The organism is Bacteroides sp. ET71, from assembly GCF_023336905.1.
In the GTDB taxonomy this organism is placed as follows: domain Bacteria; phylum Bacteroidota; class Bacteroidia; order Bacteroidales; family Bacteroidaceae; genus Bacteroides.
The window spans coordinates 1-97,881 of record NZ_JAMBLS010000010.1 but is presented as its reverse complement, the minus strand read 5'-3'; the positions used below and the strand labels follow the sequence as shown (position 1 = coordinate 97,881).

Annotated in this window: 91 protein-coding genes and 5 pseudogenes; 42 read left to right on the top strand and 54 right to left on the bottom strand. The window is 42.5% G+C overall.

Annotation, left to right across the window (positions count from 1 at the left end; translation table 11 throughout):
* A partial coding sequence (locus M3090_RS07685; protein ID WP_234078691.1) for a hypothetical protein occupies nucleotides 1-346 on the top strand: 346 nt, incomplete at its 5' end.
* Nucleotides 347-426: 80 nt separating this feature from the next.
* Here M3090_RS07685 and M3090_RS07680 read toward each other — a convergent pair.
* The 11 genes and pseudogenes from M3090_RS07680 to M3090_RS07630 form a co-directional block, all read right to left on the bottom strand.
* Nucleotides 427-582, bottom strand: a complete 156-nt coding sequence (locus M3090_RS07680; protein WP_153093198.1) for a hypothetical protein — start codon at nucleotides 580-582, stop codon at nucleotides 427-429.
* A 21-nt stretch (nucleotides 583-603) separates the two neighbouring features.
* Complete coding sequence (locus M3090_RS07675) at nucleotides 604-1,152, bottom strand: hypothetical protein (protein WP_048317548.1); 549 nt, start codon at nucleotides 1,150-1,152, stop codon at nucleotides 604-606.
* Between the two features lie 19 nt (nucleotides 1,153-1,171).
* The gene (locus M3090_RS07670; RefSeq protein WP_048317550.1) at nucleotides 1,172-2,437 is read right to left on the bottom strand and encodes a relaxase/mobilization nuclease domain-containing protein; all 1,266 of its coding nucleotides are present in this window, start codon (nucleotides 2,435-2,437) and stop codon (nucleotides 1,172-1,174) included.
* Complete coding sequence (locus tag M3090_RS07665; RefSeq protein WP_048317552.1) at nucleotides 2,434-2,829, bottom strand: plasmid mobilization protein; 396 nt, start codon at nucleotides 2,827-2,829, stop codon at nucleotides 2,434-2,436. The genes M3090_RS07670 and M3090_RS07665 overlap by 4 nt, the downstream gene beginning before the upstream one ends.
* 230 nt (nucleotides 2,830-3,059) lie before the next feature.
* Nucleotides 3,060-3,902, bottom strand: coding sequence for a hypothetical protein (locus M3090_RS07660; RefSeq protein ID WP_117710692.1), 843 nt, complete (start codon nucleotides 3,900-3,902; stop codon nucleotides 3,060-3,062).
* Between the two features lie 104 nt (nucleotides 3,903-4,006).
* Nucleotides 4,007-4,450 carry a helix-turn-helix domain-containing protein gene (locus M3090_RS07655; protein ID WP_117710691.1) on the bottom strand — a complete coding sequence of 148 codons (444 nt, stop codon included), beginning with the start codon at nucleotides 4,448-4,450 and terminating at the stop codon, nucleotides 4,007-4,009.
* Between the two features lie 25 nt (nucleotides 4,451-4,475).
* Nucleotides 4,476-5,615 (bottom strand): site-specific integrase, encoded by a 1,140-nt coding sequence (locus M3090_RS07650; protein ID WP_117710690.1) that lies wholly within the window; start codon nucleotides 5,613-5,615, stop codon nucleotides 4,476-4,478.
* Between the two features lie 322 nt (nucleotides 5,616-5,937).
* Complete coding sequence (locus M3090_RS07645) at nucleotides 5,938-6,663, bottom strand: helix-turn-helix domain-containing protein (RefSeq protein ID WP_249054994.1); 726 nt, start codon at nucleotides 6,661-6,663, stop codon at nucleotides 5,938-5,940.
* A 232-nt stretch (nucleotides 6,664-6,895) separates the two neighbouring features.
* Nucleotides 6,896-8,320, bottom strand: a pseudogene (locus M3090_RS07640) (conjugal transfer protein TraG); the annotation flags it as partial.
* Between the two features lie 108 nt (nucleotides 8,321-8,428).
* Complete coding sequence (locus M3090_RS07635) at nucleotides 8,429-8,725, bottom strand: DUF4133 domain-containing protein (protein WP_087340313.1); 297 nt, start codon at nucleotides 8,723-8,725, stop codon at nucleotides 8,429-8,431.
* Nucleotides 8,726-8,738: 13 nt separating this feature from the next.
* Nucleotides 8,739-8,840: pseudogene (locus M3090_RS07630) on the bottom strand (DUF4134 family protein); the annotation flags it as partial.
* Between the two features lie 395 nt (nucleotides 8,841-9,235).
* On the opposite strand from M3090_RS07630, the gene M3090_RS07625 reads away from it, so the two are divergent.
* On the top strand, nucleotides 9,236-9,736 hold the full coding sequence (locus M3090_RS07625) for a nucleotidyltransferase domain-containing protein (RefSeq protein WP_006743465.1): 501 nt from the start codon (nucleotides 9,236-9,238) through the stop codon (nucleotides 9,734-9,736).
* 11 nt (nucleotides 9,737-9,747) lie between these two features.
* Nucleotides 9,748-10,497 (top strand): nucleoside phosphorylase, encoded by a 750-nt coding sequence (locus M3090_RS07620; protein ID WP_006743466.1) that lies wholly within the window; start codon nucleotides 9,748-9,750, stop codon nucleotides 10,495-10,497.
* A gap of 268 nt (nucleotides 10,498-10,765) precedes the next feature.
* Here the strand turns inward: M3090_RS07620 and M3090_RS07615 are convergent, their stop codons facing one another.
* The 17 genes from M3090_RS07615 to M3090_RS07535 form a co-directional block, all read right to left on the bottom strand.
* Nucleotides 10,766-11,383, bottom strand: coding sequence for a hypothetical protein (locus tag M3090_RS07615; protein ID WP_005812828.1), 618 nt, complete (start codon nucleotides 11,381-11,383; stop codon nucleotides 10,766-10,768).
* Between the two features lie 17 nt (nucleotides 11,384-11,400).
* Nucleotides 11,401-12,639, bottom strand: a complete 1,239-nt coding sequence (locus M3090_RS07610) for a hypothetical protein (protein WP_006743467.1) — start codon at nucleotides 12,637-12,639, stop codon at nucleotides 11,401-11,403.
* Nucleotides 12,636-13,034 carry a plasmid mobilization protein gene (locus tag M3090_RS07605; protein WP_005812832.1) on the bottom strand — a complete coding sequence of 133 codons (399 nt, stop codon included), beginning with the start codon at nucleotides 13,032-13,034 and terminating at the stop codon, nucleotides 12,636-12,638. The genes M3090_RS07610 and M3090_RS07605 overlap by 4 nt, the downstream gene beginning before the upstream one ends.
* Before the next feature lie 288 nt (nucleotides 13,035-13,322).
* Nucleotides 13,323-14,150: a hypothetical protein gene (locus M3090_RS07600; RefSeq protein ID WP_005812835.1), complete on the bottom strand. Its 828-nt coding sequence runs from the start codon at nucleotides 14,148-14,150 to the stop codon at nucleotides 13,323-13,325.
* A 67-nt stretch (nucleotides 14,151-14,217) separates the two neighbouring features.
* Entirely contained in the window at nucleotides 14,218-15,468 is a 1,251-nt protein-coding gene (locus M3090_RS07595; RefSeq protein WP_006743468.1) for a site-specific integrase, read from the bottom strand.
* A gap of 37 nt (nucleotides 15,469-15,505) precedes the next feature.
* The gene (locus tag M3090_RS07590) at nucleotides 15,506-15,820 is read right to left on the bottom strand and encodes a hypothetical protein (protein WP_006743469.1); all 315 of its coding nucleotides are present in this window, start codon (nucleotides 15,818-15,820) and stop codon (nucleotides 15,506-15,508) included.
* Between the two features lie 12 nt (nucleotides 15,821-15,832).
* Nucleotides 15,833-16,153, bottom strand: coding sequence for a helix-turn-helix domain-containing protein (locus M3090_RS07585; RefSeq protein ID WP_006743470.1), 321 nt, complete (start codon nucleotides 16,151-16,153; stop codon nucleotides 15,833-15,835).
* A gap of 148 nt (nucleotides 16,154-16,301) precedes the next feature.
* The gene (locus tag M3090_RS07580) at nucleotides 16,302-17,564 is read right to left on the bottom strand and encodes a site-specific integrase (RefSeq protein ID WP_006743471.1); all 1,263 of its coding nucleotides are present in this window, start codon (nucleotides 17,562-17,564) and stop codon (nucleotides 16,302-16,304) included.
* 123 nt (nucleotides 17,565-17,687) lie between these two features.
* Complete coding sequence (locus tag M3090_RS07575) at nucleotides 17,688-18,860, bottom strand: tyrosine-type recombinase/integrase (RefSeq protein ID WP_006743472.1); 1,173 nt, start codon at nucleotides 18,858-18,860, stop codon at nucleotides 17,688-17,690.
* Between the two features lie 194 nt (nucleotides 18,861-19,054).
* Nucleotides 19,055-19,468 carry a DUF4134 family protein gene (locus M3090_RS07570; protein ID WP_249054991.1) on the bottom strand — a complete coding sequence of 138 codons (414 nt, stop codon included), beginning with the start codon at nucleotides 19,466-19,468 and terminating at the stop codon, nucleotides 19,055-19,057.
* 45 nt (nucleotides 19,469-19,513) lie between these two features.
* A complete protein-coding gene (locus M3090_RS07565) occupies nucleotides 19,514-19,843 on the bottom strand; it encodes a DUF4134 domain-containing protein (protein ID WP_087340316.1) in 330 nt (109 codons plus the stop codon).
* A 2-nt stretch (nucleotides 19,844-19,845) separates the two neighbouring features.
* The gene (locus M3090_RS07560) at nucleotides 19,846-20,286 is read right to left on the bottom strand and encodes a hypothetical protein (protein ID WP_087340318.1); all 441 of its coding nucleotides are present in this window, start codon (nucleotides 20,284-20,286) and stop codon (nucleotides 19,846-19,848) included.
* A 246-nt stretch (nucleotides 20,287-20,532) separates the two neighbouring features.
* Nucleotides 20,533-21,420: a toprim domain-containing protein gene (locus M3090_RS07555; protein ID WP_249054988.1), complete on the bottom strand. Its 888-nt coding sequence runs from the start codon at nucleotides 21,418-21,420 to the stop codon at nucleotides 20,533-20,535.
* 108 nt (nucleotides 21,421-21,528) lie between these two features.
* Nucleotides 21,529-22,626: an AAA family ATPase gene (locus tag M3090_RS07550; RefSeq protein WP_087340322.1), complete on the bottom strand. Its 1,098-nt coding sequence runs from the start codon at nucleotides 22,624-22,626 to the stop codon at nucleotides 21,529-21,531.
* Nucleotides 22,604-22,999: a helix-turn-helix domain-containing protein gene (locus M3090_RS07545; protein ID WP_087340323.1), complete on the bottom strand. Its 396-nt coding sequence runs from the start codon at nucleotides 22,997-22,999 to the stop codon at nucleotides 22,604-22,606. The genes M3090_RS07550 and M3090_RS07545 overlap by 23 nt, the downstream gene beginning before the upstream one ends.
* Before the next feature lie 178 nt (nucleotides 23,000-23,177).
* Entirely contained in the window at nucleotides 23,178-23,888 is a 711-nt protein-coding gene (locus tag M3090_RS07540; RefSeq protein WP_234178449.1) for a hypothetical protein, read from the bottom strand.
* Nucleotides 23,889-24,084: 196 nt separating this feature from the next.
* Nucleotides 24,085-25,221 carry a site-specific integrase gene (locus M3090_RS07535; RefSeq protein WP_249054985.1) on the bottom strand — a complete coding sequence of 379 codons (1,137 nt, stop codon included), beginning with the start codon at nucleotides 25,219-25,221 and terminating at the stop codon, nucleotides 24,085-24,087.
* 317 nt (nucleotides 25,222-25,538) lie between these two features.
* Between M3090_RS07535 and M3090_RS15905 the strand changes: the two genes are divergently transcribed.
* Nucleotides 25,539-26,693 carry a restriction endonuclease subunit S gene (locus M3090_RS15905; protein ID WP_249054982.1) on the top strand — a complete coding sequence of 385 codons (1,155 nt, stop codon included), beginning with the start codon at nucleotides 25,539-25,541 and terminating at the stop codon, nucleotides 26,691-26,693.
* 25 nt (nucleotides 26,694-26,718) lie between these two features.
* Here M3090_RS15905 and M3090_RS07525 read toward each other — a convergent pair whose 3' ends face one another.
* A complete protein-coding gene (locus M3090_RS07525; protein ID WP_087249169.1) occupies nucleotides 26,719-27,522 on the bottom strand; it encodes a tyrosine-type recombinase/integrase in 804 nt (267 codons plus the stop codon).
* A gap of 64 nt (nucleotides 27,523-27,586) precedes the next feature.
* Between M3090_RS07525 and M3090_RS07520 the strand changes: the two genes are divergently transcribed.
* On the top strand, nucleotides 27,587-28,138 hold the full coding sequence (locus M3090_RS07520; RefSeq protein WP_249054980.1) for a restriction endonuclease subunit S: 552 nt from the start codon (nucleotides 27,587-27,589) through the stop codon (nucleotides 28,136-28,138).
* On the opposite strand, the gene M3090_RS07515 is transcribed toward M3090_RS07520, so the two are convergent.
* The 5 genes and pseudogenes from M3090_RS07515 to M3090_RS07495 all read right to left on the bottom strand — a co-directional run bounded on the left by M3090_RS07515 (nucleotide 28,133) and on the right by M3090_RS07495 (nucleotide 35,057).
* Nucleotides 28,133-29,491 carry a restriction endonuclease subunit S gene (locus tag M3090_RS07515; protein ID WP_249054978.1) on the bottom strand — a complete coding sequence of 453 codons (1,359 nt, stop codon included), beginning with the start codon at nucleotides 29,489-29,491 and terminating at the stop codon, nucleotides 28,133-28,135. The two genes, M3090_RS07520 and M3090_RS07515, sit on opposite strands and share 6 nt — an antisense overlap.
* A 5-nt stretch (nucleotides 29,492-29,496) precedes the next feature.
* Nucleotides 29,497-30,665 (bottom strand): annotated as a pseudogene (locus M3090_RS07510) (PDDEXK nuclease domain-containing protein).
* The gene (locus M3090_RS07505) at nucleotides 30,655-32,073 is read right to left on the bottom strand and encodes a class I SAM-dependent DNA methyltransferase (protein WP_204402249.1); all 1,419 of its coding nucleotides are present in this window, start codon (nucleotides 32,071-32,073) and stop codon (nucleotides 30,655-30,657) included. The pseudogene M3090_RS07510 and the gene M3090_RS07505 overlap by 11 nt, the downstream one beginning before the upstream one ends.
* Nucleotides 32,074-32,077: 4 nt before the next feature.
* Nucleotides 32,078-34,783: a DEAD/DEAH box helicase family protein gene (locus tag M3090_RS07500; protein ID WP_087249122.1), complete on the bottom strand. Its 2,706-nt coding sequence runs from the start codon at nucleotides 34,781-34,783 to the stop codon at nucleotides 32,078-32,080.
* A gap of 67 nt (nucleotides 34,784-34,850) precedes the next feature.
* The gene (locus tag M3090_RS07495; protein WP_087249120.1) at nucleotides 34,851-35,057 is read right to left on the bottom strand and encodes a helix-turn-helix domain-containing protein; all 207 of its coding nucleotides are present in this window, start codon (nucleotides 35,055-35,057) and stop codon (nucleotides 34,851-34,853) included.
* Between the two features lie 122 nt (nucleotides 35,058-35,179).
* On the opposite strand from M3090_RS07495, the gene M3090_RS07490 reads away from it, so the two are divergent.
* The 6 genes from M3090_RS07490 to M3090_RS07465 all read left to right on the top strand — a co-directional run bounded on the left by M3090_RS07490 (nucleotide 35,180) and on the right by M3090_RS07465 (nucleotide 43,009).
* Nucleotides 35,180-37,549, top strand: a complete 2,370-nt coding sequence (locus M3090_RS07490) for an AAA family ATPase (RefSeq protein WP_239472898.1) — start codon at nucleotides 35,180-35,182, stop codon at nucleotides 37,547-37,549.
* A complete protein-coding gene (gene mcrC, locus M3090_RS07485) occupies nucleotides 37,546-38,589 on the top strand; it encodes a 5-methylcytosine-specific restriction endonuclease system specificity protein McrC (protein ID WP_204402250.1) in 1,044 nt (347 codons plus the stop codon). The genes M3090_RS07490 and mcrC overlap by 4 nt, the downstream gene beginning before the upstream one ends.
* A 2-nt stretch (nucleotides 38,590-38,591) precedes the next feature.
* Complete coding sequence (locus M3090_RS07480) at nucleotides 38,592-39,254, top strand: radical SAM protein (protein WP_087249114.1); 663 nt, start codon at nucleotides 38,592-38,594, stop codon at nucleotides 39,252-39,254.
* A gap of 19 nt (nucleotides 39,255-39,273) precedes the next feature.
* Nucleotides 39,274-40,416 carry an HIRAN domain-containing protein gene (locus M3090_RS07475; RefSeq protein WP_087249112.1) on the top strand — a complete coding sequence of 381 codons (1,143 nt, stop codon included), beginning with the start codon at nucleotides 39,274-39,276 and terminating at the stop codon, nucleotides 40,414-40,416.
* A 14-nt stretch (nucleotides 40,417-40,430) separates the two neighbouring features.
* Nucleotides 40,431-41,663, top strand: a complete 1,233-nt coding sequence (locus tag M3090_RS07470; protein ID WP_249054976.1) for an ADP-ribosylglycohydrolase family protein — start codon at nucleotides 40,431-40,433, stop codon at nucleotides 41,661-41,663.
* 179 nt (nucleotides 41,664-41,842) lie between these two features.
* Nucleotides 41,843-43,009, top strand: coding sequence for an IS256 family transposase (locus tag M3090_RS07465; RefSeq protein WP_249054975.1), 1,167 nt, complete (start codon nucleotides 41,843-41,845; stop codon nucleotides 43,007-43,009).
* Between the two features lie 105 nt (nucleotides 43,010-43,114).
* Here the strand turns inward: M3090_RS07465 and M3090_RS07460 are convergent, their stop codons facing one another.
* The 6 genes from M3090_RS07460 to M3090_RS07435 all read right to left on the bottom strand — a co-directional run bounded on the left by M3090_RS07460 (nucleotide 43,115) and on the right by M3090_RS07435 (nucleotide 52,307).
* Nucleotides 43,115-44,254: an IS256 family transposase gene (locus tag M3090_RS07460; RefSeq protein WP_249054972.1), complete on the bottom strand. Its 1,140-nt coding sequence runs from the start codon at nucleotides 44,252-44,254 to the stop codon at nucleotides 43,115-43,117.
* 95 nt (nucleotides 44,255-44,349) lie between these two features.
* Nucleotides 44,350-45,315, bottom strand: coding sequence for an MBL fold metallo-hydrolase (locus M3090_RS07455; protein ID WP_249054969.1), 966 nt, complete (start codon nucleotides 45,313-45,315; stop codon nucleotides 44,350-44,352).
* A gap of 94 nt (nucleotides 45,316-45,409) precedes the next feature.
* Nucleotides 45,410-50,110, bottom strand: a complete 4,701-nt coding sequence (gene avs2, locus M3090_RS07450; RefSeq protein WP_204402254.1) for an AVAST type 2 anti-phage system protein Avs2 — start codon at nucleotides 50,108-50,110, stop codon at nucleotides 45,410-45,412.
* 106 nt (nucleotides 50,111-50,216) lie between these two features.
* A complete protein-coding gene (locus tag M3090_RS07445; RefSeq protein WP_087249104.1) occupies nucleotides 50,217-50,834 on the bottom strand; it encodes a hypothetical protein in 618 nt (205 codons plus the stop codon).
* A 22-nt stretch (nucleotides 50,835-50,856) separates the two neighbouring features.
* A complete protein-coding gene (locus tag M3090_RS07440) occupies nucleotides 50,857-51,684 on the bottom strand; it encodes a nucleotidyl transferase AbiEii/AbiGii toxin family protein (RefSeq protein ID WP_087249102.1) in 828 nt (275 codons plus the stop codon).
* Entirely contained in the window at nucleotides 51,681-52,307 is a 627-nt protein-coding gene (locus M3090_RS07435; protein ID WP_087249100.1) for a hypothetical protein, read from the bottom strand. The genes M3090_RS07440 and M3090_RS07435 overlap by 4 nt, the downstream gene beginning before the upstream one ends.
* A gap of 848 nt (nucleotides 52,308-53,155) precedes the next feature.
* Between M3090_RS07435 and M3090_RS07430 the strand changes: the two genes are divergently transcribed.
* Together M3090_RS07430 and M3090_RS07425 are read left to right on the top strand one after the other, a co-directional pair.
* Nucleotides 53,156-54,061 (top strand): helix-turn-helix domain-containing protein, encoded by a 906-nt coding sequence (locus M3090_RS07430; protein ID WP_249054967.1) that lies wholly within the window; start codon nucleotides 53,156-53,158, stop codon nucleotides 54,059-54,061.
* 96 nt (nucleotides 54,062-54,157) lie between these two features.
* Nucleotides 54,158-55,168, top strand: coding sequence for a tyrosine-type recombinase/integrase (locus M3090_RS07425; RefSeq protein ID WP_249054966.1), 1,011 nt, complete (start codon nucleotides 54,158-54,160; stop codon nucleotides 55,166-55,168).
* Nucleotides 55,169-55,271: 103 nt separating this feature from the next.
* Here M3090_RS07425 and M3090_RS07420 read toward each other — a convergent pair whose 3' ends face one another.
* Nucleotides 55,272-57,359: a DEAD/DEAH box helicase gene (locus M3090_RS07420; protein ID WP_220446465.1), complete on the bottom strand. Its 2,088-nt coding sequence runs from the start codon at nucleotides 57,357-57,359 to the stop codon at nucleotides 55,272-55,274.
* 8 nt (nucleotides 57,360-57,367) lie between these two features.
* Complete coding sequence (locus M3090_RS07415; protein WP_249054963.1) at nucleotides 57,368-58,186, bottom strand: DUF1837 domain-containing protein; 819 nt, start codon at nucleotides 58,184-58,186, stop codon at nucleotides 57,368-57,370.
* A 206-nt stretch (nucleotides 58,187-58,392) separates the two neighbouring features.
* Between M3090_RS07415 and M3090_RS07410 the strand changes: the two genes are divergently transcribed.
* Nucleotides 58,393-59,691 carry an HNH endonuclease gene (locus M3090_RS07410; protein ID WP_249054961.1) on the top strand — a complete coding sequence of 433 codons (1,299 nt, stop codon included), beginning with the start codon at nucleotides 58,393-58,395 and terminating at the stop codon, nucleotides 59,689-59,691.
* A gap of 39 nt (nucleotides 59,692-59,730) precedes the next feature.
* On the opposite strand, the gene M3090_RS07405 is transcribed toward M3090_RS07410, so the two are convergent.
* The 9 genes from M3090_RS07405 to M3090_RS07365 form a co-directional block, all read right to left on the bottom strand.
* Nucleotides 59,731-62,169 (bottom strand): restriction endonuclease, encoded by a 2,439-nt coding sequence (locus tag M3090_RS07405; protein WP_249054959.1) that lies wholly within the window; start codon nucleotides 62,167-62,169, stop codon nucleotides 59,731-59,733.
* On the bottom strand, nucleotides 62,088-62,639 hold the full coding sequence (locus tag M3090_RS07400; protein WP_249054957.1) for a GIY-YIG nuclease family protein: 552 nt from the start codon (nucleotides 62,637-62,639) through the stop codon (nucleotides 62,088-62,090). The genes M3090_RS07405 and M3090_RS07400 overlap by 82 nt, the downstream gene beginning before the upstream one ends.
* Nucleotides 62,640-62,643: 4 nt before the next feature.
* A complete protein-coding gene (locus M3090_RS07395) occupies nucleotides 62,644-64,182 on the bottom strand; it encodes an Eco57I restriction-modification methylase domain-containing protein (RefSeq protein ID WP_122289865.1) in 1,539 nt (512 codons plus the stop codon).
* On the bottom strand, nucleotides 64,172-64,834 hold the full coding sequence (locus M3090_RS07390) for a restriction endonuclease subunit M (protein ID WP_087383711.1): 663 nt from the start codon (nucleotides 64,832-64,834) through the stop codon (nucleotides 64,172-64,174). Before M3090_RS07390 ends, M3090_RS07395 begins: the two co-directional genes overlap by 11 nt.
* Before the next feature lie 240 nt (nucleotides 64,835-65,074).
* Nucleotides 65,075-66,277, bottom strand: a complete 1,203-nt coding sequence (locus tag M3090_RS07385; protein WP_249054955.1) for a site-specific integrase — start codon at nucleotides 66,275-66,277, stop codon at nucleotides 65,075-65,077.
* 4 nt (nucleotides 66,278-66,281) lie between these two features.
* Nucleotides 66,282-67,055 (bottom strand): hypothetical protein, encoded by a 774-nt coding sequence (locus tag M3090_RS07380; RefSeq protein WP_249054953.1) that lies wholly within the window; start codon nucleotides 67,053-67,055, stop codon nucleotides 66,282-66,284.
* Nucleotides 67,056-67,104: 49 nt separating this feature from the next.
* A complete protein-coding gene (locus tag M3090_RS07375) occupies nucleotides 67,105-68,031 on the bottom strand; it encodes a relaxase/mobilization nuclease domain-containing protein (RefSeq protein WP_249054951.1) in 927 nt (308 codons plus the stop codon).
* On the bottom strand, nucleotides 68,028-68,402 hold the full coding sequence (locus M3090_RS07370) for a plasmid mobilization protein (RefSeq protein WP_249054949.1): 375 nt from the start codon (nucleotides 68,400-68,402) through the stop codon (nucleotides 68,028-68,030). Before M3090_RS07370 ends, M3090_RS07375 begins: the two co-directional genes overlap by 4 nt.
* Before the next feature lie 228 nt (nucleotides 68,403-68,630).
* The gene (locus M3090_RS07365; protein ID WP_249054946.1) at nucleotides 68,631-69,095 is read right to left on the bottom strand and encodes a DUF3408 domain-containing protein; all 465 of its coding nucleotides are present in this window, start codon (nucleotides 69,093-69,095) and stop codon (nucleotides 68,631-68,633) included.
* Between the two features lie 462 nt (nucleotides 69,096-69,557).
* Between M3090_RS07365 and M3090_RS07360 the strand changes: the two genes are divergently transcribed.
* The 3 genes from M3090_RS07360 (at nucleotide 69,558) to M3090_RS07350 (ending at nucleotide 72,916) form a co-directional block, all read left to right on the top strand.
* Nucleotides 69,558-69,869 (top strand): helix-turn-helix domain-containing protein, encoded by a 312-nt coding sequence (locus M3090_RS07360; RefSeq protein ID WP_249054945.1) that lies wholly within the window; start codon nucleotides 69,558-69,560, stop codon nucleotides 69,867-69,869.
* Between the two features lie 41 nt (nucleotides 69,870-69,910).
* Nucleotides 69,911-70,219, top strand: a complete 309-nt coding sequence (locus M3090_RS07355; RefSeq protein ID WP_249054943.1) for a helix-turn-helix domain-containing protein — start codon at nucleotides 69,911-69,913, stop codon at nucleotides 70,217-70,219.
* 453 nt (nucleotides 70,220-70,672) lie between these two features.
* Entirely contained in the window at nucleotides 70,673-72,916 is a 2,244-nt protein-coding gene (locus M3090_RS07350) for a hypothetical protein (RefSeq protein ID WP_249054941.1), read from the top strand.
* 53 nt (nucleotides 72,917-72,969) lie between these two features.
* Here the strand turns inward: M3090_RS07350 and M3090_RS07345 are convergent, their stop codons facing one another.
* Nucleotides 72,970-74,148, bottom strand: a complete 1,179-nt coding sequence (locus M3090_RS07345; protein WP_249054939.1) for a site-specific integrase — start codon at nucleotides 74,146-74,148, stop codon at nucleotides 72,970-72,972.
* 18 nt (nucleotides 74,149-74,166) lie between these two features.
* Nucleotides 74,167-75,396: a site-specific integrase gene (locus M3090_RS07340; protein WP_249054936.1), complete on the bottom strand. Its 1,230-nt coding sequence runs from the start codon at nucleotides 75,394-75,396 to the stop codon at nucleotides 74,167-74,169.
* 280 nt (nucleotides 75,397-75,676) lie between these two features.
* On the opposite strand from M3090_RS07340, the pseudogene M3090_RS07335 reads away from it, so the two are divergent.
* The 25 genes and pseudogenes from M3090_RS07335 to M3090_RS07215 all read left to right on the top strand — a co-directional run.
* Nucleotides 75,677-75,850: pseudogene (locus M3090_RS07335) on the top strand (tyrosine-type recombinase/integrase); the annotation flags it as partial.
* Between the two features lie 10 nt (nucleotides 75,851-75,860).
* Nucleotides 75,861-76,226 (top strand): lipofamily protein, encoded by a 366-nt coding sequence (locus tag M3090_RS07330; protein ID WP_204506579.1) that lies wholly within the window; start codon nucleotides 75,861-75,863, stop codon nucleotides 76,224-76,226.
* Nucleotides 76,227-76,492: 266 nt separating this feature from the next.
* Nucleotides 76,493-77,233: a hypothetical protein gene (locus M3090_RS07325; protein WP_249054934.1), complete on the top strand. Its 741-nt coding sequence runs from the start codon at nucleotides 76,493-76,495 to the stop codon at nucleotides 77,231-77,233.
* A 30-nt stretch (nucleotides 77,234-77,263) separates the two neighbouring features.
* A complete protein-coding gene (locus M3090_RS07320; RefSeq protein WP_249055000.1) occupies nucleotides 77,264-77,632 on the top strand; it encodes a helix-turn-helix domain-containing protein in 369 nt (122 codons plus the stop codon).
* An 11-nt stretch (nucleotides 77,633-77,643) separates the two neighbouring features.
* Nucleotides 77,644-79,020, top strand: a pseudogene (locus M3090_RS07315) (YfjI family protein).
* 79 nt (nucleotides 79,021-79,099) lie between these two features.
* On the top strand, nucleotides 79,100-80,140 hold the full coding sequence (locus M3090_RS07310; protein ID WP_249054997.1) for a DUF6371 domain-containing protein: 1,041 nt from the start codon (nucleotides 79,100-79,102) through the stop codon (nucleotides 80,138-80,140).
* Nucleotides 80,141-80,323: 183 nt separating this feature from the next.
* Entirely contained in the window at nucleotides 80,324-80,632 is a 309-nt protein-coding gene (mobC, locus tag M3090_RS07305; RefSeq protein WP_249054932.1) for a plasmid mobilization relaxosome protein MobC, read from the top strand.
* On the top strand, nucleotides 80,622-81,566 hold the full coding sequence (locus M3090_RS07300; protein WP_249054929.1) for a relaxase/mobilization nuclease domain-containing protein: 945 nt from the start codon (nucleotides 80,622-80,624) through the stop codon (nucleotides 81,564-81,566). Before mobC ends, M3090_RS07300 begins: the two co-directional genes overlap by 11 nt.
* A gap of 35 nt (nucleotides 81,567-81,601) precedes the next feature.
* The gene (locus tag M3090_RS07295) at nucleotides 81,602-82,006 is read left to right on the top strand and encodes a hypothetical protein (protein ID WP_249054926.1); all 405 of its coding nucleotides are present in this window, start codon (nucleotides 81,602-81,604) and stop codon (nucleotides 82,004-82,006) included.
* Nucleotides 82,007-82,116: 110 nt separating this feature from the next.
* Nucleotides 82,117-82,323 carry a helix-turn-helix domain-containing protein gene (locus M3090_RS07290; RefSeq protein ID WP_249054925.1) on the top strand — a complete coding sequence of 69 codons (207 nt, stop codon included), beginning with the start codon at nucleotides 82,117-82,119 and terminating at the stop codon, nucleotides 82,321-82,323.
* A 4-nt stretch (nucleotides 82,324-82,327) separates the two neighbouring features.
* Nucleotides 82,328-83,833 (top strand): type I restriction-modification system subunit M, encoded by a 1,506-nt coding sequence (locus M3090_RS07285; RefSeq protein WP_249054922.1) that lies wholly within the window; start codon nucleotides 82,328-82,330, stop codon nucleotides 83,831-83,833.
* A 56-nt stretch (nucleotides 83,834-83,889) separates the two neighbouring features.
* Nucleotides 83,890-84,885 (top strand): site-specific tyrosine recombinase/integron integrase, encoded by a 996-nt coding sequence (xerA, locus tag M3090_RS07280; RefSeq protein ID WP_249054920.1) that lies wholly within the window; start codon nucleotides 83,890-83,892, stop codon nucleotides 84,883-84,885.
* A 1-nt stretch (nucleotide 84,886) separates the two neighbouring features.
* Nucleotides 84,887-85,702: a restriction endonuclease subunit S gene (locus tag M3090_RS07275; RefSeq protein ID WP_249054918.1), complete on the top strand. Its 816-nt coding sequence runs from the start codon at nucleotides 84,887-84,889 to the stop codon at nucleotides 85,700-85,702.
* 6 nt (nucleotides 85,703-85,708) lie between these two features.
* Nucleotides 85,709-86,776: a Fic family protein gene (locus tag M3090_RS07270; protein ID WP_249054915.1), complete on the top strand. Its 1,068-nt coding sequence runs from the start codon at nucleotides 85,709-85,711 to the stop codon at nucleotides 86,774-86,776.
* Between the two features lie 10 nt (nucleotides 86,777-86,786).
* Nucleotides 86,787-87,980, top strand: coding sequence for a restriction endonuclease subunit S (locus M3090_RS07265; RefSeq protein WP_249054913.1), 1,194 nt, complete (start codon nucleotides 86,787-86,789; stop codon nucleotides 87,978-87,980).
* 3 nt (nucleotides 87,981-87,983) lie between these two features.
* The gene (locus tag M3090_RS07260) at nucleotides 87,984-88,394 is read left to right on the top strand and encodes a hypothetical protein (RefSeq protein ID WP_249054911.1); all 411 of its coding nucleotides are present in this window, start codon (nucleotides 87,984-87,986) and stop codon (nucleotides 88,392-88,394) included.
* Nucleotides 88,395-88,412: 18 nt separating this feature from the next.
* Complete coding sequence (gene fic / locus M3090_RS07255; protein WP_249054910.1) at nucleotides 88,413-89,306, top strand: protein adenylyltransferase Fic; 894 nt, start codon at nucleotides 88,413-88,415, stop codon at nucleotides 89,304-89,306.
* A gap of 5 nt (nucleotides 89,307-89,311) precedes the next feature.
* On the top strand, nucleotides 89,312-89,857 hold the full coding sequence (locus M3090_RS07250) for a restriction endonuclease subunit S (RefSeq protein WP_249054907.1): 546 nt from the start codon (nucleotides 89,312-89,314) through the stop codon (nucleotides 89,855-89,857).
* A 10-nt stretch (nucleotides 89,858-89,867) separates the two neighbouring features.
* Nucleotides 89,868-90,485, top strand: coding sequence for an abortive infection family protein (locus M3090_RS07245; protein WP_249054904.1), 618 nt, complete (start codon nucleotides 89,868-89,870; stop codon nucleotides 90,483-90,485).
* 4 nt (nucleotides 90,486-90,489) lie between these two features.
* On the top strand, nucleotides 90,490-93,624 hold the full coding sequence (locus M3090_RS07240; protein WP_249054900.1) for a type I restriction endonuclease subunit R: 3,135 nt from the start codon (nucleotides 90,490-90,492) through the stop codon (nucleotides 93,622-93,624).
* A 9-nt stretch (nucleotides 93,625-93,633) separates the two neighbouring features.
* Nucleotides 93,634-95,238, top strand: coding sequence for a DUF4435 domain-containing protein (locus tag M3090_RS07235; RefSeq protein WP_249054896.1), 1,605 nt, complete (start codon nucleotides 93,634-93,636; stop codon nucleotides 95,236-95,238).
* Nucleotides 95,239-95,245: 7 nt separating this feature from the next.
* Nucleotides 95,246-95,410: a hypothetical protein gene (locus M3090_RS07230; RefSeq protein ID WP_410553192.1), complete on the top strand. Its 165-nt coding sequence runs from the start codon at nucleotides 95,246-95,248 to the stop codon at nucleotides 95,408-95,410.
* A gap of 82 nt (nucleotides 95,411-95,492) precedes the next feature.
* Nucleotides 95,493-96,503 carry a Fic family protein gene (locus M3090_RS07225; protein WP_249054893.1) on the top strand — a complete coding sequence of 337 codons (1,011 nt, stop codon included), beginning with the start codon at nucleotides 95,493-95,495 and terminating at the stop codon, nucleotides 96,501-96,503.
* On the top strand, nucleotides 96,500-97,099 hold the full coding sequence (locus M3090_RS07220) for a YqiA/YcfP family alpha/beta fold hydrolase (protein ID WP_249054889.1): 600 nt from the start codon (nucleotides 96,500-96,502) through the stop codon (nucleotides 97,097-97,099). The genes M3090_RS07225 and M3090_RS07220 overlap by 4 nt, the downstream gene beginning before the upstream one ends.
* A 9-nt stretch (nucleotides 97,100-97,108) precedes the next feature.
* Nucleotides 97,109-97,621, top strand: a complete 513-nt coding sequence (locus M3090_RS07215) for a DUF6155 family protein (protein WP_249054885.1) — start codon at nucleotides 97,109-97,111, stop codon at nucleotides 97,619-97,621.
* 57 nt (nucleotides 97,622-97,678) lie between these two features.
* On the opposite strand, the gene M3090_RS07210 is transcribed toward M3090_RS07215, so the two are convergent.
* A partial coding sequence (locus M3090_RS07210) for a hypothetical protein (RefSeq protein WP_249054882.1) occupies nucleotides 97,679-97,881 on the bottom strand: 203 nt, incomplete at its 5' end.

Here is a 97,881-nt window from a genome sequence, read left to right as displayed (position 1 = left end):
ATATCTTGAAGAAGAACGTAATGAACAAATTAGAAAAGAAAATGAGAGACGATTCCAACAAGAGCAACAAAGGATAAACAATCAACGTCTTCATGAGATTAATGAACGTAATCGCATTGCTTTAGAACGGGAAAATGCGAGGAGAAGAGCAGAGGAAAAAAGAAAAGCGGAACAAAAGCGAAAAGAAACCAGTCGCACAAACACAAATGTTCCTCCGTCGCAACCGAAGAATAATCGTTGGTCAATAGGCTCTAATCCAACTCTTCTTCCACGAGCAACCTCATCAAAAACAGCAACTACAAAAACAAACTCATCTAATAAAACCGATGGAAAAGAGGGAAAGTAAGTAATCTTATTGCAAAATGAATTGTATATGCAGTCAATCGCCAGTCGGTTGGCTGCATTTTTTCTGTGTGCAAGGATGGTCTATTCGCCACCGATGGAGGGGCGGTTAGCACCGCTCGCCTCCAGATAGTCGTTTACTGCGTCACGCATGGTGAACTCTCTCATGCCTGTCTTTGCCCAGTAGATAAGGGCATCAACAGCGGCTTTTCTTGCCTTGCTGTATTCGTTGTCTGTCATGATTCTGATGTTTTGAGTTTTCTAAAAAAGTGTGATGCATATCCAAATGGTGATTTCAACAAAGATGATAGACCAACTTAGGAAAGCCAAGCCGAACATCCAGGCATAGGTGCTACCGTTGAAGTATGCACCCTCCTCGATATTGCGGATTCGTTTAAGCTCTTTCTGCTGGTGAGTGAACAGGTCGTTTATCCGCTTCTCATGCTCGTCAAGGGCTTGCTTGAAAGCAGAAATGGCGGTGTTGTTCCGCTTATCCAACTGGGCAACTCCTTCATCGTTGATGCCGACTTTGAGGTTGCTCTGCTCTGCCTTGACTATGGCATGGCATATACTATCCACGATGTTGTCCGTGCTCCTGTGGGCAGCCATAAGTGCCACTTTCGTTGATTCCAACCTCCGATAGGCATTGCCCAGTTCCTCCTTTGCCTCATAGAGTGCTTTCTTGGCTGATTCAATCTCTTTCAGGGTCACTTTGATTTCTTCCTTGCCACTCTCGATGTTCTCGTCCTCCTGCATCTGATTGTACAGGTTAAGCACATCCTGTGTGGCATCTTTCTTGTTTCTTCCCATACCGTTCTTGTTTGAAAAGTTATCGTTTCATGCCTCTCTTTATCGGCTTGCAGAGTGTGTTTGCTTGCATTGCGCAACGTCTTGCCCATTCACGGTCATCATCGTCCTTATCACGTCCCCAGCCACTGCCAGGACTGCCACCGCCACCACATGACTCAGACATCGATGTGGCAGCATCAAGGTAGTTCATGAAGAGCAGCATGGCTACATTCAGAATGTCAGTGTGGCTTGCGGATCCATTCTCGGGAACTTCGATACAACTGTTCATCGTGTCGTAAGCAGTTCTCGGCATGACTATGCTGAAACGCTCACCATCGACTTCAATAATCTTTCTCAATCCGGCAGGAAGGTCAGGTTTGGCAACATTGCTTGTACGAGACAGACCACCTTGCGATGCCGTATTTCTGCTGTCCAATGTGGTAGCGTTTGAAACAGAAGGAGAAGGTCTTTGACCAACTGCAACAGGTGTTGGCTGAGGGTGCAGCTTGCGGAAGGTATTCCCGATTTTCGATGCGGTGAGATTCCTTCCTACACCCAGTTCGGAAGCCTTGATGGTAGTTTTTCCGAACTTGAAGCGGTAGCCATGCACCCTGCCTTGACCATTCTTGTCACGGATAAGCTCGATGTCATATCCCTTTGCCCTCAATCGGTCGGCATATTCATCCCAATCAAAGAACGGCATTGAACGCAGCACATCCATACAGGCTTTGGTCACCTCTGCAATGCGTTCCTGACGAATATCCATGGCATCCTTCCAACCATGACGCTGATTGATGGCTTTCGCAGCCATCACGGCACGCTCACCGATGAACTTCACATCATTGAGATTACCGTCCATGTCGATGCGGTTCACCACCAGATGCAGGTGGGGAATGCCACTCTTGGAGTCACGGTGAAGGGCGGCAAAATATTGGGAGTTGGCTATGTTGGTCGGCTTGACCGAAGTTGCAGCCTTGCCTTTCTTCTTGCCGATGTGGTTCACCTTGGAGATACCATCCATCTCACGAATGAACTCGTCAAGGAATCTTCTCCAGTCCTCCATAGTCCAGTTACGTGCCTCCTCCTCAGATGGGGAAAGCTCAAAGCGGATGGACGTCAGTTCGATGGGCTTCTTGGCATACCTCTGCTTGAACATGGACTGATGCAGCACCATCTCGTCCCACATGCCCATCGGCGGCAGACCCTCGCTGAGATGGTTGGTCTTGACGATGTCCGCGCGATTGTTTTTGGTTGCGTAATTGGTCATTGCCTGACCATGCTGAATTGCTGACGCTTTTGCTATCATAACATATCCAAGAATTTGTCTCTAATGCGGCTCAATTCCTCTATCAGGGTGTTGATGCCTTGAAGCCAACGTTCCATGAAGTCGGCTCTCTTGAAGAGTTTTAGTCTCTCGGTCTGTGGCAGGGCATGAAGCGCATTGCGCACATAAACCAGTTCAGACCTTGCCCCGATTAAGCCCTTCAAGGCTTCCTCCTGCTCTGCGGTCATGGGTAGGGATGGCTTGTGTCCGATGCCTAAGTCATGAAGATATGTGCTCTTGCTCCTGCCTGACAGTCGGGCATTATGTACTACCAAGTCGTAGTGTTCTTCTGTGAAACGAACGTCAATGTGTCTGGTCTTCGGAGGTCTCTTCCTTGAGGTTTTCTCCGTGTTGTTATTCTTGTCTTTTGTCATTGTAGATGGGGTTTATAAAGTTTATACTTGATATAACAGGACAGCCAATGTGAGCCTGCGAACATTCAAGAATGCCAGTAGGAAGCGGTGGGCGAAGCGAAACCGTCTGACACTGGTACTTCTTGTTTAGACCTCCGAAAAAAAACTACGGCTAATAGAGGTAGCGGCTTCTGGATAGCTTGCCTGTCGGGAACGTCAATAGTCGAAATAAGGGAAAAGTAGAGATGACATCATGAGTGACTTGGGGTGATATGCGCGCCATGTCTCTCCGTGTGATCCTCGCATCGTCCTTCATGGGGCGGTGGCTGCAAGAGGTTGCCCTCGTCATCATAGACAGGAGACGGCAGCAACTCAATGGGTGATGCCCCTTCTCCTTGATTGCAGTCATCTTCTGACGGCTGTCCAACCTCATACTCAAAATGGTCATCACCTTCCTTTTCCCTTTGTTTGAAGTCTTGTGGTATCGGAGAAGGATCTGAAAGTCCATCCCCGATAACATGAGAATTAACGAAAGGGGAAGAGGTATTATAAGAGGCAGGAACATGGGGCTGCAGAATGTCAGTAGTGGCAGGATTGACGCTGCTGTCTTTCTGCTGACCTATGCCATTGGAAAGATTGCCTTCCGAAGAGCAAGCGGTATCGGATGGGACATTGGACACCGATTCCTCTTGGGTGGCGGAAGTCACGGATTGACGGTTGTAGAAGGGGTTCTTGATGGCTTCCTTGATGCCGTCAACGTACCAGAAGGCGATGCATAGTATCGTATGTATGGAGGTGCGGTTGTTCCTCTCGGTTGAGAGGATGCCCACCTGATTGAACAGTTCCACCACCTTTGCCGCTGTCTTGCGGTCACACTTCCAAAGGGCAGACAGTTCAACGGTTGAGATGGCAAACTGCCCGATGGAGAGTGAAGCGGAGAAGCCTGTCTTCTGATAAACACTTGGCTTGGTGGAAGCCATTGATACAAAAGTGTCGAAGGCAGTCATGCGGTGGAAACCCTGCCTGTCATCCTTTAAGAAATCGAGCTGTTCCTTGGTCAGCAGGATTCCGTATTTTATGCTTTGGTTACTCATCTTGAAAAACGGATTATAAGTGAAACGGATTACTCAGCAAAGAAAGAATGAATAGTTTCTCTTTTCCCTTTCGTAAAAAGTAGATTACATGATTCTCTTATCCGTCATGTCATTCTTTCCCCATTAGGAATTTTCTCATCCTTGTCCCTCTTCATGGAGGCAGGCTTGTTCTTCTTGCTCTTCTGTAACATTGCCAGATGAGCCTCGAAGTCTGCCTGTTCCTCCTGGGTCGGTTCGTAAGGCTTGTCCCAAGAGCCACCTGACTCAATCCACTTTATCAACTGGTCTTTGAAGAAGTAGAGCGTGTTGCCTCTCTTGTAGAATGGGATGCGTCTTTCAGATGTGTAAGCATAGAGCGATGAGACCTTCTTTCGGACGAAGGCACTTGCTTCTCTGATGTCCATAAGAACATGGTCATTCTCGCACGGAACATTGCCTATTCTCTGACCAATGTCATCAAGACGAGTCATCATCGTATTGACCTTGGTCAGAAGTTCGCCAACTGCAGTGGGCAGCTGGTCGAACGATAATGATTTGTTTTCTTCCATTTGTTATCCTGATTATTTTATTCACTTATGTCTGGTCACTCTCTGCTTTGGTTGGCATCTTGAGAGAGATACGTTCTGCTGCATCACGTTTAAGCTCGTCCACCACATCGGCATACACCTGAGTAGTGGCAAGATTGCTATGGGTAAGCAGCTTGCTCACAGTGTAGATGTCCGTTCCCTCTGCCAACTGCAAGGTGGCAAAGGTATGACGGAAGCAGTGGAAGGTGATGTGTTTCTCGATGCCGGAAGCCTTTATCCACGGTTTGAGATACAATGCCACTGTACTGTTCGTGAGATTCTTGAACACCTGTCCAGTGCTTCGCTCGCCACAGAGCTGCAAAGCCTCTTCGCTGATAGGCAGGATTGCAGCGGTGGAAGTCTTCTTTGTGATAATGTCCATTCCCCAGCCGCCATCAGCCAACTTGACGATATTCTCCCACTGGAGTCTGATGCAGTCAGAAAGGCGAAGACCTGTAAGGCAGGAGAAGAGACCTGCACGGCGAAGGACATCACTCTTGCAAGGAGTCTGAGACAACTGCAACAACTCTTCCTTGGTGAGGAACTGCCGCTTGTTGCCATGAGCCTTGGCACGCACAAGTTTCTTGGCGATATTCTCTTTGAGCAGTCCGTCCTCGTATGCGATGGCAAGGATGCACTTCAACTTGGTAAGGTTGTTGTTGGCTGTTGTTCCCATCATGCGCTTGCCGTTGTGCATACAGGCATCCGACAACAGGTAGTCGAGGAATCCCTGGCAGTACGGAACGGTAAGGTCGCAGAAGCGGCACTCGCCATGCGTGTAATTGTGGAAGTGCATGTAGGCGGTTGCCCAGTTCTGGCTGCTGCCACGCTCAATCATGAGGTTCTTGAAATATTCCAAGAAGCTCTCCTTGCCCTTGTTGCGGTCGAGGAAGCCATACTCCTCATTGATGATGGACTCAGTCCTGCGGCACTTGATGATTTCCGCTTTCTGAATCATACTTTTGTTGTACTCCTGCTGAAAGCGTTCAACAGGGTTGGTGTAGATGTAAAGACCAAGGTACTCCCTGCGTGAGAGCTTGCCTGTCTTCGGGTTGCGGATTGGAGGATAGAAATCCAGATAGAGGGAAGTCTGTCCGTTCTTGATAGGTCGTTTCCGCACGGTGACCTTTGTACAAATGTTTGTCATATTGTTACTATTGTATTATTGTTTATGATATATATCTGTGGATGCGAATAGCCTTCGCTGCAACGCTTTAACTCTCAAATCCGATGCAAAGTTAGATTGCCGTGAAAAGAGAAAAGTAATGATGGCTTCAAATACTGTCTGAATTTAACCTGAATTTGCTTTTGAGTATGATTTTACGCTAAAAATCGGACTTAAATAGGGTTTCAGAAGTGCTTTTTGTCTTATATCCGTTACTCTGCGTTGTGGGTTTGTTTCGACCGACAAAGAAGGCTGTTTCAGACCATTTGCAACGGCATGGGTCGTATATGAGTTTGTTTGTACTTCACTTCCGCTTAGCCTTGGTTGAAGCACTTTGTTTCTCTGCCTTCTTGCGTGCAGCCTCCCAATCTGCTTTCAGATAGTAGTTGGCTCTTCCACCTTTGAACTTTCGGATTCTCACTCCATGAGTTTCTGCAAATCTGCGTACCTGTGTCTTCCCCAATCCGTAGAGCTTCATAATGTCGAAGCAGGTGTACCAGTCATCAGAAATGTTCTTTCCCTGTTCTTCATTGTAAAGTCCTATGACCCTCTCCACTTCTTCTTTCTTGAAGCAGGTCGTTCCCCATGCGTGGACAGATTGGAGTTGGTAGCGGTTGCGGACTTCATAGAATCTGCCATACTTAATATCAAAGGTGCTCAACACCTCTGCCATCGTGTAATGGGTGTCGTGGCTTACTCCATCAGGTGCTCTTTCCCCAGCCTTGGGAGTTTTGCGACACTTTGCCAACTTGTTGACAGAGCCAGTCTCGGCATCTTTCAACCTTTGTGCCTTCTTGGGAGTTGTCCCTTCTAACGATAGGGAAGAAGGGAGAACCACCTGATAACCTTGTTCCTTGGCTATTTCAAGGAGGTCTTGCAAATAGATTCTTGTCATGCGCGTACCTAAATTTATGGCTCTGAGTCTGCCTTGGCGAATAAGGCTGCGTACTGTTTTGACGCTGATGCTTACTGCCTGTGCTGTTTCCTCTACGGACATCAGCACGATTGGAATGCGAGTTGTTGTATTCATTTTTACCGTTATTTTTTGAATTTTGTAGTGACTCATGGGGGATGGTCCCTGACGGAAACTTTTAAGAGGAAACAAGGGGAAATAAGAGGAAATAAGAACCCTCATTACGAACCGTGTGTCCCTCTGCCCATGGTACAACCGTGGTACAAAATTACTCTAAACGGATGAAACTCGCAATAGGCGGTTGGAGCGTTATGTTAATGAATATGTATTGAAAATGAGCATTTTATGACGTTTCTCTAAGTTTTGCTTGGAGTTCTTTTCGATGCGTTTTAGTCCATATGACATGCATGTGGAAGCTCTTGCCGCTGCCGCTGGGCCCGAGGCAGAAGAAGTTCGAGTTGTCCGTCAGCTTGTTCTTTCCCTCCTTTCCCGTGATGTCGATGGCCACCGGCACGCCCTGGCGGTCGGTGTAGTAGATTTTCAGCGGCGTGTCCTCGCTGTGCTGGATGTGCTCCTTGTACATCAGGCACATGGCGGCGTCGCTCAGGGTAAGGAAGCGGTCGTATTCCTCGTTCATGGCGTAACAGTTGCCGGGGAATGAGGCTACGAACAGCTCCAACTGGTTGTAGGCGTGCTTGCTGATGTGGATGCCCATGCGCCCGAAGGCGTTCTCCAGATAGTTGGTGCATTTCTGTATGTCCCTGTCGGCTGACACTTCCACGATAAGGTTGAAATGGCTGTACACGAGCATCTTGCTCTCCCTTGCCACGACTTCCTGCACACGCCTGATGTCCTCCACGGCCATCTGGTTGCCGGGGTTGGGGATGCTCGCGTGGCGGTTCTTCTTCTTGTCGAGTGCCGCCAGTTCGCGCTTCTGGTTGGGCAGGAAGATGATCTGGTTATACACCACCGTCTCGGCTTCCGGGATGCTGTCGATGACGGACAGCAGGTCAACGGGCATCTCCGTATTGTTCACCTCTATGTTGGTATAGGGTCTGACAAGCGACGGCAGGGCGACGCAGTCCACGTCCACGAGGCTGTACACCTTGCAGCGCCTGCCGCCCATCGAGACCGTCTCGTCATCCACCTTGAAGTTGGTCATCGAGACAACCCTGTCCCTGAAGTTCATGGCGAAGTAGCGGTCAACGAACTCGCTTGCCCGCGACTTGTCCAGAAACTCCGCCTGTATGCCGGCATCGTGCAGCTGGTCATGCACCTTGCGTATCTTCACGAGGAAGTCGCGCCACTTCTTGCCGTCGAAAGAGAACAGGCCTCTCTTCCGGGCTTCCTGCGTGACGGTCAGGTAGCATACGCTGTCCGTGTACCTCCGGCCTTTGAAATACCGGAAATAGGCGGAGGACAGGAACTCGTGCATGTCGCCCGACCCGTCCTCGAACTGCTTGCGGACGAACACGTCCTGCTTGTGAATCGCATAGCCTTCGCCCAGCGTCTGCGCCACGGCCGTGAGCAGGCTCGAGAACTCGTAGTAGCTGTCGATGTCGGCGGAATGTTTCTGAACGGGATTCTCCATCCGCAGGACGGCGGAGTATTCCCCGGTCTTGGTGTACAGCACGCCGATGCCGTCCACGTCCTCCACGGTGAAATAGATGTCCTGGAAGATGCGCTTGCGCTTTCCTCCCGTGCCAAAGGCATAGACCGAGACGGCCATGCCCGCGCAAAGGGCGGCGAATGTCAATAGGATGTACAGTGTCATTGTCGGTTGCTTCAGCTTAAGTAAGGGCAGACTCGCTCTTGCACAAGCGGGCCTGCCCGGGTTCAACATTCAATAGGGCCACACGCTCTCCGTAATGGCTTTTCTCTTTCATATCTTCTTCGAGTGGGCATAGACATACACTCCTTTCCTGTTCTTCTTGGTGTGCAGTCCCTTCCTTTGCTTGAGGATGATGAGCGAGATGCCGGCTGACAGGATGACGGCCAATGCCGCAAGCCCCGCGACGAAACCGGCAAGGCAGTAGGCGACGATGAAGCCGGCAATGGCTCCGCCTGCCGACCCTGCCGCCCAGTAGATGTAGCGTCCCTGCATTCCCATGAACTCAAGAGGCCGCTGAAGCCCCTTGAACAGCGGGTAGTCCGGATAGCGTTCGTCACTGCCTTTCATCGCTCCTCCTTTCTTATCCGCCGATACCGAAGAACAGTGGCAGGGCCTGTGCCGCCGCTATCAGGAAGATGCAGGCGCCCACGACCATCATGATCTTCTTCTTGAGAATCTGCTTCCGAATTGTAAAGTGCTGAATATCAACACTCCCAAAAAGCAAAAAGTACCAAAAGAAACAAACTGGAAACAAAAATTTCAAAAACCCCAAAATGAAAACATCTGCTTAACATATCTTAACACGGAAATGAACGGAAATTTTCATTTTCTATCATTTTGTGCTGCGTTCCTGAAGGTGCAAAATCAGGTATTGTGAACCTTATTGTCGTTTCAGCAATCAGGTTGAAAAAATGGCTTTAGTTGGAAAAATGTGCACGAAAAGTGGGCTTTTCAGGTGGCATTTTATAGTATTTTCTGCGAAAATACAGTTGTATGTTTAACTTTCTACGTATAAGTCTCTTTAGTCTCACGGAATTTTATTAACTTTGCACCAAAGTTTATTTTAATTGCAATTTTATGGTCACTTATTTTGATGCATGTGAGATTCTTGAAATGCTGTCTGAAGCATCTGTAAAGGTGTTTCTGGACGGCGGTTGGGGTGTCGATGCACTTATAGGCAGAGAAACAAGAATACATAACGACATCGATCTGTTCGTAGAGAAGAAAGACTATGGTAAGGCCATATCCGTGATTACCTGGAAGGGATACAGAGAAGTTGTAATGGACTATACGACCGATAGCCATACTGTCTGGAAAGATGACAACGGAAGAATAATCGATCTGCATTGTTTCGAATATGTCGAAGATGGAATTCTATATGACGGATACACTTTCCCAAGCGAAACTTTCTCAGGTAAAGGAAATATCGGGAATATTGAGGTAACATGCATAAACCCGGAGGCACAGGTACAGTTCCATCTTGGATATGAATACGATGAAAATGATGTCCACGACGTCCTGTTATTATGCAGAACTTTCAATCTTGAGATACCGGAGCAATATAAAACTCACATCTGATTCAATATGCTATGATTACTGATAGTTATGATATTGAAACTGAACCAATGATCAATCTGTTTGATTTCTACGGCAGACGTGGAGATTTTGCAGATATATGCCTGATAATATTCTCGAAGGAGATTCATCGGCATTTACTTGATTCCTACGAATCTGAAATTATTGCAACTATGCCGGCTTGCAATGGCGATACGCATATCTATAAAACAACTTATAAAGGAGTTACGATAACTTTCTACCTGTCAGGAATAGGTTCAGCAGTAGCATCCTCTCAATGTCATCTTGCAAGCTGGCTAACTGGAGCATCAAAGTTCATTATGTTCGGTTCCTGTGGCAGTCTTGACCGTACAACCACACAAGGTAGATTTATCATACCGACACAAAGTTACAGAGGGGACGGGTGTTCATATTATTTTGCAGCACCATCCGACTATATTGATATAGCCGCAAGCAAGGAACTTTCCATAATTTTCGACAAATTATCTGTACCATATATTACAGGTAAAATATGGACGACAGATTCGATGATCAGAGAAACAAAAGGACTTGTACGCAAACGTATGGAAGAAGGGTGCATCGCTGTAGAAATGGAATTGGCTGGAGTTCAATCTGTGTGCGACTTCTACAATTTGAAGTTGTATGCTTTTTTTGAAACAGGTGACATTTTGGATACAAATGGATATGAAGCCAAAGGCTTGAACAATGCCAACCATAGTTTAAACAAACTTTATATTGCTTTAGAAACGGCAACCTACATCTGAAGTATATCAGAATTGTAAATTCCCATTTAGCGGACTATATAAAAAGTATTCCATAACCATCTATACGTGGTTTACGGAATGCTTACTTTATAACAATTAGGTTTACACTCGTTTATTTTGACGGTGCAAAGTTACTCATGCTATCTGGCTCCCACAACGGGCAATAGTGCACATTTTCAAGAAAATGACGTTTTCAAGAAAAAAAATATCCCTACAAACTTAGACTATGCCAAGTTTCGTAGGGATTTTGGAGGGTATAAACATTAGATTACTTCGTCCAGTGGTAGTGACTGTCGAGCATCAGGAAGATAGCCAAGCCGAAAATAACGAGTCCAAGGACAAAGAAGAACCAGAAGAAATACTGCACATAGTGTCCGAGGTAGGTTCCGTCGTACTCCTTGTACCTTTCCTGAACCCTTCTACGTTCTTCATAAAACATTTGATTGACCTCACGGATATGCTTCTGCATCTGAGTGGTCATCCATTCATGTTGTTTGTCGAACATGTCCTGAATCTTCTTCCAGTCAACATCATCGACTCTGACTGAAACCTTCAACTTGGTTGGGGCATCCTTCAGAACATTGTCAATGTGGGTATTGATGGTGTCAACCTTACCACTGATAGTGTCAACGGCATTGCCAAGAGCAGTCTGAGCTGAATTGTACTTACGGATGGCAGACTCCAGTTGAAGAGTTGCATTGATCCAAGTGTTGGTCGCTTTGTCAATGTTCTCACTCAACTGCCTGAGTTCAGGCGCACGACTGACAACAGCATCCTCGGCATCATGCTCTTCAATCTCTTCCTGGACTTCGTTCATCATGTCATCGAAGTCAGGCTTCTGCTCGTCATCTTCGATGAGTTCTTCTACATGTTTTGTTCTTCTCATTGATATGTAGGATTTGTCTAACGGTGGAATGAACGTCTTTTCTGCGGTGGCTTGCACATGGCATGAGCCATCTGGAGGCAACGGCGAGCCCGCTCACGCTCGTCTTCGTCATCATCCTTACCCCAACCAGAGGAAGGAGCAGAACCACCACCGCCACAAGATTCGGACACGGTTGTTGCTGCATCAATCATATCAAGGAAGAGAAGCATACCTACATGAGAAATGTCCTCTCTTGATGCAGTCATATCAGAATCAGGAACCTGAACCTCATTGAGGAAGATGTCCTTGACCGTGTTCGGAATATAGATTCTCTTCATTTCACCGCTAACATTGACATTGAAGGCAGTCTTGGTAGCAACTGGCAATGGCTTAGAATTGGACTGGGTAGGTTTCGTTGTCTGAGCAACATGGCGAGCAGGGCGAGCCGGTGAAACGGAAGGTGAAGCAGGTCGCATCTTGACCTGAGTAGGCTTAGGATGCATCTTCTTCCATGTGGCTTCAAGCTGTGATACCATGAACTTTCGACCGATGGCAGAAGCCTTGAACACTGAGGCATTCTTGCCGATGGTGTAGCCCACAAGTTTGCAGTTAGTAGTGTCATACCTTGGATTGACCTCATAGCCTCTCATGCGAAGCATATCAAAGTAACGGTCAATGTCGAAACTATCCATCTTCTGAAGGGTATATTCGCAAAACTCCGCTATATCTTGTTGGCGCATTTCACGAACCTCCTGAGGTTGCTCCCAACCATGCCTTGCGTTGATAATTTCCGCAGCCCTTATTGCTCTGATGTGAACATCGTGAACATCGTTGGTCTTGCCGTCATTATCCACACGGCAACAGTCAAGATGCAGGTGAAGGGTTCCAGACTTGGAATCCCGATGCAAGGCAGCAACACTCATAGAATTGCGGAAATTGGTCTTGACCTTCTCCTTAAAGCCTTTGGGTAAAAGTCCGACTGAATCCAAAGCTTCCAATCCTTCATCAGCGAGGTTTGCCCAGTCATCCAAGGTATAGTTCTCTGACTCTTCCTTGGATGGGGAGAGTACAAACGTGGTCATGAAGCGTTCCAACTTTCGCCCAACAGTCCTGTCCTGTTGATGCAACTGGCAGTGATGCTTCATCCGATACCAGATTTCGGTGGCATCGAGATAGTCAGGCATGTGGTTCACCTTGACCACGGTTGCATCCTCCTTCTCCATTGCGTACCTTGCGGCATTGCCGCCATAGGCTACTGGTCTTGCGAGTATAATCATTCGTCTTCTTGAACTTTGGTCAGTACAGGAGAAGTAAGGTTGTCTTCAATGCTATACCAGTGTTTGATGAGTCGTTCAACGGCTTCAATCCACCACTTCATGAACTTTGGAGATCTGAACATCTTCTGCTTTTCCTCGGGTGAAGCATCGTGCAACTTACTGCGGACTTTTATCAAGTCGGTACGTGCCTCAGTCAGAGAGTTCAGGGCTTTGCTTTCCTCTGGAGTGAGTCGCTGACGTGGGTGATGCTTCTTGCCAGTCTCAACGAGATACTTGCCTATGCTCATACCACATTCCTTAGCGAGTTTTTTCAGTTCCTTCCAGTCCTTATCGGTACAGCGGAAGGAATGCACCCTTGTGGGTGTCTTCTTGATAATCTTCTTTTTCTTAGCCATATCTTTGAATATGATTAAAGGGATGAATATAAATCAGTAAAAAAGAAGGACATAGGTCTGCGAGCCTGCGAGTAGCCCGAGAAACTTTTAGGACTGCATAAATTTGGTCACAAATAATGTAGTACAAAAGGATTTCTCGAAAAGTACCTCTTAAAAATCGGTCCTTTTACCTGCTAAGTTCCCGTCAGGGCTTAGAAAGTCGTTTCGGCTTGCCGTGTTGTCCTGTATCGGTAAACGTCCTTTGGGATGGTTTGGCGGTGCAGGTCGCATTCCTGAGTCCTCAGACGGCTATTTGTTGCCGTTCTGGTTGTAGTAGCCGTTAGGCTTCTGATAGCCGTTGAAAGGCGGTCTTTGATTGCCGTTAGGCTGTTGTGGCTGCTGTCCTCCTTGCTGAGAAGGTATCTGCTCATGCTGCTTCCCTTCATTCTGCTTGCCATCGGCTTCACCTTGGGGAGAAGGGCTGTCAGCAGACTGCGGGGAATTGTTTTCAGGAGGTGATGGTGACTTGTTGCCATCTGCTCCAGACTTACCCACATTGCCACTATCATTAGATTGTGGTGATTGGTGCGACACATTGCCAGTTGTCTGAGGATTGTTGCCCTCGGCAGAGTCATTGGATTTGTCATCGGCAGAAGCAGAACCTTCCTTGTCCTTCTTCTTGTCATCAGGATCCTCAGTGATGATGACCTTGGAGGCAGGAACTTCCGCATGGATGATTGCCGTACTGTCGTTATTGCGCTTTAAGGCAAAGGCATTCGACACGAACTTGGCATCAACATACCAGCCTGAGAGACAATGAAGGGTGTAGATGCGGTTATCTTCCACTTCCTGAGAAGAGAAAATGCCCACAGCCTCCATAGCATCCAACAGCTTTGGAACCGTCTTGCGGTCTTTGTCCCAGAGTTTGGCAAGTTGGGTATTGTCAACCATAACTTGACCTGCCAAGATTTCTACTTGCTTGGTCTTGCTGATTTGCACAAGTTTTGGAACTGGCTCGGCAAGATCCACAAGCGACATGAAGCATTCCATACGGTCAATCTTGTACTTCTTGCTTCGAAGATGCTTCAACTGCTCTTCAGAGAAAGTGAAGCAACGATGTAATTTTTTATCGTCCATAGTCTATGATATTATTGAAATGTAACCGAATAAAGGGAAAAGGAATATGCCATCAAAAAGAAGAGAATCACTGGATAAGTTCAACCAGGGATTTCTTCATGTCATCATCAATGACTCGGTATCGGGCAAAAGCAACGCTGCCTTTGGCATGACCAGACATAGAAGCAACCAAATCAGGGTCTTTGACCATGCGGTAAAGATTACCGATAAAAGTCCTTCGTGCAAGATGAGAGGTAGCCACATCTGAGATTGGCTTCTTCTCTTCAAGCCGTGTCTTAGGGTTAATCACAGTGACAACACGATTTACCTTGGCACGCTTCAAGATTCTACGGATAGCATCGTTGAACTTGAAGTTATAATGCTTGGGGAAGATTGGTTCATCATCACCATGGTCATGGCCATCAAGGATAGCCATAGCCTTGGGGATAAGAGGAACCCTTACAACGTCACCTAACTTGCCCTTGGTCTTGATGGGGATATATTCCAGAACACCGTCAATAATGTTCTTGGGGGTGAAGGTCACAAGATCACTATGACGGCATCCGACCATACACTGAAACACGAACATATCACGATACTCAGCAAGTTCTGCATCATCCGTTAGGTCTGCATCCAGAACTTGGTCACGCTCCTGAATGGTCAGGAAATATGGAGTGCCATAGAGTGCCTTGGGCATGTCATAGCCAAAGAAGGGGTCATTGTTTGTGACTCCCTGCTTTCGTACCCAGTTGCAGACGGTACGCATCAAGGTCATGTTAGTGACGATGGTATTCATAGATATGTCATAGTCAGAAGACAGGAAATCCGCAAACACACGAAGATCATCGGCAGTCATGCTGTCAATGTTCATCGGGTGTTTGTGTTCATCCTCAAAACGAGTAACCTTGTCAATCAGGCATCGGGTGTTGCACTCCTGATGCTTGCCGAAATGCTTGTTCTGAAGGTACCTCTCTGCCCAGATGACAAAGGATTTGCTTACCGCCATGCCACTGCCCATGCAATAGGCATTGGGGTGGTGATAGGCAAATATCAGTCGTCTTAGCCAGTCGGAGTTTGCTCCGATATAGTATTCCCTGGTTATGATACCTGTAATCTCCTTGACCTGTGAGTCAAAGAGGTTTCTGGTATCGTCATCCACAAGATTGACACGGCTCTTGTAGCCCTGTCGTTCTTGGCTCCAGTGATTGGGATTGATCTGAAGTTCGCTTGCGCACTTGACATCAAGCCCTTTGTCACGGACACGGAAGTACACCGAAGCACGGCTGTCAAGGTCGTTCTTCGATGTATCTTTCTGACGTATGTAAGCGGTAACTCTCATTGATATGTCTATGATATGACAAAAGGGAAAGAAGAAACTATCTGCGGAAATGCAGGTGACGATGCTCGGGATAGTCCGAAGCAATGTCCTTCAGCTGCTGTTCAAGTCGCTCGTTCTGGTATGGAGTGAGCGCATGGATAGCCTTGATGCAGACACTCTGCACAAGCAGGGTTCGTCTGCCGATAGTGTTTTCTTGGTCAATGCCCTTGTTGGCATGTGAAATCTCGCACAGTTCATTGAAGGCATCCTTCATACTGTGATAGCCTGTGCCATCCTTGGCATAGGTAACGGCAAGGCTGGCTACCTGAGCCAGTTTGTCGTTGTACTGCTGTTGATTGAAATCCTGATTCATAATACTCATTGATTAGTGGTTGGCAAGTTCATTCAGCTTCTGGGCTGCTGCCTCCTTGGTCTCAGCCTCAGACATGCTGCGGTTCTGACGCATCCACTTCAGAAGTTCAGCCTTCTCAAAGTAGATGAGTTTGCCGTTTGGACGGAAGAAAGGAAGCTCATGACGATGGGTCATCTTGTAGAGACTGCTCTTTGATATACCCATGAAAAGGGCTGCTTCTTCAAGTGTCAATACCTCCTTGGCTGCGCTGAGAGTGTTCTCCAGAACCTCGATGCGATGCTCAAATGACTCTACCTTCAAAAGAAGAGTCTCGTTGTCAATAGTCTTATTCATAATCTTGATATTTAGTTGTTTACGTTATCCTGAATGCTTGGTTTTGAGATAGCAAGCCCCTAAGGGTAGCGGAAACCACTACCTTGAATCAGGGCACTGCTTTTGATGAAATGAAACTGGTTGTTATCCTGAATCGGCTCGTTAGCCGTTATTCGTTATCCTGTATATCTATGACCTTGCGAGGGTGCGTGTTGGTCGCTGCCGTTCGCTTGGTTCGTGGAATCTTCTTGTTCTCGGTGTGTGGCTTGCGACTCCTGAATACCGTCTTGGTATTGGAGATAGCCTTGACCTTTTCCTCAGTCAGCACGTCTGCATAGACTGCGGTTGATTTGAGCGACTTGTGACCCATGAGTTTCTTGGTGGTCTCGATGTCACCAGTAGCCGCTTGGATCAATGTGCCAAAGGTATGTCGGGAGGTATGGAAGGAGATTGTCTTCGTGATACCTACCTTCTTGGCTATTCGTTTGAGAGCTGCATCCACATTGGCATGGGCAGGAAGGTGGAAAACCTTGTCATCCTTCTTGGGTGGCATCCATGCTTCTGCGGTTGAGCAGATTGGGACGGCATTGAGTTCCTTGGTCTTCTTCTGGACGATTACAAGTGTGTTCGTTACCTCGTTCCTCATGATGTTTGACCATCGCAAAGCCCTTATGTCGCTGATGCGTAGTCCTGTAAGGCAAGCGAAGCCAAATGCCAACTGGGTTTCCCTGACTCCGTTAGTCTCTTCGGATGCCATGAAGAGTTTGAGTTCATCGGGTGTAAGGTACAGCTTGTGACCAGACTTTGGCTTGGAGATTGTGTCTTCCTTCTCCAACTGATAGAAGGGGTTTGCCTTCAACTTGCCAGTCTTGACTGCCTTGTTGAATACTGCGACAATGCGTTGCTGCATGTTCCGCAAACTGGCATTACTCAACGGCTTTGCCTTGACTCTCACATACTTCTGAGGTACATAGTCATTCTTCAGCCAAAGAAAGAATGCCTTGAACCATGTCTTATCGAACTTCATCAGAGTGATGTGCGGTCTGCGTTTGGCTTTCAGAAACTCCTTCATGCGTTCTTGAAGGTATTGAGTCTGCTCGACAGTCCTCTTGGAATATTCGGGATTGCCGTCCATCCACTCCATGTAAGTCTGGATCCAGTCAATGACTTCGGGTGAGTCATCGTTGGGAATGTCGGGTACAACCATCAAGTGACCTTTCTCGGGAATGGTCTCGGGATGAAGGACGCGCTCGGCACGAATCTCCTGCGCACGTTTCAAGGTAGCCTCGTTGCGTTCCTTTGTCTCTTGGTTAATCTCAGGGATTAGGTAGAGGGAAAGGAACTCAAACTTGCGCTTGCCATTCTCATAGATGTCAAGATACAGGCTCTTGTTGTCGTTTTCAAGGTCTTTTTGTCGAAGTGTGATGGTCATATCAATGATTGTTATAATTGGTTATACCACTGGGGTGAAACACCACCCTGGTTTATCAAAGGGGGTGATTTCAAGTCACCTCCCTTAACTCTTTGAAGGGGGGGTACTTTCAAAGTACATCCTTTACTTGAACATTCCATCAATGAGGTTGATGGCTTCCTCCTTCTTCTTATCTACGATTTTCGCATAGATTTCAGTGGTCTGAATGTTGGTGTGACCCATCAACTTGCTTGTGGTGAACAGGTCTGCGCCAAGTGTCAGCATCATTGTGCCGAAGGTGTGACGTGAACAGTGGAAACTGATGTGCTTCTCTACACCTGCTGCCTCTGCCCATTTGCGAAGGGCTCTGCCTATGACGGTCTGAGTAGTTGGTATATCAAAGAAGGGAGTTGTTATTCCCTTTGGTTTTGGTAACCAACGCTTTGCCTCTTCAGAGAGTGGGATGATGACAGGCTTCTCCGTCTTCTGCATTTCCATGTCAATATACTCGCCCTTGCCGTCAGGAGTCTTGAAAATGTGAATCGGTGCAAGTTTGTACATATCACTGAGTCGCAATCCAGTGAAACAAGCAAAGATGAAGGCTTGCTTGACCTCTGGGCGGTAACTGTCGGTTGCCATGAGGGCTTTAAGTTCCTCAATGGTAAGGTATTCCTTCTTGCCATCCTTTGGCTGAATGCGCTCCTTGGCATCCAGTTCCTTCATTGGATTGTTTCGGATAATACCTTGACGGACAGCATTGTTGAGAGTAGTCGAGAACATGCCGAGGTAACGGCTTGCCGTGTTCTGGCTGATAGGTCTTGGCTCAATGTACTTGCAGTGTGAGTTTGGGAAGGTGCGAAGGAACTTCACATACCCACGGCAGAAATCAGCATTGACCTCTTCAAGGGTGATGAAGGTCTGATTGGACTCTTCAAGATATTTCTCCACGGTGTGAAGCATTTCAACACGACAATGGAGGGTTGACTTCTTGGTGCTGACTCCACCTTCACAATACTTCTTGATCCATCCTGTCAAGAGTTGTGAACCCTGCTTGACGGTTTCCCAGTCTTGCACTCCGTGACCATGGAGAGCCTTGATGCGCTCTGCCTTGATACGTTCTGCGAGTGCCATCGTTTCCTTGTTCTGCTCCTTGCAGAGTGGATTGACCTCAGGAATGATATAGAGTTTCAGATACTCATACTTTCTGACTCCCTTCCAGTAGATGTCAAGATAGATACTCTTGTTGCCATCTGCGAGAGGTTTGAGACGAATCTTAATCGGCTCCTTCAGTTTGACTTGTTTCTTTGGTCTTGCCATGCTTGTTTATATTTTATTTTGGTAATTTACTCCCGAAAGAAGGGAAAATGAATTTTGCAGAGGGTCTGCGAGGGTTGGGCTTTTCGGATGCTGATATATCGTTTCTGCATCGTGATTATGCCTTTGAAAGCATGTGCAAAGATATGAAAATCAAGCCATATATGAGAAACAAATCAGAAACAAAAATCATTTTATTATATCTTTTTAAGAGTCGGTTGAGCAAGAATCGGAAAAATCAAAAAATCGCTTATTCGCTTGATACTAAGCACTTTATTTGTCACTTCCTTTCTTATCCTTTCCAACCAATTTTGGAGGACTAAGATATTTTTGACGTCCTGCTCCTCGTTGTTCATCGCGATATAGACGCTGATGGCGCCCACTATCGCCACGACTCCGGCGATGGCATAGCACAGCTTCACCATGATGGGCACATACTTGGCGATTTCCTCCGCCACGGTGGTCAGGGCGTTGGTACCTGCCGTGTAGTCGCCTGCGGTGTTCTGCGCCATCAGTGCGGCAGGCCCCGACACCAGCAGGAGGGCGAGCATCGCAACCTTGTACAACACCGCGCCTACGATTCTTTGCATTGCTTTCTTTAACTTCTTCATTCTCATTGCTTTTAGTGATTATATCGTTGAATCTCAAATCCGTTTTCAGATGCGGTAGCCGAAGAAGGCCGGGAATACCAGGGTGGCTCCGATGAAGAACAGGCACGCACCGACCAGCATCACGATGTATTTCACGATGCTGTCGTCTCCCGTATTCCATTTGATATAGATCTGGAGCGCGGATATGACGGCCACCACCGAGGCGACGGCAAAGCAGATGTACTGCACATACAGCATCATCGTCACCACAAAGTCGTGCATGGTGGCAAGCGCGTCCGCTCCCCAGGAGTAGTTCACGGCTCCGCTCTTGGCGAAGACGCAGCAGGGTACTGCAAGCATGGACAGGGCGCATAATATCTTCTTCGTTTCTTTCATCGCTAAATTTTGTCCACCGGTTTCCAGTCCATTGCGGGACGGTTCTCCAGACGGCCGCCGCAAATCATCGCCTTGTACATATCGTCCGGCGTGAATCCGTCGGACAGGTAAGGGGTGCTGTCCTCCATCTTCGCCTCGGCTTCGGCCTTTATCCGGGCGAACCGTTCTTCGGCCGATTCCGTGTCCGCCTCCGCCGGGCCGTCCTGCACGGAAGCGCCGGTGCCCTCAAAGGCGGTCTCGTACTTCTCCGTCCCGACATTGAAGCCGGTCTCGCTTTCCGTCACCGTCACGCTCTCCTGGCCGTCGTCGGGATCGAGTTCAAAGACTTCCTCTTCCGTCCCGCCACGGCTTTTCTTTCCGTACAGGTCTCTGGCGATGTTCACCGCATAGTAGATGATGTAGGCTACCGTCAGTACGATTGCAAATATCCAATATGATTTCATACTCTATCGTAATAGTATTATTTTGTATTCTGAATTTGGTTTGCAAAGAAAAACCAACAGAATTATATTAGGAAATAATTGATATACAAATCTTCATTTTCTTAATAAGATTTATGCTATTTCTCAAAATCATACTCTAAAATCATATTCTGACGGCTGTTTTATGCCTGAACAGGGTCGCTTGCGGACAAAAAAAAGAAGCCCTCCGGATGGAGGGCTTCCTTGTGTTCCGGCACGCCGGCCGCGTCAGAGCCTTTTGCCTCTCAGGTAGTCGTTCAGGTCCTTGTAGCCGTCGTACCGGTAGGCTTCGTTGTTGACCTTCCCGGCAAACAGCGAGGCGACGGTCTCCACCGTCTTCCGCCCGGCAAGGTCGTTGTCGAGGTAGCAATGGATGAAGGAATACCCATGCAGGTGTCCCAATGCTTTTTTAAGGTTGGCCACGGAGTTCATCACAAGATGGTCGCTGGGGGCATCGAGGCATACCGTCCTGTCTCCGGCCTGCCGCAAGGTCATATAGGAGAGGAAGTCCATGAAGCCTTCAAAGACGCACACATGGCTCTGCGTCTCGCCGTGCGAGTGCCTTATCAGCGATATGTCCTTGTTCTTCAGGCAGCCTTTGTAATAGGGGTTGCGCACCTCGTAGCCGCCGGACAGGTTGCCGAACGCCAGTCCGAAATAGTGCCGCCTGCGCAGCTCGTAATGTACCTCCTTGCAGAACATCCTTCCGATGTCGGCGTCGATCATCCGGGAACGGAGGTACGACAGCAGCGCATGGTGACGCAGCGGCACCAGCCTCACGTCCTTCATTTCCGCTTCCACCGGCCGGAGCATCGCCGCCGGGAGCCGCACCCTCGGCAGGCTGTTGATGCCGGCGTGCCTTTCAATATGTGCCAGCACCTCGCTCACGCTGTCCGTCCCGTACAGGTGCTTCCCCAGTTCCACGAGGTCGCCGCCGGTGGCAGCCCCGAAGTCGTACCATTCATTGAGCCGGTCGTTCACCTTGAACGACGGCGTTTCCTCCCGACGGAACGGCGAGAGGTACCAGTATTGTCCCGATTTCACGTATTGCGCACGGTGTCCGAGCTGCGCCAGGAAATCCACGATGCGTATCTGTTTTGCTTCCGATATGTTCATGCCGTTTTTTCTTTCATTTGTTTTCACGAAACAAGTTTAGTTTAGTTTGTTTCCCTATATATATCTGTACTAAATTAAACTGGATTATATATATGCCCGCGCCCGCCGTCATTCCTCGTCGAAAAGCATGGCCTCGGCGGGCGACATGTCGTAGTAGAACAGCTTGTCCCGCTTGCGTATCAGCTTCAGGTTGTCGGTCAGGTAAAGCAGCAGCTTGACCATCACGTTCCGCCCGCGCTTGAAGCCGATCGCCTCGTAGGAGGCCATGAGCGCCTGGAGCATGTTCTCGAACCCCTTGATGGGCTTGTCGCCGAAAGCGGCGGCGAGGGCTTCCCGGTGCTGCTCGATGCTCAGGTCCGTGAAGCTTGTCCGCTGCCTCGGCTTGGGATGCTCACATGCGGAATGGCCCTCCGCAATGACGGGCAGCCCGGCTTCGTCTATCGTGAAGGCGAACGGCCTGAACTCCTTTTCCCTGATATGGAGGGCGTGCACTTCGCTGACGCCGGGATTCTCGCTGTCCTTGCTGATGACCAGCACCGTTTCCGCCTTGTTGCTCATCTCCGTTCCGATATGCCCGCGCACGTTGTTGTCCCCTTTGTTCAGGTGCAGCACGCAGTGGATGTGCAGGTTGTATTTCGACGACCACTCCATCATCTTGTTGATGACCTCCACGGATTCGCTGGTGCTGTTGATGTCGAGCATCAGGTCGCGGATGCCGTCTATGACCACCAGCCCGTAGCCCTTGCCGCGCCGCAGCGCATAGTCGATCACCTCGATGCGGATGGCGGGGGAATATTCGCGCAGGCAGATGAAGTCGAGCCTGTCGTTGTCCGTCGTGTCCGGCAGTCCCGCCAGCTTGAGGATGCGTTCCAGCACGTTGTGGCAGTGGAAACGGCTCTGTTCCGTGTCCACATACAGGATACGCTGCTTCCCTTCCGGCAAATGCGCCCGGTAGTTCAGCACCTGCTTGCCTGCCAGGGAAGCGGCGACGATGGCCGACACGTTGAAGGTCTTCTTCGACTTCGCCTTGCCGGTCGATGCGCTGAAGTTGCCGAGCGTGGCGATGGTGGAGTTGTCTATCCAGATAATCTGCGGCGGGGTCTCGTAGCTGTCCGTCACCTTTATCTGCGAGGCGGACAGGATGTCCGAAAGGCGGCTGTCGTCAAGCTCCGCCCCGATGATGTTAGTCCTTCTTTCGCTTTCCATTTCGTCTCTGGTTAAAGAACGGTTCAACGGTTGCGGATTCGGCGGCCTGACGGGTCGCGTCGTCTATGGCGGGCTCGCAGTTCTGCAGGAGCCATGCGTCCAGCTCCTCCTTGGCGAAATAGACCATCTTGCCCCTCGGCTTGTAGTGGGGTATCTCCTTGTTTGCGGTGAGCTTGTACAGCATACTTTCCGACACGCCGATGTACACGCACGCCTCCTGGAATGTAAACACCTTCTTCGTTGAATAGAAAGAGTCCTCCAGCATTTCCAGCCTTTGCAGCAGGCTTTCGACCGGTTCCAGCTTCTTCAGTACCGATTCTACCGCACTGAGCCTTTCGCTCAGCCGTTCCATGAATGTTGTTCTGTTCTGCATTATGTGTATGATTTGATTTTACAATGAAAGGCAAGCCTCCGTCGGGCGTTGCGCTGACGGAGGACAAAGTTATGCGATGCGGACGGCAATGGCAGGGAACCGGCAGTGATACCGGCTCCATATCATTGCTACGGTCAGCCTTTTATCTTTCACATGTTTGCCGTTCTTTCAGTTGGTTTCATTCACGGAGCTGACTGACGGCTTTTCTTATGGCCATAGTCGTGGATGTCATACAGCTTCTTGCGGCGGACAGGGCCGTCGAGAGGCTCGAGGCGGTCACGAAGCGTTTGCCGTCCTTGGAAACCAGGAATTTCCCTCTTTCGAGGACGGACTGCCAGTGCGCCTGTATGTACGACCCTTCGAGCAGCGCGTCGAACAGCACGGCCACATGCCGGATGTTGTTCACCCGGATACGGAAACCCTCCCTGCAGGCAAAGAGGGCCTCCATGTCCTCCATGCTCACCGCAGAAACACAAAACAGATGATAGGTATTTGCGCAAGCCACGATACCTGTCATCTGTTTCTCGGTAAAATTGCAGTCGAAAGAAATGGGCGGGGCGTCCGGGACAAGGCCGGTTCCGTCCCGGCCGGCGGGAGCCCCCGGATCTGAAATGTCATACACCGTTTTTAGCTCCATGCAGTCCCCGAACGAAAAGGTGTCCGCCGCGAACGAAAGGCGGGTGCGTTCGGCCAGGTCGGTAAGAAGGACCCTGGCGATGTGAAGGTTCATTGCGTGGCAGTTCCGGCAGACCGCGCTGTCGCAGTCTATGTACCGGTGGCTGTTGATGAAGTCATCCACAAAGCGGCCATACCGTTTGCCGCCTGCCACGACGTCATGCAGATAGATTTCCCTCGCTTCAGCGAGCAGTGCGAAAAGTTCTTCCGCCACATCCTGTGCTGCCGCAAAATGACGGCAGTGCTGCCTCCCTCCAAAAAGAGAGAAGGCCTTTGTCTGGTCTGTTCATGTCGAATTACTTTTTAATTGGTTAAAAATATCGTTACATAGCATTGCTTCAAATTTACATATAAATGAAGCCACTTCCTGTAAATATGCCCGTAAATTTGACATGATGATGGTGCGGCCGTCAGTCGAACAGGCCGTTTACAAGATTGACAGCCTCGTCTTTCTTCTTGTTGATGATCTTGGCATACACCTGGGTCATCTTCACGTCGGCATGGCCGAGCAGCTTCGAGGTCGTGTAGAGGTCCGCGCCGAGGGTCAGCATCATCGTGGCGAAGGTGTGCCGGCTGGTGTGGAATGAGAAACGCTTGCTGATGCCTGCCGCCTTCGCCCACGGTTTCAGCAGTCGGTTGATTTCGTTGCCGCTCGGCAAGTCGAACACAGTGTCGTCCGGAGTCTTGTCCCCACGTTCCGGCATCCACTTCAGGGCTTCGGACGAAAGCGGCAGGTAAATCGGTTCCTTGGTCTTCTTCATGGATACAGCCAGACGGTACTGCCCCTTGTCGATAAAGACATCCTTCCATTGCAGCCTCTTGACATCACTGATGCGCAGGCCGCAGAAGCAGGAGAACAGATAGGCACACTTTATCTCCTCGTATTTCATAGGCGTTGCGATGAGTGCCTTCACCTCCTCGATGGTCATGTAGGAGCGTTTGCTTTCCGGCAGCCGGATTTTGTCCGACTTGTCTATTTTGTCAAAGGGATTCGACCTCATGAGTTCCGCACGGACAGCCGCGTTCAAGGCGCTGTTCAGCACACGGTAATAGTTCTTGAGCGTGAAGTTCGACACGCGCTTGCCTCTCGGACGGTATTCCATCATCAGATAGTCGATATAGCCCTGGCAGAACGCCTTGTCTATCTGGTCAAGCGTAACCCTTTTCCCCGCATAGTCCTCGATGATGCGGATGGCCACCTTGATCTGGTTCTCGTCTTTCTTTCCCCTCTTTTCCTGATTCTCCTTGTAGGTTTGCATCCAGTCCAGCAGAAAGACTTTCTCCTTTTCGTTCTCGATGCCCGCCTCTCCGTTGGTCATCTCGATGATGCGTTTCGACTTGATGGCGTTGGCCGCATTCATGGTCGTCTTGTTCCGCTTGCGGGCATTGTCATCGGTCTCCGGGATGAGATACATCTTCAGATACTCATAGGTCCGCTTGCCGTTGCGGTATATGTCCAGATACAGGCTCTTGCTACCGTCGCTCAGATCCTTCATTCGGAGACGCACAGGCTCCTTCACTTTTTTAGGTTGTCTTATTCGTGCCATAGAAAATCGCTCTTTGTTTCTTCTGCCACAAAGGTACGAATAATAATCCAAAACGAGGAACAAACAAGAAACAAAAATGCACCAAAAAAGAACCAAACAACTGCAAACAATGAAAACAACTGCAAATAACAATACCCTTATAAATCCCTGTAATAAAGCTGTTTTCTTTGCACTTGTTTGGATGTTGTTTTCATTTCACACCTTTACATTATAAATCTGGTAAATCTTATAAACATAGTAATGACCCGTCAACCCCAAACAGTAATGGATGACGCATATCTGTACATACGCCCCATTATGAGAATGTGCCGTTTGAGGTGCCAAGTAATTGGACATGGACGACTTTAGGAGAAATATTCACCTTACAAGCCGGTAAAAATATTACAGCGAAAGATATTTCTGCTAAACAAGATACAGCCCATTGTTATCCCTGCTATGGTGGAAATGGACTCAGAGGATATGTTGGCAGCTATAATAAAGAAGGGCATTTTCCTTTAATTGGAAGACAGGGTGCATTATGTGGTAATGTAAATGAAGCCAATGGGAAATTTTATGCAACCGAACATGCAGTAGTCGTTGATACATATTGTAAAACAAATATTCCTTGGGTCATAAATACATTGTTGTATTTGAATTTAAATCAATATGCTACTTCTACGGCACAACCAGGATTGTCTGTCAGTACAATTAATGAAGTCATGATTCCTGTTCCTCCATTAAAAGAACAACAGAGAATTTCTCAAAGTATAGAAAATTGGTTTGCTTTGATAGATCAAATAGGGCATAGCAAAGCGGAATTGCAGATAACAATCAAGCAAGCAAAAAGCAAAATCCTTGACTTGGCAATTCACGGTAAGCTTGTATCCCAAGACCCGAATGATGAACCTGCCATCGAACTGATGAAACGTATAAATTCTGACTTCACACCTTGTGATAACGGGCATAGCAGGAAGTTACCCCAAAATTGGTGCTGGGCAAAAGGAATGTTTATTTTTTCTCCAATGAAGTCTGTACAACCCACAGGAGAAACGTTCCAATATATTGATATTGATTCCATTGATAATGTCCGACAAACTGTTAAGGAGACAAAAGTCATAAAAAGCAGTAATGCGCCAAGTAGAGCTAGCCGTTATACTCAAAAAGGTGATGTAGTTTTCTCAATGGTTCGTCCATATTTACGTAATATAGCTAAAGTTTGTTTTAATGATTGTATAGCATCAACAGGATTTTATGTCTGTAGTCCATTGGATATGCTTCATCCAGAGTTCTGTTATTATCTAATGATTTCTGATTATGTGGTAAATGGATTAAATCAATTTATGAAAGGGGATAATTCTCCATCCATTAAAAAAAGGGATATTGATAATTGGTTATTTCCTCTACCTCCTTTTGCCGAACAACAGCGTATCATCGCTAAAATAGAAGAGTTATTTTCAACTCTTGACAATATTCAAAAAGCCTTAGAAGCGTGATATAATACGCTTCTAAGGTCTTACATTACCAATTTACTACCTTGTCAACAATTTTTTGTTGTTCGCTGGCAGTACGACGTAGATAGATACGAGTTGTTTCAATACTCTCATGCCCCATGAGGTCGGCAAGTAATGCAAGGTCATTGAAACGGTCAAGAAAGTTTTTGGCAAAGCGGTGGCGGAAAGAATGGGGATATACCACATCCTTGTTCAAACCGTATTTCTCGGCGAAGTGTTTTAGCTGTTGCGCTATACCTCGTGTTGTAATACGTTGCCCAAAACGGTTAAGGAAAATATAACCGCTTGTTATGCCCTTACTTTTCAACCATTGGGTAGCTTCACTTCGTAGATTCTTGGGAATATAAAGGCGGCGTATCTTTCCCCCTTTGCTATAAAGGTCAAGATAACCCACCTTCACATGTTCCACCTTGATGTGTAGCAGCTCGCTCACACGGGCACCTGTAGCGGCCATAAACCAAACCACAAAGTACCAGTCATCATATCCATCCGCTTTTAGCCTTGTTTTCAGAAACTTATAGTCAGCATCGCTGATTACGTTTTCCAAGAAGTTTTTCTGTTGCACCTTAACGAATTTTACCTTCAATTTGTCCTGTTTGATAAACTCCAGATACTTGTTAATGCCCTGCAAACGGAGATTGACGGTATGCGGTTTGAAGTTCTCCACCAAGTAGCCCTTATAGGCCAACAGATTTTTCTTATTCACTTCTCCATAGTGACTGAGAAAGTAGTTCACCGTCCACACATACGATGTCACGGTATTCTTTGCCAAATTCGTTTTGGCGAGATAATCTTTGAATCTTGTTATCATATACATTAATTTTTGATGAATACGATAACAATATAAAGCGCAACCTAACGGGCATTATCCGCAGTTGCCCAAAGGATGGATTAATGTAACCATTAAAGACGTATGTAAAAACATCAATGGATTATGGAAAGGAAAGAAAGAACCATTTGTAAATGTTGGAGTTATACGCAATGCCAATTTTACAAAAGACTTCAAGTTAGATTATTCTAATATAGAGTATATTGATGTGGAAGAACGAGCTTTTGCACAGCGTCATTTGTTGAACGGAGATTTGATTGTAGAAAAATCTGGAGGTAGTGATAATAATCCAGTTGGCAGGGCTGTTTTATATGAAGGGAATAGTGGGGTATTTTCTTACAGCAATTTTACAATGGTTTTAAGAATAAAGTATAAAGAGCTCGTTTTAAGCAAGTTCTTGTACTATTATATATTGGCAAAATATAAGGCAGGGGTAATGAAATCTATGCAAACTCAGACCACTGGTTTACATAATTTAATTCTTGACAAATATCTTTCAATGCCGTTATATCTTCCACCATATTCAGAACAAGAACGTATCATAAATAAAATTGAAGATATGTTTGAAAAACTTGACGCAATAATGGAGAGCTTATAAATTCTCCATTATTGCATCAAATCTGTTTAATGCCGCATTTATTGCAGCCACAATCCTTACTTGCTCATTATAAGGCGGTACAGGCACTTCTATTGTCTTAAATAGTTTTTTGTCCAAATGAGGTATTGCCGAACCTACTTTGTTCTCACGTAAAGCTTTACGATGTAAGTTTATAACGTATAAGAGGTAGTTTGCACACATGTTTTCATTGATGTGTAGTTGTTTAAATGTGCTACCTTGATAACCCTCAATCGGTGTTCTGAACACTTCACCGGAATTTTCTCCATCGACTAAAATCAAAAGACTATTTGCTGCCACATATTTGCCACTTTTTAAAATCTTAAACTCTCGCCCTCCTCTTAGATATTTTACATCAAGGTTTGGCATTTCTTTGCCGTCAACTTTTTCTCCATCCACCAAAGAACATAACATTTGCATCGGAACTACTGCCCACCCAATTGGCAACTGCGGATAATGCCCGTTATCACAAGGTGTAAATTCAGGATTTATACGCTTCAATAACTCAACAGCAGGTTCATCATTGGGGTCTTGCGACACGAGTTTACCGCGAATAGCAAAGTCAAGAATCTTATTCTTGGCTTGCTTGATGGCGGTTTGCAAATCTTCCTTGTTGTTCTCTATAATATTAATCAAAGAAAACCACCTTTCTATTTCAGCCACGATGCGGTGTTGTTCGGCAAAAGGAGGTAAAGGTATCATTCCTTTGCATGCATCATTTGTACTTAATCTCGGCATTTTTACACCATAACCACATTGCTGTGTATAATCAAGAAAATATGCAGAGCGCAGCACATGGCACAAGTAATGTGTTGAAATACCACAATATGAATTGAATGGAATAATTTCAGTTGTGCAATACCCAGTTTGAGGGGCAACCAATACCTTATTCAAATATGTACGCAATTTGGAATATAGTACATCGCCCTTTTTGAATTTATGACGTACACCTTTGATATTTCTTTCTTTTTTCGATAATATCTGAATAATGGAAGCTGTATCTTTTTCCAAATCTTCAAGTTCTAGTATCCATTCATCATCAGCAATATCTGTGACAGAAACATTATTACTGTCGCCATAATTACTTATTTCCCCTAACGTTGTCCACGCCCAATTACTTGGCACTTCAAACGGCACCTGCTCATAATGGGGCGTATCAGAAGTCTTTGCAGACTTTTTACTCCTTTTTATCTTCCCTTCTTTTATCAAGCGCTCTTTCTCTGCCTTGATGCGTTCAAGCAAAACAGAAGCCGGTTCATCATTCGGGTCTTGCGGCACGAGTTTGCCATGAATGGCAAGGTCTAATATCTTTTGACGTAATTTATTGGTATCCATGGCGATCAGTCTTTATTCAGGAACAGGTTACAAAATTCGTTCAATTTCTCCTGCATACGCTCCTGCGGAATAAGGATGCGCTTGTATTCTGCAATCATCGTAGGGCTCATGCTCCGGCTCATGGCATATTCCACCACTACCCGGTCAGCTTCCGGACAGAGAATTATACCAATAGACGGATTCTCATTGGAACGTTTCACATCACGGTCGAGTGCTTCCAGATAAAATTCCAACTGGCCGAGGTCGCGAGGATGGAATTTGGTCTTTTTCAATTCTACAGCAACCAGTGCCTGCAATCCACGATGAAAGAACAACAAGTCAGCCTTGAATGTGGAAGCCCCGATATTGAGACGATATTCCTGATCCATGAATATGAAATCCTTGCCCAATTCAAGAATGAACTGCTTCATGTGCTCCAGCAATCCGTTTCTCAACCGGGATTCACTATGCTTTTTCGGCAAATCCAAGAAATCAACAAACAATGTGTCTTTGAACATAATGGGAGCATTAGGGTATGTCTCAAGCAATCCTTTTGACATATTGTCCTTGCTGCCCAATAAAGCCGAAAATGTCTGGTTCGAGATACAACGCTGTAGTTCCCGTTTTACCAGATGTTCTTTATTGGCATAGAGTATGTAGAACATCCGTTCTTCGTTATTTTTACAGCGGCATAGTATCTCTATATGGTTGGTCAATGTGGTCAACTCCAGTATCTTCGGCATCTGTCCTATTACCGTCTGGACAATTTGTGCAGTTTTTGGCTGCACAGTTATCGCATGGTCCGATGAAGGTTCAAAATTAGATGCCTCTATTTGTGCAGTCGTTGGCTGCACAAATTCCGAAGACAAGAAATTCTCCACTGTCGTTAAAAAAGACGTTGTAGAATACGCATCATAAAACATGACCATATTGTAAATACTTCTTCTGCTATATTAATATCAGGCCGCTGTGAGCGGATATATTCAGACAGTTGCGTCACGACCTTACTTCCCCATTCTTCGCTTTTCAGTTTGGCTGAAACATAACCTCCCACATGCCATGCCGTAAGCAACAACTCCTTATTGACCGCTTTAGAAGCACGGCTTTTATGCTGGAGAATGATGTCTATGACTTCCCCGAACTGCTGCTCAATTGAAACGGTTATCTTATTATCTCCCATAGATTCAATCTTCATTTATGTTTGCCAACAGTTTTTCAAGCTCTGCCACAGCAGCACTTATCGTCTGGCTTTTTTCTTTTATATCCGCCATCAGTTCCGCCAAGGTACGCTCATCCTCCTCTCCACCCTGTTTTATCCATGTAATGTCAAGGCTCGTTTTGTCTCGGGCAAAAATATCTTCTACCGGATATTTCCGCCATCGTCCCTGCGGATTGTTTTCCGCATCGTAGGTTTCTACTCTGTTATTGTAACAAGAGACGAAATCATCCAGATGATGGCGTTCGAGCTTGTTGGTGGCAAGAGTATGCTTGATACCTGTACGATAGTCGTAAAACCAGACCTCTTTTGTCGGTTGTCCTTTCATAAAGAACAGGACATTGGCTTTTACGCCTTGAGCGTAGAATATACCCGTAGGCAAGCGTAGAATGGTATGCAGATTAAAATCCGTCAGCAACTTCTTTCGTATCGTTTCACCCGCACCTCCTTCAAAAAGAACATTATCCGGCAATACTACGGCTGCACGTCCTCCGGTTTTAAGCATCAGCATTATATGCTGGAGGAAGTTCAACTGGTTATTCTTTGTCTCTACATAAAAATCCGGACGGTTAATGTCAACAGATCCTGCCGGACGTGTTCCGAACGGAGGATTTGCAAGTACTACATCTACAAGAGTAGCTGGTTCTTTTTCCAACGAATCTTCACACACAATAGGACTTCTGTCTGTACCTACGCCATGCAAATACAGATTCATAGAAGCAAGCGTTACCACCAATGGAGTATTGTCCACACCATGTAAGGCACTATTACGCAGGAAATCTCGTTTCTCCTTACTTGCCGATTGTCCTTTCATATAATCGTATGCAGTCAAAAGGAAACCACCTGTTCCACAAGCCGGGTCACAGACCGTTTCTCCAATTTGCGGAGCTATACAATCCACCATCGCCTTGATAAGCGGACGAGGCGTAAAATATTGTCCGGCACCGCTTTTCTTGTCCTGTCCGTTCTTTTCAAGAATGCTTTCGTAAATAGCTCCCTTCACATCACCATCCATGATAAGCCATTGCTCTTCATCAATCATGGAAATGACCTTTTTCAAATAGACAGGCTTGTCAATCTTATTTTGTGCCTTTGTATATATAGTGCCAATCAGATTCTCTTGTTCACTAAGTAGTTTAAGCGTATCTTCATACTGCCTAACCAGTTCCAAACCGTCAAGAGAAATCAAATCCACCCACTGATAGCCGTCTGGAATAGCGGATTCTTCTCCAAACATTTCCACATTCTCGGCATCCATCTTCAAAAACAGAAGATAGGTAAGCTGGGTTATATAATCGGTAAACCCAATTCCTTGCCCGGCAAGAGTAGTTGCCAGATTCCATACCTTCTTTGTAAGTGATTGCTCTGTTGTATTATTTGTTGCCATATTTTTATGCTGCTTTTCTTAAAACCACGAATGTATAAAGAGAACGGAGCGCATCGTCTGCTTTCTGCATATTACCGAACGCCCGTATCATTTGTGCCGCATGGGTCGCATCGTCTTCACGGATATCCTTCACTGTACAAGCACCATTGGAGGCTATGTAATCCACTATGCGACTTATCACTTCACGCTGCTTATCGGTTATTTCACGTTGGTTTTGTCCTAACCACAGATTGAAATACTGCTTGGAGGTAGCTACCACGCTATCCAACCGTTCGATTTGCCGGAAGGCATAACGCACAAGCTGGATAATATTTGTCAGTGCATCGCTTTCTTCTTTTGTAGTGGAACGTCGCACGCTGTTTGGATTAAGAATGGCATACGAGTTCCAAAGTTGTTTGGAAGTGAAATGGTTGTCTGCCATTTTGAGCTTATTCTCCAAATCTTTCAACATTGAATAGGTAATAGGTTCTCCTTCATTGTTGTAAATGATTCGCAATGCTTCAATTTCATCACTGTGTTCTCTACAAAACTTCTCGAAAGCCTCGGTTGTATTTTTGGCTTCTTCAATGGAAAAACCTTTCGAGATAAGCGTGTCTTCTCCCGGCATCAGCGTATTGACAAATCCGGCGGCGAGAATAAGCAAATATCGTCTTGCATCCGCATGATTGGCAAGAGGAGCAACCAATCCCTTTCGCTCGTTATTTGGCTCATCAACACTGATAAAAGGCGGAAGCATGCCGTTTTCAAGTGAACCATAAATCCGGGAAGCAAGGTCTTTCATGTCATCATGAGCCAGACGAGCAAACTCTGCCCGTTGAGAGTTGTCTGCCTTGTTATATATTCTGGAAAGCGTTGCGGCAAGACGTTGCAGGTACTCATCAGGAATATAACCATGACTGATACGCTCCAATAGTTCTTTAAGGGAGATAATCTTTGTTGTCGGTTCATCCGTAGCCGTCGGTATAGTCTTTTCGTGTTCAGTTACACCTACGGCATCTACCAAGTAGAAGCAGTCTTTGCTAAAAGCGTTCGGGGTCACATTACGCAGTTGTTCATCTCCGATGGTGCGAACACCGCGTCCTTTCATCTGTATATAGAGAGGCAACGATTCGACATCACGCATGAACATCACCACCTCCAACGGCTTTATGTCAGTCCCTGTCGCGACTAACGTGCAGGTCACTGCTATACGGAAATCCCTGTCATTTCGGAACTGGCGTATCAGCTCGTTGCTATCACCTGCAGAATATGTTATTTTCTGTATAAAACGGTTATCGGTACGCCCGAATACCTCTTTCGCTATCTGCACGATATTGGTAGCGTGAGTTTCGTTGAGTGCAAATATCAATGTCTTCGGTAGCCAGTCAAAATTGGCTTCCCTTTGAGGGTCATTGAACAGTTCGGTATAGACAGCATCCCGATAAGTGGATAGGACAAGCTTGATTTGTGCCGGGTTGATGACACTTCGGTTTAACTCCTTGTTAGTATAGGTCTTGGCTTCTTTGTTTAAGATGGTTTTAATATCTCCTGTATAGCGTGTTTCCTCTTTTACCTTTTCCCCCTCCAATATAGCACCGCCATTTTCCGTCACCTGTGTTTTGATTCTATACACACGGCAATCCACATTAACACCATCAACTATGCTTTTTTCCAAGGTATAGTTGACTATGCGGTTGTTATTGAAGAATGCCATGGTTTCAGGAACAGGCGTGGCTGTCAAGCCTATGAGTCTTGCTATATCGAAATACTCCAGAACTTTCCGCCAGTTGCCATATATTGAACGGTGACATTCATCTATGATGATCAGATCAAAATAATCATGCGGTAGGTTCGGATTAGGCGGCAAAATGATTTCTTCGGTTGGTTCATTGCCATCATCTTCATCGTTATCTTCGATAGTATCCCCTTTCAAGAATGAAAAAAGTCGCTGAATAGTCGAAATAATCACATTACTGTCTGACGGAATGGATGAGGAACGAAGCCTGTTCACCGTAAATATGGTATTGAAGGCATCTCCGTTTTCTGTCAACCGAAAAGTTCCGAATTCACCCTCTGCCTGTTTGCCCAGATTATTCCTGTCCACCAGAAACAGTATTCTTCGCATGGGAGTGTAGGATAGCAGACGGTATGCGGCAAGGCAAGCCGTATATGTCTTGCCTGCACCGGTCGCCAAAACCATCAGAGCCCGGTTCTGTCCTGCACGAAAACTTTTTTCCAGCTCGGTTACAGCCTCGTACTGGCAATCACGCAATCCTTTTTTCTGCAAAGTTGGAAGTCCTGCGAAATAATCACTTATTCCCAACTGTTTGACTAATTCATAGGGAGTCGGAATAGCTATGATCTGTTTAAAGCCCTGCTCTTGTTCACGAAAATCACAGAAATACAGTTCCTTGCCATTTGACGTGAAGATAAACGGCAATGGTTTCTGATATGCCTGATAGATATGAGGAACACTTTTAGCATATAATGCCGCCTGCTCACATACCTTATCGGAAAGAGCATCTATATCTTCCCTCTTTGCTTCTAACACACCAACAGCTTTACCATTAATAAAAAGGAAATAATCAGCTTCAAGATTACCTTTTAGCAACCCTTCCCTTATGGCGACAGCCGTACAGGTCGGTTCATAGTCTTCCCTATTGATTACCTTCCAACCCGCCTCGGCGAACCACTGATCTATCTTTTGCCTCGCTTTTTCTTCCGGAGTCATAGTCATTCCTATATTTCTGCATTATCAGAAGTTACACGCCAAAAAGATAACACATGCCCACAGAACATCATTCTCGTTCATCCTTATCTGTTATCAGATCTTTTAAGTCAACTTGAAGGATCTCTGCTATCTGTTGCAGTGTCTCCAAGTTTGGCTGGATTCTGTTACAAGCATAGGCATTAACCATACTGAAACTCTTATCCAGCTTTTTAGCCAACCACGTCTGAGAAATGCCTTTGTCCACCAAGACTGCCTTTATCCTATTTAACTTCATCCTTAAATGCAATTTTATTGTGCAAATATAGCGAATTATATTCGATAGCTCGAATTGTTTTTATATTTTTGTTCTCAAAAACAATAAGTATATAACAACCCCTTTCAAATACTCCTTTGAACATGGATAGAAGAACATTATATAACCAATTTCTACAGCAATTCCCTATTGAAAGTCTTGAGAATATGACTTTGGAAGAGTATAGCAATCTTAATAGAGATAATTCATTCTGCTATTGGCTTGAAGCAAAGACAAAAGAATTAGGGTCAATATGGGGTGGTGCTGCATATAAATTCGGCATTTTTAAGTTCGACAGAACTCCCAAAGACGATAATTCAAAATACGCACATGATGAGAACTATTCGTGGAGTAGCCGTTTGGGAAGCACTTCTGAAGAAGCATTCAACAATGTCCGGAATGCAATTGTAAAGATAGCCCACCATGCACGCAATGCGGAATGGGGCGAGATTGAGAAGATGAAAGAACTTTGGCCTATAACTACATGGAAGATCGCATTCTTATATTCTAATGAGCAGTTATTGCCTATTTACGATAAAGACGGTTGGCTGATTCCTCTCGCCACTCATTTTGGACTACCAAACGCAAAGAAACGCTCCAGAGTTGATTTATACAAATTTTTACTTGAGAAGAAAGGGGATAAAGATTTATATGTATTCTACGATGAACTGCTTGCCATTATGGAGGCAGAAAAATTTAAAGCAAAGAGCAAAGTCTGGCTCTTTGCCCCAGGTGAAAATGCCTGTATGTGGGATGAGTGCAAAGAATCCCAAACCATGCGTCTTGGCTGGGACTTGATTGGCGACTTATCTGAGTTCGAAAACAGAGAAGAACTGACCAAAGCGTTACAGGTGGCCTACGGCAAGGAGGATGCTTCATTTAAGAATGACAGTCTTGCGCTATGGCAGTTTGCACATGAGGTTCGTGAGGGAGATATTATATATGTCAAGAAAGGCATTAACAAGATTATCGGACGAGGAGTTGTAGAAGGTGACTACCGTTACGACGAAACCCTATCGACTTACCGTCACATCCGAAAAGTAAAATGGACTCACGACGGAGACTGGAACTATTCCATTCACAAGCTTGTGCAGAAAACGCTAACGGACATTTCCAAATATCCGGAATTCGTAAAGAACCTGAATGATATTGTTATTGACGGGAATGAAACAGCACCATCCCAGTCAACAACATCAAAGCAATACTGGTGGCTGGTAGCGTCTCCTGACGTATGGAAGTTCTCAGATATTGATGTTGGTGAGATTATCGAATATACATTGGTGAACGAAAATGGCAATAAACGTAGAGTATACCAAAACTTTCTGGATGCCAAAGCAGGTGATGTCGTCATAGGTTATGCATCGACTCCGACCCTGCAAGTGGTTGCGTTGGGAGAAATAGCCAAGGACACAGATGACAAGCACCTATACTTCAGGAAGACAGAACAGCTACTGAATCCCATTGATTACTCGACCATTAAAGGGTATGAAGAATTGCATAACATGGAGTGCTTAGCTGGCGGTGGACGTGGCACACTTTTCAAAGTCACAGAAGACGAGTATCAAGTGCTGATGGAAATAATCCGCAAGGAGAATCCACTATCGGCAACACAGACTCTTGAGGCATATACTGATTCGAATTTTCTGAATGAGGTTTACATGTCTTCTACAGACCTGCATAGACTAAAGGCCTGCTTAAAGAACAAGAAGAATATCATTCTTCAAGGAGCACCAGGAGTGGGCAAAACTTTCACGGCAGAAAGGTTAGCTTATACACTCATGGGCGTCAAAGACAAACAAAGAATCGAACTTATCCAATTCCACCAAAACTATTCATACGAGGACTTTATTCTGGGTTACAAGCCCAATGCGGATGGAGGATTTGAGCTGAAATACGGTATATTCTATAGATTCTGCAAGAAAGCACAGAATACTCCAGACAAAGATTTTTTCTTTATCATAGATGAAATCAACCGAGGAAATCTCAGTAAGATTTTTGGAGAATTACTGATGCTTATTGAAAACAGCTATCGGGGAAAAGAAATCAGGTTGGCATACACGGATGAACCTTTTTCCGTACCGGAGAACTTATACATCATCGGCATGATGAATACCGCTGACCGCTCTTTGGCCATGATAGACTATGCGCTTCGCAGACGGTTCAGTTTCTTTGAGATGAAACCCGGCTTTAAGACAGAAGGCTTCAAAAGCTATATAGCGTCTTTGTCGAATAAAAAACTAGACAATATCATTGACGGCATACAGGTGCTCAATGAATCCATCAGCAATGACGATTCATTAGGCAGTGGATTCTGTATAGGTCACAGCTACTTCTGTAATCAGTCGGCGTTCTCTATGGAATGGTTGGAGAATGTGATTGAATATGACATCGAGCCTATGCTCAAGGAGTACTGGTTTGATGATGTCCAAAAGTATGAATCACATATCAACACCTTGAGAAGCTTGTTAAAATGACAATAGACAGAACCATACCCATAAAGAACATATACTATATGCTCACCTACGCATTCAAGGAGTTGAGACACAACAATTATGAGTATATAGCCGGAGAAAGTTTCGACAATATATACGACCTGTTTGCCGAAATTATCTCCAAAGGCATAGCATATCTATTAAAACAAGGATTGCATAAGGAGTATGCCATCATAGAAGACACTCTGACCACCTTAAGAGGTAAGTTAGACATACAAGGAACAATCAAAGAGAAAATCAGTCAGCGTACATGCCTTGCCTGTGAATATGATGAACTTACAGCCAATAATCTCTACAATGCAATTGTAAAAACAACAGTCAATTTACTTCTTGGTAAATCTGATGTTAAAATTGAGAGGAAAAGAAGCCTCAGAAAACTGATGCTGTTCTTTGACGGCGTTGACACCATGAATCCATCATTCATAAGATGGGATTCATTAAGATACGACAGGAACTCCAGAACTTATCAGATGTTGCATAGTTTGTGCTATTTCATATTGAAGAACCAGCTATTATCTACAGAACAAGGTGACACCAAAATGCCACAGTTCTCTGACGAACACATGAACCTGCTGTTCCAGCGTTTTGTAATAGAATACTACAAGAGGCATCATCCGGAATATAAAGCCTCTGCAAAGCAGATAAAATGGAATGTTAGCGACAATAGTGTAAGTTCATCAAGCATGTTGCCTATCATGCAATCAGACATTACGCTGACGCTTGATGAGCGAACACTTATCATTGACACTAAATATTACAGCAGGAACTTTCAGGAGCATTTCGGTAAGCCCACCTTCCACTCCTCTAACATCTATCAAATACACACTTACGTTATGAATGAAGACAAGGATCATACCGGGAATGTAGATGGTCTGCTGTTGTATGCTAAGACAGCAGCAGACATTCAACCTTATGGCAATTTTAAAACTAATGACGGGAATATCTTGATGGTCAGAACCATGGATCTAAGTCGGGATTTTGAGCATATCAAAAACGATCTAGATAAATTAGTGATATACTAACTATGCAAGACTTCGGAAGTACAATAAAAGCACCGATATTCGCCATCAGCAGGCTGCGTATGGGGACTGACGGCAAGGGCATTACTACGCTAGTGGCTTTCATGGGCTGTCCTCTGAATTGTAAATACTGCCTGAATCCGCAATGCCACGAACCCGTCTATGAAACTGACGGCACAACTCTGCTGAAAAACATAATGATGCTTACGCCTCAAAACCTGTATGAGTTGGTGAAAGTTGACAATCCCTATTTCCAAACCACGGGCGGAGGCATTTGCTTTGGTGGTGGAGAACCTACAATGTACGCGGATTTCATTGTGGAGTTTCGGAAGATATGCGGTCATAGATGGAAGATTACCTTAGAGACCTGCCTGCATTGCTCAGATAACGTAATTAAACAGTTGAGCGAGGTGGTTGACCATTGGATTGTAGATATCAAGACAATGGATCCACCCGCCTACGAGCAATATACAGGAAAGACATCAGGAGTTCTACAGCAACTGAGCTTACTTCAAATGAACATACCACAGGAAAAGGTAACGATAAAAGTTCCGCAGATACCCGGATTTACTGACGGTCGCGATTTAGACCTCGATATCAAGGATATTGAACGACGCTTTAACTTCACGGACATTATAAAGGTAAGATATAGAACCAATAACCGCTAACATTCATAACACTACGAACATGGAAACTGGTAAAGAAAAATGCGAAAGACTGAAAGCAATCCGAAAGCAGATAGCAGAACAGTATGGTTTGGAATACGTCCCGACAGAATGTACCCACAAGGGCGAGTGCACGGGCACTTGTTCCAAATGTGATGCAGAACTGCGTGACTTGCAGGAACAGTTAAACAGGAAAGGAATTATGGATATTGACCTGAATGTGAAAATCCCCATTCAAGGCAGTGGAGATGACACAACTGAAAATGCAGACATACATATTCTTCAGGGTGAAGTAGCTGCTCCTGAACTTCCGCTGGATGGTATGCCTGCACCACCTTTCATACCCCGCCGAAAAATTCATGTTCTGTATAAAGAGTGTCATATAGCAGGAACTACATTTCACAATCTTGAAAATGTATGGGATGAACTTTATGAGGGTGCGGAACTTGCTTTGGTCAGAGAGAAAGGCAATCTGCACGATAGGAATGCCGTTGCCGTAGCATTGGCAGATGATTACAATGGCGATCCCGAAGATTTTGATTTCGATTATATCTTAGGTTATGTTCCACGTACCGAGAATGAGCCCATAGCCATGATGTTGGATATGGGCTGGACAGAGACTTTTGGATGCGAACTCAGCCGGATCGAGGGAGAGAATCCACGAACCGGGAAACTGTATATGAAAATCTATATTGTAAGCAAGGATGAAGTGGAGGTTACCAACCATCTGCTGAGGGCGATGGAGCTTGATGACGAAGAATTTGCCGACTTCACAATCTCGTTGCTCAATCAGGGATGTACCTATTTTCGTTGGGGTGGCTTTCCGCCTTGGAAACGAAATCTTCCGAAGAAAAAGGACAAGGTGGTATTCATCTATAGACATGGAAACGAAGTAGATCTTTACCTACTCTATTGTATAGCCGTAGGCGATGATGACGCTGCCTATTTTGTGGAAGAAAAAGAACTCCTTCATGCCGTTGACGACTGTTGTTTCTATGTCTTTACCAATGTCAAAGGTCCCGTCACTGTAGCTAACGAGCAGCTTGATTTTCTGAACGGAGAGCCGGTAGAAAGCGGTCAGCCTGAAACATACCTTTCCGAATCTGCATCAGGAAGACTGTATGAATTGTTTGGAATAGAAAAACCTCAATTTGACGGCAGATAAAATATTTTGGAAATATGTTAGGTGCAATCATAGGTGACTTGACGGCATGGACGTGGGAGAACGATCACGAGAGCTTTTATCCGAAATTGGTTTCTCAGGAAGCAAAATTGTCAGATTATGCCCATACCTTATTGGTTACATGCGATGCCCTCATACATGACAGAGATGTGCCGATAAGCGAATATCGGAGACTGTTCTCTTTTGACGGATGGGAAAAAGAGCGGATAAAATCTGTCATAAGGGCAATTGCTGTTGCATGGCTGTATGAGAATGAAGAAGAAATGCGACATGCCATAAAGACCTATTGTTATTGTCTATGGAACGACAAAGAAGAAATTTATGCTGCATCCTTTATGGCTGAAATCATCTACGCATTACGGCATGGGACAACAAAGAAAGAGGCCGGGCAAGTGGAATTTGGTGGTACATTCTACTCTTTTGCACAAAACGATAACTGGCAGAAAGGGACTGGAGCGCTCAGCATACTTATCCGTGCATGGAATGCTTTCTATTGCGCTTTCGACTATACAAGTGCCATACACAATGCGATAAAACTTCCCGGAAACAGACAAGTCAATACCATTCTTACAGGAGCGTTTGCCGAGGCCATGTATAGCTGTGAAATGACGTTTCTCAAAAAGAAATACAGACCGGAGGGAAACTGGTACAACCATATTGTGTTTCCTGACAGCATCATTGCAAAATATTCAGACATTCTCAACACCATCAAACAACACAAAGAAAATGTCCGTGTATTCTACCCTAAAAACCGCGCCTTGACAAATGTGGAACTCCATAACTGGATTACGATTGAGAATCCGTTTCAGAACATACGGATTAACACCGAATTACGCAGACGTATTCTCAAAGCATTTGATACGGGTTGGGAGGCACGATATGGATTCTATCTCGATGATGGCTGGATTTATGTCTGCCGCAGCGGTATTCTCCTGCATAGATTCCAATTGCATCAAAACAAGGATGGTCTATGGGATATCGTACATCTACAAAGAAGTGAGGCCAAACAAAGCAATAGTACGGTAGACATTACAGAAGCCTTATACGTTTGTGAACATCGATGGTTTTTGAAGAGTGGCGAGCAGAAAACATGGCAGTGTAAACTGAACTGTGTCAAGCTTAGTTTTGTTGGATCAGAGTTGGCGGACATGTCCGCCAACTCTGATCGCGAATTTATCAAACCTATCAAAGAACTCCAAATAAAAGTGTTTTTCAGGCCAGTATCCTGAACCTGTCCGGGAACAGGATCGCCAGTTGCTGGGCGGTCTGCCCCCAGTTCTGGACCGGTTGCGTCCACTTCTTCGATACTGTTTCAAAAAGTGTGTCTGAGATAGGATAATAAAAAAGTCTACAGATTTTTTAGATTTGTAAAAGCAAAACAAACAAAACCTAAAAAAGAGTAGACTTTATGGATTTCACAAAGGAACAACTTTCCGAGCTAATATGCAAGCATACGGAAAAAGAAAACGGGTTACAGGACATGATGGAGATAATGCTTGAGAGCCTCATGGTGTCGGAACGCAGGGAATATCTTCAGGAAGAAGGCATAGCCGGGAACAAGTGCAACGGCTACCGTCCCGGCAGGACATACGGTCATGGCCGGACACTGACCTTCCGTATACCTCGTGACCGATACGGGAACTTCCATCCCCGCATACTGGCCATACTGCGCGATCAGGAGGAAGAGTGTGAACGTCTTGCCGGCACGTTGTACACCAAAGGCCTGACGCAGGAACAGGTCGGGGAAGTGTTCAACGACATCTATGGGGAGCACTACAGCAAGGCTAGCATATCGAGGATGCTTGACTATCTGCGCCGAGATGTCACCGAGTGGCTTGAACGCTCTCTGGAGAGCTATTATCCTGTAGTGTTTATCGACTGCGTCCATATCAAGATCCACCGCAAGCGCAGCGTTGATACGGAAGCTTTCTATGTCATCCTTGCCGTCAAGGATGACAAGACCAGGGAGGTTCTCGGCATCTATAACAAGCCTACGGAAAGCGCCCTTGGCTGGGGAGAGATGCTCAATGACCTTTACGAGAGAGGTGTCTCGAGAATCGGGCTCATATGTGCGGATGGTCTCAAGGGACTTGATGATGTTGTCAGCGAAGTGTTTCCCGGCACCAGCCTCCAGAGATGCACCACCCACTTGAAGCGCAACATACTGAGCGATGTCCGCAACGGTGACAAGGGGGATGTTGCTGACGACCTGAGACAGGTCTTCCGCACAGGAGACAGGAACTATACCGTGGAACAGGCCTGGGATGAGTGGCAGCAGTTCTGTGCTAAATGGGGCAGGTATTACAGAAGTATCAGGAGACGTGGTGAGGATGCTTCCTACAAGGCGTATTTCACTTACCTGAATTACGACCACCGCATCCAGTCCATGATCTACACCACGAACTGGATAGAGCGGCTGCAGAAGGACTTTAGGCGGGTCACGAGGATGCGCGGAGCAATGCCCAACGAGGAATCGGTCATCCTGCTTATGGGAAAGACTGCCATGGACAAGAAGTCCTACCTGAGGCAGGTCCCGAGAATCGATCTTGACAGAACTCTATTCCCGGACGAATAAAAATGCTCATTGGCAGGCATGCCTGCCGATGAGTTAACAGATAAATTGATATATTTGCAAAACTAGGAGGTCTGAAGACTCACTCCAGACACACTGAATGAAACACTACCACTTCTTCCGGATTCGCGTAAATGCGAGATAGACAAGTTTTTCAAGGGCGGTGTCGGAGGTAAATACTCCCTTGTCCTTGGTTACCTTGCGCAACTGGCGATGATAGCCCTCCACAGTATTGGTGGTGTATATTATCCTCCTGATATGCTGTGAATACTGAAAATAAGCGGTCAGTCGGTCCCAGTTGTCTCGCCAGCTCTTGATGACAATCGGATAGTCCTCGCCCCACTTGATTTCAAGATCGTCAAGAGCCTTTTCAGCGGCATCCTTATTGACAGCCTGGTATACGAGCTTCAGGTCCCGCATGAACGCCTTCTGGTTCTTGCTCGCGACATACTTGATCGAGTTGCGGATCTGGTGCACGATGCACAGTTGGACCGTGGTCTCCGGGAAAACACTTGCAATCGCATCTGGAAAGCCCTTGAGCCCGTCCACGCAGGCTATGAGGATATCCTGGACTCCTCTGTTCTGGAGATCCGTAAGAACCCCGAGCCAGAAGTTGGCTCCCTCGCTCTTGGATATATACATGCCCAAAAGTTCTTTCCGTCCTTCTGAATTGAGCGCCAGCACATTATATATGGCTCTGGTCACAGGCCGGTTCTTCTCGTCCATTACCTTGTAATGAACCGCATCAAGCCATACGATGGGATACACCCGGTCCAGGGGACGGTTTTTCCAGCTCTGTATCTCAGGTAGGACTCGGTCCGTGATGCTGCTGATGGTCTCGGCCGATATGCGGTTGCCGAACTGCTCCTCCAGGATGTCGCTTATCTCTCTTGTGCTGTTGCCGATGGCGTACAGGCCTATGATCCGGTCCGCTAGTGAGTCCGCAAGGATCTTCTCGCGTTTGCGCACAACCTGGGGATCGAATGTGCCGTCCCGGTCGCGCGGTGTGTTTATGGTCACTTCGCCCATCGAAGTCTGTACCTGCTTGCTCATGTGTCCGTTGCGGCGGTTGCCAAACTCGCGTTCGCCTCCTTCCAGATGGCTGTCCATCTCTCCTTCAAGGGCGCTGTTAAGCAGATTCTCCAACAGCGGTGCCAATACTCCATCCTTGCCGGAAAGAGGGACTCCGGCCTTCAATTGTTCAATAGCATTCGCCTTGAACCCTTCAAAATCAAATGAATTGCTCATAATTTAAGTGTGTCTGTAAAGTTAATCGCTTTTCCTTTACTTGACACACTTTAGTTTACAGTCTCCAGTTCATGACATGTCTGACCCTTTTCAGTTCATAAATCGATAGCCTCCATATCATGTAAATAATGAATATCAATCATTGATTTCACATACTCTGGGACATCAGATTTAAACATTCTCACCAACCGGCCATCATCATAATTTAAATACAGCGTTACAGGTAGTTTCGAAGAAGCAGAAATTATTCTTGCTACAGTTTCTTTGTTTGGTAGACAATAACGATTAATTCCATCTGCGCTAATAATATACTTTTCACATTGTATCATCTTAAATAGAGCTAAGCTATTATTTGCTACACTTCCATGATGCGAAAGCAAGACAGCATCGCAATGCAGTTTGTTCGCTTCACAATATCCTAGTTTAAACAATGAGTGTATTATAACTGATGGCACAGAGTCAGAAAGCCATAAAATTCTTTTCCCCACACACTCAAACAATGCGGCTATACTGCTGGCGTTCTCAACACTTATGTCTTCTTGAAAACAGTCTGTATTAAAATCATTCAGTGATGTTGCATAATCATCAACAACATTACCCGCTTCAACACTAATCTCATTTGTTTCAGACTTACACAATGGACGATTGTTTGAATATTTTTCTCTAAGTAGGTTCAGTTTGTCCTCATCAGGAGAAAGGATTGTTATCCTCATTCCATCAATACTAAAAGACATCCCCTCTATAACATCACCCAAATCTAATGGGCTATGTGACTGAATATATTCATAGACTTTATCCCCTGAGACTATGCCACATAGCACTCCATTCTTATTATCAAAAGTTTGTTCAACATCATACATTCTTGGCGGATTATATATCCACCGACAAACAACATTCCCCAAAGCACAATCTTTTTGAATATCTTTTATGAATCTACCAGCTCCGCCAATGTGGTCATCATGAATATGGGACAAGAACAAAGCATCTATCTGTTCTGAACTCCTAATAAGATTTGAAATAACACCTTTCAACACCTGGGTATAAGTCTTAGAGTACCCCATGTCAAGAAATATGTTACGACATCTACCACTTTCACCCTCATATTGTAGATGAAATGCATCACCACACTTTGCTTTGTAACAGAACAGTCTCATATCACACTCTCTTATATGTTCTAAGGACACCTTCCGGAACATTGTTATCATCCAAATAATATACTCCACATGGGGCATATAGGCACTGACATCCCATTCCTCCACTTATATATACCCGCTTTTCCCCCCGTACAATCCACAAGATAGCCAGTCCACTTTGCTTCAAAAATCGTAAAAGAGGCTCCTTTTTAACCAAAATCTGGTCGTACCCATATGTTAACGCCACAAGGTTGCCGTCTTTATCCAAATATTGACCGTCATGTGAATCATACTCCATGCCCATACCCTCGAATAATAACCTGCACGGAATGCTATATTTGCTGATAGTGCCTGACATGTCAGCTTCAATATGTCCGCAGGCTTGCTCACAAGAATAATAATATGGTACATCTAGCCCATCTATTGAATTTGCCCAACCTTGTCGGTTTCTATAAACATCTTTATATGCTGGTGACCAGTATTTTTCCCTGTTCACAAGATATTGCCAGTCGTCGGTTGGTAATTCTACACCATTCCATAAATCTCTACCATCTAAAGACTGTATTGCCTCCTCTTTGTCTTGTTGCTTTACAAGGATGGCATCTGCAGCCAAATAGACATCATGCTTTAAGTGTTTATACTCATATTTTTCCTTACCAATGTCTTTGGGTTCATCCCAACTCCTGGAGTTATTCAGGGTCAACCATTCTATGCCGTTATCATCCAATTTTTGGATTAAAGAAACAGGATCTGGCAAATCTCTAATCATGGATGCCCATGATTCATTTGTACCAGAATACTCCCAGTTATCAAACTGTTCTTCCTCATACCATTCGTGTTCTTCAGCCGCCCAGTTATCATCCGCAGCCTCACTCTCAACGCTTTTTACTCTTGCAATCATTGAAGGATTGATATTTCTCAGAAAAGATTGCCATGTTCCATGAAACAGCTCATATCCTCCAGAGCCCTCGTTTGCATAATCATCCTCATATTTGTAATTGTCTGCCAAGATCCCCATAATCTCATGAAAGGCTATCCACTGATATTTCTTTCCTATGCGGTCTATTCTTTTATCTGAATTACGGAACGTCCAGTTCTTTGCAAAACGATCGTAAGCACCATGCAAATTCACATCAAATCCTAATTCATAGGCTCTCTTAACAACCCAATTTCTAATCCCTTCAGTTGGAAATCTATCATAATGATGTTGCTTCAAAGGTAATTCCCTTACTTTAAAAGGAATCATTATTTCGTATAAAGCCTTTTTCTGCTCTACCGACATTAACTTTTCTATCTTATTACAAATAATTTCGAACATAGTATCGTTTTCGCTAGCATTCTTTAGCCCTTTTTGCCTATTTAAGATTAAAACAGCTTTCCTTTCACACATATTTTTAGCCAGTTTCTTCATACTTCCCTTAAACAGACGTAATGCTTTATTGAATTCTTTTTCATCAGAAATCGGTATTGGATAAAAGTGTTCGATTGTCGGCATAGCTATCTTATTCCAGAAATCCGCCAACCCACCTTTCACCGATTCCCAAATTAGGTTTTGCTCCGAACCTTTTCTTTCCTTGAAATCTGGTGCATCATAATCAATATGAAAGTAGTTAACTTCATCATCGGCAGGCCATGTAGGGAGTGTGGTCGCATATGGCGGGCGAACCTTTTTCATATCAACAGCAGTTATAGCCCCCTTATATCTGGCGTACTCAACAATATTTCTTGCATAATCTCGCAGTAAAATATTTTTTGGTGGGTTATTACGTTTGAAAATGGTTTCATATACATATCTTGCAAGTTTCAACAGCCCATCGCGTGATGAAGTCCGCAATGCGACCCCGTAAGCCACAGCATACAACCGTTCATAGATATACATATCATCCACATTCTCAAACTGGCGTAGCGTTTCAATCAATACTTCTACCTGCTCAGAAAGAAGGTTGACAAGAGCTTTTGTTGCCTCATCTCTGTGTTTAATATATGTTGATGACAGCAACCAACAAAGCATAATGGCTGCCAATCTAGTTGATTCGGGATCTGCTTTTACAGATACATTTTCAGCCCATGCCCAGTCTATCAAACGCCGCAGAGGATTGGCACACCTGTTATCATCATATCCTGCGCAACCATTGAAAAAGAATTGGAATCTGCCATCACGTTTTGGCATGGTAAACCCCATCATTAGTGTATGAAAATAATCAGCATTAAAAGGATGATTAGGGATAGTTGAAAACTCTACCAATTTATTATACCAATAATCAGAATCTATATTGCAATATTTGGAGCCTAGAAACTGCCTTATAGTTTTTTTGTCAATGGATTCTATAGTGCGCCAACACAAACTATTTATCTCGGCCTCAGAAATTGTGTCAAGACATGTATAATATACTCTTTCAAACTCATCTTCTGGAATGAAATGAATGACATCTGTCATCTCATGAGAAAATCTCTCGGGGATTAAGATAGCCATAGCTTCTAGAATTCCGTTGAATGACCAATGCTTGTCTACAAAAATGGAATGCAAAGTTTTGTCTGTATTTATGTTTTCTGCAAACGATTCCCAATCTCGAAACTTATTGACAATTTCACGCGCAATTATAAAATCACTGATCCTCTGATAAGAGAAAACAACACCGTCGATATTTTCTCCATCAAAAGAATACTTCGTTTTAAGCAGCAAATTGTTGTCTATTAGATCTGCAAGCAAATTATGACAAGAAGGAAATTGTTGTTGCAATAATGAGTCTGCATCTTTTATCCTTAGAAGATTATATTTAGCCTCAAATATAGGGAATGCCAGCAGTTTAACCGCCGCACTGACAACATCCCTATATTTATATTCGGATCTCTTTTCAGCAAACTTCTTATCCAAATTCTTGAAGTACTGATTAAACAGTGATGAAACGCCATTAAATCCTTTAGGAAAATTTTTCTCTCCAGAGGTTTCAAGTGTATCGCAAATTATCTTCAAAAATAAAGGGTTACAAAACTCAGGTGTAAGAATGGGAACATTGGGCAAGTTCAACTCATACGCCGAACAGAACTGTCTTACCGCCTCATATTCCAAACCTTTAAATCCTTTATGCTCAATAACGGTAGCTCCCGAATCAGTTTCCACCCCATCGGGAATAACATCATCAAAGTATGTATCACGCACTGACACCACTAAACCTATCGCAGGATAGTCTTTAAGAGACTTGATAAGTCCAGAAAGTTTGTCTTTCCATAATACAGCCTGAGGTCCTTCATTCAGCGCATCAATCATCAGAAGTGCCCTCGAACCTACTTGGGTTCCTATCTGATTGAAACTGGATAGGAATTCCCGGAAAGAACCTACAAAACCTACTTTTGAAGTAATGGTTGTTTCATAAGCCCCCTCAGAGAAGTCTGTTCCTAAGAACAACAAAGTGGGCAGACCATCATCGATTCTCTTACTGGCAACATCACCTAACAAATGCGACTTTCCACAACCAGCTTCACCCTTAATTATCAAATAGGGATTGTTTGCTAGATTAATCTTTAAATCTTCAAAGTTTTCAGTGAATGAATACAAATCTTGAGATATTTCTGATAATCTGGCTTCATCAGCTTCAAGCTCTTTCCTTACATTATCATCTTTTTTTGTCGAGGAATAATCAGAATAAAATCTAAGTCTAACTTCTTCTATTTCGTTTTGAAGAGATTCAACGCGCTTCATCAAACCTGAAAAATCAATGATAGAATCTACATGTTGATCCAAATCTGCCAATGCTACAATAAAATCGTCTCGAATCGCTTTAAGATGAGATTCTAACTGGCCTATTCTAATAGAATCCTTTCTTGTTCTATAGCTTTTCTCTGTTAACCAAGAATCTATATTTTTGTACAATCGCTCAAAATATGCAGGAGTTTTTGCCACGCAGTCAAAATACTTGGCAGCTCCTGTCTTAACATTGACTTTCTTACAATATCTTGGACCCAAGTTTGCTACGGAATCTTCAACATTGTTTTTTAATGTCTTATGTCCTAAACCGTGATACCCGAGGAATGACAATGACATTTTCTTTTTATACTCTTTTTCCAGCAGTTTATTGAAGGAAATCAACCTCTGAGCACTTATAACCTTTCCACGCTCCTCATCAGTGTACCTAATGAAAATTCCATTAATATACAACTCCTCACAAGCTTCTATAAAAATACCGGAACCTGACATTCCGATAATTGTATCTTCACTATAATCGTCATTTGTAGAAAGCTGGAATACATTCTCAGTTATATCTTCATGAAGGTAAGTCATTCTGATCATTGCCAAGAATGACTCTCCATTTTCGTTGGTCTGATCAAGGGTTGCCACAGGGAATCCCTTACTCACTGCTTCGTCAACTCCAAAATTCTTATCAATCACGTACACCGATGGAAGGTCAGAGACAACCGGGGCAAGCTCTCGTTTATTAATAATGATTATACCTGCATCGTCTACGGGATGAAGCAAAATTTTTTGCTTAACAGGGGTAACGTATTCGTATGTACTGGTATCAGGTTTATAAATTCTTAACGATACCCTACCTTTTTCCCCTAACTTTACAAGGCAATGCTTGGCCGTCAAAACATATATCACCCCAGACAATTTCCTATTGGTATAAAGCACACCAGTCCCCAACTTTTCTTTTGAGGTATCATCTTTATGTAATTCAACCGTTAACTGCGTTATTATATTAAGACATGTATCCGTCATAATCATTTATGTCATTTTTTTTCACATCTTCTCATGAAAATCCTATATAGACTTCTTGTCATTCCCAAAATAACCATTATTTTCACACCTGTAGAACATAAGGAAATCTTATTCATTCGTCTTCCTCAAATCCATCCGAAGCATTTGCCACTAACGCTTTGCCTATTTCCAGCTGCAAGAATTTAGGCAACCGAAGCAATTTTGCCATAAGTTGGCTGTAAGTGAACTCAACTCTGGTATCCAGTATCGGTTCTTCTTCGATATCCGTGTCAATTCTTTCAACAGACTCAGAGCCTTCTATAAAATCAGAATAGTCCGGATTCTCAGGCCAGTTTTCTATCGAGCCGTCACTATTGATCCTTAAACGGATATAGTCACCGCAGTCATCTGACTCCGGAATCAGGCCGTTTGGGACATATCCGGCAATCTTACATATTGCTTTTTTATCTTTATCGAGCAGGAAATACGTGCCGCTGTCGCAGACTTTGGCTTGTAAGTACATATCCCCATATTCAGACTTCCAATTTAGCAACTTATTTGTTTTCAAGTCGATTATTCCTGACCACAAACCTTTAGAAACCAACGGATATTTGTTCTCGTACAGTTGTTCTCCCATCCATACATCCGTATAGCTGCACATTTCCTCGTTATATGGGAAATATATCATAAGATAGTGCGCAACCTCACTCAGTTTCTTTTCCTTAATGCCAATCAAAATCTGTTTTGCCATAATCAGTAAATATTAACTGTTATTATTCAAACTTCATCATATCTGCCAACTGGACAAAATAATCGTTTGACCAGATGTCAAGTTCCTTGGGATTCCTAACAAAGGGAAGAACATCGCTCTTTACCTGATTAATGTTCGCCGAAACTAATCTGTCCTTCAATTGAGCCAAGAACTCCGCCTGTCCGATTTCTTCATTGTTGAACTGGCGGACACGTTCTGCGAGATGGGCAAAATCAAGAGGTACATTATGGCGAACATACCATTCAAAATCATACCAGTCACGACCTTTCACCCTGTTTTTCCAGCCCCTGTACACCAATGCGTGCATCTTCCCGGCAAACAAATCCGGCAAAGTGAAACAGCGTGTCATGAAGGAGTGCGGTTGTAAAAGCAGTTTTTGCTCCGTTCTGAAATTCAACGGGGGTTGAGTATCAACCTCAATTTTTATTTTTATGGATTTATCGGTCTGGAAAGATACATCATACACATCCGTATTGTCTTTCAGGAAAGCGGATTCCACCTTCCCGAATCCCTTTTTGTCCTTCTTTTTAATCTCCACCTCACGACCGACAATGGCAAATTCATCTATGATGGGCTGGAAGTATTTCGTGAAATCAAACTTGTCATCGGGAGCTAGAAGGGAAAAATCCATATCCTCGCTGAAGCGCTGGAGGCCATGAAAAATTCTGAGGCAGGTACCGCCATAGAAAGCAGCCACGTCGAAGAAGCCACCGTTGTAGAGCCCTGCAAGTATCACCTGCTGGTTCACTTCAAATATGGCGTTCCGCTTCTGTTGCTCCGTAGCCATATCGTATGCCGAGAGCATATTGTCATAAATCTCATTCTTCATTTCTTCAGCAATTTAAGTAATGTGCGTATCGAATCAGACTTTTTGCCGACCTTGATGTATTCTTCAAATACCCCGGCATCCATCTGCATAAAATCTTCTCGTTCCATCCGTATATCCTCCTCCAGATAAATCTCGGCATCTTTCAGATAGCGCAAATTCACTTTTGGAGAATTTGCAATCAGATCACAAAGAGCCTTTTCCGGTGTAGCCATCACAAATGCGTAGCCATCTTTCTTGATACTTGTCAGTCCTACAGGAAATGCGGCCTTAGATATATGTGTATATTCAAACCTGCCAAACGGCGTGTCAAAGTTCTTGGCATACTTCAAAGTCATGGACTGTTTGGTGTAAACCTCTTCCGGTATCAGCCCATAGTAACGCAAAGCCGATGACATGGAAACATATGATGGAGCATACAGATGATTAGCTATCAATTCGGTCGAAAGTGTTTTCCCCGTTATTTCAGGACTGCACACATAAAGCCCTTTCTTGAGACGTATTATCTGTTTGTCACGCTCAAGTAACCTGAGTTTCTGGTTTCCGCCCTTGATATGTGGAAACAGGGACTCCAAAACGGAAGCCGTAACAGGGATATTTCCCAACTGTCGCAATGGATTGTTCATAGCACAAAGATAGATATTATTTTAATATAAAAGCATATTCAATATGTTTTTCTGCTGAAAATATCACTTTCCATATAACTATGTTTTTAGTGATGCAAGTAGATAAACAATGAGGGTTATACTTTCCACCAAATCTTTTTTCGCTATTTTGTCAATATCCACCAAATCTTCCCTGGTCCGGCATATTCTAAAAAGTAACTTTACTTTATCACCGTACTCATATATACGCCTAATAAAGTAAAGTCAGAACAAAGGGAAGAAAAGAAATGGCTTCGCCAGACAACCTACCCTGTTGACCAGAATCCATACACGACACAACATGTTTTTCTTTTGGCTGCAAAAATCTTCGTGACTGCATCTTGTTTTTAGTTGACTTCAGTTGGTGAAATTACCGCTTATTTCGTATCTTCGCAACGGATAGAAAATAGGTGGACTTCGGACGGGAAACGGCAGTTTTCCCGTTGGTTCCGATTCAAGAGAAAAGAGTGGCAAAATAGGCAGTTTTGAGCCTGAAAAACAAGCGAAAAATGGCTTTTCTACCGTTTAAATGCCAATTCTTTTGTTTTCAAGCAGTTCGATATGCTGCGTCGGCAAGTAATATATACTTACAAACGATTAACATCAATCATCATTGATTAGTAAGGCACTCATTTTGAGCGCCTTTTATTTTTGCTCATTCAGCGATATTCATCGTTGGAAGGTCTTTTTCTGCTCATTTTTGTACCGTATTTGTAACTCGGACGCAAGACCTATAAAAACCTCAAGCAAGGTAGTAGAGAAACTTTACGCCATTTTACGTGGTTTTACGGGATTTGACAGAAATAATGGAGAAATAAAGACGAAATAAAATGAGCAGTAATTTGAAAATTAAAAGAATTTGTGCTTGGTGCGGTAAAGAGTTTATCGCCCAAAAGACAACTACAGCGTGTTGTTCTAAACAATGCGCCAACGCACTCTATAAAAAGAGAAAGCGTGATGAGGCGATTAAGATAAACAATCAAAACATCGAAAAGAAGATTGAAGAAAAGCCTATTACCATAATAAAAGATAAACCTTTTCTTACAATCACTGAGACAGCTATTTATCTTGGAGTAACTCGACCAACTATTTATGGTTACATTAAAAGAGGTGAATTGAAGGTCATTCGATTAGGTTTTAAATACTTTTTAAAGAAAGAGGATATTGAGAAATTGTTCAATACTCCTATAGAGTTCCATACTCCGACAAAAGAAAAAGCTCCTATCACCGACTTCTACACCACCTCCGAAGTCAAGGGAAAATACCATGTTAATGAATCGTGGATATTCGTTATTGCCAAGAAGCATAACATTCCACGCACCTTCAATCGTGGCAAGACCTATTGGAGTAAAAAACATATTGATGCCTACTTTGCCAAGAAAGCCCCTGACCCAGACATCACCGAATGGTACAGCACGCAGGAAATGCAGGAAAAGTTCGGCATGACTTTGTCCGCTATCTACACCTTTGCCTACAAAAACGCCATTCCAAAGAAGAAGGAAGGCATTATGGTGTATTACTCGAAAAAGCACGTGGACATTGCCAAAGGAATTGCCAAGCCGGAAGAAACGATGTATTATACCGTGGCAGAAGCAATGGAGAAGTTCAACCTCACGCGCGACCAGCTTTACCATTATGTGAAATGGCACCATATTTCTAAGATAAAGAAAGGCAAATACACCTTCATAAGCAGGACTGAATTGGATAAACTTCTTGCCCCTCCAAAGATTGAATGACGATTTTCCGGTTATCGTCCGGTGATGTTGTTCGCCATTCTATCACCCGATTTCTTTGTGCCCAAAACAAATGTAAAACTCTAAATATCATTAGTTATGAATCACACCTGTACAAAAGTGACCGTTCGCCAAAGAGCGATTCGCAATGACCGTATTTCTTTGTATCTGGATTATTATCCGGCAGTACGCAACCCCGAAACGATGCAGATGAGCCGCAGGGAATACCTTGGCATCTACCTCTATGCCCATCCCAAAAACGAAATGGAACGGGCATTCAATAATGAGATGCTGAACAAGGCGGAAGCCATTCGATGTATCCGTGTGCAATCCCTTATCAACGAAGAGTTCGGCTTCTTGGACAAGACCAAGCAAAAAGCCGATTTTCTTGCCTACTTCAAAAAGATGTGTCGCACCAAAGATGAGAAGTGGACTTTCGTGTATCAGCATTTCTATAACTTCGTCAAGGGCAAATGTACCTTCGGTGAAGTGAACGTGGATTTGTGCAAGCGTTTCCGCGAATACCTGTTGAACGCCAAGCAACTCAAACACTCCGACCGTCCCATTTCGCTCAATTCAGCTTCCGGCTACTACTCCACATTCCGAGGATTGCTGAAAATTGCTTATCGTGACAAATGGATTCGTGAGAACATCAACGATTTCTTGGATAAGATTGAGTCGGAGGATGTGAAAAAGGAATATCTGACACTGGATGAAGTCAAGCTGCTTGCAGCCACTCCCTGCGACATCCCCGTACTCAAAGCGGCTTCTCTTTTCGCCTGCCTAACTGGTTTGCGCATCAGTGACATTCTGAAACTGCAATGGGAAGATTTCGAAATTGCGCCCGACCAAGGTTATTGCCTGCGCATTCGTACACAAAAGACGCAAACGGAAGCAACACTCCCTATCAGCAACGAGGCATACGAATTGTGTGGAACACCCGGCACGGGAAAAGTATTCAAGGGATTACAACGAAGCATGACGCAACATCCATTAAAGAAATGGATTAAGAAAGCCGGAATCAATAAGCACATCAGCTTTCACTGCTTTAGGCATCACCTTTTATCCTATTCTCTGAAAATAAGCAGTTTATACGAATCGCTTTATTAAGCAGGTAACGATTTAGAAACGAGCAGAATTCCCTTATCTGTCCTATTTTGCATTATCGAAAAAGAACGCTCTTATTCCAAGAACAAAGATAGGATTTTTTTAGTTATTGCGTTATCCCATCTTTAAAATAATTGTAAATGTAGATTTCAAAAGACTCTAACTTTGAACAAGAAATTATATCCTCATCATTTAGTGTATTAAATTTTGATATGGCAGCACTCAAAGTTAACCCTTTATCTTCAAAATCAATCAACCCAGAATTCTGAATCTTTTTTGCTATCATTCTAGGAAGACCATATTCTTCCAATTGATAAACAACTGTTGGTAAGAATACGGATGACAGTTTGGAAATAAATGGAGATAAATCAAAATCAGATTTTAGAATTGCTTTTTGAAGTATATTTACATCGCTAATTAATGAAGATAATTTAAAAGACACATTACGCTCTAATCTAAAAAAAGTATCTAGACCAATACCTATATCATCTAAATCTTGTAATAATTCAGGAATAGTTTTCTCCCAATTTCCCGACAATATTTTAACAAATTCAACAAACGTACCATATTTAGCATCCCAAGCGCCTGGCTGTAGGTTTAATATTTTATAAAGAGCAGCATCCCAGTAATCTGGATTTGAATAATTTAAATATTTCAAACATTCCCAAGCTTCTGGATTGCTGGACAATTTATGAGCAATGGTTTTGAGTAAATTAGAATCTTGAGCTTGCAGTATAGAATCATTTTTGTACTCTTTATATGCGTTTCCAACAAGGTTTAGCATTTCCTTATCATGTTCGTCTATTTTAGCAACTTGTTCGCGAGTTAATATTTTCTCATATTTCTCTTTATCTAAATCTCCTAATATTTCTTCTGGAAAAGGTATTGCAAGCTGAGTTTCTGTATCATTAGGTCTTTTAGCCAAAACATAAATATTCCCTATAAAATGTTTAAACATTCGCCCTGCTCTTCCAATAAGATTTTTATATGCAAAATTACTAAATTGCAAACCTCTTCCAGAGGTCATCCATACAATAACATTTTCTGCAGATGTGTTAACACCTTCGATTATTGAGGATGTTGATATTAGACGATTCAAACCTTCATTTTCCTCAAACAATTTAATCTGAATTTGACTTAATGAACGATGTAATGAACCATTATGCACACCGACTCCTCGTTTAGCTAATAAAGTAAGATTCCAATTATAATCGTAATTCTTTCCCAACCAATCAGAAAAGTCATTTAACAATACTGAATCAATTTTAGGAGAGGTTTCTAGTATTAAATTTGATAAAGATGTTATATTAGAGAAAGATCCAGCATATATTAAAGTCTTACCTTTCAATGTTCTATTTAGATTTAAGAAATATTCTCCTTTTTTTTGAGTATCAGTACCTATTTGAGGATAATAATCTGTAACTTTAAGAAAAACAGTATTAAAGTCCATTTTCATGAACTCCATATCTTTAGTAAACTGATTATCCTCTATTTTAGTTATATTAGGAGCTAAATAATATTTTTGCTTTGCAATTTGACCTAGCTTTATAATGGCCTTTATCAATGATGCAGATCTTTCTTTTTCAAAATCTTTACTTGATTTGTAAAATTCATCAACAATCAATATGTCTAACGAATCAATCTTATTTACATAGCATAGTGCTCGTTCTTGTGGAAATATAAAAATATTTCTTTCTGCTAATGGAATATCGGTTGTAGTTATTATATTATATTCATTTGCAAATTTCTTATATATTCGTCTACGCGTTTCATCAGTTAATGCTATTGTTGGGACAATTATTGCTACATTTCTAGGCTTCCGCAATTTAATAAAAGCATCAATAACAAAACTTTTACCAAAGCTAGTAGGTGCACTTACAGCAATATTCTTACCTGCTAACAAAGAACTTAAAAGTCTAAACTGTTCTCTATGCAAAACTTTTTCTTCGTTCAAACCGATGTCTGCCTTAAATAGATTGTAAACAAATGCATCTTCCCATTCAGAAGAATTAACATCCATATAAGGATACAATCCAACTTCTCTAATTAGAGAATTCAACAGAGGGAAGTATTGAATATTATTTCTACCAACATAATCTAATAGTTGAATTAACAAATCTCTTGCCTTAGGCTCATCTCCATCTATTAGATAATCATTTATTTCTGAACACTTATAAAACAAATCTTCATTCATAACTATTATTAAAGTCTAAAAATATTAGCACGATTCGTAAACATCTCAACAATTTTAGATTTCTTTGGAACAGGAAAAATCATTAAATGAAATTTGATTTCAGAATACATATACACATCTGTAGCGCATTTTTCAATTTGTTTCTTAAAATAAGAATTAACCCGATCAATATAAAAATCCCGCATAGATTTTATATAGCTTTCTTCGAGTCGTGTTGCCTTTGATGTAATGTTGCATTCATGTAATATAAGAATAGGTATATGTAATAAAGGCTTTATTTTGTCAACGGAAATATCTTTATTTAAAAGTTTCTTTATGTCTAAAACTATATTATCGGGTATATCTAATGTAGATAATTCATTAATGCCAATAATAATAGAATTTTCTTTTTTTATTTTGTCAGTAGACAAGGTATTATAAACAGAAGTAACAATTGATGTCAAGCGTGTATCGTCTATAGAATCATAAAATTTTGCTTCTCCTAACCACAATGAAAATTTATCGCCTGGCTCCAATACAATATGGACACTATCTGCGCCCTTTGCATAATCATTCACATTCTGCTTATAGTAAATTTTAGGCACAACAGGAAGCGCGTTATAATAATTACGCATTATAGCATACAACAAAATTTCTGCTATTTCTCCACCGGCGATGTCATTGTCTGTAATTCTAAGATTCTTTGCAGCCCGAACTAACATAGAAGAAGGACGGCTACCTAATGCCATTCGTTCTGCTTGGTTTAGTGCAGTTTGAGCAACATTATCCCAAATATAGTCTAGAAAATCATTAATTCTCCATGCACCATCTTCGAAATCCTGCACCATACATAAGGTATCCTTATTCTCAATCGGAGAGATAGACGTATCTGATAATATATCTGCAAATGGGCAAGATAGCACAATGTGAAACGGCCTATACATACGTACACTATTTTATATATTTATGATTTTGAATATAAAGGTACGGATTATTCCTCATATGTTTTTACTATCAAGACATAAAATAGTATCTTTGCTTAAAAATATTCACAATGATAATCACTATCGTATCTCTTATTGATCAATTTTTAAATATTAATATACCAACATACAAAGATTATCAGTTTTTCTCTTACTTATTTGAATCTAATACTAAAGGAGATATTTTGAGAGTCCAAGTGGCAAGCAAAAAATTCAAGTCTCGTTTGAAAATATTTGACGAGCTAAGCAGGGTTAATAGAAAGTATTTAGCAATAAAAGCTGTATTTGACAGGATACCTGAGGATAGCAAATTTATTGTTGTACCTGGAAAAATTGATGATACTATTTTACTATATCATTTAAGAAATAAAGTAGATAAATTAAATGGCATAGAAGATACGACCTCTAATTTGGATAAAACAATTAGTCAAATAGCATCTTTGTACTACACTCAAAGTTTTAATGGCAATGCTAAACGAAGACAATATATAGGTGAAACAGATAAATCTAATCGAATATGTAGATTTTGTGGTCAACAAGTTCCAATAGTTTCATTTAATAATACAGCTCATGCTATTAGTGAATCCCTTGGGAACAAAAGTATCATCTGTAGAGAAGAATGCGATAATTGTAATGAACGATTCAGTAGAACAATAGAGCCGGACATTGCAAATATGCTTTCATCTCTTTTAACTATTTATTCTATTCACGGGAAAAATGGAATTAGAACAACCGCTGGTAAAAATTTCAAACTATCATTAAATGAAGCAACTAAAAGCGACACTAATGTAGGGACCATAACAATACAACTGCAACAAAAATTTCCTGAGAATATAGAAGATTTTTTTAAAGAGCAGTTATCACTAGATGCTAGCACCCTAAAATACATTCCTCAAAATGTATATAAATGCTTATGTAAATATGTAGTAAGTGTTGTTAATAAACGATACTTAGCAGATTTTAGGAAAACTATTGATTGGATAAATTCGACAACAAGGTATTGTAAGTTGCCAATAGTTGCTATTGGGGATGCCCAGATAAAAATGGAAGCCCCGTATTTGATTGTATCAATACGCAAAACAAACAATTACAATTATCCATATTGTTTTGCCTTATTTGCGATAGCCAACACCATATTTGCATTTATTATACCCTTTACATCAAAGGATAAATATCATTTCACCACACCGAAGAAATACAAAATCTTTCAAGAAATGATTCAATCTTGGTATAATAGGATCAAATGGTCTTTCAATAAATTATCATCATCTCAAAGGACATACACACGAGTAGATTTTACGCTACAAATTCCTCCAGAATGTAAATTAGGGAAAGATTACTTTGTACTTAATAAGAAAAATAATCTTTAGCCGAAATCCCCTAATTATTAGATTAATTAATTTTTGTAATTATTCCAGTTTCAGGAATCCCATTAAAAAAGCATCAGGAAAAATAAACTTCTTTTCTCCTAATGTAAATCTGACATAGATAAACTTCTCATTCTTATTGATTTTTACAACCGTTCCTTTGCCAAACTTCTTATGAACTACAGTACTGTCAACCGCTAATTTCTCAAGTTGTTTTTTGAGATTACCATCCTCTTTCGTTGATTGCACAGATGGTGACTTCGCAGTAGTGAGCTCATTTACAGGGCGAGATTGTACAACTGGTACAGAATGAGGTTGTGAGGTCTTTGTTGTTCCTTGTTCAGTTTGTTTTTTATTGACTGTTTCAGTACCTTTTGAATAGGAATCAGAATCTACCTTTGTCATTGAGGATTGCTGATTGTAGAAGAGTTTTTCATACTGCTCCTTGCGGATGGTAGTATCCCAGCCACCTACTTCGTCTGTTATATGCCTATTGATACCAGTATATGTCAGACTAGCATCTTCATAGCGTTTGAATTTGAAGATAGCGTCGTTCATCAGCGGTGCATTAAATACACCGAGTGAACAGAGCATATTAAAGTCCTCGACACTTAAACCTGTAACTTTCTTGAACAGACCTGGCTCCAACTGTGTAATGACATCCTTCAGGCATCTTTCACGGTAGTCAGTCAAATACATAAATACAGGAATACGAGTAGCAAACTTTATCAGTTTCTCTTGAATCTGTTTGCGTTTACTCTTCATTTCCTTTTCCTCGTCAGAAATTTCCTTTTTCTCCTTTGGGGTTGGATTGGGATTTTCTTTCTTTGCCTTTTTAACGGCCTCGGATTTATTGATGATGGTAGTAAGGTCATTGTTCAGGTTACGGAACCCTTCTATATTCATCAAGGCTTTCATGGCTTCAGGACTCGCAAGCAAACGTTTCAGTGTATCATTGTCTACATTTACAAGCAGGGCTGATTCCCACCGTTTTGCCAATAACGTAGCCGAAGTTCCTGCCAAAGCGATATCCAAGATGTCTTGTGCATCAACTTCTTTCATGCTGCTGCCATCATAAGCCAGCACAGGAAGAAATTTTATGAACTCACCGACTTTCGCCTCTGGGTTGGATTCATTGATATCCAGTCTACAACTGTAATCGGATATTTGCCGTAACGCTCTGTCAAGGGCAAAGTCAAAGACATAGCATTCATTTTTCATTATGACACGTCTTCCATCCTCATCCTTTACTTCCCATGGACTCTGAACTCTAAATGCTGCCTGAAAATATGTTTCCGGACTTTTCAAATTCCGTAGCATGAATATCCCAGTCCAAGGTTTCACGGTAACACCTGTTGTCAGTTTGCCACAAGTCAGTGTTATTGTCTTTGTCCTAAGAGGATCTCCCATATTCGCCTGAACCGGATACAAAGCATCCAGACCGATTCCGGCTGCAGTTCCAGCACATACTATCACTTTGTAATCGTGGTAAAATTTGTTTTGCCGTTGAGCAAGCAGATTTGCCATAGCAAAACAAGATGCGATATTAGGCAGAAACCAAATTGTGTGTGAAAGTACATTGAGCAATCGAGTATCACTGAATGGCATTGGAGGACGTTTATCCTGTCCTAATTTCATGTCATCTACACTAGCTGGAAGGTATGAACCACGAATAAGATTCAGCCATTTCTGTACCTCGTTCTCATATTTGAATCTGGCATTTGCACCTTTGCCTTCTGCTGCGAAAAACACATTCAGGTCAAACTCATCAAACTCACCTTGCTTTGCTACTTCCTGTATTTCATCGGGCATACGGTAAGTAAGCATTACCATTCGTGGCAGAGCTATATAAGGATTACCGTTACCTTTCCATTCCGTTTTAGCTCGCTGCTCATCAGAATAAGTCCAGTTAAAGATCTGCTCCTCTATAAATTCTCCGGTATTGATGGCTCTAAATGGTGTTCCTGAGAGAAACAGATAATATCGTGTTGAAATAGGAAGCCATGTTTCATTAATGGCATTGCTTGCTTCATCTTTCTGATATTTTTCCACATCAAAATCTACCTCATTTTCTTCATCCTCCTTTTCAAACAATTCCTTCGCTCTCTCTTTCCAAGCTCCGAAGTGATATTCGTCAAATATTACCAAATCCCAATTTGTCGAATGGATAAACTCATTTTTTGTCTTTATTCCTCCACTTTCGTTTGTGCCAAGCAAATCCTGAAACGAACCAAAAACGACAATGGGCCTTGATTTATCCGTACGATTAAACTCCTGGTCAATATTCAAATTATTGTTGCGTGCATCTTTATTGGATATGTACTGCCATCCTTCAAAGTCGATATGGGATATAAGATCTTCTCTCCAGGCTGATTCTACAGCAGGTTTGAATGTAAGGATTAAAATCCGCGACAACCCCATTTTCTTTGCCAGCTGATAACTGGCAAATGTTTTCCCGAAACGCATTTTTGCATTCCACAAGAACTTTGGTGTGTGACCAGGCTCTTCCTTGAGTGCCTGATCAAAATATTTTTAGTCTGTTCTACGGCACGAAACTGTTCAGGACGCATCGTGAAATTCTGTGTTCTGTTCTCAACATTGTCTGACCCTGTACGAAGGGATAATATAGCAGCTTCAACATCAGATACTGAACACTTGAACCACTCATCGGTTTTGTCAAGAGGATTCAGTCGATGACATCCTTTGCTTTCAAGAATCCTGTGTATGTCCTTATCTGTAAAACAAGATCCGTCATTAGCCATTGCAGACTTGACTAATACAATCTCATACTTGATTTTGCTTGTGTGGAGCTGCTCTTCAATACGTTCCTGGGCAGTACGGTTGGTATACCCGATTTTCAAATATCCTTTGTGTGACTCTACTCCAGGCAATCTGTAGGCATATATTGTAGGAGTAACAGCAGGTCGTTGGGGAAAGAAGTTATGTTCCATAATATTACTCCATTGGTCGTATCATTGATTTAATAAACGCAATCTCTTCTTCAGTCAGTCCATACTTAGCATATAATTCTTCATCAGTCCAGGATTTAGAATAATCTTGAACTGGAACAAATGCAAAAACGCCTTTAGATATATTTTGAGTATTCTTTATCAGAGACATCATAAATCTAAAGAACCTCGTGGTCATATATGAAATTAGGTTTTGACCTTCGACCTTGTTATTAACAAAATCTACAATCAAATACGTTTCTGTGCAGACTGTATTTACATCTGCATATAATGGAGTAGAAATAATGCTGTGGGGATATTCATCTCCACCAGGACTAGCTTTAGAAACCAACACTTTCTTTTTATCTTTCCAAGCAATATTTTTAGTTATATATCGTGATTCTATAAACACTTGTTTCTGAGAAGATTTACTTCTATCGCTTCGAAATAGAGTTATATTTGCTTTGCTTGATTTTGTCAATTCATAATTCTCAAAATTCGAAGGTATTCCAAACGGTAACCTTGATTGCACTCGATTATCCATTGTTTCTTCTTTAAAACTGCGTACTTTATTTAAGATAGAGATAGCTTCATTGTACCTTATAAAAGTTGTTGAATTACCTTCAAGTAAAGGTCTTTCTAAAAAAGATGTAACAATGTTACCTTTATGGTTGTAAATTAGACAATCCCCTTTTTGATTCCTATCCCATAAGAAATAACATACTCCGCCACGAATGTTAATTCCTGGGAAGCAATCAGATGTTTCTGGAAAATCATGAATTATGCGTAGATGTCTATCATTCAGCATTTCATCTCTAAAACTATCAAGTCCTTTACCACCTGAGTACCATCTTGCGGGAATAATCATCGTTAGATACCGAGGATTAAGCTTTATGGCGTTTTTAACAAACTTATCATATATAGGAGTGGCACTACTGCCTTCTCCTCCTCCATCATTCATTTGATAAGGTGGATTGCCTATAATCACATCAAATTTCATATTGAATACTTTGTGTACATCTAAGTTGTGGATAAATTGATAAGCGTGGGTTTCAAGTTCCGTTCCACGATCATATTCATTTTTCGAAGCCCCGCAATAGATACATTTACCATCTTTCCAAGTATGTCTAATACGTTGGAAGATTATATTTCCTTGAGGCTTTTCTTCCGAAAACTGATATACTGAAAACTCCCCACTCGGATATTTACTACAATAAACACTTCGACGGGAAAGTAAACTCGTGAGTTCTGTAATAGCAATACCAAAGAGTTGCTTTGAAAATATGTGCTCTATACGTTTTTCAAGATCAGGAATTTGTTTTTCAAGCCCTTTTATCAGTCTTTTGGCTATTTCCCGTAAAAACACACCGCTTTTGCAGCAAGGATCAAGGAATGTCGTATCGGGATTCTCAAACAACTCTTGCGGCAACATATCAATAATCTTGTTAGCCAATTCCGGTGGGGTAAACACCTCATCATTACTAAGATTTGCAATACAAGACAGCACATCAGGATTATATACATTTTGAAACAAACTATTCTCCATAATCCTGAACCTTTTTATAGTGAGTAATATATCTTCTCAGGAATATTCCACCTTCTTCCTTTTGCTCTTCAGTGAGTGCGAATAGATTGCCCTCACTACTATCATTGTAGAGAAGGAGGTCTGTCATTGTGTAGTCAGAGCGTTGCATCTGAGTGCTACCGATTAGTGTCCATTCTGAAAAGACTATAGGAGCTGTGGTATCGTTGCCATCAGTATCGACACACATCAGTGTTAGCGCATTTCCGTTGATGATATTTCGGCTTATAATAAACTTAGCCGCTTGACGAGCTTCGTCCGAAGCCTCGGCTTTACAATGGTCGGTGTATTCTTCATTCCAAATAGAGAATAAGCGTTCACGACAAGCATATACATTGTCGTTCATTATATCTACACCGTACAAACTGCCTATGGCTACGATCGCTTGCTTTTCGTAGTCACGGGGGCTCTTCTTATATTTTCTTCTTAATTCTGCGAGTTTACGTCTGAGTATGGCAGAAAGGAAGTTCCCGTCACCACAAGCTGGTTCCAGAAATCGGGAATCCGGTCTCAAACACTCATTTTTTACAAGGTCCAACATTGCGTTTACCTCACGCTCTGCCGTAAATACTTCACCTCGTTGTGCAACTCTTTCTTTAGACTTTATCTGACTCATATTCCATCTTGCTGAGTCTCTCTATATAAGAGGTAGTATGACAGATGAAATATCCTGGTTATCAACTGTTGTTTAAGTCTCAAAACTAGAATCTGATAAACAATTCTATGTTTTTGAACATTACAATATGCTTTTATTGGCTCTTAAATAATAATAGTTGCTATATTTTACGTAATTTCGCAACATATTATGTCTCTCTTATATAGAATGTAGTCGTTTTACTAAACACTTAATTGAGCCCTACAAATCCATTAATATCTGTGCGTTAGCTTTGTCTACTACGGAGTTATCCAATGAGGCCAGATAAATTTGTGTGGTAGCCTCGCAATCATGTCCCATTCCTTCACTGATGACAGAAATAGGAATGTTCTTGCCTTTGGCTGCGCTTGCCCATGAATGACGGGCACAGTACATGCTTAGAGGAACGGATATATCGGCCAATCTGGCTATTTCTTTCAGGTTCCGGTTTATTCCGGACATGACACTCCTGTAATGCTTGTGCGTATCCTTAAAAGGATATTTCAATACCGGCAAAATATAAGGACTGAGGCTGTCTTCCGGGTATTTGCCGACAATCTCCTGCATACATTTTTCCCACCTGACAACCAGCTGCTGCCCGGTCTTTCGTCTGCGATACGATAAGAAACCGTTCTGAAGATCTTTCTTTTTTAGGTGAGCCATATCTATGAACGACATGCCACGGGTATAGAAACTGAACAGGAACATGTCCCTTGCAAATTCCAGATTAGGCTGTAAGGACAGATCCAGATTCTTCATACGTTTGATGGCTGATAAGGGAACGGCACGTTTGACGGTCTTGTCCACTCCCGTATAGACATGCCTGAAAGGATTGCGCTGTTCCATCAGTTCCTTTTCCAAGGCACGGTTATATACCGCCCGAAGGATACGCATGTAGAATGAACTGGTATTCCGTACGGCTCCTTTCCCATGAAGGTAGGCTTCATAAAGCTGCATCAAATCCGAATCAATTTCGGGCAGCAGAACATCCCTGTCCCCTCTGAACTGCATGAAACTTTTCAGAGTGCAGGAATAATTTTCGGCTGTGCGTATCTTGCCCATCTGTTTGAGACGGGCTATGATGCCTTGCATGAAGTTGAAAAGCGACTGTCCCTCTGTATTGCTTTGAAAAGAAGTGACAATATCATCTGCTGTATATGTCCCTTTTCGATTTTCCAGTTGGCGGATAATCATGTCCAACCGTTTCAGGTCCCATTCCATGCGTTCCTGCACGGAAAGGAGCAGATTGCTTCGTTCCGAACTACCGACAATGATACAGCTCTCAGCTTCATTCCATTCATCCTTAAATATCCGGTAATCCGTCTTTAGCTGACGGATTACACGGTTCTGGATAATCTGATAATAGACGGTACCTTCCTTTCCCTCTATGGTGGAAGGTCTGAATTTCACTTTCACACTGGCCATAGGCTTACTTTTTAGATTCGTCCGTAATAGACTTGTCCTTGATGGACTTCGCCTTGGTGTCCAGTTCTCTCGCGGCCTGTTCTTTCAGCCGTGCCTGCTCAGTCAGAGTAGCTTGTCTCTGTACCGCTTCCTCGTAGGCTTCCACGTCCTCACGCATCTGTTCTATCCGTTCGTTATCCCGGTTCGGTCCAAAAAGGTTCTCAAGTTCCACGAGTCGCTCGGAGGTAGCCTCTCCTTTCATCTTGACATAACGGTACTTCAGATCATTATCGGCCTGCACGTTATCTGTCCTCACCGAAAAATAGAGAGTCACGGACAGAATCACGATTGTCACGAACATCACGAAAAAACTCCCAAGAGTGTACGGGGATTCTACACTCAGGCTGAAATGATGGTTGATGTTGCTTGTCTTAACTACATTCTTTCTGATTGTGTCATTGGTCTCACAAAACAAGGCTTCCACTTTCTTCTGGTGCTGACGCTGTTCATTCCGTATTTCTGACAAGACCTGTCCAAGTCTTTCCTGTGACGAGTTCTTCCTGGCCATGGAAACCATATCGTTCTTAATGGCGGCAAGTCCTTCGTACACGCGAGCCAACAATTTGCGAAATGTCTCATGATCTTTCCGGACTTCATTCAGCACGGACTCATCCTTTTCCTTTTCATTGTTAACTGTCGAGCTATTGCCTTCCGGCAAGGGGACGGATAACCCGTTGATTTTATTCTCTATTCTTTCCAGGCATCCGAAGATGCTCTCGATATATTCTTCCAATTTCATATTCCTGCAATTTTAATGTTCATGAATAATTTGAATGAGAAAGGACAGGCTACAACCCGAATCCTTTCCTCCTTTTCTTTTTCCTGCGTCTGCGCAAGAGTTCTTCCTGAGGTAACGGCTCTTCGGGAGCAGTGCCGTTTGTCGGACTGAACAGTCCCTGTCCCGTACTTTCGAGGAGATGGCCTCCGTCCGGTATCCTTTGTAGTACCTTCCGTTCGGATTCCTGTTGGGCTTCCGAGGGCTTCCAACTCAACAAGGCATTCAGTTTGGCAAAGCTGAACTCCCGGCTGATCTGTGAAGCCTTGAAGGTCTGCCCGTCCTTGGTGAACCGGATTCCCTGTATGTCCTCCGGCTTTTTTATCTCCATGGTACGTTTTACAAATTCCAGCCTGATACCCCGGCGAAGCAGGTAATCGTTGAACTCTTTCCATGTTTTGGAATGCTTCAAAGCTGCCTTGACGGCATTGAAAATTTCGTATTTCACACGCTCCGAAGCATGGAGCTTCTCCACATTAGTCTTGCCCTTGCCCTCCGCATATGTCAACCCGTACTTGTCCTTAAGCAATTTTGTGGCGATTTCATTACGCTTGTAATCGCTTTGGGAAGAGATTACCTTGCCGTCATATCCGATGCGGTTATAGACCAGGTGGCAGTGCGGATTGTCTGTGTTATGATGCCTTACCAGGATGAACTGAGTGTTTTTTATTCCCATCAGTTCCATATATTCCCGGGCTATTTTAGCCATAAATTCATCTGTCAGCAATGCCTTGTCTTCCGGCTTGAAACTCAATGCGATGTGTCCGACAGGCTGTTTGATCTTCGGATTAAGCTCCCGCTGGTAGTTGAAACTATCCGTTATTTCCCGGATATTTCCCAGCAGTACACCGTCGGAGTCGATGATTTCCGCGTTGTCCTTGCCCATTACGTAACGGATACAGCCGCCGAAGGATTTCCCTTTCTTGATCTTGCCAATCATGACGGCCTCCCTTCTCCGTGCCTGTACCGGACTATAATCTCCTTGAGTTTCTGCAGGAGTTCCGTCACCGTCTTTTGGGTACGGTGGAATCCGGCCTGATGGGACAGACGGGTCAGCTGGTTCAGGTTGTTTGCCATACCCGTAAGGCTGCGTATGACGGCAGTTTCCTCGGCAGAGTGTCTAGCCGTTATCGTCGTCTCAAAGGCTGATACGCGGAGAAATTCCGCCAGCGTGAGGTTAGCCTGTCTGCTGCGTCGGCATAGCCGCTCATAGTCTATCTTGGAGAATTTCACTGTAACGGCTTTGCTGAGTTTGCACACTCCGCTTACTCTGGGGCGTCCCCTCGGTCTGTTTTTCTTTTTGTCATTCATATTTTCTCTGTTTGATTTTTGATTGTTCTTTTTCTCACAATCTGCGACCACCGGGAGCTGATTGTCTCCACTCTTTGGGAGTGGAGCGAGGTTTTCGGGATGCCCGAAAGATAACCTCGCTAACTCCCAAAACTGAAGTTTTGTCCGTTACTCCCTCTGGTCGGTTGCTGACTGTCTGAATACTGTAATGACTGGAGTCAGTAAGCAAGTCGGTAATTCCTGAAAATGTCACAGCTTTCTCCACTGCTCGAAGTCTTCCGAATAGATTTCAAGATGCTGCCTGGCGATGTTTTCAAGCAGTCCGGAAACGCTCATTTTGCGTCCTCCCAACCTGCGGACAAACTCGTCCAGCCTGTCACGTACCTCGCCGCTAACAAACACGGGCTTGCGGTCTTCGATTCTCGGAACCTGAAGAAAGGTTTTCCGGTATTCGTCCAGAGATAGTTTTCTCTGTCTACTGCTTATACGTCGCTGAGATGCGGGAATGGCTTCCTCTTTTCCGGTTGACGGTTGCTGGGGCTCGAATGTGGAGTCGGTCTGTTCTACCGTTCCTTCTGACTTCTCTTTCCCGGTATCATTCAAGGATGCTTCTATGGCAGTTTCAATGCTGCCATCTGATGGGAGTATGAGTGACATGTCTGTACCTGTCATGGCCTCCCATTCTTCTTTGGTCAATTTCTTTTTTGTTACCATACATTTTTTGATTTTAATCGGTTTACTCACTGGTCTCGGTGCGCACCTTGACTCATTGTCGTGAGCAAAGGAAGTGTGTATAGTGAACAGAATCAAGCAAATGGAGATACCGTGACAATTATGTAATCTCGTGCACTATACCGATTGGGCGGTCGGTGCTGACTGCCGTGATTTGCCGGAGTGATTTCTACATACCGGATTGTCAAGAAGATTCTGTATATAAAGAAGGCTCATTATATACAGTTGATATGTAACATGATGTCATTTCGGGCAACGCATCGTCACCGGTCTGAAAATCCATTGCAGTGTGATTTCTACTGCTTTTATTTGCAGTGGAAACAGGATAAAACGGTCACATTTCCATCCGAAAATGGACGATGAGACATGATGGTATATCGGCTGTAAAAGACCTGTTCTGTTCCAGATTTTTGAATATATGTTTAACTGAAAATAAAGAAGACAATGGAAATTATCAGCTTTGAAAAAAGGACTTTCGAGGAGATTGCCGCCAAGCTGGATCGTTTCGTGCAGCGGGTGGAAAGTCTGTGCCGTGAACATGGCGGAAAGGAAGCAAGTGAATGGATGGACAACCACGAGGTCTGCCGCAGGTTACGTATCAGTCCGAGAACCCTGCAGACCTTGAGGGATAACGGGACGCTGGCCTTTACAAAAATCGGAAACCGGACTTACTACCGTCCCGATGATGTGGAGCGTGTGGTCGGAAATGTGGAGGAGAAACGTAAGGAAGCCCGCTGGAAAGGCAAGACCATTTGAACGAGTTTCAAGAATAATGTATAACCCAATATCAAACGCATATGAGTAATGAAATCAGAGAAAAGGACCATGAGTGGGTAAAGACGTTCCACTCGAATTTCGACAGGCTGTTGGCCCTGCTCGAAAAGTTGTTGGAAAAACGGCAACCGTCTGCTTATGGCGATGAACTGCTGACAGACAAGGAAGTGGCATACCTGCTGAAAGTAAGCCGGAGAACCTTACAGGACTACCGCAACAACGGCATTCTGCCTTACACACAGGTAGGTGGCAAGATTCTCTACCGGGCTTCCGACATAGAAAAGACACTGATGAAAGGGTACAAGGAGGCGTACAGATACAAAAGAAGCTGACACGCCAAACGCTCAACAAAGGACACATAGGGATTTTGATTTTTCTGGAGGGAGCGCAGTTGACCGCCTGCCCATTTTATTTGTGTTTCTAAAAATTAGCCTTTCCAAAATGATAAAAAACAGCGTATAGTATTAGGCTCTATTTGAACCAATCTATATGCTGTTTTGTTTTTTTTTCTGACTTTTCCGTCAGTCGCTTGTTTCCGCTGCCGTCGGCGTCCATTGTACAGACGTGAAAGGGAAAAAGTTTTCGGGCTGAATACGCTCTGAAAGAGGAAGATTCTGCCCGTAACGGCAAAGCCGCATGACCTTTTCGCTTTCAATAGAGTCTGTACTAACTTCTATGGACGGCAAGGAAACGGGCGGCTGACAGAAAAATAAGCTCTATTACTTGTAATAATAAAGTAATTATTATACCTTTAACTTTCATTCAATCAAAAACACTTTTATATTATGAATAAAAAGAATTTTGCATTATTAGCAGTTTTATATGATACTGAAGGGGCAGATTTATATCACGATATTTATTTCCCAATAATAAAATATGTTTTAGCCACTAAATGTACCCAACAAATAGATACGGCAAAATTTTATGATATTACTGAATTGCAGGAAAATATAATGGCCATATTTGGAATAAAAATGCCATTAACTGTTCTAAAACAATGTATTTTGGCTATAAGCAAAGCTAATTCAGATTTCAATATTACGACTTATGAAAATGGCCAGCAATTTCAAATTAAAAGAATATGGAATATTTCTATAAATGAAAATATTGATACAAAAATGGATCAAGTAATAAAATACTTTGACCAGTTGGAATCTGAATTTAAAATATACTTACAAGATAAATTAGTTGAATCAGATAAAACCTTTTTAGATTTCTTTATTGATAACACCGAAGATTTATTCAAATACTTAAATGATTTAGATTCAGCGACATTAGTGAATGAAAATTATCTTCACATAGTGCGCTTTCTCTTAGAGTTGAAGGAAAATAAAATAGAACTTTTTAATATAGCTAATGACATTTTTTGGGGATCATGTGTAGCTGCATTCCTAAAAAGAGAAGTGGATTTAAACATTAGACCTATAAATAGTATAGACTATTATTTAGATTCATCTCTTGTCATGGCCATTCTGGATTTTGATAGTGAAGCTAATGTTATTTATGCTAAAGAACTTTTAGAAATAATATTAAACTCAGGGAATAGAGCTATTGTCAATACAATGACAGTGAAAGAAATAGATTCTATTCTGTATGCTGTAGAAAAAGCTCAGGTTCCTAATCCCAATACAGCCATTGCAGAAGCTTACTATAGAAGAAATCTATCTTCAAGTAAAATATTATCATTAAGAAATAAACTAAGAACACTAATTGAAAATACAGGTATTATTATTCAAGGAGAATCCGATATAGAGTTAAATAATATCATAACTAAATATAGAAATAAACCATCTGTTAAAGAATTAGGAATACAGAGAAATCAGACAAATTCAGAAAATAATTTCCGTGAAATACATGATATATATATAAATGACTATATAATAAAGAAAAGAGGACATGTTCAATCACGAGAAAAAATTAATTGCATATTCGTATCACTAAATAGTGATTTGATACAATTTATCAAACATAATTATACTGGAATAAAAATTTCACCAATAATTCATCCAGCAAAAGTCGTTACTGAGTTATGGATTCATAGCTCCAAATCAACAATTGTAAGAAAAAATGGTCTCATTGAAGTTATTTCTCGATGTATTGCATTAAACAATACAGATGTTCGACATAAATTAAGATTAGTATCAAAATATATCAACGAAGACGAACTGTCAAAAGATGATTATTCTGCTCTGTATTGTGCTTTAGTCAATCGTTCTCAAAAGGTTTTGAATGAAGTAGTTAAAATCTCAGATATAGGGGAAATCTCAGATGAAGAGAAACAGAAAAATATAAAAATAGCATCCACAACCATTCATTTAGCTATAGAGGAACATTCGGAACGAATTAAACGGATGGAAAAAATGGGAGAAAAATTAGAAGAGGTTTCATCTACACTGCAAAAAACGACCCAAGAATTGGACTCAATAAAAGGTATGTTGGATAAGCAAGTTTCTATAAATAGTAGCAAGCAAGATGAAATAGAAAAACTTAAATTACAAATTAATAATAAAGAAAAAGAAAATCAAAACAGCTGCAATGAGATTATAAAACTAAAACAAAAATTAAAGACAAAAGATAGAATTTCAGAAATTGAGAAATTGATAGAAAGCCTTGATTCAAAAATTAAAGATCTCAATGAAGATAGAGAAAAATCAATTTCTTTAGTCAAATTCTATATTCCTTTTTTTTCCGAAATATTAGCGATTGTTGCATTAATAATAATAGCACCTTTCTCTATTTGTAATTTCGTAAGTGATATGTCTAACATGGATATTACATACAAAAATTTATGGGGATATATTACAGGAAATAAACTACTAACATTTGGATTGGTATTTTCTATCGTTACATTCATTTTGGGCCTTACTAGGATTCAGAATTTATTTATTTTATCACCTAAAATAAATAAATCAAGAATTATTAATGAACAAAATGCGTTTTGGAATAATAGTCATCCTGAATTTCATGAACTAAATAATCAAAGAAAAACGCTTGAAGAAGAAATGGAACATTTAAAAACATTAATCTAATATTACAATATAGCGCCAGTATTTTAATATTACTGGCGCTATATTGTAATTAATTATTTTCTTATTAGTTTATCCATATCCTCTGAAATCTTGTCATCTGTAACTTTTGCGTATCCTTGTGTCGTTCTGATATTTGTATGGCCCATCATCTTTGAGATGCTTTCCATGGGAACTCCGGCAGAAACCATCATGGTACCGAAAGTATGGCGGCTTTGATGGTATGACAAGTTATGCTTGAACTGAAGGGAAAATCCCAATTCATGTATCTCAAACCAAATCATACTCCGTATGGGTAACGGGAAAATGGGCTTACTGTCATCTGTCGTATTATACAAGGAAATTATCTGCTCCGCTATCGGGTGCAATGGTATAAATGACTCAACGCTTGTTTTCTTGCGGTATGTTCTGATATATTTCCGTCCTTCTGCAGTTGTACCTATATGATGTGGATAGAGGTTGCGTACATCAACGTAAGCCAAACCGCAAAAGCATGAGAATATAAAGGTTCTTCTTGCAAGTTCCTGTAGTGGATCCGGTTTTGGATGGCTCATTATCTCTTGAAGCTGATTCTTGCTTATATACATGAGCTTTGTAGGTGCCTTCTTTTCATATTTTATATCATCCAAAGGATTATATCTCAAAATTCCGTTATCCACGGCAAGATAAACCAGACGTTTCAGCCAGCAAAGACAATGGTTACGGTATGATGGCTTATGAGGGTAATTTGTTTTCAGATACAAAATGAAATTGGTGCCAAACTCTTCGGTAATATCTGTAAAAAGCATGTCCTCCTTGCCCAGGGAACGGATGTATTCCCCCAGATAGTAATGATACATTTTTGATTGCCTGTAACTGGAGGTTGAATCTATTTGAATGGAACGGATTTTTAGAGTTTCCCGTTCCACCTCCCCTGCTTGTAATATGTACTTTGGGATGTCGAGCGCGCCTGTCATAGCTGTTTTCAGCAGCTCTGCACTGATGACACCGTTTACTTTCAACAGTTCAGCATAAGTTTCATCTACGCGTTTCTTATATTCACCAAGCATCCCGTTCAGTCTGTTGTTTTTGATTTCCCCTTTCTTGCTGTTCCACTCTTCCTGCTGGCAATACAACCCGGTTGATAATACAACAGCCTTTCCATCTATTGTAATACGGCACATGATTGATGTAGTCCCGTCAGATTTGACTTTACTGCGGTTTATATAATACAGTTGCTTATATGTACTTCTCATGATTCTTTCACTTTTGTTTTATAATACCAGTTTCATATCACTCGTTGCTTCGATGAATTTGTCCATATCCTCGAAAAGTTTTTTAGGAGTTACCCTTGCATAAAGCTGGGTAGTTGTCAGATTGGTATGACCCAGCATTTTGCTGATTGTTTCAATAGGAACACCAGCTTCAAGGGTTATCAGACTTCCGAAGGTATGTCTTCCCATGTGATAGACCAAATCACAGCTTATGCCAGCCAAATCACGCAAACCTTTCATGTGTCGTCTCATATTGGGGTGGTGTATCATCGGGAAAAGTTCTTCCCTGTCATTCGAACGATATTTTTCTATAAGAGCGATAGCCTCCGGCAGCAATTTGACGCGGGCCAGATATTCATTCTTCTTTCTCAGATACTTTAACCATAAGTCGCCTTTATCGTCCTTGTATATATTATCTCCAGTGATTGAAACCGCATCCGCATACGGAACTCCTGTATAACAGGCAAAGAGAAATAAATCCCTGGCTATATTATGAGTGATTCTTTCCGGTGGTATTACGACATCACGGATCTTCTCAAAATCCTCACGACTCAAAGCCCGTGGTGGTTTCCGGTTCTCTTGGGGTAGTTTGAAATTCACAAAATAACGCTTCTCCGCATGTCCTTCCTTGAATGCCATCCGGCAGATTTTCTTCAGGATTGCCAGATAATGTCTTGCCGTATCTACCGCAAGTCCTTTGTCCTTCAGTATATAATCCTGAAACTCCCATGGGATGTGTTCATTCAACTGTCCAAAAGCAACATCACTTGTCTTGAATCGTTTTTGAATAAATTCGCCAAGATACCTGCGGGTGTAAATGTATGTTGACATGGAGCTTTTAGCTACATCAATACCGATTCTTGAGCGCATATCCTCGATATGCATATCAAGCCGTTTCAACAGAGTCATCTGGGTTTCTACACTTCCTTGTAAAAGCTCTTTTACGGCAGTCGCGTCAAAATCAATCTTACGTTCTACAAGTGAATCAAATGCAGAATTGACCGAAAGCAAGAGCCGGTCAATTTTCGCATTAATATCAACGGCTTCTTTACTCTTTCCATTCAGTCGGCTTTCTCTTGGATTCCATAACTCCGGAGTACATGACAGCTTACAACTGAATTGCGCCATCGTGTTGTTTACCGTTATTCGCCCCATTATCGGAGCCTTTCCGAATTTGTCAAGACCACTCTTTTTCAGGTAGAGCAGCACCTTGAATTTTTCTACTTTCATACGCTTATTTTTTTAATGGCAAAATTACCTATTTTATAAGCGTCCTTTGATATGCAAAATGCTGACATACAGTGAATAATAGCCTCTGTGACAGATTCTTTATTGTTCAGTCTGTTACCTATTCGGTTCAGGTAACTGGGCGACTAACATTCTGGTAACTGAACACCTGCAATAACCTGTCCATTTTTGCTTTCCATTATCTCAGCAAAAAACAGAACTTTTGCTCATATTCAACCAATTACGTTTTCCTTTCTCATCCCTTCATCTACTTGCTTCCTATATTCTGTTCCACTGCTTTCGCCACTCCTATGCCGTAATCCAAATCTCTTTAGGCACTGACATCTACACCGTTTCCAAGATGCTCACACATAAAAATGTGTCCACGACCCAAATCTACGCGGATTTGATAAATACAAAGAAGCGCGAAACAGCTAATAAAATATCACTCAAATAAAGACAAACTTATGAAACGAGGAATCATATATAACAACGGCTATTCCATCATAATTCCAAATGATGAAATTTGGATGACTTCTTGGGAGATAGCAGACCTGTTCTATGTAACACCTGTCTCCATCAATCATGCTATCAAACGTATTCTGAAAGAGGAAGTTCTTATTGAATCTCAGATACACCGATATATTTGTTTAGAGAACGGGAATCATGCAGATGTATATAACATGGAGATGGTCATTGCCCTATCTTTCCGTTTTGACACAGGACATTCCATATTGTTCCGAAGATGGCTGATACAAAAAACATCCACTCCAAACCGTTCTAAAATACCGATACTCATTCCCCTATCCGGAAAGGAACAACACTTTTGCTGATATGATAACCCTGTAAAGCCCGATTTGGTCCAGCCATTTCGGGCTTTTTTATGCTCTTCTCAAAAAAATCATTACTTACTATGTATATACTATATAATTGCTTTGATAGCTATTCCACACTTTTGTGCATGGATTAGCCAAGTAATCATTCTTGTGGCAACTTGTGTCTTAGTTAATAACGCCAAACGCTGCCACAACAGAGTGAATCGATTGGGACTCGTTCATACCGATATACTTTTGCAGGCAAACAATTAAAATTGATAAATATGAAGACAAAGAAATTGGAAAAACAAACGCTGACATGGTTAGTATTCAGCGCAAATGTAATTGTTGGTGCAATGGCACGACAAATGGTGCTCCATCATGGACTTGACGCATTTAATGGCTATGTGGCATTTATGATCTGTACCCTGATGCTTACGGCCATTTATATCAACCTGCAAGAGTTATTCAAGAAAACTCTTTCTCCTTTCTTTGAAACCCTGTTTATTAAATTCCCGAATTATGGGAAGAAGGGCAAGGTCGAAATAGAGGATAAAGAAACGACAGAAGAAGAATCTTGGACCAAAGAGACGGACACAAATCCTCCACTCAGTATGGACTATGCACAAATCCGGCTATCGGCTATGAAAGCCAAAGAACAAGCCGAGCAAGAAAAGCTCACTACAGTCCTGACCTACACACGCGAATCTTTTGCACCCTATATGAAAGAAGAGGACTTGAACATTCTGTGCGAATACATTTGTCTGTTCCATGCGGACAAGGATATTCCAAAGGTTGTACGTACCGTCAAAGTGGACTCAGCCATCCGAACCATTGACCTGATGCACTTTGGATGGAATATCGGCTATCAGTTCTCAAAGAGTGGAATCCAAATAGCGACTTTCATCAAACGTGTATTTGCAGAAGCGTTGAAAGAGAGCGAAATCTCCACATTGAAAAGCAAATTAAGATTGGATGGGAAGTGTACTATCAAGATTGACACTACCTTGAAGCAATCTGCCTAATTCTGAAACCACTAAATCCAACGTAATATGATGCAAAATGAGAAAACAATCACCTTTGATAAGCTACCCGAAGCGGTAGGTTATCTGACCGAACAGGTCATTGAATTGAAAAAGATGGTGTCGGAATTGAAACCGTCATCGTCCGAAAATCGTGTACTGATTGAAATCGAAGATGCCTGCCGCATCATCCACAAGGCAAAAGCCACGATTTATACATTGGTACGGAAAGGCATATTGCCAGCTTACAAGAAAGGTAAGAAACTCTACTTCTACGAAGATGAACTCTTGGCATGGGTTGAAAACGGACGGAAGAAAACTTTGGAACAGAATTATGACGAAGTCTTGGCAAATATGCAAAGCGGAATGCGCCGCAAGCCCAAACCACGTACAAACTTCTAATCTTTCGGATTATGGAAAAGAAAACGATTGACCCAATGTTGATAGTGGACAAAGCCATTGATATGAGCATGAAGCTGACAGGTACCGAGTTTCCCGTCAGCATCTTTCCGAGCCGCATCCAGCGTATCATACGAGAGGTACATGAATGCCACAGCTATCCTACGGACTATATTGCCGCCTCTATTCTTACTGCCATCGCCGTAGGAATCGGGAACACGCATCTTGTTCAAATCAAACAAGGTTGGCATGAAAGTCCTATCCTCTATATGGCATTGATAGGCAGACCGGGAGCGAATAAAAGTCACCCACTCAGCTTCGCTATGAAACCATTCCTTGATTTCGATTACCAGAAGAATCAGGAATACGAAAAAGCGTATGCCGAATATGAACGACAGATGAGCATGAGCCGGAAAGAACGAGCGGAGTGCGGATATGAGCAATTTCCGTTGGAACCCATCCGCAGACGCTTCCTTGTATCGGACGTTACGCCCGAAGGACTGAGTCTTATCCATGCGTAGAACAAGCGTGGACTCTGCTTGTGGGCAGACGAATTGTCTGCATGGTTCAAGAATTTTAACCGGTACAACAACGGTTCGGAAGAACAGTTCTGGCTTTCGGTTTTCAGTGCAAAGACAACCATCTCCGACCGTAAGAGCGCAAAGAGTTCCATCTTCATCAAACGTCCGTACATATCGGTCATTGGTACGATTCAGAAGAAGATTTTGGGTGAATTGGCAAAAGGAGAGCGCTCAAGCAACGGATTCATTGACCGCATTCTTTTCGTGATGCCCAATCTCCAACAGAAAGCCCGTTGGAATGATAAGGAACTGCCTGCTGATATTGAACAGGAATGGCACGCCATCATTGACAAGTTTATCTGCTTGGAATGCAATTACAACGACAAGGGAGAAGTTGAACCGTATATCCTGCACTTTGATGAAGAGGCAAAGAAACGGCTATATGAATGGCTGCATCGTTTCTCAGAATTATGCGACCGTGAAGGGAATGACACGATTGTCAGCATTTATTGCAAGCTGGAAATATACATCATCCGTTTCTGTCTGATTATTCAACTGGCACGGTGGACTTGTGGTGAATGCGATAAAACCTACATTGACTTGCTGACTGTGGAACGTGCCATACGGCTGACGGAGTATTTCAAGGAGTCCGCTTTGAGCGTACAACACATAATCAGCGAAGTGGTATTGAATAGCCAGCAACAAACCATTGTCGGCCAGCTTCCCTGTACGTTCACCACGGCACAGGCGACACATATTGCAGAACAGAATGGCATGAAGGAACGTACTCTGCAACGGTTCCTGAACGACAACATCGGCATCCTGTTCCGCAAAGAGAAACATGGAGAATACTCAAAGATTAACCCGTGACGTTTTTGTCACTTTTGACACTTTCAACCTTGAAAACGACAATAGTGACAATAACGACACACATAAAAGAACTGAAACAATGACGGCACATAGATTTATATTAGAGCCATACAAAGGTATTGCCACCAGACATACGTGTCCTGCCTGCCATCGCAAGAGGTGTTTCTCTCGATATGTCGATACGGAGAAACAAATATCCTTCCCCGACCATGTAGGGCGATGCGACCATGAACAGAAGTGCGGTTATCATTTCACGCCGCGGAATTATTTTGATGAAAAACCTGAAGCGAAACAAATGTTGCTTGAAAAAGGTTCTTCGTCAGTTCTGCCGAAACCAGGTGAGATAAAGACAACTCCTACTTCTTTCATCAACGAAGAAATAGTCAAGCGGTCTTTGAAATGCTATAAAACGAATAAGCTGTATCAGTTTCTGGCCTCCCAATTTGGAGAATCATCTGCCATGAGCCTTATGAAAAAGTATCGCGTCGGTTCATCCAGATATTGGGATGGAGCAACCGTGTTTTGGCAGATTGACCACAACAACCAAGTTCGTACAGGCAAGATAATGCTTTACAATCCAGAAACCGGAAAGAGAGTAAAAGAGCCACACAATCACATCACTTGGGCGCACTCCCTACTCTATAAATCCGGTTTTAACCTGAAGCAATGTTTCTTTGGCGAGCACCTGTTGTCGACTGATAAAACCCGTCCGGTTGCATTAGTCGAAAGTGAGAAAACAGCTCTTATCGCCTCCTATTATCTGCCACAATATCTATGGCTCGCTTCGGGCGGAAAGAACGGATGCTTCAATGAAAGCAGTCTTTCGGCTTTGACGAAAAGATGTACCGTCTTGTTTCCCGATTTAGGAGCTACCAGCTATTGGCAAAGCAAAATAGGGATGATGCGGAATCATGGAATCGAGGTGCAACTCTTCGACTATCTCGAAACAAATGCCCCCGAAAGTGAACGAAATGAAGGGTACGACATTGCCGATTACCTGCTGCAAATCCAGCCGGACGAGGCAATTCTCCAAGCGATGAGCAGGAAGAATCCGCACCTAAAAACATTGATTGAAACGCTTGGCTTGGAGTTGGTAAACGTACAACGGGACAGCTCCTGAACAAAGTTTCGGGCATACCGAAAGTGAGGGTTTTCAATACTGACCGTAAGGACTGAAAACCGTAACTTTTTAGGGTAAGCAAGTTTATGTCGGTGTATTACATTTCCCGACAACTTGCCCACCCTGAAGTCCGGTGGAACAGCTCCCGATGGTCACAACTGCAACAATTAAAAAGCAATGAAAATGAACAAGAGAAATACGATTACATTACGCCTAACCGATGACCAGTTGGCGTGGTTAGGAGCATTAAGCAGACGCAGCAAACGAAGTAAAAGCGAGGTCATACGTTCACTCATTGAACATGGGTCGGTACGAGAACGTATCACCTGCGACCACTTGCATATCATCCGTCAGTTGATTGGCGAAAGTACTAATCTGAACCAATTGGCTAAACAGACAAACACCTACGGATTCTTTGCCGTGGCTGACCACTGCGTGGAGATTTCGAACCATATTTCACAACTCATCAAACAACTGAAAGATGATAGGTAAACTGACAAAAGGAACTTCCTTCGGTGGCTGCGTACGCTATGTGCTAAAAGAAGAAAAGGCAAGACTTCTGGAAGCTGTCGGATTGGAAGGTTCACCGGAACAGATGGCTGAGCAGTTTGAGCTGCAATCCTTGCTGAATGATAAGGTAAAAAATGTTGTCGGACATACATCGCTCAGCTTCTCCTCGGAAGATAGTCTGCGACTAAGGAATGATGATGCACTCATGTTGAAAATCGCCCGTGAGTATATGGAACGGATGGGTATCCGAAACACACAATACATCATAGTCCGTCATACAGACCGCAGGCACGCACATTGTCATATCGTGTTCAACCGTGTGGGCAATGACGGCAAAACTATCAGTGACAAGAACGATCGCTATCGCAACGAGAAGGTCTGCAAGATGCTAACGGCAAAATACCGCCTGCACTTTGCCCAAGGCAAAGACCATGTGAACGAAGAACGGTTGCGCCCATACGACAAAGCGAGGCACCGAATCTACAAGGCATTGAAAGCGGAAGTGCAGAATGCCCAAAGCTGGAACGAGCTGAAAGACGCGCTTGCCGAATACGGCATTGACATGAGGTTCAAAGTTAGCCGCACCACACGGGACATTCAAGGGGTAAAGTTCGGATATGGGAAATATACCTTTTCCGGTTCAAAAATCAGTCGGGAGTTCAGCTATCTGGCTATTGACCGCCAGCTGGAAAGAAACACATACGCTCCCTCCTATTCATATCGGAAAACAGTCAGGGAAAATGCCATACCAGCATCTCCTGTACAAGAACGGGCATCTGATTTTGAAGAATCACATTCTGCGGGATTGGGACTGTTCATGCCGACACCGACATCCAACACCTCAGACAAGGCAGCATTTGAAGCGGAACTGAAACGGAGAAAGAAAGCCAAACGCAAGCGCGGCTTCCGATTATAACAAATCTTTTTATTCACACTTTAAATTTCAACATTATGATTGACAAGAATTTTGTGAAAGACATTGAACTCTACATTTGTGAGAAGTTCGGGTATCGTAACAGCGTGTATGTGAATCCGACCTGTAATGGTTGTTGCATTGACATCCGTGAAAAGGACGTGAAGCTGTATTTTCGCCTGTGGGAATACAGCAAGGGAGTCAACGGTTTTCCCGACCGTTGCATCATTTTGGTGAACCATGCCTTCGAGAAAAACTACCAAGAGAATTTATTGGACTTGGTGAGTTTCTTCAAGGAGTACGCCCCACTCTACGGTTTCTACTACCTCGGCATCGAGAATGACATGCGAGGCGATTATCGCCTGTTAGGATTGAAACCTACTACCAATTATCGGTTTGATAACGATTGCTATGCAGCACCGTTGGAAGCTGTCAACGCCTGATTGAACGACATTTGAATGAATTTGAACGAAGAGGGAGAGTTTTCTTCCTCTTTTCTCTTTTTATAGCATGATATTTTATACCTTTGTAAACAGAACTAAGATAACAGACAATGGACAAACCCATGAACCGAATAAAAGAAGTGCTTGAAGAACGGGGCATCAAGCAGACTTGGCTGGCAGAAAAGCTCGGCAAGAGTTTCTGCATGGTTAACTCATACGTTTGCAACAGGCGGCAGCCAAGTCTGGAGGTACTATTTCAGATAGCTGAGATTCTAAATGTGGATGTGAAGGATTTGATAAACGATAAAACAAAATAAAGATATGGTTAAGACTAATACAGCCGACATTGGCTTTGAAAAAGAAATATGGAAAGCTGCAGATTTGTTAAGAGGTAATCTGGATGCATCGGAATATAAATCAGTTGTATTAGGATTGATTTTTCTTAAATATATCTCCGACCGTTTCGAGGCAAAATACAATGCATTGGTTGCTGAGGGTGACGGCTTCGAAGAGGACAAAGACGAATATACATCGGAAAACATCTTCTTTGTTCCCCAAGAAGCGCGTTGGTCTGTTGTGGCAGAAGCTGCTCATACACCAGAAGTAGGTACGGTAATTGACAACGCCATGCGCTTGATTGAGAAAGAGAATGTACGATTGAAGGGTATTCTTCCTAAAAACTTTGCCCGTCCGGAACTTGATAAACGACGGTTGGGCGATGTCGTGGATTTGTTCACCAATATTCAAATGAAAGAACATGGCGATACCAAAGACATATTGGGACGAACCTACGAATACTGTCTTTCCAAATTTGCCGAGGCGGAAGGAAAACTGGCTGGCGAGTTTTATACACCAGCTTGCATTGTCCGTACATTGGTCGAAGTGCTTCAGCCATACAGTGGTCGTGTCTATGATCCTTGTTGCGGTTCTGGAGGAATGTTTGTACAGTCTGCCAAATTCATTGAAAGGCATCAAGGTAACATCAACAACATTTCCGTGTTCGGGCAAGACAGTAACCCGACCACATGGAAAATGGCTCAAATGAATCTTGCTATTCGTGGCATAGAAGCTGATTTGGGGAAATTTGCCGCAGATACGTTCTTCAATGATTTGCACCCGACATTGAAAGCGGATTTTATCCTTGCCAATCCTCCCTTCAATCTCAGCGACTGGGGAGCGGATAAATTGCAGGACGATGTACGTTGGAAATATGGGATTCCACCCGCAGGGAATGCCAACTTTGCTTGGCTTCAGCACATGATTCACCACTTGTCACCCCGTGGGCGAATCGGCATGGTGCTTGCTAATGGTTCACTCTCTTCACAGACGGGAGGTGAAGGCACAATCCGTGAAAATATCATCAAGGCGGATTTGGTCGAAGGAATTGTGGCTATGCCCTCTCAGTTGTTCTATACTACAGGCATACCCGTATCACTGTGGTTCTTGAACAGGGCGAAGAAACAAACGGGGAAAATCCTGTTTGTCGATGCTCGCAATATGGGAACAATGGTTACGCGGAAACTTCGGGAACTACCAAAGGACGATATAATGAAAATAGCCAAGACATTCGAAGATTTTGAAGCCGGAGCACTGGAAAACGAAAAAGGATATTGTGCCGTAGCCACACTTGAAGATGTGGCAAAACAGGACTATATACTTACTCCGGGACGTTATGTGGGAATTGCAGAAGTAGAGGATGACGGCGAACCGTTTCAAGAAAAAATGGAACGGCTTACTTCAGAACTTTCCGATATGTTTATCCAGTCACATCAACTGGAAGATGAAATCAGAAAACAATTGAAAAGCATTGGATTCATTATGAAATAAATTGAATGAGCCACATTCTTCAATTAGGAGATACAATTATCAAATAAGCGAAGAATATGAAAGAAAAACTAATTCAAGAAATCAGCAATGCAATGACAGAGATTTTAAGTGTAGAACAAATAGCCCAACTTAATGGTGTGCTGCTGCAAGTGGTCAGCAAATATACCATTACGCAAGACGAAGAAAAGGCACAACATGAAGAAACTGCCACCAATGAGCGTCTGCTTGAAATCTTTCTGTCTGCCAAACAAGTGGAAGGATGCACTACACCTACCATTAAGTATTATGGTTCTACCATCCGGCAACTCTTCAAAACCATGCCAAAGAAAGTCATCAATTATACCACAGAGGATATTCGGGCTTACTTAGCGGTTTTCCAACGTAAGCATAAGTCCAGTAAGGTGACCATTGACAACATACGCCGTATATTCTCTTCTTTCTTCGGATGGCTTGAGGAAGAGGATTACATTATCAAAAGCCCGGTGCGCAGAATCCATAAAGTCAAGACTGGCACACAGGTGAAGGAGGTGCTGACAGATGAGAATCTTGAACATTTGCGGGATAACTGCAAACAGATTCGTGATTTGGCAATTATTGATTTGCTGGCTTCTACCGGGATGCGTGTGGGCGAACTGGTAAAACTAAACCGGGAGGATATCAACTTCAATGAGCGTGAATGTATCGTATTTGGCAAGGGAAACAAAGAAAGGATTGTTTATTTCAATGCCCGTGCCAAAATTCATCTCCAGCAATATCTTGCTACACGTAAAGACCGCAACAAGGCTCTCTTTGTTTCATTGGCTAAACCACATAACCGCCTTGAAATATCGGGAGTGGAAACCCGTTTGCGGAAAATCGGGCGTGAAGCAAAGATAGTCCGTGTGCATCCCCACAAATTCAGAAGAACACTCGCAACAATGGCAATCGACAAGGGAATGCCCGTTGAACAGGTACAACGCTTGCTTGGGCATGTCAAGATTGACACGACCATGCATTATGCTATGGTCAATCAAACAAATGTGAAACTTTCTCACCGCAAATTCATTAGTTGAAATGAGAGCAGCATATTGCACATATAAACCTCAGTGCCATTCAGTACAAAGAAACAAACGCAGAAATGGCAATTTAGAGCAGCAGGCGCAGGCGTTGTTCAAGGCCTGGTTCGTGGATTTTGAACCGTTCAAGGACGGGAAATTTGTGGATTCGGAGCTTGGAAGGATACCGGAAGGATGGAAAGTTGGGCGATTCAATAATATCATAGAATCAACACTTAGTGGTGATTGGGGAAAAGAAAGACAAGAGGGTAATTATATTAAGAAAGTCTTTTGCCTTAGAGGTGCTGACATTCCTGATGTTAAAATAGGGAATAAAGGGTATATGCCAATACGATTTATCCTTGAAAAGAATTTTGCAACAAAGGCATTGACAGCTGGAAATTTAGTAATTGAAATCTCTGGTGGCAGTCCAACACAATCAACAGGTCGAATTTGTAGAATATCACATGAATTATTGACTAAATACAATAATTCTATTGTATGTACTAATTTCTGCAAAGCAATCAGACCAATGGTAGGATACTCTTCTTTTATGTATTATATGTGGGAGAAACTCTACAACGAAGGAGTAATGTTTTCTTATGAAAATGGAACTACAGGAATTAAGAATCTTGACATCAATGGATTGACTCAGAAAGAGCCAATTATTATTCCTCCAATAGAAGTCGCACTGAACTTTGAGAAATATGTTGATATTTATTATAACAAGATACAGAAAAATGGAATAGAATCAGAACAGCTTTCTCATCTTAGAGATACACTCCTCCCCAGACTAATGTCCGGCGAACTGAATGTTAACACTATAACTGAATGAAACAGAATGAGTGATTTCGACAAATATATAAAACAAGGCGAACCTAATAGCAAGGAAAAGGCGCAAGCGTGGCAAACCGCAATCGGGCTGCAAGACGTTGACGGTCTTAAACCATCGAAGTATCTGTTGCAGACGGCAGGCAGACACATCGAAGGCGACATTACTATTGACGAGGTAAAGCACTTGATTGACAGCTATTATCTATCAAAGGCGAATAGGAAGGACGTAGAGAATGAACGAACCGAAGAAGCGGATAGAGTATCTGCAAGAATCACCGAGATACTATCCGAGAGATCCTTTTCATTCACGCCAGATTATCTGATACTCATCCATAAGCGGTTATTTGATGGCTTGTACAAATTTGCAGGAAGATTGCGCGATTATGACATAACCAAGAAAGAATGGGTACTTGACGGGGATACTGTTTTGTACTCCAACCATGAGTTAATCCGTCAGACACTTGAATACGATTTCGGACAAGAAAAGAGTGTAGATTATCCGTCACTTGGTGCCAATCAAGCATTGAGGCATATATGTAAGTTTGTTTCGGATATTTGGCAAATCCATCCTTTCGGAGAAGGAAACACACGTACCACTGCCGTGTTCACCATGAAATACCTTCATACATTTGGATTCACATTTAACAACAGCGTGTTTCAAGAACACTCATGGTATTTCAGGAATGCATTGGTCAGAGCCAATTACAACAACTACGCAAAAGGAATCTCCGCCACAACATCATTCTTGGAACTGTTTTTCAGAAACTTGTTGTTTGGCGAGAAAAACGAGTTACATAACCGGGCGCTGCATATCGCAGCCATCCAAAGTGCCAGCACCAATGATTCAAAGAGCCAAAATGGCACCTTGAATTGCACTTTGGATGAGATTGCTTTGCTGAAATTCCTTAAAGACAATCCAGAAGCCACTCAAACTGAGATTGCCGTACATATCGGCAAATCCCCCCGAACTGTCAAGCGAATAACCCCTTCTTTGATAGAACGTGGCTTGTTGGAACGAGAAAACGGAAAAAGAAACGGAAAATGGGTCGTTAAAAATATAAATTTGAACCGCTAAATTCTCATTTATGGAGCTAAAGAAAATACACATATCAGATATTGGCAAAGTTGTTACTGGAAAAACTCCCAGAACATCTATTGTTGAGAACTATGGCGGTAATATTCCTTTTCTTACCCCGTCAGATGACTTATCTTATAAGTCCGTTCCTAAAACAAGTAAAACTCTTACCGAACAAGGATTGAACGAAGTGAAAAATTGCTTACTACCTCCACACTCTGTGTGCGTAAGTTGTATTGGATCTGATTTGGGTAAGGTTGTAATGACATTAGAGCCAACTATTACCAATCAGCAGTTTAACTCTATTATCCCCAATCGGCAATTTAATACTGATTTTGTGTACTATCTCATGACATTGGTCGGTAAGGAATTGAATTATCTTAGTAAAACTTCCACTGCCGTACCTATTATAAATAAAAGTTCATTCTCAAACTATGAGGTTGAAGTCCCAGATTTGAAAAAGCAGGAAAAGATAGCTTCAATTCTTTCTTCCCTTGACGACAAAATCGAGTTGAACCGCCGGATAAATGGCAATTTAGAGCAGCAGGCACAGGCGTTGTTCAAGGCTTGGTTCGTGGATTTCGAGCCGTTCAAAAGTGGAAAATTCGTGGATTCAGAACTTGGAAAGATACCGGCAGGATGGAAAGTTGTTGAACTTGGCAAAGTGACAACCCAAGAAAAAGAAAAAGTTGGAATACGTTCTGACGTAAAAGTATTATCTCCAGTAACTACGGGAAAACTAATGCTTTCCGAGGAGTATTTTACCAAACAAGTTTTCAGTGATAGTATAGCAAAATACATTTTGGTAAAACCAAATTCATTTGCTTATAACCCAGCACGTGTTAATATTGGCTCTATGGGTAGAAATACTTTTATGTTTGATGGCTGTGTTAGCCCTGTATATGTAGTGTTCTCATGTGAGAAAGAATACCATTATTTCTTTGATATGTATAGGCAGTTACCATCCTTTAAAGAAGAGGTGATAGCTCGTTCTATAGGAGGGGTAAGACAGACGCTCAAATATTCAGATTTTGCTTTAATTAGAATAGTCTATCCACCTCAAAATATTGTCCTAAAATTCAATGATTTATATAAACGATTACTTCATGCACAGGATATGTATCATACTGAAAGTGAAAATCTCACAGAAATAAGAGATTTATTGCTTCCAAGATTAATGTCAGGTGAAATTAAAATGCAATAAATAATGAATATAGAAAAATATACGAAAGCAAAAGGATATTGCTCTTTTAGATTGGGCGATTCTTTAAGAAAACAAACCAAAGATATACCAGATGGTGGATATGGTGTCTATATTTTTCGTAAAAATACAGAAATCGGAGATATACTATATATTGGGAAAAGCGGTACCATATTGCAGAAGGGAAGTTTTAAGTCACAAGATTTAAGAAAGAGGCTAAATAACAAACAGGACGGTATAAAAAGGGAAGATTTTTTTGCTAAAAAGATAAAAGAAGATACTAAAATCGAACAAATAATCATTGAATGGTATATTATAGATGAGCGAAAATATCTTCCTGGCTTAATTGAAGCTCTATTATTACAGGATTATTTTACGCAGCACTCTTGTTTGCCTATATGGAATAAAGAATTTTGAACCGCTAAATTCTCATTTATGGAAGATTCGGGAAAACAGCATAAGAAATCCATACGCTTCTTTAATGACCGTGAAGTTAGGGCTATATGGGATGACGAAAACAACTGTTGGTGGTTTTCAGCCACTGATATAATACGTGCCATCAACAACGAACCGGACTATACGAAAGCGGGAAACTATTGGCGATGGCTCAAACGGAAGTTGAAACAGGAAGGCATCCAACTCGTGAGTGACACTCACGAGTTCAAATTCGAAGCTCCCGACGGCAAATTGCGTAAGGCAGATGTGCTTAACAGTGAAGAGGTTGCTCTGTTAGCCAAACATTATCCCAATAACAGGGCAAACGAATTTCTTGATTGGTTCACGTATAGCGACAATACTTTAGACGGACAGAGCCGTAAGAAAGCATATCAACTGTATGAAAGCGGTTTATTGCAACGCCTTGAACCGGGCAGTCTGAAATGTTTGCAACAGATTCACGCATATATCTTTGGCGGACTGTATGATTTTGCCGGGCAGATACGCACCAAGAACATCTCAAAAGGCGGATTTACTTTCGCGAACTGTATGCATTTCCCTGAAACGTTGCAAATCATTGAGCGAATGCCGGAAACAACCTTTGATGAGATTTTGGACAAATATGTTGAAATGAATGTTGCCCACCCTTTTATGGAAGGGAACGGTCGCACAACCCGAATCTGGCTTGATTTGATACTTAAACGGTCTCTCAAGCGATGTGTGGATTGGAGTCAGATAGACAAAAATGAATATCTGACCGCCATGCGCGAAAGTGTGGCAGACAGCACCCACATCAAAACTTTGGTAAAATCTGCACTGACCACTAAAATAGATGACCGTGAGATGTTTATGAAAGGCATCGACTATTCTTATTATTACGAACAAAATGATTGATAATTATGGGAAAATACGATAAAATCGAAATACAGCATATATGCTTAAATATATGTAGTGGAGGTACTCCTAAAAGTACTGTTACAGAATATTATGGTGGGAATATTCCTTGGCTTAATACCAAAGAAATAAATTTTTGTCGCATTTATGAAACAGAAAGAACAATAACAGATGAAGGACTTAATAATTCATCAGCTAAATGGGTTCCTGCAAATACTGTAATTGTTGCAATGTATGGGGCAACAGCAGGGAAAACAGCCATTGCAAAGATTCCACTAACAACCAATCAAGCGTGTTGTAATCTAAACATAGATTCTGCCATAGCTGATTATAGGTTTGTTTATTATGCTTTATATAATAATTATGCCTACCTTGCATCACTTGCAAATGGTGGAGCACAACAAAATCTAAATGCACAGCAGATAAAAGAATTTGAAATACCTTTTCCTCCTCTTAAAGAACAAAAGCGTATTGCTGATATTCTTTCGTCCCTTGATGACAAAATCGAGCTGAACCGCCGGATAAATGGCAATTTAAACATAGCCGCATAAAAACACCTATATGAAATGGATTCGTGAACATATTAGTAAAATGCCAAGTTTCAATTACTTGAATGATCATCTTTCGACCATTGAAAGTATGATTGAAACCAATCCTGATTTATGCATTGAAGTCTGCAAAAGCATGATAGAAAGTCTTTGCAAGACAATTCTTACTAATCAAGCTGTCGCATACAATACTGATTGGCAGTTTCAAACTTTGGTGAAACTGACATTGGAAAATATGTTCACAGACGAATTACACAAAACGGACAAAATAGAATTGATTAGACGGATTGCATCTGTTGTCCAAAAGCTCAGTGAAATGAGAAATAGTTCAGGTTTTGCATCACATGGGCAAGATAAACAACATACCCCCTTTGACAAGACTATAGCGTTATTAGCATACAAAACGACAGATGTAATAGGAGGTTTTATTCTGCACGTTTATACCAATTCCAACAGACCCAATTCACGCATCCATTACGAAGATTGCCAGCCATTCAACGAATTGTTTGATGAAGAAAATCCTTTGGAGTTAGGCGGTGTGATTCTCTCTGCTTCTGAAGCCCTATATAAGCAAGATTACGAAGCGTATAAAGAAGTTTACTATTCTTACTTGAACAACTTAAAGAATTAGCGATATGTCATTCACAGAAGGAAGTTATGAAAACGCATTGATTACCCTGTACGAAAACATGGGGTATCAGCATCTATATGGTCCGGACATAGAACGCGATTATTATGTGCCGTTCTACGAAGAACAGGTGTTGAATAGTTTGACCACAATAAATCCAAGCAAGCCACAAACTGCCATCCACGAGGCTATTGCCAAGCTGAAAGACATAGATACCGGAAGCCTGACTCAAAAGAACGAGCTTTTCATGGACTATCTTCAGCATGGCGTAGAAGTTTCTTACTTTGACGGAAAAGAGCAACGCAACGAAATAGTTTATTTGATTGACTATGAATACATCAATCGAAACGATTTTCAGATAGCCAACCAGTGGACATTTGTAGAGAATTCAGAAAAGCGAGCCGATATGATTGTTTTCATCAATGGGTTGCCGCTTGTTGTCATTGAACTCAAATCACCCTCACGAGAAGAAACAGATGCATCAGAGGCATATCTTCAACTGCGGAACTATATGAAGGAGATTCCATCCTTATTTATATACAACGTATTCTGCGTGATGAGTGATATGGCTTGTTCCAAAGCCGGAACAATCACCAGCAAGGAAGACCGATATATGGAATGGAAAACCAAAGACGGTGATTATGAGAGCACGGATTTTGCCGATTATGATACCTTTTTTGAAGGGATATTTTCCAAAGAACGCTTGATAGACATTTTCAAGAACTTTGTCTGTTTTTCAAAAGATGAATCTGGAGCTGCCAAGATTTTAGCTGCCTATCATCAATACTTTGCCGTAAAGAAAGCTGTAGAACGCACAAAGAAAGCTATTGGAAATGATGGAAAAATCGGTGTGTTCTGGCATACGCAAGGCAGCGGGAAATCACTGTCAATGGTATTCTATGCCCACTTGCTGCAAGAAGAACTTTCACAGCCGACCATTGTTGTGATTACTGACCGCAATGACTTGGACGACCAACTCTATACTCAATTCTCTAAATGCCAAGACTTCTTACGCCAAGTTCCCATACAGGCAAAAAGCCGGGAAGATTTGAAATCCCTACTGTCCGGACGGGAAGCAAACGGCATAATCTTCACTACCATGCAGAAGTTTGAGGAATCGGATGAGCCTCTTTCTTTGCGGAAAAATATCGTAGTCATGACTGATGAAGCCCACCGTGGACAATACGGCTTTGAAGAGAAAATCAGAATAACAAAGAATGAAAAAGGCGAAAATGTAGCCAAGCGAGTCATAGGCACTGCAAGAATCATTCACGATTGCCTACCCAATGCCTCTTATATCGGTTTTACGGGAACACCAATCTCCACCAAAGACCGTGATACCGTAGAAGTATTCGGTAATTACATTGATGTCTACGACATGACACAAGCTGTGGCTGATGGAGCCACTTGCCCGGTATATTATGAATCGCGTGTAGTCAATCTGAATCTGGATGAAGCTACCCTCAAAGCTATTGATGATGAATATGAACTTCTCGCTGAGGAAGGAGCGACGGAAGAACAGATAGAGAAGAGCAAGAAAGAAATGTCGCACTTGGAGGAAATCTTAGGTGCTCCTGCCACAATAGATTCCCTTTGCCGGGATATTCTGAAACATTATGAAGAAAACCGCCAACATGAACTGACCGGGAAAGCCATGATTGTGGCATATTCACGTACCATTGCCATGAGTATATATCACAAGATATTGGAACTCCGTCCCGATTGGGGAGAAAAAGTAAAGGTGGTAATGACTGGAAGCAACAAAGACCCAGAGGAATGGCACGACATCATTGGCAACAAACAGTACAAGAAAGAGCTTGCCAAACGCTTCAAGGACGATAACGATCCGATGAAGGTAGCTATTGTAGTAGATATGTGGCTGACTGGTTTCGATGTTCCTTCTTTAGCAACCATGTATGTGTATAAACCCATGAGCGGACATAACCTGATGCAGGCCATTGCCCGTGTAAACCGAGTATTCAACGAAAAGGCTGGCGGATTAGTGGTTGATTATATAGGAATAGCTAAGGCTCTGAAAGAAGCCATGCACGACTATACCCGGCGTGACCGTAAGAATTTCGGAAATCCTGATATTAAAGAAACGGCTCTGCTTAAATTCAAAGAGAAACTGGAAGTATGCCGTGACCTGTTTCATGGCTATGATTACAGTCATTTTCAAACCGCATCGGATGCTGAATGTGCCCAAACTATTAAAGGTGGCGTGAACTTTATCATGTCGCCCGACAAACAAGAGAAGCAACAAACATTCCTAAAGGAAGCTATGCTACTGCATAACTCCATCACATTATGCCGTAGTCTGCTAAATGAGCAACAACGCTACGAAGCCGCTTTCTTTGAAACCGTCCGTACCCTCCTCTCACGAATGACAGGCAAGGGAAAAGTATCAAAGAAAGAAATCAATGCAAGAATTAGCGAATTGCTAAAACAGAGCGTAAAAAGTGACGAGGTAATCAACCTGTTCTCTGATGTCAAAGCAGAATTCTCTTTATTTGACACCGCATTCTTAGAAGAAGTATCAAAAATGAAGGAGAAAAACATAGCGGTTGAACTCCTGAAGAGATTGTTGGCAGAACGTGTGTCGTTGTACCAAAAAACTAACATTGTGCAGGCTGAAAAGTTTTCTGACTTATTGAACCGTTCCTTGTCCTCCTATCTGAAAGGCTTGCTTACCAACGAAGAGGTCATACAGGAACTCTTGAATTTGGCAAAAGAAATCTCGTCTTCCGAGTCTGCCGGGAATGACTTAGGTCTTACACGAGAAGAAAAATCATTCTATGATGCCTTGACGAAGCCGCAAGCCGTACAAGATGTATATACCAACGAACAATTGGTTGCCATGACCAAAGAACTTACGGAAGCTCTTCGGAAAAATCGCACAATAGACTGGCAGAAAAAGGAATCGGCACGGGCTGGTATGCGTAAAATGATAAAACGGCTATTAAAGAAATACCATTATCCTCCCGAAGAAGCTGCCAACGCATTGGAAACGGTTATCCGTCAATGTGAACAATGGTCGGACAATGAAGATACTGCAAATGAACCGAAATTGTATAACTTGCAGGAAAACTCTTACTCAATGGCGGCAGAACCTAGAACAGAATACAATAATCAAATTAGTTGAGATAACAATATGGAAAAAAGACATATAACAATCCCCATAAATGGAAAGCCTCAAGAGGTTGAAAGTGTACAAAATTTTGTCATTGTAGGTGCAAATGGAAGCGGAAAAAGTCATTTAGGAGCTTGGATTGAAAAACAATCAGCTAATGGAAATGTTCTTAGAATATCAGCTCAAAGAGCATTATCTATACCTGATAATATAACAATCAAAAGCGAAGAGGCAGCATGGAATAAAATATACTATGGAGAAGAAAACCATCATGATAAAAATTACAAATGGAATTGGGGCAATGGTTTAACAACCACGTTGATTAATGATTATGATAGCGTTTTATCAGCCATTTTTGCACGTTTAAACAAAGAAGACAGAGCTTATGTTATAGATTGTAAAAACCGAGAATTAAATGGCGAAGAAAAAGCCAATGTTCCACAAATGATTGTAGACAAAATTACAATGATATGGAACGCAATATATCCTCATCGACAAATCATCTTAGAAGATGCTAAAATAAAAGCACAAACACAATCTGCAGAAGAATATCATGCCAAAGAAATGTCAGACGGAGAAAGAGTCACAATCTATCTACTCGGACAATGCCTTATTGCACCAGATAATATGACCATTATAATAGATGAACCAGAAATTCATTTACACAAATCTATCATGTATCGTTTATGGGACAAAATAGAAGAATTATGCCCTAATAAAACATTTGTATATATCACTCATGATTTGGATTTTGCCGCATCGAGAAAAGAAGCTACCAAAATTTGGGTAAAGTCTTATTCCGGTAAGGAACAATGGGATATTAATGTATTAGATTCTGAAGGAAATATACCTGACAGTTTAATGTTTGAAGTATTAGGTAATAGGAAACCTGTACTATTTGTCGAAGGAGAAAGAGGAAGTTATGATAACCAATTATATCCATTTATTTATAGTAATTACAATATCATTCCATGCCATGATTGTACAAAAGTCATTGAAATGACAAAATCATTTAACAACGAACGGATAAAAAGTTTGCACAACTACAATATAAAGGGATTAATCGACCGCGACTATATAACTGAAAATGAAATACAAAGTTATAAGGAGTCAAATATATACACATTAGATGTCGCAGAAGTGGAAAATTTATATTTACTTGAAGATATAATAAAATTAGTCGCAGAAAACCAAGCATTAGATCCTGACGAGACATTTAACAATGTCAAAAAGTTTATTTTCGAAGAATTTTATAAAGAATATGACCTTCAATTATGTTCAATTTGTTCTAAAGAAATTCGTCATAAACTTCAATGTTATACAAAACCGCAAGAAAATAGTGTTGATGCATTAAAGCTTCAAATAGAAAAAACTGTCAACTCTATTAATATTGACCAAATATATAATCAGCATAAACAGCATATAGACGCTATTATTAAATCAGAAGATTATAATGAACTATTAAAAATTTACAATCGGAAAAGTATACATCTAAGAGTATCAAATATCTTAAAACTTTCTCCAAATGAATACCCCAAACTTATACTCCGATTGATAAAGACTGGTAAAAAAGAAAGAATCATAGGGGCTTTAAAAAAGCATATGCCGATATTGGATGAAAATTAATTGTAACATGTATAGTTTAACGAAAAAATCTAAAGGCAATATCCTCCTCTACCAGACCGAGGACGGGCAGACAAAAATAGAAGTCACACTCACCAATGACACCGTGTGGCTTACTACTGACCTGATGGCAGAGTTGTTCAACGCAACAAGTCCACCATTCCAAAGTACATAAAGAATGTGTTTGAAGTCGGAGAATTGAAGCCGGATTCAACTGTTGCGTTTTTTGCAACAGTTCAACAATAAATAAGAAGACGATGAAAGATATTGATAAAAAACTTATAGAAACCATCAGTCGATACACAGCTTCGGGGATTGAGCAACAGGTGGATTATGAGAAATTCTACCTCTATTCGCTTATCACGCACTCAACCGCCATCGAAGGTTCTACCGTAACAGAGGTGGAAAACCAATTGTTGTTCGATGAAGGCATTGCTGCCAAAGGTAGAAGCATTGTTGAGCAGATGATGAATGTGGACCTTAAAAACGCTTATCTTTTCGGTTTTGAATGGGCAAAAACATCCAAGCCCTATGCAGTCAATTTTTTATGCGAGTTGGCAGCTAAAGTCATGCGACGTACGGGTTCTGAATACTCCACAATGGGCGGCAACTTTGATTCCTCAAAAGGTGAGTTGCGCCGATGCAACGTAAGTGCAGGCATTGGAGGAAGAAGTTATATGGCATTTCAAAAAGTTCCACAAACTACCGCAGATTTTTGCCAATGGCTGAACGATGCACTTGTTTCTGTAGATAGAAATAATATGGTGGCCTGCTATCGTCTGAGTTTCGAAGCCCATTTCCGTCTGGTAACCATTCATCCGTGGGTGGACGGCAATGGGCGCACCACAAGGCTTCTGATGAACATCATACAAAGACAGTTAGGACTCATCCCTTCCATCGTAACGAAAGAAGCCAAAGGTGAATATATCCAGGCCTTGATTGATAGCCGAGAGCAAGAAGACAGCACAATTATTCAAGATGTCATGCTTGCCCAGCATATCACCAACCTTGAAAATAGGATTTTACAGTATCAGCAAAGCATAAATGATACTGTAAACAATAGAGGTGATACTGTAAATGATACTGCAACGCGATTTATTACCCTGATTAAGGCACATCCGGAATATACTTACGATGAATATGCCAAAGCACTGAACATTGGTCGGGCTACCGTAGCTCGTTATATTAAAAAACTGAATGGAACGGTTATCAAACGCATCGGCTCGGACAAAAACGGGCATTGGGAAATTATAACAAACGGACAATGATGATAAAGAAAATTCTTTTTCTGCACGGTTTCTTCGCTTCGGGCAGCTGCATACCAGCACAAGCATTGAGGCAAGCATTTGCGAGCAAAGCAGAAGTCCTCACCCCCGACCTGCCTTTGCATCCGAAAGAGGCATTGGCATTTATTGAGGATATCTGCCAACAAGAAAAACCCTGCGTATTAGTGGGCAATAGCAATGGCGCATTCTTGGCACAAATCGTTGCTTCTCGCCATGGACTACCCGCCCTATTGGGCAATCCTTACTTGGAAATGACCTGCTTTCTCATTGAACGCATCGGAGAGCACGAATACAAATCGCCACGGACAGACGGGTATCAGCAACTCGTAATAAACCAATTACTGATAGACGAGTTTGCCGAGGTACAAGCCCACCAATGGGATGCCTACCGACCGGAACTGGATAACCGCATCTGGGGACTATTCGGGGAGAATGACCATCTGGCGCATTTTGAACCGTTGTTCTTGCAACACTATACTCATACCTATCACTTTCCTGGTGCCCATACGCCCACAGCGGAGGAGGTACGAGAGTATTATGTGCCGCTGGTAGAAAAACTATATACAACAACCCTATAACAAACAAATATGTCAAAAGCAAAACTAAAAAAATACCTGCAAACGCTCTCCAAAGAACAAGTTATCGAAGTGATGCTTGAACTTTATGACGCACGTAAAGAAGCCAAAGACTATCTGGAGTTCTATCTAACTCCTGACAGCAAAGCCGAATTGGAGAAATGCAAGAAAGCCATCCGGCAGGAGTTCTTCCCCACCCGTGGTTTCTCGGAAAAGCCCTCATTCGCAAAGTGCAGGAAAGTCATTTCCGATTTCCAAAAACTGAAAACTGAACCTACCTATGTCGCTGACCTAATGCTATTTTACATTGAACAGGGATGCGAATATACCGTGACTTTTGGCGACATGTGGGAGCAATACTACATTACTTTGGAAAACAATTTCGACAAAGCCATGAAGTTTATTTTCATGAGTGGCTTATTGACCCAATATTATGAGCGGATAGAGAAATTACTTGAGAATGCCAATAATTGCGGTTGGGGATTTTATGATACACTCTCGGATATTTATCACCAATACAGATGACAAAACTAACGAAAGCCATACCTTTGCTTAGATACGCAAAAAATGGCTTTCCTATTTCTACTCCATTGACTCTCGAATTATGCGCAAAGTTTCCCTCTTATATTCCCTACGGTTATACTTTTCACCCCTGCACATCCAGCAACTACAAGGAGTGCCTGTGGTTTGATACACCTTTGCCCATTTTTCTTTTGCCAACTCAAACCAATGCGGATGATTGTCTATACTTCCATTCTCACGGATAATAGGAGTTCCATAAGCTG

What these genes read in the sequence shown, in the direction of transcription:
- M3090_RS07270 (WP_249054915.1), top strand. Translation starts at nt 85,709, where the DNA reads ATGAGTGATTTCGACAAATATATAAAACAAGGCGAACCTAATAGCAAG.
- M3090_RS07370 (WP_249054949.1), bottom strand. Translation starts at nt 68,402, where the DNA reads ATGAATGACAAAAAGAAAAACAGACCGAGGGGACGCCCCAGAGTAAGC.
- M3090_RS07545 (WP_087340323.1), bottom strand. Translation starts at nt 22,999, where the DNA reads ATGCAGAACAGAACAACATTCATGGAACGGCTGAGCGAAAGGCTCAGT.
- M3090_RS07625 (WP_006743465.1), top strand. Translation starts at nt 9,236, where the DNA reads ATGGTCACTTATTTTGATGCATGTGAGATTCTTGAAATGCTGTCTGAA.
- M3090_RS07375 (WP_249054951.1), bottom strand. Translation starts at nt 68,031, where the DNA reads ATGATTGGCAAGATCAAGAAAGGGAAATCCTTCGGCGGCTGTATCCGT.
- M3090_RS07425 (WP_249054966.1), top strand. Translation starts at nt 54,158, where the DNA reads ATGAATCACACCTGTACAAAAGTGACCGTTCGCCAAAGAGCGATTCGC.
- M3090_RS07380 (WP_249054953.1), bottom strand. Translation starts at nt 67,055, where the DNA reads ATGAAATTGGAAGAATATATCGAGAGCATCTTCGGATGCCTGGAAAGA.
- M3090_RS07570 (WP_249054991.1), bottom strand. Translation starts at nt 19,468, where the DNA reads ATGAAGAAGTTAAAGAAAGCAATGCAAAGAATCGTAGGCGCGGTGTTG.
- M3090_RS07585 (WP_006743470.1), bottom strand. Translation starts at nt 16,153, where the DNA reads ATGAATAAGACTATTGACAACGAGACTCTTCTTTTGAAGGTAGAGTCA.
- M3090_RS07420 (WP_220446465.1), bottom strand. Translation starts at nt 57,359, where the DNA reads ATGAATGAAGATTTGTTTTATAAGTGTTCAGAAATAAATGATTATCTA.
- M3090_RS07680 (WP_153093198.1), bottom strand. Translation starts at nt 582, where the DNA reads ATGACAGACAACGAATACAGCAAGGCAAGAAAAGCCGCTGTTGATGCC.
- M3090_RS07325 (WP_249054934.1), top strand. Translation starts at nt 76,493, where the DNA reads ATGAAGACAAAGAAATTGGAAAAACAAACGCTGACATGGTTAGTATTC.
- M3090_RS07595 (WP_006743468.1), bottom strand. Translation starts at nt 15,468, where the DNA reads ATGAGAGTTACCGCTTACATACGTCAGAAAGATACATCGAAGAACGAC.
- M3090_RS07455 (WP_249054969.1), bottom strand. Translation starts at nt 45,315, where the DNA reads ATGGGGTACTCTAAGACTTATACCCAGGTGTTGAAAGGTGTTATTTCA.
- M3090_RS07535 (WP_249054985.1), bottom strand. Translation starts at nt 25,221, where the DNA reads ATGGCACGAATAAGACAACCTAAAAAAGTGAAGGAGCCTGTGCGTCTC.
- M3090_RS07650 (WP_117710690.1), bottom strand. Translation starts at nt 5,615, where the DNA reads ATGACAAACATTTGTACAAAGGTCACCGTGCGGAAACGACCTATCAAG.
- M3090_RS07480 (WP_087249114.1), top strand. Translation starts at nt 38,592, where the DNA reads ATGCAAGACTTCGGAAGTACAATAAAAGCACCGATATTCGCCATCAGC.
- M3090_RS07245 (WP_249054904.1), top strand. Translation starts at nt 89,868, where the DNA reads ATGAAATGGATTCGTGAACATATTAGTAAAATGCCAAGTTTCAATTAC.
- M3090_RS07550 (WP_087340322.1), bottom strand. Translation starts at nt 22,626, where the DNA reads ATGGAAAGCGAAAGAAGGACTAACATCATCGGGGCGGAGCTTGACGAC.
- M3090_RS07330 (WP_204506579.1), top strand. Translation starts at nt 75,861, where the DNA reads ATGAAACGAGGAATCATATATAACAACGGCTATTCCATCATAATTCCA.
- M3090_RS07500 (WP_087249122.1), bottom strand. Translation starts at nt 34,783, where the DNA reads ATGACTCCGGAAGAAAAAGCGAGGCAAAAGATAGATCAGTGGTTCGCC.
- M3090_RS07670 (WP_048317550.1), bottom strand. Translation starts at nt 2,437, where the DNA reads ATGATAGCAAAAGCGTCAGCAATTCAGCATGGTCAGGCAATGACCAAT.
- M3090_RS07410 (WP_249054961.1), top strand. Translation starts at nt 58,393, where the DNA reads ATGATAATCACTATCGTATCTCTTATTGATCAATTTTTAAATATTAAT.
- M3090_RS07440 (WP_087249102.1), bottom strand. Translation starts at nt 51,684, where the DNA reads ATGAAGAATGAGATTTATGACAATATGCTCTCGGCATACGATATGGCT.
- M3090_RS07465 (WP_249054975.1), top strand. Translation starts at nt 41,843, where the DNA reads ATGGATTTCACAAAGGAACAACTTTCCGAGCTAATATGCAAGCATACG.
- M3090_RS07260 (WP_249054911.1), top strand. Translation starts at nt 87,984, where the DNA reads ATGAATATAGAAAAATATACGAAAGCAAAAGGATATTGCTCTTTTAGA.
- M3090_RS07235 (WP_249054896.1), top strand. Translation starts at nt 93,634, where the DNA reads ATGGAAAAAAGACATATAACAATCCCCATAAATGGAAAGCCTCAAGAG.
- avs2 (WP_204402254.1), bottom strand. Translation starts at nt 50,110, where the DNA reads ATGATTATGACGGATACATGTCTTAATATAATAACGCAGTTAACGGTT.
- M3090_RS07675 (WP_048317548.1), bottom strand. Translation starts at nt 1,152, where the DNA reads ATGGGAAGAAACAAGAAAGATGCCACACAGGATGTGCTTAACCTGTAC.
- M3090_RS07220 (WP_249054889.1), top strand. Translation starts at nt 96,500, where the DNA reads ATGATGATAAAGAAAATTCTTTTTCTGCACGGTTTCTTCGCTTCGGGC.
- M3090_RS07240 (WP_249054900.1), top strand. Translation starts at nt 90,490, where the DNA reads ATGTCATTCACAGAAGGAAGTTATGAAAACGCATTGATTACCCTGTAC.
- M3090_RS07610 (WP_006743467.1), bottom strand. Translation starts at nt 12,639, where the DNA reads ATGATTATACTCGCAAGACCAGTAGCCTATGGCGGCAATGCCGCAAGG.
- M3090_RS07565 (WP_087340316.1), bottom strand. Translation starts at nt 19,843, where the DNA reads ATGAAAGAAACGAAGAAGATATTATGCGCCCTGTCCATGCTTGCAGTA.
- M3090_RS07275 (WP_249054918.1), top strand. Translation starts at nt 84,887, where the DNA reads ATGAGAGCAGCATATTGCACATATAAACCTCAGTGCCATTCAGTACAA.
- M3090_RS07470 (WP_249054976.1), top strand. Translation starts at nt 40,431, where the DNA reads ATGTTAGGTGCAATCATAGGTGACTTGACGGCATGGACGTGGGAGAAC.
- M3090_RS07225 (WP_249054893.1), top strand. Translation starts at nt 95,493, where the DNA reads ATGAAAGATATTGATAAAAAACTTATAGAAACCATCAGTCGATACACA.
- M3090_RS07350 (WP_249054941.1), top strand. Translation starts at nt 70,673, where the DNA reads ATGAATAAAAAGAATTTTGCATTATTAGCAGTTTTATATGATACTGAA.
- M3090_RS07345 (WP_249054939.1), bottom strand. Translation starts at nt 74,148, where the DNA reads ATGAGAAGTACATATAAGCAACTGTATTATATAAACCGCAGTAAAGTC.
- xerA (WP_249054920.1), top strand. Translation starts at nt 83,890, where the DNA reads ATGAAAGAAAAACTAATTCAAGAAATCAGCAATGCAATGACAGAGATT.
- M3090_RS07665 (WP_048317552.1), bottom strand. Translation starts at nt 2,829, where the DNA reads ATGACAAAAGACAAGAATAACAACACGGAGAAAACCTCAAGGAAGAGA.
- M3090_RS07605 (WP_005812832.1), bottom strand. Translation starts at nt 13,034, where the DNA reads ATGGCTAAGAAAAAGAAGATTATCAAGAAGACACCCACAAGGGTGCAT.
- M3090_RS07495 (WP_087249120.1), bottom strand. Translation starts at nt 35,057, where the DNA reads ATGAAGTTAAATAGGATAAAGGCAGTCTTGGTGGACAAAGGCATTTCT.
- M3090_RS07575 (WP_006743472.1), bottom strand. Translation starts at nt 18,860, where the DNA reads ATGGCAAGACCAAAGAAACAAGTCAAACTGAAGGAGCCGATTAAGATT.
- M3090_RS07490 (WP_239472898.1), top strand. Translation starts at nt 35,180, where the DNA reads ATGGATAGAAGAACATTATATAACCAATTTCTACAGCAATTCCCTATT.
- M3090_RS07635 (WP_087340313.1), bottom strand. Translation starts at nt 8,725, where the DNA reads ATGAAAGGCAGTGACGAACGCTATCCGGACTACCCGCTGTTCAAGGGG.
- M3090_RS07555 (WP_249054988.1), bottom strand. Translation starts at nt 21,420, where the DNA reads ATGAACATATCGGAAGCAAAACAGATACGCATCGTGGATTTCCTGGCG.
- M3090_RS07525 (WP_087249169.1), bottom strand. Translation starts at nt 27,522, where the DNA reads ATGATAACAAGATTCAAAGATTATCTCGCCAAAACGAATTTGGCAAAG.
- M3090_RS07290 (WP_249054925.1), top strand. Translation starts at nt 82,117, where the DNA reads ATGGACAAACCCATGAACCGAATAAAAGAAGTGCTTGAAGAACGGGGC.
- M3090_RS07230 (WP_410553192.1), top strand. Translation starts at nt 95,246, where the DNA reads ATGTATAGTTTAACGAAAAAATCTAAAGGCAATATCCTCCTCTACCAG.
- M3090_RS07445 (WP_087249104.1), bottom strand. Translation starts at nt 50,834, where the DNA reads ATGGCAAAACAGATTTTGATTGGCATTAAGGAAAAGAAACTGAGTGAG.
- M3090_RS07430 (WP_249054967.1), top strand. Translation starts at nt 53,156, where the DNA reads ATGAGCAGTAATTTGAAAATTAAAAGAATTTGTGCTTGGTGCGGTAAA.
- M3090_RS07600 (WP_005812835.1), bottom strand. Translation starts at nt 14,150, where the DNA reads ATGGACGATAAAAAATTACATCGTTGCTTCACTTTCTCTGAAGAGCAG.
- M3090_RS07355 (WP_249054943.1), top strand. Translation starts at nt 69,911, where the DNA reads ATGAGTAATGAAATCAGAGAAAAGGACCATGAGTGGGTAAAGACGTTC.
- M3090_RS07435 (WP_087249100.1), bottom strand. Translation starts at nt 52,307, where the DNA reads ATGAACAATCCATTGCGACAGTTGGGAAATATCCCTGTTACGGCTTCC.
- fic (WP_249054910.1), top strand. Translation starts at nt 88,413, where the DNA reads ATGGAAGATTCGGGAAAACAGCATAAGAAATCCATACGCTTCTTTAAT.
- M3090_RS07660 (WP_117710692.1), bottom strand. Translation starts at nt 3,902, where the DNA reads ATGAGTAACCAAAGCATAAAATACGGAATCCTGCTGACCAAGGAACAG.
- M3090_RS07580 (WP_006743471.1), bottom strand. Translation starts at nt 17,564, where the DNA reads ATGACCATCACACTTCGACAAAAAGACCTTGAAAACGACAACAAGAGC.
- M3090_RS07620 (WP_006743466.1), top strand. Translation starts at nt 9,748, where the DNA reads ATGATTACTGATAGTTATGATATTGAAACTGAACCAATGATCAATCTG.
- M3090_RS07515 (WP_249054978.1), bottom strand. Translation starts at nt 29,491, where the DNA reads ATGGATACCAATAAATTACGTCAAAAGATATTAGACCTTGCCATTCAT.
- M3090_RS07285 (WP_249054922.1), top strand. Translation starts at nt 82,328, where the DNA reads ATGGTTAAGACTAATACAGCCGACATTGGCTTTGAAAAAGAAATATGG.
- M3090_RS07340 (WP_249054936.1), bottom strand. Translation starts at nt 75,396, where the DNA reads ATGAAAGTAGAAAAATTCAAGGTGCTGCTCTACCTGAAAAAGAGTGGT.
- M3090_RS07215 (WP_249054885.1), top strand. Translation starts at nt 97,109, where the DNA reads ATGTCAAAAGCAAAACTAAAAAAATACCTGCAAACGCTCTCCAAAGAA.
- M3090_RS07460 (WP_249054972.1), bottom strand. Translation starts at nt 44,254, where the DNA reads ATGAGCAATTCATTTGATTTTGAAGGGTTCAAGGCGAATGCTATTGAA.
- M3090_RS07385 (WP_249054955.1), bottom strand. Translation starts at nt 66,277, where the DNA reads ATGGCCAGTGTGAAAGTGAAATTCAGACCTTCCACCATAGAGGGAAAG.
- M3090_RS07560 (WP_087340318.1), bottom strand. Translation starts at nt 20,286, where the DNA reads ATGAAATCATATTGGATATTTGCAATCGTACTGACGGTAGCCTACATC.
- M3090_RS07365 (WP_249054946.1), bottom strand. Translation starts at nt 69,095, where the DNA reads ATGGTAACAAAAAAGAAATTGACCAAAGAAGAATGGGAGGCCATGACA.
- M3090_RS07475 (WP_087249112.1), top strand. Translation starts at nt 39,274, where the DNA reads ATGGAAACTGGTAAAGAAAAATGCGAAAGACTGAAAGCAATCCGAAAG.
- M3090_RS07400 (WP_249054957.1), bottom strand. Translation starts at nt 62,639, where the DNA reads ATGGAACATAACTTCTTTCCCCAACGACCTGCTGTTACTCCTACAATA.
- M3090_RS07590 (WP_006743469.1), bottom strand. Translation starts at nt 15,820, where the DNA reads ATGAATCAGGATTTCAATCAACAGCAGTACAACGACAAACTGGCTCAG.
- M3090_RS07360 (WP_249054945.1), top strand. Translation starts at nt 69,558, where the DNA reads ATGGAAATTATCAGCTTTGAAAAAAGGACTTTCGAGGAGATTGCCGCC.
- mobC (WP_249054932.1), top strand. Translation starts at nt 80,324, where the DNA reads ATGAACAAGAGAAATACGATTACATTACGCCTAACCGATGACCAGTTG.
- M3090_RS07250 (WP_249054907.1), top strand. Translation starts at nt 89,312, where the DNA reads ATGGGAAAATACGATAAAATCGAAATACAGCATATATGCTTAAATATA.
- M3090_RS07265 (WP_249054913.1), top strand. Translation starts at nt 86,787, where the DNA reads ATGGAGCTAAAGAAAATACACATATCAGATATTGGCAAAGTTGTTACT.
- M3090_RS07645 (WP_249054994.1), bottom strand. Translation starts at nt 6,663, where the DNA reads ATGAATACAACAACTCGCATTCCAATCGTGCTGATGTCCGTAGAGGAA.
- M3090_RS07320 (WP_249055000.1), top strand. Translation starts at nt 77,264, where the DNA reads ATGCAAAATGAGAAAACAATCACCTTTGATAAGCTACCCGAAGCGGTA.
- M3090_RS07390 (WP_087383711.1), bottom strand. Translation starts at nt 64,834, where the DNA reads ATGAGTCAGATAAAGTCTAAAGAAAGAGTTGCACAACGAGGTGAAGTA.
- M3090_RS07295 (WP_249054926.1), top strand. Translation starts at nt 81,602, where the DNA reads ATGATTGACAAGAATTTTGTGAAAGACATTGAACTCTACATTTGTGAG.
- M3090_RS07615 (WP_005812828.1), bottom strand. Translation starts at nt 11,383, where the DNA reads ATGAGAAGAACAAAACATGTAGAAGAACTCATCGAAGATGACGAGCAG.
- M3090_RS07505 (WP_204402249.1), bottom strand. Translation starts at nt 32,073, where the DNA reads ATGGCAACAAATAATACAACAGAGCAATCACTTACAAAGAAGGTATGG.
- mcrC (WP_204402250.1), top strand. Translation starts at nt 37,546, where the DNA reads ATGACAATAGACAGAACCATACCCATAAAGAACATATACTATATGCTC.
- M3090_RS07310 (WP_249054997.1), top strand. Translation starts at nt 79,100, where the DNA reads ATGACGGCACATAGATTTATATTAGAGCCATACAAAGGTATTGCCACC.
- M3090_RS07300 (WP_249054929.1), top strand. Translation starts at nt 80,622, where the DNA reads ATGATAGGTAAACTGACAAAAGGAACTTCCTTCGGTGGCTGCGTACGC.
- M3090_RS07395 (WP_122289865.1), bottom strand. Translation starts at nt 64,182, where the DNA reads ATGGAGAATAGTTTGTTTCAAAATGTATATAATCCTGATGTGCTGTCT.
- M3090_RS07415 (WP_249054963.1), bottom strand. Translation starts at nt 58,186, where the DNA reads ATGGTGCAGGATTTCGAAGATGGTGCATGGAGAATTAATGATTTTCTA.
- M3090_RS07655 (WP_117710691.1), bottom strand. Translation starts at nt 4,450, where the DNA reads ATGGAAGAAAACAAATCATTATCGTTCGACCAGCTGCCCACTGCAGTT.